Origin of the sequence: Isoptericola sp. NPDC019693, from assembly GCF_044389085.1 — a bacterium.
GTDB lineage: Bacteria > Actinomycetota > Actinomycetes > Actinomycetales > Cellulomonadaceae > Isoptericola.
The window spans coordinates 954799-1070141 of the sequence record NZ_JBIRXP010000001.1 but is presented as its reverse complement, the minus strand read 5'-3'; the positions used below and the strand labels follow the sequence as shown (position 1 = coordinate 1070141).

Here is a 115343-nt window from a genome sequence, read left to right as displayed (position 1 = left end):
GACGAGGACGGACGTCACGGCGCGACCCGGTCGCCCGTCGAGGGCCACTCGTCGAGGACCGCGTCCAGCACCTCCGGTGCGCCCGCCGAGACGGCCCCGAACCGGGAGTTGACCTCGAGGACCACGGGCGTGCCGTCGTCGAGGCGCCGGACGTCCATGTCGAGCGGGCCGACGAGGTCGAGCGCCTCCGCGGTGCGGACGGCGAGCTTCGCGACGTCGTCCGCCGCCCCTGCGGGCAGCCGCTCCACCGTGGTCGCGTTGCCCACGCGGCCCTCCTTGCGGCCCGTCTTCTCCAGCACGACCACGACGCAGCGACCGTCGACGGGGGAGCGGTACACCTGGGGGCTGTACTCGGTGCCGGGGGCGAACGCCTGCACCACCCAGGACGCGTCCGTGCTCGCCCAGACCGGGTCGTCGGCCGCCTCGACCACGTGCACGCCCCGCCCGCCGCGGGCGACGCGCGGCTTGACGACGACGGGGCCGCCGGCCCACGCCAGGGCCTCGGCCGCCGAGCCCAGCGCGTCGGCGGGCAGGTGCCGCGGGACGGAGACCCAGCAGCGGTCGAGCGACCACATCGTGAGGAGCTTGTCGGCGGCGACGGCGGTCGGTCCCGGCGCCGAGAGCACGACCGCGTCCCCGAGCCCGGCGGCCGCGGCGAGCACCGCGAGGCGCGGCAGCTCGTCGGAGACGGTGGGCACCACCAGGCGGGGACGGTGCCGGCGCAGCAGGTCGAGCGTCGCCGCGTCGTACGCGGGGTCGGCCGCCGCGGGCACGGCCTCGACGGCGTCGTAGCCCGGACCCGGGGCGGGCGCCAGGTCGACCCCCACCACCCGCCGGAGTGCGGCGTCGGCACGGCGCGCGAGCTGGGGGCCGAGCGCCCGGCCCGCGGGCCCGGCCGCTCCGGTCACGAGGATCGTGTGCTGCCGTGGCGCTTCACCCATGGTCGGATCGTAGGGGCCTGCCTGCGTCGATGCAGCCGGGAGCGTCCGGCCCGGGCCCGCCGGGCCTCAGAGCGAACGCGCGGCCAGGGTGTCGCAGTCGTCCAGGGTGCCGCCCTCGTACCCGACGGTGAACCACCGCACCCGCTGCTCGGAGGTGCCGTGCGTGAAGCCCTCCGGGCTGACCTGGCCGGTCGCCTGCTGCTGGATGCGGTCGTCGCCGACGGCGGCCGCGGCGTCGAGGGCCTGCCGCAGCTCGGCGGGGGAGACCGGGTCGAGGAACGTCACGCCCGTGTCGGGGTCGACCTCCGTCGCCGCGGAGCCCGCCCACATGCCGGCCAGGCAGTCGGCCATGAGCTCGATGCGCACCGAGTCGGACTCCGGCCCGCTGCCGCTGCGGTCGGCGGCGTCCATCGCGCCGAGGAGCTGCTCGACGTGGTGGCCGACCTCGTGCGCGACGACGTACTCCTCCGCCAGGGGGCCGCCCTCGGCGCCGAACTGGGCCGTGAGCTGGTCGAAGAAGGAGACGTCGACGTACACGGTCTGGTCGGGCGGGCAGTAGAACGGTCCGGTCGCGCTGGTGGCGGCGCCGCACCCCGTCGTCGTCGAGCCGGAGAAGCTCTCCACCGGCGGCAGCGCGTACTCGACCCCGGCCTGCTGCGGCAGCACGCGCTGCCAGTAGGCGTCGAGGGACTGCACCGTGGCCGAGAGCCGGCACTCCCGGTCGGTGTTCGCCTGCTCGGCCGTGCACGCCTCCACGTACTGCTCCTGCCCGTCGCCGGCGGGCGCGCCGGCGTCCTGGACCGCGCCGCCGAGGGCGCCGGTGAGCTGCCCGAGGTCGCCGCCGCCGAGGAACACGGCGAGCAGCGCGACGACGATGGCGCCGATGCCGCCGCCGACGACCGCGCCGCGGCGTCCGCCCGCACCCTTGCGGACCCGGCCGCCCTCGAACTCGCCGCCCTCGTTGAAGGTCACGGGCACCACGCTAGGTCCCGGCCGGGGTGGCCGCGCGGCAAAGGGGAGGCGCCGTGGGCGCCCGGCTCCGTAGGGTGCCGGCATGCTCACGACGATGCCCAGGACAATGGCCGGTACGGTGCTCGCCCTCGGCGGCGGCGGGTTCTCGATGTCCGACGACGGCTCCTCCGCGATCGACGACCACCTGCTCGACCTCACCGGCAAGGCCACCCCGAAGGTCTGCTTCGTGCCCACCGCGAGCGGCGACGACCACGGGTACGCCCGCCGCTTCGAGGAGGCGTTCGCCGGGCGGGCCCGGACGTCGGTGCTGTCGCTCTTCTGCCGCGAGCCGTGGGGCTACACCGACCCGGAGATGCTGCTCGAGCAGGACGTCGTGTACGTGGGCGGAGGCTCGACGGCGAACCTGCTCGTGGTCTGGCGGCGGCACGGCCTGCCCGACCTGCTCGCCCGGGCCGCGGCGCAGGGCACGGTCCTCGCCGGGATCAGCGCGGGGATGAACTGCTGGTTCGAGTCGTCCTCGACCGACTCCTTCGGCCCGCTCGCGCCGCTGGACGACGGCCTGGGCCTCCTGGCGGGCAGCGCGTGCCCGCACTACCTGGGCGAGGCGGACCGGCGGGAGGCCTACCTCGGCTGGGTCGCCTCCGGGGCGCTCGCGGAGGGGTACGCGGTGGACGAGTACGCCGCCCTGCGCTTCGTGGACGGCGTGCCCGTCGAGGCGGTGAGCGAGCGACCCGACCGTCCCGTCGTGCGCGTCGTGCGCGACGGCGAGGGGGCGCGGGAGGTCCCGTTCGACGTGCGGCGCCTCGCCGCGGCGTGACAGGACGTCGGTGCTCGGCTCCTCAGTACTCCGTCGGCGTCTCGACCGACTGCCAGTGCCACGGCTCGGGCAGCCGGCCGTCCGGCTCGGCCCAGTCCGGGTGGGTCCAGCCGTGCTCCTCGGCGTGCTCCTTGAGCCACGCGTAGCGCGCGCCGTCGAAGCCCTCCGGCCCCATGGAGAGGTCCACCGCGGTGCCCAGGCCGTGGTTGGAGCAGCCGGGCGGGGCGGCGAGGGGGTTCGGGTCGGCGGGGTTGAACACCTCGACCTGCTGCTCGTAGCTGCGGTAGGCGGAGTTCACCGTGAGGTGCTGGCCGAACTCCGCACGGTAGGCGGCGTCGAGCGCCACCAGCCCGTCCAGGACGTCCGCGCGCACGGAGTACTGCGGCGCCCACGGGATCGGGGCGAGCCGCTTCGCCGAGAGCTTCCCGGCCTCCGGGAACCACACCTGGTCGGGCTCGGGGCAGACGACGGCGTCCTGCGCCGTCATGAGGTCGGTCGTGGCGTCCGCCAGGTCGGCGCGCAGCGCCGTGAGGTCCGCCGCGGCGGTCTCGAGCTCCGTGAGGGACGCCGTGGCGAGGCGGTCGTCCTGGGCCTCGGCGGTCAGCTCCTCGGCCGTCCCGAGGGCGTCGCGGGACGAGGCGCGCCGCTCCGCGCCGGCGTCCTGGCCGCTCTCGGCGAGCTCGTCGGTCGCGGCCAGCACGCGGCCGGCACGACGCACCACCGGGGCGAGGGCGTCGCGCGACTCGGCTGCCTGGGCGCGGGCGAACACGAGGCGCGAGGCCTGCACCGCCTCGACGTCGGCGTCGAGCCGCGCGGCGAGCGCGGGGGCGTCGCCGGGCATCCGGTCCAGGACCGGCGTCGCGTCGACCAGGGCGCGCGCGTCCGCGATCGTCGCCGCGAGGTCGTCGCGGACGGAGGCGTCGGCCACCCGGTCGGCGGAGCCGTCGAGCGCGTCCTGCGCGACGACGACGCGCGCGGACAGGTCCTGCGTCTCGGCGCGCAGCACCCAGGCGAGGGCGCCGGCGCCCCCGGCGAGCGCGACGACGAGCACCACGGGGACCGCGACGCGCGCGCCCCCGCGCCGGGCCCCGGCCGCGGCACGCACGTGCCGCAGCGAGCGGTCCACCCCGCGCGCCCGGGGCCGGAGGAGGGCGAGCAGCAGGCCACCGGCCACGGCCCCCGCCGCGTACCAGGCCACGTCGGCCGGCGTGAACGCCGTGCCGAGCGCGTACCGCGCGAGCGGGAAGGCCTCGACCACGCGGCCCGGGACGTCGGTCAGCCATGCCGCCTCGACCCCGGCGCACACGACGAGCCCGATGACGCCGGCCACCACGGGGCGGGTACGCGGGGCGAGGAGCGCGACCAGGAGCACGACGAGCGTCGCGTAGAGGGCGTCCCCGAGCGGCCCGCCGACCGCTGCCGGGAGCAGGGCGCGGGCACCGAGGCCGGCGAGGACCACGAGGACGGCGAGGACGGCCGTCGTCGGGCGGGGGGCGCGGGTCACGCGCGAACCCTATCGAGCGCGCGGCGTGTGACCTAGGTCGTCGTGGGCCGGGGCCGTGGAGCACTAGACTCGCGGGAGCCTCCCACCCCCTGTCGAAGGACACCCCTGCCTTGATCACCGCCCACGGCGTCGAGCTGCGCTTCGGCGCCCGCACCCTGCTGCACGAGGCCACGTTCCGCATCGCGCCGGGCGACCGCATCGGTCTCGTCGGCCGCAACGGCGCGGGCAAGACGACGCTCACCAAGACGCTCGCGGGCGAGACCCTGCCGGCGGCCGGGCAGATCACGCGCGGCACCGACATCGGGTACCTGCCGCAGGACCCGCGCACGGGCGACCTGGAGGTCGTCGCGATGGACCGGGTGCTCAGCGCCCGCGGCCTGGACCACATCGTCACGCAGATGCGCGAGACCGAGGGGCTCATGGCCTCCGCCGACGCCGACACGCAGGCGGCGGCCCTCGAGCGGTACCCGAAGCTCGAGGCGCGGTTCCTCGCCGCCGGCGGCTACGCGGCCGAGTCCGAGGCGCACCGGATCACGAGCAACCTGGGCCTCGACGACCGGGTGCTCGGCCAGTCCCTCAACACGCTGTCCGGCGGCCAGCGCCGCCGCATCGAGCTGGCGCGCATCCTGTTCTCCGGCGTCGACACGCTGCTGCTCGACGAGCCGACCAACCACCTGGACGCCGACTCGATCGTCTGGCTGCGGGACTACCTCAAGGCGTACAGCGGCGGGTTCGTCGTGATCAGCCACGACGTCGACCTGCTGCGCGCCACGGTGAACAAGGTGTTCCACCTGGACGCCAACCGCGGCGAGCTGGACCAGTACAACCTCGGCTGGGACGCCTACCTGGAGCAGCGCGAGCAGGACGAGCGCCGGCGGCGCCGCGAGCGGGCCAACGCGGAGAAGAAGGCCGGCGTGCTGCTGGCCCAGGCCGACAAGATGCGGGCCAAGGCGACCAAGGCGACGGCCGCCCAGAACATGATGAAGCGCGCGGAGCGCATGCTGTCCGGGCTGGAGGGGGAGCGGCGCGCGGACAGGGTCGCGCACCTGCGGTTCCCGAAGCCGGCGCCGTGCGGGCGGACGCCGCTCACGGCGACCGAGCTGTCGAAGAGCTACGGCTCGCAGGAGGTCTTCGCGGGCGTCGACCTCGCCATCGACCGCGGCTCGCGCGTCGTCATCCTCGGCCTCAACGGCGCGGGCAAGACGACGCTGCTGCGCATCCTCGGCGGCGTGGAGCAGCCGGACACGGGCCGTGTCGTGCCGGGTCACGGGCTGAAGATCGGCTACTACGCCCAGGAGCACGACACCCTGGACATGGACGCCACGGTCGTGGAGAACCTGCGGCACTCCGCCCCCGACCTGACGGACACCCAGGTGCGCTCGGTGCTCGGCTCGTTCCTGTTCAGCGGGGACGACGCGGAGAAGCCGGCGAACGTGCTGTCCGGCGGCGAGAAGACCCGCCTCGCGCTCGCCACGCTCGTGGTCTCCAGCGCCAACGTGCTGCTGCTCGACGAGCCCACGAACAACCTCGACCCGGCCTCGCGCGCCGAGATCCTCGGGGCGCTCGACACGTACGAGGGCGCCGTGGTCATGGTCACCCACGACGACGGCGCCGTCGAGGCGCTCAACCCCGAGCGGGTGCTCCTCCTGCCCGACGGCGACGAGGACCTGTGGAGCGCGGACTACGCCGAGCTGGTGTCGCTGGCCTGACGCCCGGCGGCGGACCTGTCGGCGTCCGCCCGGGGCCGCTCGGCGGCGTCCAGCAGGGCGTCCTCGTAGTCCTCGTCGACCTTCCGGCGGCGGGGGCGCTGGGGACGCACGGCGGCACCGGGCCGCCCGGTCCCGTCCAGCGGGTCCGGGCCCTCGCCGGCGGCGAGGAGGTCGCCCGCCGTCACGTGCACCGGCCGGGTCTCGCGCCGCCACAGCACGACGTAGCCGCCCAGCGCGCCGAGCGCGAAGATGACCCACTGCACCGTGTAGCTGAGGTGCGACCCGGGATCGGTGTCCGGCTCGGGCAGCGCGCCGGGTGTCGTCCCGGCCGCCGGGTCCTCGGCGCGCAGCTGCCCGTACCCGCCCACGGTGGCACCGTCGGCCCACGCGGCGCCGTCCGGGCCCGCGGCGAGCACCTGGTCGGTATGGATGGCCTGCACCTGCCCGGCCGGGGTGCCCCGGTCGGAGGCGGGCTCGTCCGGCCGCATCGTCATGGTGACCTCGACCTCGCCGGCCGGCGGGTCGGGCACGGACGACGGCTCGCTCGCGTCCTCGCCCAGCGGCACGAACCCGCGGTCGACGACGAGGACGACCGGCTGCCCGTCCGCCCCGGTGGTCTCGAGCGGCACAAGCACGTGGAAGCCGGGCTGGCCTCCGACGGGCCGGTTGCGCAGCAGCACCGTGTCCTCGGGCCGGTAGGTGCCCGTGGCCACGGCGGGGCGCCACTCGTCGTCCGGGTCGAGGACGGCGCCCGGCCCCGGCAGCACGTCGGAGAGCGGGACGGCGGCGGCCGCGTAGTTGGACTCGACCAGGTCGATCTGCGCCTCGCGCCACGTGTAGCGGTGCCACTGCCACACGGCGGCCAGCACGCACACGGCGGCCAGCAGCACCGCGCCGAGGCCGAGCGTGATCCACTGCCGGCGGGTGCGGGGCGCGGCGGGGGCGGCGGGGGCGTGGTCGGCGGCGTCCGGCGCCGGGGCGGGGCGGGCGGCGGTGCGGTCGGTCACGCGCGATCGAGCTCCGCGACGGGGACGGTCTGCTTCCAGAACGAGCGCGCACCGAGGAACTGCTCGAGGTGCTCGCGGTGGTCGTCGCACGCGAGCCACACCTTGCGGCGCTCCGGCGTGTGCAGCCGGGGGTTGTTCCACAGCAGGCCCCACGTGGCCTCGGCGCGGCAGCCCTTGGCCGAGCACACCAGCTCGCCCGCCACGGCGTCAGCGTTCGTCGCGAGCACGTCCATCAGCGGGTTCCTCCAGGATTCTCGTGCGGTGTCTCGTGCGGTGACTCGTCGGGTGACGCGTGCGGCGTCTCGTGCGGTGCGTGCCCGGCCGTCTCGTCCGCCGCCGCGGGAGCAGGGTCGTCGTCCCGGTGCTCCACGACGCGGTGCGGGCCGTCGAACGTCTCCGGCCCGGAGCCCGCGGCGGGGCCCGAGGGCGGGTGCTCCTGAGCGGAGGCGGCCAGCTCGGCGGGCGCGACGTCGACCATCGGCGAGGTGTCGTAGGAGACGCGGTCCCGCCCGGCGTTGGCGAAGAGCACCGCGGAGTACGGCAGGACGACGGCGGCGGCCACCAGCACCAGCCGGATCCAGAGGACGTCCACGAGCACGGCGCCGATGAAGCAGACGATCCGGATGCCCATCTGGACGAGGTAGCGCCGCGTGCGGCGCGCCTGGTCCTCCTCCAGCGGCTCGGGGGCGCTGGTGATCGAGGGGACCTCGGGCGCCTGGCCCGCGCCGCGGCGGTGGCCTCCGGAGGGGCGCGGACCCGGAGGGGTCGCGCGGGCGTTGCTCACCTCGCCAGTCTAAGGCGGCGCGCGGAGCCCCAGGGACCCGGCGGCGACGGGGTCCGCCTTGTAGGGATCCGACAAAGGGCCGCGGCGACGTGTGACGCGCCGCGACCCTGCGGGGCCGCTCCGGCGAGGTAGCGTCACCAGGGCGTCGGCCGTGGCCCGACCGCCCGCAGCACTGTCCCGCCGTCGTCACGCACCATGACGAGCGGGCTCGAGCAGCGGTCGAGCAGCAGCCGCGCAGGACGCCGGTGCCGACGCACCCCGACCGCCGAACCCGCCCCGACCACCGAGGAGACCCCGTGACCGACGCCCCCGCCCCCCAGCCCGCCGCCGGCAGCGGCACCCCTGCCGGCCGGGTCGTCGTCGTGACCGGCGCGGCGCGCGGCATCGGCCGCACCATCGCGGAGCACTTCGTCGCGGCGGGCGACACGGTCGCCACGCTCTACCGGGGCGGCGACCTGCCGGCCGGCGTGCACGGCTACGTCGCCGACGTGACCGACAGCGCGGCCGTGGACGCCGCCTTCTCGGGCATCGAGTCCGACCTCGGCCCGGTCGAGGTGCTCGTCGCCAACGCGGGCGTCACCCGCGACCAGCTCCTCATGCGCATGAGCGACGAGGAGTTCGAGACCGTGCTCGACGTGAACCTCACCGGCACGTTCCGCTGCGTGCGCCGTGCCTCGAAGGGCATGATCCGCGCCCGCCGGGGCCGCATCGTGCTGGTCGGGTCCGTCGTGGGCCTCTACGGCGGCCCGGGCCAGGTCAACTACTCGTCCTCCAAGGCCGCCCTCGTCGGCATGGCCCGGTCGATCACGCGCGAGCTCGGCGGGCGCGGCATCACCGCGAACGTCGTCGCCCCCGGCTTCGTCGAGACCGACATGACGGCCGCGCTGCCGGAGGCGACGCAGCAGCAGTACAAGGCGTCGATCCCTGCCGGCCGCTTCGCCTCGACCGACGAGGTCGCCGGGGTCGTGGGCTTCCTCGCCTCCGACGCCGCGGCCTACGTCTCGGGCGCCGTGATCCCGGTCGACGGCGGCCTCGGCATGGGCCACTGACGGACCCTCTGGCCCGCCCGGGACCGGCCCCTGGCCGGCACCGACCGCACCCGCCCCTCCTCGTCCCCGCACCACGCACAACCGGAAGGTCATCATGGCTCTGCTCGACGGCAAGAAGCTCCTCATCACGGGCGTCCTCACCGACAGCTCGATCGCGTTCCACGCCGCCCGCCTCGCCCAGGAGGAGGGCGCCGAGGTGGTGCTCACCTCGTTCGGGCGGCAGATGAAGCTCACGCAGGCGTTCGCGAAGCGCCTGCCTGTCACGGCGCCCGTGGTGGAGCTGGACGTCACCAGCGACGAGGACCTCGCGGCCCTCCCGGAGCGCGTCAAGGAGCACGTGGACGGGATCGACGGCGTCGTGCACTCGATCGGCTTCGCACCCCAGACGGTCATGGGCGGCAACTTCCTGGGAGCCGGGTGGGACGACGTCGCCACGGCCCTGCAGGTCTCCACGTTCTCGTACAAGTCGCTCATCGAGGCGGCGCGCCCGCTGATGTCCGGCGGCGCGTACGTGGGCCTCACCTTCGACGCGACGTTCGCATGGCCGGTCTACGACTGGATGGGTGTCGCGAAGGCCGGTCTGGAGTCCGCCAACCGCTACCTGGCCCGTGACCTCGGGCCGCACGGCATCCGGTGTAACCTCGTCTCCGCCGGGCCCATCCGTACCACGGCCGCGAAGTCCATCCCGGGGTTCGCGACCATGGAGGACGCCTGGCCGCAGCGGGCCCCGCTGGGCTGGGACCAGACGACGGCGGAGCCGGCTGCGCGCGCCGTCGTGGCCCTTCTCTCGGACTGGTTCCCCGCCACGACCGGGGAGATCGTCCACGTCGACGGTGGTGTGCACGCGATGGGTCAGTGACGGGTCCGGCCCGGAGCGGCCCCCGGAACGACCTGTGAGACGGAGCCCATGAGAGCGGTGACGCAGGCCGAGGGCGAGGCGCCGACCTGGCGCCTCGTGCTGTTGCGCCATGCCAAGGCTGAGCCCGGCAAGGGCGCGATCCCCGACGACCGCCGCCCGCTGGCGCTGAACGGGCGCAAGCAGGCCAGCCGCGTCGGCATGGCGCTCACGGCCGCCGGTCTGCGGCCGCAGGTCGCGCTCGTGTCCTCGGCGCTGCGCACCCGGCAGACGTGGGACCTGGCCTCCTCGCACCTCGACGGCTCCGCCGCGACGGTGCTCGAGGTGCGCGACGAGCTCTACGAGGCGAGCGTGCGTGACGTCCTCGGCCTCCTGCGGGAGGTCGAGGCGTCGGCGCGCACGGTGCTCGTCGTCGGGCACGAGCCGACCATGGCCGCGACGGCGGCGTACCTCGCGGGGGACGGCTCCGACTCCGCGGCCGTCGCGCAGGTGCGCGTCGGCGTCCCGACCGCCACCTATGCGGTGCTGGAGTCCGCCGAGCCGTGGGCCGGGTGGGGGCGCGACGGCGCCCGGCTGGTGCACGTCGGCCGGCCCTCCTGACCGTCAGGCGGCGGGCCTCGGGCCGCGCTCGTCGTCGAGCACCTGGTCGACCGTCGTGACCTCGACCAGCGGCGCGTAGAGCCGCATCGCGTCCAGCGCACGGTCGTGGTCGGCCGCGCTCGCCCCCGCGCACGCGTCGGACACGACGCGCACCCGCCGGCCGGCGTCCGCCGCGGGCAGCACCGTCGACAGCACGCAGCAGTCGGTGGAGACGCCGGCCACCACCAGCTCGTCGGCGTGACCGGTGGCCGCGTCGAGCTCCGCGCCCCACTTGCCGAACGTCGTCGCCGTGACGACCGGAGCGCCGGAGGGGTCGAGCCCGTCCGCGAAGCCGTACAGGGGGTCGTCGGGCGGCACCAGGGCGAACGGCCACTGGTCGAAGTACTCCCGCCAGGCGCCCTGCGGCTCGTGGGGAGCCACGTAGCGGGTCCACACGCTGCGCCCGGCGAAGGCCGGCAGCAGGCGGCGCAGCCCGTGGGCCGCGGCGTCGAACCCCGGCGCGGCCCACGGGCTCGCCGGGCCGGCGAAGACCACCTGCATGTCGATCACGACGAGCCAAGCGCCGTCGGCGCCGTGGGTGGCGCTCACGGCGTGGCCCGCCCCGTCGCTGCCGCCTCCGGCGCCCGCTCCTGGCGTCGCACCGCCCGGGCGGACAGGAGGAACGTGCCCAGCAGGCCGAGGGCGAGGGCCACGAGCACGCCGAGGTTCGCGCCGGCCCACTGGCCGTCCCGCCCGCCGAGCCCCAGCGGCCCCAGCAGGTAGCCCTGCCACGACAGCCACCCGGCGTACGTGTTCGTGACGAGACCCCACCCGATCGCCGTGCCCGCGACGACGAGCAGGACGGCCGACCACCGCACGCTGCCGTACCGGCCGCGCCGGTCGCCGAGCTCGGCGTCCGCGTAGTCGCGGCGGCGCAGCGCGATGTCGGCGAGCAGCACCCCGCACCAGGCCGCGATCGGCACGCCGAGCGTGATGAGGAACCCCTGGAACGGGCCGAAGAAGTCGTCGGCGACGAAGACGACGTAGGTCGCGCCGAGCACCATGAGGACGCCGTCGATCGCCGCGGCCGCCCAGCGCGGGGCGGGGAGCCCCAGGGACAGCAGCGCCAGTCCCGAGGAGTAGATGTCGAGCGCGGCCCCGCCGATCAGCCCGGCGAGGGCCACGACCATGAAGGGGATCAGGAACCACTCCGGGAGCAGGACGGCCAGCGCGCCGATCGGGTCGGCGCCGATCGCGTCCGCGAGGGCGGGGTCGGAGCCGGCGAGGAGGAGCCCCGCCACGAGCAGCAGGACCGGCGGCAGAGAGGCGCCGAACGTCGTCCAGCCGACGACGCCGGGGCCGGAGGCGGTGCGCGGCAGGTAGCGCGAGTAGTCGGCGGCCATGTTGACCCAGCCGAGGCCGAACCCCGTCATCATGAACACGAGCCCGCCGATCACCTGCGGCGCCTGCCCGGGCGGGATCGACGCCACGGTCGCCCAGTCGACGTGGCCCGCGACCAGCACCACGTAGATCACCGTGAGCACCGCGGTGAGCACGGTGATGACCTGCTGCAGCCGCATCACGAGCTGGAACCCGAAGATCCCCGCGGCCACCACGACCAGCGCCACCACGGCCAGGGTGACGACCTGCGTCACGGTGCCGCCGCCCCATCCGAGGGTGCCGAGGACGGTCGCGGTGGCGAGCGTGGCGAGGGCCACGAGCACCGTCTCCCAGCCCACGGTGAGGATCCAGGACAGCAGGGACGGCAGCCGGTTGCCGTCCACGCCGAACGCCGCGCGGCTGAGCACCATGGTGGGTGCCGAGCCGCGCCGGCCCGCGAGCGAGATGAACCCGCACGCCAGGAACGACACGAGGATGCCGACCGCGCCGACCACCACCGCCTGCCAGAAGGACACGCCGAACGCCAGCAGGTACGCGCCGTAGCCGAGGCCCAGCACGGAGACGTTGGCCGCGAACCACGGCCAGAACAGGTCCCGCGGCCTGCCGTGCCGCTCGGACTCGTCGATGGTGTTGAGCGCGTTGGTCTCGACCGTGGTCGCCATGGTCCGATCCTGGCCCCGCCAGGGGGTGCGCGCTACGGCTGGGGGCTCAGGGCCGGGCGGTGCCGGGCGCGCGGCCCGCCGCGGCGTCCACCGCGTCGATGACGCCGAGCACGTCGTCGAGCCGGGGGCCGTCCACGCTGAACGGCGCCTGCGCGCGCACGACGGGCTTGGCCGCGAAGGCGATGCCGATGCCGGCGGCGTCGATCATGTCGAGGTCGTTGGCGCCGTCGCCGACGGCGACGGTGTCGACCATGTCGAGCCCGCACTCCGCCGCCCAGCGGCGCAGCGTGGCGGCCTTGTCGGCGCGGTCGACGACCGGTCCGACGGTGCGGCCGGTGAGGACGCCGTCGGCCACCTCGAGGCGGTTGGCGCGCCAGCGGCCGATGCCGAGCGCGTCGGCGATCGGGCCGAGGATCTCGGCGAACCCGCCCGAGACCAGCCCGAACTCCCACCCGCGCCGGTGCACCTCGCTCACGAGGTCGGCGGCTCCCGGGGTGAGGACGACGGCCTCGCGCACCGCGGTCAGCGCCTCGACCGGCACGCCGCGCAGCGTGGCGACCCGCTCGCGCAGCGAGCCGGCGAAGTCGAGCTCGCCGCGCATCGCGCGCTCGGTCACCTCGGCGACCTGCGCGCGGGTGCCGGCGTGGTCGGCGAGCAGCTCGATCACCTCGGCGGTGATGAACGTGGAGTCGACGTCGGTGACGACGAGGCGCCGGCGCGGTGCCTCGGCGCCGCCCTCCACGGCGCTACCAGGGGTGGGGGCGGTGCGGGGAGCGGGATCAAGCAACGACGGTGCCCTTCGGGACGACGGTGATCCCCGACTCGGAGACGGTGAAGCCGCGGGCCCGGTCCTCGTCGTGGTCGACGCCGACGCGCGCCCGCTCGCTCACCACCACGTTCTTGTCGAGGATGGCGCGGTGGACCTGGGCGTGCCGCTCCACCTGGACGTTGTCCATCACGACGGCGTCCGTGACGGTGGCCCAGGAGTGCAGGTGCGCGCCCGGGGACAGGATGGACCCTGCGACCGTCGCGCCGGAGATGAGGACACCAGGCGAGACGATCGAGTCGGCGGCGTGGCCGAGCCGTCCCGGCCCGGCGTGCACGAACTTGGCCGGCGGCAGGCCGGTGTAGCCCGTGAGCAGCGGCCAGTCCTGGTTGTACAGGTTGAACACGGGCTGCACGGCGATGAGGTCGGTGTTGGCCTCGAAGTAGGCGTCGATCGTCCCGACGTCGCGCCAGTAGTCGCGGTCGCGGTCGGTGGACCCGGGGATCTCGTTGCGGATGAAGTCGTAGACGCCGGCTGTGCCGTCGGCGACGAACGCGGGGATGATGTCGCCGCCCATGTCGTGGCGCGAGTCCGGGTCGGCCGAGTCCTTCGTGACCGCCTCGACGAGCGCGTCGGCGTCGAACACGTAGTTGCCCATCGAGGCCAGCACCTCGGTGGGGGAGTCGGGCAGCCCGACCGGGCTCTCGGGCTTCTCGAGGAACTCGCTGATCCGCGTGGGGTCCTCGCGGTCCACCTCGATGACACCGAACTGGTCCGCCATGGCGATGGGCTGGCGGATCGCCGCCACGGTGGCGCGGGCGCCGGACGAGACGTGCGCCTCGACCATCTGGGAGAAGTCCATGCGGTACACGTGGTCGGCGCCGACCACGACGACGATGTCGGGCCGCTCGTCGTCGATGATGTTGAGGCACTGGTAGATCGCGTCGGCCGAGCCCAGGTACCAGTGCTTGCCGACCCGCTGCTGCGCGGGCACCGACGACACGTAGTTGCCGAGCAGCGACGACATGCGCCACGTCTTGGAGATGTGCCGGTCCAGCGAGTGGGACTTGTACTGGGTCAGCACGATGACGTGCAGGTAGTGCGAGTTGATGATGTTGGACAGCGCGAAGTCCACGAGCCGGTAGATGCCCCCGAAGGGGACCGCCGGCTTGGCGCGGTGCGCGGTGAGCGGCATGAGGCGCTTGCCCTCGCCGCCGGCGAGGACGATCGCGAGCACGCGGGGCTGGGTCGACGCCATGCCACGACCCTAGGGGGTCGTGGGCCGCCGCGCCCGCGACCCGCCGACCCCGCTAGGTTGGCCGCGTGAGCACGCCCACCAGCAGCCCTGCCAGCAGCCCGTTCCGGGTCGACCTGCTGACCCGCGAGTACCCACCGCACGTCTACGGGGGCGCCGGCGTGCACGTGGCCGAGCTGTCCGCCGTCCTGCGCCGGGACGTCGACGTGCGGGTGCGGTGCTTCGACGGGCCGCGCACCGGTGCGGACGCCGAGCCCGGCGTGACGGGGTACGGCGTGCCGGCCGAGCTCGCCTCCGCGAACGCCGCCCTCGGCACCTTCGGCGTCGACCTGGCGATGGCGCAGGACGTCGCGGGGGCCGACGTGCTGCACTCGCACACCTGGTACGCCAACCTCGCCGGGCACGTCGGTGGCCTGCTGCACGGTGTGCCGCACGTGGTCACGGCGCACTCGCTCGAGCCGTTGCGCCCCTGGAAGGCGGAGCAGCTCGGCGGTGGGTACGCGCTGTCGTCGTGGGCGGAGCGCACGGCCTACCTGGGCGCCGCCGGCGTGATCGCGGTGTCGGCCGGGATGCGGGCCGACATCCTGCGGGTCTACCCGGAGCTCGACCCCGACCGGGTGCACGTCGTGCACAACGGCATCGACCTCGCCGGCTGGCGGCGCCCGGCGGACGGCGACCCGGCGGCCGAGCGGGTGGTCCGCGACCTCGGCATCGACCCCGAGCGCCCCGCGGTGGTGTTCGTCGGCCGCATCACGCGGCAGAAGGGCCTGCCATACCTGCTGCGCGCGGCGGCCCGCCTGCCGCGCGAGGTCCAGGTCGTGCTGTGCGCGGGCGCGCCCGACACCGAGGAGCTCATGGCCGAGGTGCGCGCGCTCGTGGCCGACCTGCGCCGCGCGCGGGGCGGCTCGGGCACCGTCGGCGCCGCCGGGCCCGGCGGCGCCGGCGCGGAGGCCGGGGTGGTGTGGATCGAGCAGATGCTGCCCCGCCCGGACCTGGTCGCCGTGCTCGCGGCGAGCACCGTCTTCGTGTGCCCGTCGGTGTACGAGCCGCTCGGCATCGTCAACCTCGAGGCGATGGCCGTCGGCCTGCCGGTGGTCGGCACGGCGACCGGCGGCATCCCCGAGGTCGTCGACGACGGGGTCACGGGCGCGCTCGTGCCGATCGAGCAGGCCGACGACGGCACCGGGACGCCCCTGGACCCGGAGCGGTTCGTCGCGGACCTGGCGGGCGCGCTGGGGCAGGTGCTGGCCGACCCGGCGCGGGCGGCGCAGATGGGGGAGGCGGGCCGGCGCCGGGCCGAGCAGCTGTTCTCGTGGGAGGCCGTCGCCGACCGCACCCTCGACGTCTACCGCGGCGTCCTCGCCGGGTGAGCCGGTCGAGAGCACCCGGGGGTCGAGCCTGTCGGGACCAGGACCAGGATCAGCGGACGGCGGCGTAGGTCGCGGCGCTGAGGGCGTGCCGTGCCGTGCGCTCCACCTCGCGCAGCGCGGTGGAGCGCTGGTCCGACTGCCAGAGGTTCACGGCGCCGCCGTCGTCGACGGTGGCGAGGTCGACGATCGCGAGCAGCCGGGTCGCGAGCTGCAGCACGCGGGCCCGGCGGCCGTCCAGGGCGGGCACGGGCCAGGCGTCCGTGCTGCCGCCGCGGAGGCGCTCGATCGCGTCGGCGGCGTCGTCGCGCCACCGGGCGACGTCGAGCGCGTCGAGTGCCTCGGTCGCGGTGACGAGGCTGGTGCGCAGCTCCCGCTCGGCGTCGGCGAGCGAACCGAGGGTGCCGGCCACGTGGGTGGACCACGCGGGCACCGGCCGCACCTGCCAGGCGACGAGATGGCCGGGCTCGAGCTCGCTCCCGAACGCGGTGACGGCAGGCACGGCGGCCCAGGAACCGGCCGGGGTGGTGATCATCACGCACTCGCCCGCCTCGGTGGCCTCGGCGCTCACCGCGGCCGGTGTCCCGCCGAGGTCGCCGGGAGCGGGCAGCAGGGCGCACACCTCGCGGGGTCCGTCGAGCCAGGCGGTCACGAGGTCGCGCAGGCCGGCGTCGTCCCCGCCGACGGCGGCGGCGCCCTCGTCGCGGCCGGGCAGCCCGACGACGCCGTGCGGCTCGTCGTCGCCCTGCACGCTGCGCACCACGACCCCGGGTGCGGCGCCGGCGGTGGCGAGCCAGAGGGCGAGCACGACGCTGCGGGGCAGCGCGGTCGGGTCGGTCTCCACGGGGTCACAGTAGACGCGCCGGTGCCGTCGTCGCAGGCCCGGACGTACGTCGGACGGCGGGCGGGCAGGGCGCGGGCAGGGCGCGGGCAGGGCGCGGGCACGGCGCGGGCGACGGCCGGGCGGTCGGGGCGGCTCGGGTAGGGTCGGGCCTCATGAGCGCGGTTCTCGACCTGCAGGGCGTCACCGTACGACGCGGTACCACCACCATCCTCGACGCCGTGGACTGGCAGGTGAACGAGGGAGAGCGCTGGGTCGTCCTCGGCCCCAACGGTGCCGGCAAGACCACCATGCTGCAGATCCTCGCGGCGCGCTCGCACCCGACGAGCGGCACGGCCGAGCTCCTGGGCGAACGGCTCGGCCGCGTCGACGTCTTCGAGCTGCGCCCGCGGATCGGCTTCGCCTCCGCGGCCCTCGCCGACCGCATCCCGGGCGGCGAGGCCGTGCGGGACGTCGTGCTCACGGCGGCGTACGGCGTGACGGGCCGCTGGCAGGAGTCGTACGAGGAGTTCGACGAGCAGCGCGCCAAGGACCTGCTCGCGGCGTTCGACGTCGCCGACCTGGCGGACCGCTTCTACGGGACCCTCTCGGAGGGCGAGCGCAAGCGCGTGCAGATCGCCCGCGCCCTCATGACGGACCCGGAGATCCTGCTGCTCGACGAGCCCGCCGCCGGCCTCGACCTCGCCGGGCGCGAGGAGCTCGTCGGCGCGCTGGCCGAGCTCGCGGCCGACCCGGCGTCGCCCGTCCTGGTGCTCGTCACGCACCACGTCGAGGAGATCCCGCCGGGGTTCACGCACCTCATGCTCATGAAGCGCGGGGGCATCCAGGCCGCGGGCCCGATCCACGAGGTGCTCACCGCGGACAACCTCTCGCAGGCGTTCGGCACGCCCCTCATGGTCGCCCACGGCGGGGGCCGTTGGCTGGCCCGCGCGGCGCGACCCGCCGGTCGCTGAAACGGCTTCCCGCGTCGGCTCAGGCTTGGTAAAGTCTGTGCAAAACATGGTGGCGGGGGCGTCGCTCACCTGAGGGTCCCTCAGGGGCCGTCCCGGCGCCGCACGCTCCCGCGAGGGACGACGAGGGGAGAGGTCCGTGGACTCCTGGCTGTGGTGGGTCGGAGGCGCGCTGCTGCTCGCCGCGATCGAGATGCTCTCGTTGGACCTGGTGCTGATCATGCTGGCCGGGGGCGCCCTCGGCGGGGCCGTCACGGCCGCTGCGGGAGGCGAGCTCTGGCTGCAGATCCTCGTGGCCTGCATCGTGTCCGTGCTGCTCCTGTTCACCCTGCGCCCGTGGCTGCTGCGCCACCTGCGGCAGCGGGTGCCGCTCGTCGAGACCAACGCGGCGGGCCAGGTCGGCCGGCTGGCCGTGGTCCTGGCGGAGGTCACCGAGACCGGCGGCCGCGTCAAGCTGCAGGGCGAGGTCTGGAGCGCCCGTCTCGAGGACGACGGCATCCCGAACTCCACCGGGCGCGTCCCCGTCGGCGCCGAGGTGCGCGTCGTGCGCATCGACGGGGCCACCGCCGTCGTCGCCCCGGTCGCGACGACGCACGAGCAGCACCCCGCCTGACCCGCCGCCGGTCGGCGACCGGTGACCATCTCCGATCGTCGACGCGTCGACGGAAGGGACTCCTGTGAACGACACCGAACCCGGCACCATCGTGCTCTACGTGGTGCTCATCATCCTGGCGATCGTGCTGATCGTCGCGCTGGTCAAGGCCGTGCGCATCGTGCCGCAGGCGACGGCGCTGATCGTCGAGCGGCTCGGCCGCTACAACAAGACCTTCGAGCCCGGGCTGCACCTGCTGGTGCCGTTCGTCGACCGCATCCGCGCAGGCGTCGACCTGCGCGAGCAGGTCGTGTCCTTCCCGCCGCAGCCCGTGATCACGAGCGACAACCTCGTGGTGAGCATCGACACGGTCATCTACTTCCAGGTGACCGAGCCGAAGTCGGCGGTGTACGAGATCGCGAACTACATCACCGGTATCGAGCAGCTCACGGTCACCACCCTGCGTAACGTCGTCGGCTCGATGGACCTCGAGCAGACGCTCACCAGCCGCGACCAGATCAACGGCCAGCTGCGCGGCGTCCTCGACGAGGCGACCGGCCGCTGGGGCGTGCGCGTCAACCGCGTCGAGCTGAAGTCGATCGAGCCGCCCGCCTCGGTGCAGGGTGCGATGGAGCAGCAGATGCGCGCCGAGCGCGACCGGCGCGCCACGATCCTCACGGCGGAGGGCGTCAAGCAGTCGCAGATCCTCACCGCTGAGGGTGAGAAGCAGTCGCAGATCCTCCGGGCCGAGGGTGACGCCCAGGCGAAGATCCTCCAGGCCGAGGGCGAGGCGCGCGCCATCCTCCAGGTGTTCGGCGCCATCCACGAGGGCGACGCCGACCCCAAGCTGCTCGCGTACCAGTACCTGCAGATGCTGCCCGAGATCGCCAACGGCAACGCGTCGAAGCTGTGGGTCGTGCCCACGGAGTTCACCGCGGCGCTCGGCTCGATCGCCAAGGGCTTCGGCGGGGTGCCCGGCACGCCCGGCATCCCCACCCCGCCCGCCGACGACGAGGGCGGCGCCGAGGCGCGGCCCCGGCAGTCGTCGCTCCCCGCGCAGGCCCTGGAGGACCCGGGTGAGGCGCTCGCGGAGGCACGGCGCCAGGCGGAGGCCGCCACGGCCGACGCGACGAGCGCGGGCACCCGGTCGGGTGCGCCGTTCGACCCGTCGGCCGAGCGCGGCCAGCGACCGTCGGACGGCCCGACGGCGCCGCCGTCGCCCGGCGCGCAGCCCCGGTCCCTGGGCGGCGAGCCGCCGGAGCCGCAGCAGTAGCCGACGACCTCGTGCGACGGGACCCCGTCACCCCTCGGGTGGCGGGGTCCCGGTGTGTCCACGCCCGTGGCGAGCCGCCCTTCCCTGCGCGCCGCCCTTCCCCGCGCGCCGACGGCGACCCCTGGTTACCTTGGCCGGGAGTGTGCGCCGCGTCACAGCGGGCGCGGCGCCTCGAGTCCGGCCTTCGGACGTCCCCGGGAGGACGCGATGGGCGTGGCGGATCGCGGAGGGGCGCGACCTCGACGGCGGGTGCACCGGCCCGGCGCCGCCGGTCGTCGCGTCGCCATGGTCACGGCCCTCACGCTGGCGCTCGGGGTCCTCGTCCCGCTGGCCCCGAACGGGCCGGCGCCGGAGGCCGAGGCGGTGACGCTGCCGTCCGGGCTGCAGACCGGGTTCCAGATCGACGGCGACAAGACCGGCGGGACGCCGCCGGGCACGTTCGACTGGAACGACGTCCTGCAGCCGCAGCCGTCGGCCACCCAGACGCCCACGTTCGTGCCGACGGAGCCCTACACGACGGCCGGCGGGTTCCGCTCCTCGGGCGTGTTCGCGGGGGGATTCTTCTGGGACGACGGCGCGTACGCGAACTGCGACGGGCAGGGGCCGGACCCGACCGCGAACCAGGGCAGCCAGAACGGTGACACGAACCCCTGGGTGGCGGCCCCGGCGAACGTGCAGGACAAGGCGAACCTGTGCAGCGCGGGGTACGCGACCGAGGCGCTGTCCGACGCGACCGGCCTGCGCCACTTCATCCTGTACGGCTACTTCACGCGCCGCGCGGGCAACGGCTCCGTGAGCATCTACACGGTCTTCGAGGGACCTGACCCGGGACGCTGCGACGACCTGCTGCTCGACGTGCTGTACGCCGAGGGCACGACGCGCTTCCTCGACTGGACCCCGGCGGCGGGGGACGGCTGCGCGAACCCCGACGGCGGCGGCTCGTGGGCCACGACCGGCCGCAGCGTGGACTTCGCCTTCGCGATGGGCCAGCGCACCGAGGCGCCGCCGCTCGGCAACCAGCAGCAGGACACCTTCGGCGAGTACGCCATCGACCTCACGGCGGCAGGGCTGTTCGGCGACGACGAGTGCTCGACCTTCGCGATCACCTCCCTGATGTCCCGCACGGGCGCCGCAGAGACGGCGACGATCTCGGACTTCTTCTTCAACACGCCCGAACCGCTGGAGATCTCCAACTGCGGCACCCTGACGGTCACGAAGGAGACACCGACCGGGCAGACGGACGACGAGTTCGGGTTCCGGGTGACGAACGAGAGCTCCCAGGGCGTGGTGATCCCGCCCGGGCAGACGAGCATCGAGGACGCCGTGGTCTCGGGGCAGACCCGGACGTACGAGGGCGTGCTCTCGAGCTCGCTGCTGCACCTGGCGGAGACCGGCGTCCCCCCGCCGTGGGAGCTCACGGCCGCCGAGTGCTCGTACACCGACCAGGTGGGCGAGCGACATACCGTCGACGTGACGGACCCGGACACCCCGTTCACCCTCCTGGGCGGCGGGCGGACCGACTGCGTCCTCACCAACGATGCCGCCCTGGTGACGGTGACGAAGCAGACCCTGCCGGACGGCGCGGACCAGGACTTCGACTTCACCGTGGGCGACGAGGAGGCCACCCTCGGCGACGGCGAGAGCGCGACGTTCGCCGTGCCGGCGGGCGAGGCGCTCACCGTGGCGGAGGACGCCGTCGACGGCTGGATGACGCCGCAGGTCGAGTGCACCGACGGCACGTCCGGGAGCACCGCGTCCGTCACGGTGACGCCGGTGGTCGGCGAGAACCTCGAGTGCACGTTCACCAACACGCAGCTCGCCACGGTGACCATCGAGAAGCGCGTCCCCCAGGACAGCGCGGGCAGCTCGTTCACCTTCACCGGGAACCTCACCGGGGAGGTCGAGGAGTTCACCCTGACGCCCGAGCCCGTCCCGGGCACGACGAACGCCACCGACTCCACCCAGTTCCAGGTGCCGCCGGGCGAGTACTCCGTCTCCGAGGAGGTGCCCGAGGGATACGTGCTGGCGGACCTGTCGTGCTGGGACCCGCCGTACGACTACGAGGAGGAGCTGGAGGTCGACCCGCCCACCGCGACGTTCACCGCGCGGCCGGGGTCCCAGATGACGTGCTCCTTCGAGGACATCGCGGAACCGGAGGGCGCCACCCTCGTGGTGCAGAAGGCGACCGCGCCGATAGTGGAGTGGGACGAGGACTTCCCCTTCACCGTGACGGGCCCGGACGGCTTCGACGAGGGGTTCACGCTCAACACGGTGGGCGACGACTGGTCGTGGGTGGTGCAGGAGGTGCCGGCCGGCGACTACACGATCACGGAGGAGGGGCTGACCGGCTGGAGCGTCGACGACGTCGTCTGCCAGCGCGCGGACGGGGCCGATCTCGCCTGGGAACGGCAGGACGAGGAGACGACGGGCGTCACGCTCGAGGACGGCGCGATCGTCACCTGCCTCTACACCAACCTCGCGCTCCCGGCGCAGGCGACGCTGACCAAGACGACGGCGAGCATCGGCCCGGAGCTCGCGTGGAGCGTCGACGTCTCGCTCACCCCGGCCCCGGGGGACGCCCGGACCCTGTCGGGCACGGGACCCGGCAGCGCGGCGACGACGTGGGGAGAGCTGGTGCCGGGTCAGCAGTACGTGATCCGGGAGCAGGCGATCCCCGGCTGGTCCATGGGTGCGATCACCTGCACGGACCAGGGCGGGGCCGTGGCCGACCTCGACACCGAGGACCTGACCTTCACGTTCGTCGCGGGGGTCGCGCAGGAGCTGTCGTGCGGCATGACGAACACCGGGCTGCCGTCGTCGGTGAGCCTGCGCAAGATCACGAGCGGGCTCGCCGCGGACTACCCGTGGTCGTTCGGCGTCCAGATCCGGCCCGTGCCGCAGGGCGCGACCGACCCGACGACCGTCTCCGGGACGGGACAGTCCGCCGTGACCGTCGGCTGGGAGAACCTGCTGCCCGGCCAGACGTACACGGTCACGGAGGTCGACCTGCCGGACGAGGTCACCCAGCGGCTGGAGAGCTGCACCGGGGCGGGGGTGGAGCAGGTCGAGGGCGGCTTCCGCTTCGTCGCGCCGCTCGACGCCGCCGTGTCGTGCAGCCTGACCAACTTCGTCGCGCCCGTCGCGGCGACGCTGACGAAGACGACGAGCGAGGGGGACGGGAGCTTCACCTTCGAACTGACCACCCTCGGCACGGGGGACACCCCGGTCAGCGTCCCGATCACGACCACGGCCGGCAGCGGGTCGGCCGAGCTCGCGCTGGTGCCGGGCGTGCGCTACTCGCTGGTCGAGCAGGACCAGCCCGGCTGGGTCGAGGGCACGATCGTGTGCACCGTGACGCCCGCGGCCGGCGACGAGTTCACCATCCCGGACGTCACGGACTTCACGGTCGACGTGGGTGACGCCGTCGCCTGCGCGGTCGAGAACGACATCGCCCCGGGGACGGTCTCCTTCACCAAGACGACCGGCGGCATCACCGCCGACTACGAGTGGTCGTTCCCGGTGACCCTCACGCCCGAGGGCGAGGAGGCCGACACCCAGGACGTCTCCGGCACCGGGCCGGGTTCGTCCTCGGTGGCCTGGGAGGACCTCGAGCCCGGACGGTACGTCCTCGAGGAGGGCGGGCTCGAGGGCTGGGACGCGGGACCGATCACGTGCGGCCTCGGCGGTGGCGGCGACGACCCCACGACGCCGGGCGTCGAGATCGACGTCGAGCCCGGGCAGTCGTACGCCTGCTCCGCGACGAACACCGCGCTCCCGGCCTCGGCGACGGTCCGCAAGCGGACCGCCGGGATCGGCGACAGCGTCGACTGGTCGTTCGACCTGACGCTCGCGCCGCCGCCCCCGGGGCAGGACGGCACGGTGACGCTCACCGGGACGGGTCCCGGCCTGGGCGACGACTCGCACACCTGGACCGCCCTGTCTCCCGGCGTCGTGTACTCGCTCACGGAGGCGGACCCGGGCGCCGGATGGACCGCGCAGGGCATCGTCTGCGACGACGGCAGCGGCACGCCGATCGACGCCTCCCGGCTCGTGGCCGCACCGGGTGCGGACTACACGTGCGTGGCCGACAACACGGCGCCCGCGGTGGCGGGCAGCATCACGAAGACGACGGTGGGCGGCGACGGCGAGTTCGCGTTCCTGCTGGACACCGTGCCGTCGTCGGGCTCGCCCACGTCCGTCCCGGTCACCACCGCCGGTGGCACGGGCACCGCCGACCTGCCCACCCTGCTGCCGGGGAACCGCTACTCGCTGACCGAGCAGGACGCCGACGGCTGGGCGCCGACCGGCCCGCTCGCGTGCACGCGCGCGCCGGCGGGCGGCGGCGACCCGACGCCGGTCGCCGACCTCACGGACTTCACGGTGCAGGCGGGCGACCGCATCGCGTGCACGGCCGAGAACACCGCGAACGGCCGGGTGATCCTCTACAAGGAGGTGCACGGCACCGGGGACGAGGCCCGCGACTTCGACTTCACCAGCAACATCGACGGGCACGAGGCGTTCACGGTCGAGGGCGTGCAGGACGACGGCACGCTGTACGAGACCGTCATCGAGGACGTGCCGGCGGGCGACGAGTACTTCTTCGAGGAGACCACCGACGCGGGCGACCCGCCCACCGTGCTCGCGGACCTGTCGTGCACGTACGGCGGCGAGGACCACAGCGGCACGCCCGAGGACCGGGAGGCCCGGCGCCTGGGGTTCGAGGTGCTGCCGGGCGAGACCACCGAGTGCTACTTCACCAACGCCGTCGAGGGCAGCCTCATCCTCATCAAGCGGTCGGTCCCGGCGAACTTCGACCAGGACTTCGACTTCACGATCACCGGCCCGAGCATCGCTGGCGGGGAGGAGGACTTCGTCATCAACTCCGACCCGAACGTCGCCGGCGCCATCCGGTCCTGGACCGGACTGCTCGAGGGCACCTACACGCTCACCGAGGGCGACATGCCCGACGGGTGGAGCCTCAACACGCTGAACGGCGCGACGTTCTGCAACACGGCGGACGGCTGGACCCTGGACGCCGCGGCGCAGTCGATCACCGTCGAGCTGGACGCGGCCGACGTCGTCACCTGCTTCTTCTCCAACCGCGCGGAGACGGCGTCGGTGAGCGTGACGAAGTCTGCCGCGGGGCTGGCGGACGGCACGGCGTGGTCGTTCCCGCTCACCCTGAGCCCTGCGGGCGGTGTCACCCCCGGCGGCACCCAGACCGTGAGCGGCACGGCGCCCGCCTCGGGCACCGTGACCTGGCAGAACCTCACGCCCGGCGTGACGTACACCGTGACCGAGCCGGCGCAGGACGGATGGACGTCCGGGGGGCTGGAGTGCGCGGGGGTGGCGGACGCGAGCCCGGCGGCCGGGTTCCAGTTCGTCGCCGGCGTGGGGCAGACCCTCGAGTGCACGCTGGAGAACACCGCGACCCCGGCGTCCGTCGCGGTCACGAAGACGGTCTCGGGCGTCGCGGCCGGACTCGGCTGGTCGTTCGAGCTCACCCTCACGCCCGACGCGAGCCCGGCGGGGGCGCAGACGGCCTCCGGGACGGGTAACACGTCCTCCGGCCCCGTGACCTGGACCGACCTGGTGCCGGGCACGCGGTACACCCTCGCCGAGAGCCCCCAGGCGGGGTGGGTGCTGGGGCTCGTCCAGTGCCCCGGGCTGACGGACGAGAGCGCCGACGCCGGGTTCCAGTTCACCGCGACGCCCGGCATGACCCTGCAGTGCGGGGTCGCGAACGCCGGCACGGCGTCGCGGGTGAGCGTCGCGAAGACGACGACCGGGGTGGCCGACGACGTCGCATGGTCGTTCCCGGTGACGATCTCGCCGGCCGCGTCGCCGCAGGCCACGCAGAACCTCACGGGCACGGGGTCCTCCACCTCCGCCGCGGCCACCTGGACCGGCCTGGTGCCCGGCATCACCTACACGCTCACCGAGGCGCTGCCCACCGGCTGGACGGGCGGCACGTTCACCTGCTCCGTCGGGGGCGTGCCCGTCGAGGACGCGGGCGCCGCCGCCGGGTTCCAGCTGGTCGCGGGCCTCAACCAGGTCGTGTCGTGCGAGGTGACGAACGCCGCGCAGCCCGCCGACGTCACCGTCACGAAGACGGTGACGGGCGTGGCCGACGACCTGCCCTGGTCGTTCGACGTGTCGCTGAGCCCGGAGGCGACGCCCGGCAGCCCCGTGACGCTGACGGGCACAGGGAACGCGACGAGCGCCCCGGCGACCTTCACCGGCCTGGTGCCGGGCACGCTGTACACGCTGGCAGAGGCCGTGCCCGACGGCTGGACGTCGCCGGGCCTCGTCTGCGGCGTCGACGACCTCGACCCCGACACCCCGGGTCTCCAGTTCCGCCCGGCCCTGGGGCAGAGCCTGACCTGCGACGTCACCAACGCCGCCGACCCGGCCACCCTGTCCTTCGTCAAGACGGTCGACGGCGTCGCCGACGACCTGGCCTGGTCGTTCCCCGTCACCCTCGACCCGCCCGCGGGCGGCGTCGGGACGCAGGACGCCACCGGCACGGGCAGCTCCTCGAGCGACCCGCTCGAGTGGGCCGGCCTCGTGCCGGGGACGTCGTACGACCTCACCGAGGTGGCCGACGGCTACGACGCCGGCGAGATGACCTGCGACGTCGACGGCGACGCGATCGACCTCGGCGTGCGGTTCACGCCCGCGCCCGGGGACGCCATCACCTGCGCCGTGACGAACACCGCCGTCCCGGTGGACCTCAGCGTCACCAAGACGGTGACGGGCGCGCCCGACGACGCGACCCGGTCGTTCCAGGTGACCCTCGCACCGCCCGGCGACCCGGAGGGCACGAGGACCCTCACGGTGGCCGGCAACGGGACGTCGGAGCCGGGGATGTGGGAGGACCTGGTGCCCGGCGTCACCTACACCCTCGTCGAGACGGCCGTCCCGGCGGGGTGGACGGCCGGCGGGTTCACCTGCACGGCCGGGGGCGAGCCGCTCCAGGACGCGAGCGACGCCCCCGGCTTCCAGCTCGTCGCGCGGTCCGGCCGGGACGTGAGCTGCGACGTCGTCAACACGCCGGACCCCGCCACGGCGACCGTCACCAAGACGACCGTGGGCGGCGACGGCGACTTCGCGTTCGTCCTCACCCCGCAAGGCCAGCCGGAGCAGACCGTCACGGTGACCACCGCGGACGGCTCCGGCAGCGCCGACCTGCCGGACCTCCTGCCCGGCGTCACGTACGCGCTGACCGAGCAGGCGGCCGACGGGTGGGCCGCCACGCAGCCGCTGGCGTGCACCCTCGCGCCGGCGGGCGGCGGCGAGGCGACCCCGGTCGAGGACCTCGGGGCGTTCACCGTGAGCGCGGGCGCCCACCTGGACTGCACGGCGACCAACACCCGGCTCGGGCGGGTCGTCGTCGTCAAGGCCGTGGACGGCGCGGACGCGGAGTTCGGCTTCACCGGCTCGTGGCTCGACCCCGAGGAGTTCACGATCACGACGTCCGGGGGCACGGGGGCGCGCACGTTCGAGAACGTCGCCCCCGGCGAGCACGTGCTGTCCGAGCTGGCGCGGGACGGGTACGAGGGCACGGAGCTGGTGTGCGCGGACGGCGTCGAGGACGGGGCGGACTCGACGGTCGACGGGCTCGTGGCGACGATCGGGCTCGACCCGGGCGAGACGGTGACCTGCACCTACTCCAACACGCAGTGGGGCGTGCTGGTGGTGGACAAGGCGACCGAGCCGGCCTCCGGCCAGGAGTTCGGGTTCTCCTGGGGCCCGGAAGGGGGAGCGCAGGAGCGCTTCACCCTCGCGGACGGGGACGACCCGTTCACGACGCAGCCGCTCGCCCCCGGGGTGTACACGGTCTCCGAGGAGGGCGCGGAGGGCTGGCAGCTGGAGTCCGTCGACTGCTCGGGATCGAGCGGGGGCACGGTGGTCGACGGTGCGGCCGCGACGGTCGACGTGCGTGCCGGAGACACCGTGCTGTGCCGCTTCACCAACGTGCGCCCGGCCGACCTGGAGGTAGAGAAGACCGTCGTCAGCGGACCGTCGGCCGGCGGGGACGGCACCTACCGGATCGGCTACCGGGTCTCGGTGCGCAACCCGGGGGGAGTGGTGCAGCGGTACGACCTCTCCGACCGGCTGCGCTTCGGCGGGGGGATCCAGGTCCTCGACGCGGTCGTCACGTCGCCGGACATCCAGGTCAACCCGGGCTGGGACGGGAGGGAGGATCTCGTCGTCGTCGCGGGGGCCACGATCGCGGCCGGTGCGACGCAGTCCTTCGACGTCCTCGTGACGGCGCGGGTGCCGGCCGACGTGCTCGACGAGGCGCGCGTCTGCCAGGGCGTCGTGGGGGAGGACGGCGGCAGCGGCTTCCTGAACACGGCCTCGGTGCGGGGCCCGGGCACCGAGGAGGTCGCCGCCGACGCCTGCGTCGACGCGCCCCCCGCGGTCCCGCCGGGTCCGTCGCCGAGCCCGTCCCCGACCGGCCACCCGGGCCCGACCTCGAGCGCCGAGCCGACGCCGGGCCTGCCGCCGGACGGGGCCCCGGGACCGGGTGGGCCGCTGGCCGTCACGGGGCCGGGGGCGGGGATCGCCGCCCTCGCGCTCGTCCTGCTGCTCGGGGGCGCCGCGCTGGTGCTGGTGCGCCGCCGCCGAGGCTGACCCGATGGTCGGGCCAGTTGCGGAGTGAGTGCTCACTCATTTACTGTGGCGGTCATGAGCCCAGCCCCGACGGGTCGCGCCGCCCCGATGGCGCCGGACGACCGGCGCGCCGCGATCGCCCAGGCCGTGATGCCCCTGGTGGGGGAGCTCGGCGTCGACGTCACGTCCCGCGAGCTCGCGGACGCCGCGGGGGTCGCCGAGGGCACCCTGTTCCGCGCCTTCGGGGACAAGTACACGCTCATCGGCGCGGTCGCGGTCGAAGGGCTGCACCGCGCCTCCGGCCCGGTCGAGACGCGCGCCGAGCTCGCCGCGATCGACCGGGAGGCCCCGCTCGAGGAGCGGCTCGAGCGCGTGATCGAGCTCGGCCGCCGGCGCATGTCGGACGTCATGCGCTGGATGGGCGTGCTGCGTGCGCTGCACCACCGCACGGGGGCGCGCGACCAGGCCGAGCCGGAGCACGTGCAGGACTTCCGCGTGCAGCTGGCGCAGCAGCGCGAGCAGCAGCGCGAGGCCACGGTCGCCGGGCTGATCGGCGTGCTGCAGCCGGACGAGCACCGGCTGCGGGTGCCGATCGAGGTCGCGGTGGCCCTGGTCGAGGCGAGCATCGCGGGCACGCACGCACGGGTCGACCACCTGCTGCCCGCGCCGTCGCCCCGCGTCGTCGCCGACGTGCTCGTGCACGGCCTCGCCGCGGACCGCGAGGAAAATCCCGTGCCCGACGGCGCGAGACAGGCGAACACTGCGTCCGAGAATCCCCCCGGGGCTGCGAAGCCCGCTCACTCCCACCCCCAGGAGCCCTGATGCTCGTCTCCCTGGCGCGGAGCTATCTGCGCCCGTACGCCGGCGCCGTCGCGCTCCTGCTGGTGCTCCAGCTGCTCGCGACGCTCGCCTCCCTCTACCTGCCCTCCCTCAACGCCGACATCGTCGACAACGGCGTGGTCCAGGGCGACACCGCCTACATCATGCGCGTGGGCGGCTGGATGCTCGTCGTGAGCCTCGTCCAGGTCGCGTGCGCGATCGGCGCGGTGCTCCTCGGTGCGCGCGCCGCGACGGCGCTGGGCCGTGACGTGCGCCGGGACCTGTTCGACTCCGTGCAGGGGTTCTCCGCCCGCGAGCTGGGGCAGTTCGGTGCCCCGTCCCTCATCACCCGCACGACCAACGACGTGCAGCAGGTGATGATGGTCGTCCTGATGACCTTCACCATCATGGTGATGGCGCCGATCATGCTGGTCGGCGGCGTGATCATGGCGCTGCAGGAGGACGTCGAGCTGTCCGCGCTGCTGCTGGTCGTGGTGCCCGTCCTGGGCATCGCGATGGGCCTGCTGATGTGGCGGATGGTGCCGTACTTCCGGGCGATGCAGAAGCGGATCGACGCGATCAACGGCGTGCTGCGCGAGCAGATCACCGGCCTGCGCGTGGTGCGCGCCTTCGTCCGCGAGCGCCGCGAGCTGGAGCGGTTCGGCGCGACGAACGAGGCGCTGTACGACACGTCGCTCAACGCGGGCAAGCTCATGGCGCTGGCGTTCCCGATGGTCATGCTCATCATGAACGCCTCGAGCGTCGCGGTGCTGTGGTTCGGGGCTCAGCGCATCGACAACGGGCAGATGGAGGTGGGGGCGCTCATGGCGTTCCTCAGCTACATCATGTACATCCTCATGGCCGTGATGATGTCGACGATGATGGTGATGATGGTGCCGCGCGCCTCGGTGGCGGCGGGCCGCATCACCGACGTCCTCGGGACCGAGACGTCCGTGACCGAGCCGGCGGCTCCGGTCAGCCTCTCGTCCCTCGCCGACGGCGAGGGCCCGCGCGGCGAGGTGCGGCTCGAGGGCGTCGAGTTCCGGTACCCGGGCGCCGACGAGCCGGTGCTGCACGACCTGACGTTCACCGCGTCGCCCGGCCGCGTGACGGCGATCATCGGCTCCACCGGCGCGGGCAAGACCACCCTGCTCAACCTCGTGCCGCGGCTCTTCGACGTCACCGGCGGGCGGGTGCTCCTGGACGGCGTGGACGTGCGCGACCTGGCGACGGGCGACCTCGGGTCGCAGCTCGGGCTGGTGCCGCAGAAGGCGTTCCTGTTCAGCGGCACGGTCGCGGACAACCTGCGCTACGGCAAGGCCGACGCGACCGAGGAGGAGATGTGGGCCGCGCTGGAGATCGCGCAGGCGCGCGACTTCGTCGAGGCGCTCCCCGAGGGTCTTGAGGCTCCGGTGGCGCAGGGCGGTACGACGTTCTCCGGCGGCCAGCGCCAGAGGCTCGCCATCGCGCGCGCCGTCGTGCGGCGCCCGCGGGTGTACCTGTTCGACGACTCGTTCTCCGCGCTCGACTACAGCACCGACGCGCGGCTGCGCGCCGCGCTGCGGCCGCGCACGCAGGACGCCACCGTGCTCGTCGTCGCGCAGCGGGTAGCGACCATCCGTGACGCGGACCAGATCCTCGTGCTCGACCACGGGCGCATCGTCGGCCGCGGCACGCACGCCGAGCTGCTGGCCGACAACGAGACCTACCAGGAGATCGTCTCCTCCCAGATGTCCCTCGAGGAGGCGGCATGAGCGGCGAGCGCAAGGCACCGGCAGCAGGCGCACGACCCGGCGGCGGGCCGCGCGGCGGCGGGCCGATGGGCGGGATGGGCGGCGCCCCGGGCGCCAAGGCCATGAACTTCACCGGCTCGCTCAAGCGGTTCGCGGGGGTGATGCGCCCCGAGCGGACGCGCGTCGTGCTCCTCACGCTGTGCGGCGTCGTCTCCGTGGCGCTCACCGTGGCCGGCCCGAAGATCCTGGGCGACGCGACGAACGTGATCTTCGCCGGAGTGGTGGGCAAGGGGCTCGTGACGGCCGGTGTCCCGGCGGGGACCACGGGAGCGCAGGCCGCGGCCATGCTGCGCGAGTCCGGGAACGACGCGCAGGCCGGCCTGATCTCCTCGCTGCCCGGTGTGGTGGCGGGCCAGGGCGTCGACTTCACCCGGCTCGCCCAGATCCTGCTGTGGGTGCTCGCCATCTACCTGGGCGCGTTCCTGTTCGGCTGGCTCCAGGCGCGCATCATGACGATCGCGGTGCAGAACACGATGCGCCGCCTGCGCGACGACGTGGAGGCCAAGCTCCACCGCATCCCCTTGAGCTACGTGGACAAGCAGGCCAAGGGCGAGATCCTCTCGCGCGTCACCAACGACATCGACAACGTGGCGCAGACGACGACGCAGACGCTCGCGCAGCTCGTCACGTCCGTGCTCACGGTGGTCGGCGTGCTCGGGATGATGTTCTGGATCTCGTGGGTGCTGGCGCTGGTCGCGCTCGTGACAGTGCCGCTGTCGGTGGTCCTCACCATGCAGATCGCCAAGCGGTCGCAGCCGCAGTTCGTGGCGCAGTGGGCCGCCACCGGCCGCCTCAACGCGCACGTCGAGGAGATGTTCACCGGCCACTCGCTGGTCAAGGTGTACGGGCGCCAGGAGGCCGCCGCGGCGAAGTTCGGCGCGGAGAACGAGGCGCTCTACGAGGCGTCCCGGAAGTCGCAGTTCATCTCCGGCACGATGCAGCCTTCGATGGGCTTCCTCGCGAACCTCAACTACGTGATCGTGGCCGTGATCGGCGGGCTCCGGGTGGCTTCGGGCCAGCTGTCCCTGGGCGACGTGCAGGCGTTCATCCAGTACTCGCGGCAGTTCACGCAGCCGCTCACGCAGATCGCGTCGATGATGAACCTGCTGCAGTCCGGTGTCGCCTCGGCCGAGCGGGTGTTCGAGCTGCTCGACGCCCCGGAGCAGGACCCCGACCCGGCGGACCCCCGCCGACTGGCGGACGTCCGCGGCCGCGTGGCGTTCGAGGACGTGTCGTTCTCCTACGACCCCGAGACGCCGCTCATCGAGCACCTCGACCTCGTCGCGGAGCCCGGCCAGACGATCGCGATCGTCGGCCCGACGGGCGCCGGCAAGACGACGCTGGTCAACCTGCTCATGCGGTTCTACGAGGTGAACGCCGGACGCATCACCCTCGACGGCGTCGACACCCGCGACCTGACGCGCGACGACCTGCGCTCGCGGATCGGCATGGTGCTGCAGGACACGTGGCTGTTCAAGGGCACCATCGAGGAGAACCTGCGCTACGGGGTGCGTGACGGCGTCACGGTGGGGGAGGCGGACTTCCTGGCCGCCACCGAGGCCACGCACGTGGACCCGTTCGTGCGGACGCTGCCCGACGGGTACGCCACGCTGCTCGACGACGAGGCGACCTCGCTGTCGGCGGGCGAGAAGCAGCTGCTGACCATCGCCCGCGCGTTCCTCGCCGACCCGGAGATCCTCGTGCTCGACGAGGCGACGAGCTCGGTCGACACCCGCACGGAGGTGCTGGTCCAGCAGGCGATGAACGCGCTGCGGGCGAACCGCACGTCGTTCGTCATCGCGCACCGCCTGTCGACCATCCGCGACGCGGACACCATCGTCGTGATGGAGCACGGGCAGATCGTGGAGCAGGGCGACCACGACACGCTGCTCGCCGCCGGCGGGGCCTACGCCCGGCTGTACGAGTCTCAGTTCAGCGCCCCCGCGGTGAACGAGGAGGACGTGGTCGCCGGGCCGGCCGGCGTCTGATCCGCCGACAGCGACGTGCGTGCTGACTTGTTCCTCAAACGTCCCGTTTGAGGAACAAGTCAGCACCCACGTGTCCGGCCCGGGTGGTCAGGGGAGCACCAGCATCCGCGCGGGTGGCGCGTCCTCGCGCTGCCAGTCGAACCGGGCCTCGCCCACGACGCGCCACCCGCGGTGCAGGTAGACGGCGTGCGCGACGCCGTCGCGGTCGTCGACGTCGAGCACGGGGGTGCGGCCCTGCGCGCGCAGGTGCGCGACGGCGGCGTCCAGCAGGGCGCCGCCGACGCCGCGGCCCTGCGCCTGCGGGCCGACGAAGAGGACCGACACGCACCCGAGCTTGTCGACCGGGCGGCCGGCGCCCGCGGCCCAGATGGCGCCGTACCGGTCGTCCGGCACCGTCGTCACGCTGACGTGCCCGACGACCGTGCCGTCCACCTCGGCCACCCAGGCGCGCTCCTCGTCGGGGCGCACGACGAACTGCTCGACCGGGAACGGCAGCGGCCACCGGTGCGGGTACCCCGAGGCGGGCTGCTGGGCGGCGAGCACCTCGGCGAGCGCGGGCAGGTCGGCGGGGCCACGGTCACGCAGGACGACGGCGGGGGAGCGGGCGGCGTTCGGGCTCACCCCGCGATCCTGGCACGCCGCCCCGACAGGCCGCGGCGCGGACGGCTGGGGCGCGACGGGGGAGAATGCCCCGGTGAGCACCCCCGAGCCCGGCAGCGGCATCCTGGCTGCCCGAGTCACCCGCGTCACCGACCCCGCCGACCCGCGCCTGCACGACTACACCGACCTCAAGGACGTGAAGCTCCGCTCGGTGCGCGAGCCGGCCGAGGGGCTGTACATGGCGGAGTCGTCGTCGGTGATCCGCCGGGCGCTCGAGGCCGGGCACCGCCCCCGGTCGTTCCTCATGGCGGAGAAGTGGCTGGACTCGATGTCGGACGTGCTCGCCGCCCACCCCGACGCGCCCGTGTACGTCGGCTCCGACGACGTGGTGCAGCGGATCACGGGCTTCCACCTGCACCGGGGGGCGCTCGCGGCCATGCACCGGCCCGTGCTGCCGGCCGTGCACGAGCTGCTCGCCGCGGCGCGGGGCGGGCGCGGGGCCCGGAGGGTCGCGGTGCTGGAGGACATCGTCGACCACACGAACGTGGGCGCGATCTTCCGCAGCGCCGCAGCCCTGGGCGTGGACGCCGTCCTCGTCTCGCCCCGCTGCGCCGACCCGCTCTACCGTCGCTCGGTGCGCGTGTCGATGGGCACCGTGTTCCAGGTGCCCTGGACGCGGCTGGAGTCGTGGCCGGGGGGCGTGCGGGCGCTGCAGGACGAGGGCTTCACGGTCGCCGCGCTGGCCCTCGCCGACGAGTCGGTGTCCCTCGACGACCTGGTGACCGACCCCCCGGAGCGCCTGGCGATGGTGCTGGGCACCGAGGGGGACGGGCTCTCGCGGGGCGCGGTCGCGGCCGCGGACGTCGTCGTGCGCATCCCGATGGCCGGGGGAGTGGACTCGCTGAACGTCGCGGCCGCGTCGGCGGTGGCGTTCTGGGCCACGCGCGCCTGAGCCGTGACCCGTGTCACACGGAATGACGCAACAGGGGGATGACGTAACCGGCTGGTGAAGGTTAGCCTCACCTACGTGAGTCAGACCTTGGTGTCCTCGGCGCCCCCCGTGGTCGGGTCCCGCCCCGCCGTCGCGATGGCTGGACGTGGCCTCCGGCTGTCGTACGACCGCCGCACCGTCGTCGACGGCGCGGAGCTCGAGCTGCGGCCCGGCGCTGTCACCGCCCTGCTCGGGCCGAACGGCTCCGGCAAGTCGACCCTGCTGCGCTCGCTCGCGCGGCTGCACCGCCCCGACGCCGGCAGCGTCACGCTCGGCGGCTCCGCCGCCGGGGACGCGACGGACGTCGAGGGCGCCACCGACGCGCTCGCCCTGCACCCCAAGGACTTCGCCCGCCGCGTCACGCTGCTGTCGCAGAGCCACCCGACGCCGAGCGGTGTCACCGTGCGCGACGTCGTCGCCTACGGCCGGCACCCGTACCGCGGACGCTTCCGCTCCGCCGACGCCGACGGGCCGCGCGCCATCGCGCACGCCATGGACGTCACGGGCGTCGCCGAGATGGCCGAGCGCGGCGTCGACGAGCTCTCCGGCGGCGAGCTGCAGCGCGTGTGGCTGGCGACCTGCCTCGCGCAGGACACCGGCGTGCTGCTCCTCGACGAGCCCACGACCTACCTCGACCTGCGCTACCAGGTGGAGCTGCTCGACCTGGTCCGGGACCTGGCCACCGAGCACGGCGTCGCCGTCGGCGTCGTGCTGCACGACCTCAACCAGGCCGCCGCCGTCGCCGACCACGTCGTCGTGCTGCACCGCGGCGAGGTGCGGGCGTCCGGCCCCGCCGCCCGGGTGCTCACCAGCGAGCTGCTCACCGAGGTCTACGGCATCCGCGTCGACGTCACCACGCACCCGGAGACCGGCCGCACCCGCTGCGAGGCCGTCGGCCGGCACGACGCCCGCGCCTGACGCACCCGCCCGACCTTCCCCTCCCGACCGCACTCCTGCCGACGCGCCCGTCGCCCGGCACCGTCGCGCCCGCACGCGGCGCACCGACTCGAAGGACACGAGACACCCATGCGCATCCCCACCCGCCCGCTGCTCGCCGGCGCCACCGCCGCCGTCGCCGCGCTCGCCCTCACGGCGTGCGGCACCACCGAGGACCCGGCGGCGGAGGCGGCCTCCGAGCCGTCGGCCGCGACCGGCCCCGTCACCTACACCGACGAGCGGGGCGAGCACACGCTCGACGCCCCGGCGGTCGACGTGGTCTCGCTCGAGTGGGGCCTCACCGAGAACCTCGTGGCGCTCGGGGTGGAGCCCGCCGGCCAGGCGGACGTCGCGGGCTACAACACCTGGGACACCGTGGCGCCCATCGACGAGGGCACGCCCGACGTCGGGACCCGCGGCGAGCCGAGCCTCGACGCCATCTCGGCGCTCGAGCCCGACCTCGTGGTCGCCACCACCGACCTGCCCGAGAACGTCATCGCGCAGATCGAGGAGGTCGCCCCGGTGCTCACCATGCGCGGCTCCGACGGCGAGGACCCGCTCGGGTACATGCGCGAGACGGTGACGACCCTCGGTGAGGTCACGGGCACGCAGGACGCGGCCACCCAGGCGCTCGCGGACTTCGACGCCAAGGTCGCCGAGGGCACCGCGGCGCTCGAGGAGGCCGGTCTCGGCGGCGCCGAGTTCACGATGGCCGACGGCTGGATCGCCAACGGCGCCGTCTCGGTGCGCATGTACACCCCGGGCTCCTTCTTCGGCGCGCTCGGCGAGGCCGTGGGCCTCAAGGACGCCTGGACCGAGGGCGGCGACCCCGACTACGGCCTGGCGCAGACCGACGTCGAGGGCCTGACGAAGCTGGGCGACGACGTGCAGTTCGTGTACGCGGCGAACGACGCCGAGGCGGACCCGTTCGCCGACGGGCTCGAGGGCAACAAGGTCTGGGAGCAGCTGCCGTTCGTCGCCGCCGGCGACGTGCACCGCATCCCGGACGGCATCTGGATGTTCGGCGGCCCGCTGTCGGGTGCCGCGTACATCGACGCGCTCGTCGACGCGCTCGCCTGATCGCCCGCAGCACGTGTCCGTGACCGCCTCACCGTCGTCCGTCGCCCCCGCCATAGAGCGGGGGCGGCGGGCGGCGCCCGCCCGTGTCGTGGCGGCGTTCGTCCTCGCCCTCGTCGCGGTGCTCGTCCTGGCCGCCGTGCACCTCACGCAGGGCACGGCCGACGTCGGGGCGCTCGACGTGCTGCGAGCCCTCGTCGGGTCCGACAGCGAGGGCACCGTCGCGGTGCTCGTCTCGTCCCGGCTGCCGCGGCTGCTGGCCGGCCTCCTCGTGGGGGTCGCGCTCGGCGTCGCCGGGGCGGTGCTGCAGTCGGTGGCGCGCAACCCGCTGGCCTCGCCCGACACGCTCGCGGTCAACGCGGGCGCGTACGTCACGGTGGTCGCGGCGGCGGCCCTGGGCCTGAGCGTCCCCTTCTACCTGCAGGGCGGCATCGCGTTCGTCGGCGGGCTGGCGGCCGCGGCGCTCGTGCTCGCGCTCGCGCGCGGCGGCGCCGACGGCCCCACCCGGCTGGTCCTCGCCGGCTCGGCCATCATGCTCGCGCTGCACTCGCTGACGATGGTGCTGCTCGTGCTCTTCGAGCAGGAGACCACCGGGCTGTTCGCGTGGGGCAGCGGCAGCATCGTGCAGTCCGGCACGCGCACGGTGAGCCTCGCCGCGCCGGTCGTGGTGGTCGGCGTGCTCGCCGCGCTGCTGCTCGCCCGCCGGCTCGACCTGCTCGGCCTCGGCGACGACGCCGCGCGCGTGCTCGGCATCGACGTGCGGCGCACCCGGGTGCTCGCGGTCCTCGCGGCCGTCCTGCTCGCCGCGATCGCCGTCACCGTGGCCGGGCCGATCGGCTTCGTGGGCCTTGCGGCCCCGGTCATCGCCCGGCTCGTGGGCCGCAAGGTGCCCGGCCTCGGCCGGCATGCGCTGCTCCTGCCGTTCGCCGCCCTCGTGGGCGTCGTCGTGGTGCTCGGCGCCGACGTGCTGCTGCGCGCGATCCTGCCGGGGCAGGCGTCGGTCGTCGTGCCGACCGGCGTCGTGACCAGCGTGCTCGGCGCCGGCATCCTCGTGTGGATGGCGCGGCGCCTGCGCGACTCGGGTGCCGGGGCGCGCGGCGCCCGCGGGGCGCTCGGGCGCCCGCGGTCGCGCGCACGGGTCGTCACGGTCCTCGTGCTGCTCGGCGTCGCGCTGGTCGCGGCCGTCATCGCCGGCCTGCTGCTCGGCGACCGGGTCGTGCTGCTCGGCGACGTGGCGAACTGGCTCCAGGGCGTTGCCGGCCGGCAGGTGAGCTTCGTGCTCGACCAGCGCGTGCCGCGCGTGCTCGCCGCCGTGCTCGCCGGGGCCGCGCTGGCGCTCGCGGGCACGATCGTGCAGGCGGTGTGCCGCAACCCGCTCGCCGAGCCCAGCCTGCTGGGCGTGACGTCCGGCGCGGGCCTCGGCGCGGTGCTGATGATCCTGCTCGTGCCCGGGGTCGGCATCTGGCCGATGTCGGCGGCGGCGGGTGCCTGCGCGCTCGGCGTCTTCGCCCTGGTGTACCTGCTGTCGTCGCGCGGCGGGCTCGGCTCCGAGCGCCTGGTGCTGGTCGGCATCGGCGCGCAGGCGGGCACGACGGCGCTCATCACCCTCGTCGTGCTCGTCATCGCGCCGTGGGACGTCAACCTCGCCCTGACCTGGCTGTCGGGCTCGACCTACGGGCGCAGCCTGGAACAGCTCCTGCCCGTGGCCCTCGCGCTCCTCGTCATGGTGCCGTTGGCGGCGACCTACCGGCGAGAGCTCGACGTGCTGTCCCTCGACGAGGACACCCCGCGCGTCCTCGGTCTCCCCGTCGACCGCTCGCGCCTGGTGCTGCTCGGCGCCGCGGCGCTGACCACGGCCGCTGCCGTGTGCGCCGTCGGCGTCATCGGGTTCGTGGGGCTCGTGGCCCCGCACGCCGCGCGCGCTCTCGTCGGCGCCCGGCACGCCCGGGTGCTGCCGGTGGCGATCCTGATCGGGGCCGTGCTGGTCTCCGTGGCGGACACGCTCGGCCGCGTCGTCATCGCGCCGGGCCAGATCCCCGCGGGGCTCGGGACGGCGCTGCTCGGGGCCCCCTACTTCGTCTACCTGCTCTGGCGGTCGCGCGGCCGCGCCACCGCCTGACGGTCCCGCAGGGGTCATCACTTTCGAGCGCGGCCCCGCCGAGGGACGATGGTGCGGTGGACGAGCACAGGGCCGCCCCGGTGGTGGTCGGCTACGACGCGTCGGAGCCCGCCGACGTCGCCCTCGCGTGGGCGGCGCGGGAGGCGCGCACGCGCGGCGCCGTCCTGCGCGTCGTCTACGTGCGGGACGCCCACGACACGGGGGTCGCCGCGCGGCCGCACGGCGACGACCTGGGCGCGCGGGGCGACGGCGGGGCGTGGCCCGTCGTGGAGGAGGCCGCGGCCCGTGCCCGCGACGTCGCGCCCGGGGTGACGGTCGAGACCTACGTCGAGTACGCCTCGCCGTCCGCGGCGCTCGTGGGCCTGTCGGCCGACGCGGGCGCCCTCGTGCTGGGCGCCACCCGGCACGGCGGCCTGTACGAGGCGATCCGGGGGACCGTGGTGCTGCAGGTGACGGCGCACGCGCGCTGCCCGGTGGTCGTCGTGCCCGCCGAGGGGCCCCGGGCGGACCTGCCGCCGGACGCGCCCGTCCTCGTCGGCTACGACGGCTCCGAGCAGGCCGGCGTGGCCCTCGACGCCGCCGTCGACACCGCGTGGGAGCTGGGGCGTGCCCTGCGCGTCGTGGTGGTGTGGCGCCCCGGGGTCGCCGAGTGGGTCGCGTCGCGCGGCCCCACCGAGCACGAGGCTCACGACATCACCGAGGCGGACTCCGGGCCGGTGCTGCAGCAGGGGCTGGCCAGGGTCGAGGAGAGGCTGCGGGCACGCGGCGCGGCCGAGGGGTCGCTCGAGGTGCTCGGGGAGACGCACGAGGGTCAGGTGGTCCGGGTGCTGCACCGCGAGGCGGAGGGCGCCGAGCGGCTGCTGCTGGGCACGCGCGGGCGCGGCGGCTTCGCGTCCCTGCTGCTGGGCTCCGCGACGCACACCCTGGTGCGCACGTCGGCGTGCCCCGTCGTGGTGGTGCGTGCGCCCGGCGCGACGGAGACCGGGGGCGGGTAGGCCGGCACGTGGTCGCCCCGTGTGACGACGGTCACCCGGGCTTGCACACCCGGGGTTAGGTGAGGTTAGGCTTACCACCGTGACCGAGATCGTCGAGGCGACCCAGCGCGCCGACCAGACCGCCGTGCAGGACGCCGCCCCCGAGCAGCCGTACCGCATGTTCGACGTCACCGTCTCGCGGGTCACCCGGCTCTGTCCGTCGTTCATCCGGATCACCTTCACGGGCGACGACCTCGACGGGTTCGCCGACAACGGCAAGGACCAGCGGATCAAGTTCCTGCTCCCGGCGCCCTGCGGCGGCTGGGAGTACCTCGACCGGCAGAACCCCGACTGGTTCACGTCGTGGCGCGCGCTGCCCGAGGAGCGTCGCAACCCGCTGCGCACCTACACCGTGCGTGCCGTCCGCCAGGACCTGCGCGAGGTGGACGTCGACATCGTGCTGCACGGCGACACGGGGCCCGCCTCCCGCTGGGCCAACGGGGCCAAGCCCGGCTCCCCGCTCGTCATCATGGGCCCCAACGCCGCGTACACGGACGGGCCCCACGGCGGCCTCGAGTTCAACCCGCCCGCCCGCAGCCACGCCCTGCTCCTCGCGGGCGACGAGACCGCCGTCCCGGCGATCGCCGCCATCTGCGAGTCGCTGCCCGACGACGCGGTCGGCGAGGTCTTCCTCGAGGTGCCGCACCGCGAGGACCGCTGGACCCTGGCCGCTCCCGCGGGCGTGCGGATCTCCTGGCTCCCGCGCGAGGAGCGCGAGCACGGCGACGTCCTCGTGCCCGCCGTGAAGGAGGCGGCGGACCGGCTCCTCGCGATGGGCGTCCGTCCGTCGGTGGACGCGCCCGCGATGCCCGAGCTGCTGTCCACGGAGGCCGACGGCCAGGCGCTGAGCACGGCGGGCGTCGAGCCGGACGGCGAGCTGCCCGACGTCGACATCGACGCGGAGATCCTCTGGGAGGTGCCGGTCGACGCGACCGGGCAGCCACTCGCGCAGGACACCGTGCTCTACGCGTGGCTCGCCGGCGAGGCCGGCTCGATCAAGACGCTGCGCCGCTACCTCGTCTCCGAGAAGGGCGTGGACCGCAAGGCCGTCGCCTTCATGGGCTACTGGCGCCGCGGCCGCGCGGAGTGCTGACCGCCGTGCCCGAGGGCACGGTCAGGTCGCGAGGAGACGCGCGGCGGTGAGGGCCAGGGCGGCCCCGGCGAGCATGTAGGGGCCGAAGGCGATCGCCGTCGTGCGGGTCGCCCGGCGCGTGGCGAGCAGCACGATCGAGACGACGCCGCCGACGAGGAACGGCAGGAACGCCGTCGCCCACAGCACGGGCCACCCGAACCAGGCGGAGACCAGTCCGAGCAGGACGGCGAGCTTGACGTCGCCCAGGCCGAGCCCGGCGCGGTTGACCAGGTGGAGCACGAGGTAGGCCGCGCCGAGGGTCAGGCTGCCGAGCAGGGCGCGCCACGCCGCGTCCCAGGCGCCGTCGACAGCCGCCGCTGCGGCGAGCAGGACCGCGACCGCCGCCGTGGCGGGATACGTGATCGCGTCGGGCAACCGGTGCGTCCGGGCGTCGACGGCGAACAGTGCCACCCCGGCGACGGCCGCGACGACGACCGCCGGTGTCGCCCAGCCGGGGCCGCTCGCCCAGACCGCCCACAGCGCGGCGACGGGCGCCGTCCACGCGACGGCTCGGCGGTACGGCGCGACCTCGTCGAGGGCGCGCCGGAGGATCGGCAGCGTGGTGGGCACGGTCGGATGGTACGGGCGGTCGCGGGCCTCAGGCGCGCGCGACGCCGAGCCCGTCGACCACCTCGACGCCCGGCATCGCGCACAGGAGCTCGCCGGGCATGAGCAGCTTGGACCGGCGCACCCCGGAGCCCATGAGCGCGAGCGCGCCGGGCGCGGCGAAGCGGGAGTCCACGAGCACCCGCCAGGTCGGCGGCAGGCCGACGGGGGTGATGCCGCCGTACTCCATCCCGGACTCCGCCGTGGCGCGGTCCATCGGCAGGAAGGACGCCTTGCGGGCGTCGAGCAGCTTGCGCACCCGGGTGTTGACGTCGGCGAACGTCGTCGCCGTGACGACGCACGCCGCCACGCGCTCGTCGTCGCCGCGCCGGCCTGCGACGACGACGCAGTTGGCGGACGCCTCGGGCGGCAGGCCGTGCCGGTCGTTCAGCGTGGCCGTGTCCGCGTGGTCCGGGTCGATCTCGGTGACGGCGACCAGCCCGCGGACCCGGTCGTCCTGCGCGGCCCAGGCGCGCAGGGCGTCGGCGACGGGCGGGGCGAGCAGGTCGGGGTGGTCGAGGGCTGCCGCCCACGGCAGGTCGCCGAGCGTGGGGAGCCCGGGCAGGGGCAGGCCGCCGGAGGTCGTGCCGCTCATCGCCGGTAGGTCGCCGTGAGCGTGGCGCGCGCGAGGACGTGGAAGTAGACGTTGAACGCGACGTGCACCGGGCTGTTCGTCTCGGACAGGCCGAGCGTCGGGACGTCGAGGGCGTGCACCGCGAAGACGTAGCGGTGCTCGTGGTCCCCGGGCGGAGGGCCCGCGCCCTCGAAGCCGAGCCGGCCGCCGTCGCTCGGGACGTGGAACGCCCCGGCCGGCAGGGCCGCACCGCCCGCGGCACCCGCGCCGCGCTCCAGCGACGTCACGTCCGCGGGGACGTCGACGGCGGTCCAGTGCCAGTAGCCCGACGGCGTGGGGGCGTCCGGGTCGAAGCAGCTCACCACGAACGACCGCGTCGCCGGGGGTGCGCCCGACCATGCGAGGTGGGGTGACACGTCGGCGCCGTCGACGCTGAAGTCGACGGCGAGCGGCCGGCCGTCGGCGACGTCCGCGCTCGTGAGCGTGAACGTCGCGGGGACGGGCAGCAGCGAGTACGGGTCCGGGGGGAGCGGTCGCGAGAAGTCCGTGCCTGTGTCCGTGCCTGTGTCCGTGCCTGTCATGGGGGTCATGCTGCCCGACCGCCCCCGGTGCTGGCCAGGAGGCGAGGGGGCGGGTCGCGGGCGGGCCGTGGTACGGTGCTCGCGCAAACCGACCGGACGGTACGTGCGGGGGATCTCGCGAGGAGGCGATGGTGGGAAGCGCGGGCAGGTTCGCGGGCCGATTCGAGGACAGGGTCGCCCTGGTCACCGGCGGCAGCCGGGGGATCGGGCTGGCCGTGGCTCGGCGGCTCGTCGACGAAGGGGCCGCGGTCGTCGTCACCGGGCGCAAGCAGGAGGCGCTCGACGAGGCCGTCGCGGCGCTCGGGTCGGAGCACGCCTCCGGCGTGGCGGGCCGCGTGGACGACCCCGAGCACCGCGCCACCGTCCTCGCCCACGTCGCCGAGCGGCACGGGCGGCTGGACCACCTCGTCAACAACGCGGGCATCAACCCGGCCTGGGGGCCCGCCCTCGACGTCGACCCGGGCGTGGCGCGCAAGATCCTCGAGGTCAACGTCGTGTCCGCGCTCGAGTGGACGCGCGACGCCGTCGCCGGCGGGCTGCGGCGGTCGATCGTCAACGTCGCGTCGATCTCCGGGACGTCGTCCAGCCCGAACATCGCCTTCTACGGCGCGTCGAAGGCGGCGCTCATCAACCTCACGCAGCAGCTCGCCCAGGAGCTGGCACCCGCGATCCGGGTCAACGCCGTCGCCCCCGCCGTCGTGAGGACACGCTTCTCCCGCGCGCTCTACGAGGGGCACGAGGGCCAGGTCTCAGGCCGCTACCCCCTCGCGCGGCTCGGCGAGCCCGACGACGTCGCCGGCCCGGTCGCCTTCCTGCTCTCGGACGACGCCGCCTGGGTGACCGGCCAGACGCTCCGGATCGACGGTGGCGCGAGCATCGCGCCCGTCGGGTGAAGGATGGGGGCATGAAGAGCACGAACGTCGCCGAGCGGGTCACCGCGGCCGCCCTGGACCTGTTCGCCACGCAGGGGTACGCCACCACGAGCGTGCAGCAGATCGTCGAGGCCGCCGGCGTCACCAAGGGCGCCATGTACCACTACTTCCAGTCCAAGGACGACCTGCTGTTCGCCATCTACGACCGGATGCTGGCGCTGCAGAAGGCCCACCTCGACGAGATCGTCGCCGCGGGCGGGCCGGTGGAGGACGTCCTGCGGGCCGTGTGCGTCGACGTCGTCGAGACGTCGATCGACTTCCTGCCGGAGGGCACGGTCTTCTTCCGCAGCATGCACATGCTCACCGAGCCGCGGCTCAAGGAGGTCACGCAGCGGCGGCGCGAGTACCACGACGAGTTCGCGACGCTGCTGCGCCAGGGGCAGGACGCCGGGGTGTTCCGCACCGACGTGCCGCGCTCCCTGCTGGTGGCGCACTTCTTCAGCGACGTGCACTACCTGTCGCACTGGTACTCGCCCACGGGCCCCGAGACCAAGACCGAGGTGGCCCAGCAGCTCACCGAGCTGTTCCTGCGCGGGATCCGCACGCCCGCGTCCTGACCCCGCCCGCACCGGCGGCGACGAGGCGCCGAGATCGGGCAACAGCACCGACGAGACGAGAGCGACGATGACGACGCTGCCCGGCACCACCCCCACCCGCACCCCTGCCGCCCCGGACGGCCCGGCGACGATGCGCGCCTGGCGCGTGACCGGGCCGGGCGAGCCTGCCGACGTGCTGCGGCTCGACGAGGTGCCCGTGCCCGAGCCCGGGCCGGGGGAGGTGCTCGTCCGGGTGCGCGCCGTCGCGGTGAACTTCCCCGACGTGCTGCTGGCCCGCGGCGAGTACCAGGTCCGGCCCGAGCCGCCGTTCGTGCCCGGCATCGAGCTGTGCGGCGACGTGGTGGCGCTGGGGGAGGGCGTGGTGGCCGGCGACCGTGGCCTCGAGCCCGGAGCGCGGGTCGTGGGTTCCGCGATCGGCGTGCTGTCCGAGCTGGCGGTGCTGCCCGCCGCGGCCGTGCGCCCGGCGCCCGACGGCCTGGACGACGCCGAGGCGGCCGCCCTGACGATCGCCTACCAGACCGCCTGGTTCGCCCTGCACCGCAAGGCGCGGCTGCGGCCGGGCGAGCACCTGCTCGTGCACGCCGCGGCCGGCGGCGTCGGGACGGCGGCGGTGCAGCTCGGGGTCGCGGCGGGGGCCCGGGTGATCGGCGTCGTCGGGAGCGCGGCGAAGGCCGACGTCGCCCGCGCGGCGGGGGCGCACCACGTCCTCGTGCGCGGCGACGACCTCGCCGCGCAGGTCAAGGAGCTCACCGGCGGCGCGGGCGCCGACGTGGTCGTCGACCCGGTGGGCGGCACGTCGTTCGAGCAGTCGACGCGGTGCATCGCCTTCGAGGGGCGGATCGTCGTCGTGGGGTTCGCGAGCGGGGCCGTCCCCCCGGTGCGCGCCAACCACGCCCTCGTGAAGAACTATGACGTGCTGGGCCTGCACTGGGCCCTCTACCAGCAGCGCACGCCCGCCGCCGTCGACGCGGCGCACGACGCCCTGACGCGCCTCGCCGCCGACGGCGCGGTCCGGCCCGTCGTGGCCGACGTGGTGCCCTTCGAGGACGCTCCCGCCGCCGTGCAGCGACTCGCCGGCGGCACGACGACGGGCCGCCTCGTCGTCCGCGTCGCCGGCTGACGCTCCTCGCCCCCGACCCGGAGGAACCCCATGTCCGCTCGCCCCGCCCCGATCCCCGCCGACCTCCCGCTCGAGGGGCGGGTCGCGCTCGTCACGGGTGGCGCCCGCGGCCTCGGAGAGGCCTACGTCCGCGCCCTGCACGCGGCGGGCGCCGCCGTCGTCGTCGCGGACGTGCTCGACGACGACGCCGCGGCCCTCGCCGCCGACCTCGGCGACCGGGCGCGGTCCGTCCGCCTCGACGTGACGGACGAGGCGGGCTGGGCGGCGGCGGTCGCGGCCACGGTCGAGGCCTTCGGGTCCGTGGACGTGCTGGTGAACAACGCCGGTATCGCGAACTCCGCACCCATCGAGCACTACTCCACGGCCAAGTGGGACGCCGTGATCGCGGTGAACCTCACCGGGACGTTCCTGGGCTGCCGCACGGTCGTGCCGGTGATGAAGGCGGCCGGCGGCGGGTCGATCGTCAACGTGTCGTCGGTCGAGGGGCTGCGCGGCGGGGAACGGCTGCACGGCTACGTGGCGTCCAAGTTCGGCGTGCGGGGCCTGACCAAGTCGCTCGCGGTGGAGCTGGGGCGCGACGGCATCCGGGTGAACTCCGTGCACCCGGGCCTGGTGCGGACCGAGATGACCACGCGCATCGACGCGGACGCGGTGCCGATCCCGATCGGCCGTGCGGCGGTGCCGGACGACGTCGCGGGCGCCGTGGTGTTCCTCGCGAGCGACGCGTCGGCGTACCTCACGGGCACGGAGCTCGTCGTGGACGGCGGTCTCACCGCGGGAGTCTGAGCGTCCCGGGGGCCCGTCGGGCCCCGACGTCACGGCATTGCAACATTCTGAAGAATGTCTCGCCAGGGCATACCGGCCAGTCGGTTTATCGGCTAGCGTGGCACCACCCGACACGAAGAGGTGCCGATGTCCCGCCGTATCCCCGCGCCCCCGGCGCCAGCCGCCCCACCCCACCCCGACGCCGGTGCGACCGCACCGCGCCCGCGCCTCGAGGTGTCCGGCCTCACCGTGACCTTCGGCGGCCTGACCGCCCTCGACGACGTCGACCTCACGGTGGGCGACGCCGGCCACGCCGAGACCGTCGCCCTGATCGGCCCGAACGGGGCGGGCAAGACCACCGTCTTCAACGCGGTGTGCGGCCTGGTGCGCCCCGCGGCGGGCAGCGTCCGCGTCGACGGCCGTCCCGCACCCGCGTCCCCGGCCCGGCTGCTCGAGCTCGGGTTGGCGCGCACGCTCCAGAGCCTCGGGCTCTTCGCGGGGCTCACGGTTCTCGAGAACGTCCTGGTGCCAGTGGCCGGGGCGGCCGACGCGGCCGAGTCCGCGGCGGCTGCGCTCGCCCGGCTCGACCTGACCGCGGACGCCGGCACGCTGGTGGACGCCCTGCCGTATCCCGTCCGCAAGCGGGTGGCGCTCGCCCGCGCGCTCGTCGCGCGGCCCCGGCTCCTGCTGCTCGACGAGCCCGCCGGAGGCCTCGGGAAGGACGACGTGGACGGCCTCGCCGACGTCGTGCGCGAGGTCGCCGCGGACGGCTGCGCGGTGCTGCTGGTCGAGCACCACGTCGACTTCGTCATGGCCGTGGCCGACCGGGTCGTGGTGCTCGACTTCGGCCGGGTCGTCGCGAGCGGCACCCCCGACGAGGTGCGTGCCGACCCCGCCGTCGAGGCGGCCTACCTCGGGCTGGAGGCGGCATGAGCGCCGCCCTGGCCGTCGAGGGCCTGACCGTGGGCTACGCGGGCGCCCCCGTGCTGGACGGGCTCACGCTCGCCGTCGCCCCGGGCGAGGTGGTCGCCCTGCTCGGGGCGAACGGCGCCGGGAAGACCACCCTGCTGCGCGCGCTGTCCGGCCTGACACCGCCCCGCGCCGGCCGGGTGCTGCTCGACGGCGCGGACCTCACCGCCCTGAGCGTCGAGGACCGCGCCCGACGCGGCCTGGCCCAGGTCCCCGAGGGGCGCAGCGTCGTGACGGAGCTGACCGTGGAGGAGAACCTGCGCCTCGGCGCGCTGTGGTGCCACCCGGGGCGCGCGGCGCGCCGCGCTGCGGTCGCCCGCACCTACGACCTCTTCGAGCCGCTCGCGCGCCGCCGCTCCAGCCTGGGCCACCAGCTGTCCGGGGGCGAGCGGCAGATGCTCGCGCTCGGCCGCGCCCTGCTGTCCCGTCCGCGCGTGCTGCTCCTCGACGAGCCGTCGCTCGGCCTCGCGCCGCGGGTCGTCGCGCAGCTCATGGGCGTGCTGCGGACCACGGCGCGGGAGGGCGGCCTGACCGTGCTGCTCGCGGAGCAGAACGTCACCTCCGCCCTGTCGATCGCCGACCGCGGCGTCGTGCTGAGCCTCGGCACGGTCGTGGCCGACGCCCCCGCGGCCGAGCTCGCCGGCGACCCCGCGCTGCGCCACGCCTACCTGGGCTTCTGACCGGCCCCCCGACCCGCCCTGACCGGCCCTGACCAGCACCGACTGCGTCCCCGAGAGAGGCTCCCCATGGACCGACTCGTCTTCCTCCTCGCCACCGGGCTCGCCCGGGGGCTCGTCGTGGCGCTCTTCGCGCTGTCCCTCGTGATCATCTGGCGCGCCGCGCGGCTGGTGAACTTCGCCCAGGCGGCGGTGGCCACGGTCGCCGTCTTCGCGGCGTTCGCCGTCACCGGAGCCACGGGGTCCTTCTGGGCGGGCCTCGCCGCCGCCCTGGTCGCCGGGGCCGGGCTCAACGCGGCGGTGGAGCGCGGGCTCATGCGGCGCGTGCCGTCCGGCAGCCCGCTGCCCGGCATGATCGTCGCGATCGGGCTGGTCATGGTGCTGCAGTCCGCCCTCGGGATCGCCTTCGGCCCGCGGCACCGGCCGATGACCGCGCCGTTCGACGAGCGTCCCTTCGTCGTCGGCGGCGTGCCCCTGCTCTCCCCGTACGACCTGTTCGTGCTGATCGTGGCGCTGGCGGTGGTCGGGCTCCTCGCGTTCCTGTTCAACGGGACCTCGCTGGGCCTGCAGCTGCGCGCGTCCGCGGCAGCGCCCGAGGTCTCCCGGCTGCTGGGCGTGCGCGTGCCGCGCATGGTCACCCTCGGCTGGGCGCTCTCCGGCGCCGTCGCCGCGCTCGCCGCGCTCCTGCTCGTGCCCACCGAGCTCGGCCTCAACGCCCACTCCGCCGACCTGCTCTTCGTGCACGCGTTCACCGTCGCCGTCCTCGGTGGCCTCGACTCGCCGGCGGGCGCGCTGGTCGGCGGCGTCGTCGTGGGGGTGCTCGTCAGCCTCGTCACCGGGTACCTCGGCGCCGGCGTCGCCCCGCTCGCCGTCCTCGCCCTGCTCACGCTCGTGCTGCTGGTGCGGCCCGGCGGGATCTTCGCCACCACCCAGGTGCGTGCCGCATGACCGCCACGAGACCCACCGAGACCGAGGAGACCGCCGTGCGCGACGCGCGCCGTCCCGACCCGCGGCCCGCCCGCCGCCTCACCCCGACCCAGCGGACCCTGCTGCGCGCGGTCGTGCTCACACTGCTGGCCGTCGCCGCGACGTTCCTGCTCGACCCGTACCGCAACTACCAGCTCGCCGTCGTCGCCGCGACGTTCTGCGCGACGGCGGGGCTCACGCTGCTGGTCGGCCTCACCGGCCAGCTCTCCCTCGGGCACGCCGTGCTCATGGCGGCCGGCGGCTACGGCTACGCCCTCACCGTGAACGCGGTCGCCGGCGCCGGCCTCGACGGCGGCGGCGCGGCCGGCGCCGCCCGGGTCGTCCTCGGGCTGGTCGGGGCGCTCCTCGCCTCCGGGGTGCTCGGCGGCCTGCTCGGCCTCGCCGGTGCGCGCCTGCGCGGGCCCTACCTGGCCGGGCTGACGCTCGCCATGGTCGTCGCGCTGCCCGCCCTCACGACGCAGGTGCCGGCGCTCGGCGGCGACCAGGGCCTCGCCGTGCCGTTCGAGGGCGTGCCCGAGGTGCTGTCCCGGCTGATCGTCGTGGAGCAGTGGCACGCCTGGGTCGCGATCGTCGTCGCCGCGGTCGCCGTCACGCCCCTCGCGCTGCTGCGCTCCGGCCGCGCGGGCCTGCGCATGCGCGCCGTGCACGGCGACGAGACCGCGGCCCGGCTGTCCGGGGTGTCGCCGGCGCGGGTCAAGGTCGGCGCGTTCGTCGCGAGCTCGCTCGCGGCCGGCCTCGGCGGCGCCGTCCTGTGCCTCGTCACCCAGTCGGTGGGACCGGGGCGCTACGACCTCGCGTTCTCGCTGCTGCTCGTCGTGGCGGCCGTCGTCGGCGGGCTCGGCAGCATCGGCGGCGCGGCCGCCGGCGCGACGCTCGTCGTGCTGCTGCCGTGGCTCGTCGACACGGTCACCGCCGCCATCGGCGTCCCCGCCGACCTCGAGCAGCGGCTGTCCGGCAACCTCGCCGTGCTCGTCTTCGGCGCACTGCTGATCGTCGTGACCCTGGTCTGGCCGGGCGGGCTCGCCCGCGCCGCGACCCGGCTCCGACCTGCACGTCCCCACCGGCGTGGGCGCACCGACGCGCCCTCGACCTCGCCCCAGCGTCTCCACCACTAGAGAGGTGACCCCCATGCGGAACCCCCGCACCGCCACCACCACGGCAGCCGTCGCCGCGGTGTCCGTCGCCGCGTGCCTGGCCCTGTCCGGCTGCAGCACTCCGGCGGCCGCCACCCCCGGTATCAGCGACGACACCGTCACGGTCGGCACCCACCAGCCACTGACCGGCCCGGCCGCCGCCGGGTACGCGTCGATCTCGGCCGCCACGAAGGCGTACTTCGAGCACGTCAACGCGAACGGCGGCGTCCACGGCCGTTCCATCGAGTACGTCGTCAAGGACGACGGGTACAACCCGGCCAACACCCAGACGGTCGTGCGCGAGCTCGTGCAGGAGGACAAGGTGTTCGCCCTCTTGGGCGGCCTCGGCACGCCGACGCACTCGTCCGTGCTCGACTACCTCACCCAGAACGACGTGCCCGACCTGTTCGTGGCGTCCGGCAGCACCCTGTGGGACGACCCGGAGAAGCACCCGAACACCTACGGCTTCAACGCCGACTACGTGGTGGAGGGCGCGGCGCTCGCGCAGTACGCCGCGGAGCAGAACGCCGGGAGCAAGGTCTGCGTCTTCGGCCAGGACGACGACTTCGGCGAGGAGTTCCTCGAGGGCGTCGAGCTCGCCCTCGGCGCCGACGGAGTCACCGCCCACGAGTCGTACTCGACGTCGAACCAGGACGTCACCGCACAGATGGGCGCCCTGCAGGCCGCCGGGTGCGAGGACGTGCTGCTCGCCACCGTGAACGGCTTCACGGCGCTCGCGGTCGGCACGGCCGCGAAGATGGGCTGGAGCCCGCGGTGGCTGGCGTCGTCCTCGGGCGGCGACTACCCGACGCTCGAAGAGCTGCTCGGCGAGGACGTCGCCCCCGCGCTGCTGGACGGCTTCGTCAGCGCCAACTACCTGCCGTTCGGCCCCGACGGCGAGTGGGTCGAGCTGTTCCGGCAGATCAACGACGAGTACAACGACGGCGCGCGGTTCGACGGCAACACCGTGTACGGCATGAGCCTGGGCTACCTGTTCGCCGAGGCGCTGGCCCGCGCCGGCGAGGACCCGACGCGCGAGAGCCTGCTCGAGGCCGTCGAGTCGGGCGAGCTCGAGGGCAACGGCATCCTGCCGCTCATGTTCGGCCCGGACGACCACTCCGCCTTCGACGGCGTCGGCATCACCGTCGTCGCCGACGGCGTGCAGGACTACGTCGGGGCGACCTACGCCGTCGGGGGCGGGAAGGTGACCGCGGTCGAGCCGCAGCCGGTGGCGCTGCGAGGCGACGGGATCCCCACCTCGTAGCGGTCCGGCGGCCACGCGCGAGAACGGGGACCCTCCGGACGGAGGGTCCCCGTTCTCGTTCCGGCGCCGTCTCAGGAGACGGGGGCGAACCGGCCGGGCAGCTCGCGCTTGAGGATCTTGCCGCTCGGGCCGAGGGGGAGCTCGTCCACCACGTGCACGACGCGGGGGTACTTGAACGCGGCCACGCGCTCGCGGATCCAGGCGACGAGCGCGTCGGCGTCGACGGAGGCCCCGTCGGCCGGGACGACGGCGGCGTGGATCTCCTGCCCGTGGACCGGGTCGGCGACGCCGAAGACGGCGGCCAGCGCGACGTCGGGGTGGGAGATCAACGCCGCCTCCACCTCGGTGGGATACACGTTGTACCCGTTGCGGATGATCATGTCCTTCTTGCGGTCGACGATGGCGAGGATCCCGTCGGCGTCGAGGGTGCCGAGGTCTCCGGTGCGGAACCAGCCGTCGACGACGGCCACGGCGTCCGCGTCCGGGCGCCCCAGGTAGCCCTTGAGGAGGTTGTGCCCGCGCACCACGACCTCGCCCAGCGCGCCGGGCTCGCTCAGCAGGTGCACCTCGTGGTCGATGACGGCGTCGGCGACGGCCACGTCCACGCCCCACATCGGGCGGCCCACCGTGCCGGGGCGGATCGGCTCGAAGACCGTGTTGAAGGAGACGCTGGGGGAGGTCTCCGTGAGGCCGTACCCCTCGTGCACCTCGGCCCCGTAGACGGCGGCGAACTCCTCGAGCACGCTCACGGGCAGCGCCGCGCCGCCCGAGACGGCGTACCGCAGCGGGGGCCGGGCGTCGCTGCGGCGGGCGGCCTCCAGCATCCCGACGAACATCGTCGGCACGGCGGTGAACACCGTGGCCCGGTGCGCCACGAGGAGCTCGAGCGCCTGGTCCGGGTCGAACCGGGGCAGCAGCACCACCGACGCGCCGACGCGGAACGCGCAGTTCATCACCGCCATCTGGCCGAACGCGTGGAACAGCGGGAGCCCGCCGAAGACGACGTCGTCGTGCCGCAGGTCGAAGGAGTCGATGAGCGAGCAGTGCACCTGCTCCACGGCGGCGAGGTGGGAGCCGACGGCGCCCTTGGGCAGCCCGGTGGTGCCGCTGGTGTAGAGGATGGTCGCGGCTGACGTGGGGTGCACCGCCATGTGCCGCGCCACCGGGTCCGCGGCGGCGGCCTCGTCCTCGAGGCGCGCCAGGGCGGGACCGCCCTGCTCCGCGGAGGGCGCGAGGACCGTCAGCAGGGGGACGCCCGCGCGCTCGGCGGCGGGAGCGGCCTCGGCGAGCAGCGGTGCGGCCGCGACCACGACGTCGGCCCGGCTGTCGCGCAGCACGAACTCGATCTCGCCCGACCGGAACAGCAGGTGGATGGGCACGACGACGGCGCCCAGCGTGAGCGCGGCGTAGTACACGCGCGCGAAGTCGGGCACGTTCGGCACGACCATCGCCACGCGCGAGCCGCGCCCGATGCCGCGTGCCGCGAGGGCGCCGGCGTAGGCGCGGGTCTGGTCCCACAGCTCGCCGTACGTGGTGGTGGTGCCGGCGAAGTGCAGCGCCGGGTACTCCGGGTGCCGGCGGGCCGTCTCCGCGAGCAGCGACGCCGCCGAGAGCGTGCCGAAGCCCGGGCCGTCGACGGCGTCGTCGAGGGCGGGGCGGCGGGGGGAGTCGGGGACAGGGGAGGCCGTGCCGGGGGAGGCGGCGGGGTCGGGGGCGGGGGTCATGTCCGGTCCTTTCGTCGTCGTCGATCGTGGACGGAGGGTCGTGCGGGGGCCTGGCGTCCCCGGACAGGTCAGCCGCGCAGCTCGGCCCGCCCGAGGGAGCCGAGATGCACCTCGTCGGGGCCGTCGGCGAGCCGCAGGGCGCGGGCCGCGGCGAACATCTCGGCGAGCGGCTGGTCGCCGGACAGCCCGGCGGCGCCGAAGAGCTGCATCGCGCGGTCGAGGACGGCCTGGACCGCGCGCGGCACGGCGATCTTGATGGCCTGGATCTCCCGCATGGCCTGGCGGTTGCCGACGGTGTCCATGAGCCAGGCGGTCTTGAGGACGAGGAGGCGCAGGGCCTCGACCTCGACCCGGGAGGTCGCGACCCACTCGCGCACGACGCCCTGCTCGGCGAGAGGCCGGCCGAACGCCGAGCGCTCGCGGGCCCGCTCCGTGGCGAGCGCCAGCGCGCGCTCGGCCATGCCGAGCGCGCGCATGCAGTGGTGGATGCGTCCCGGCCCGAGGCGCGCCTGCGCCATGGCGAACCCGTCGCCCTCGCCGCCCAGCAGGTTCGAGGCGGGCACGCGGACGTCGTCGAAGGCGATCTCGGCGTGCCCCCCGTGGTCGCGGTCGTCATAGCCGAACACGGTCAGGGGCCGCACGACCGTCACCCCGGGGGCGTCGCGCGGCACGAGCACCATGGACTGCTGGCGATGCCGCGGCGCGTCGGGGTCGGTCTTGCCCATGACGACGAGCAGCGCCGCGCCCGGGTTCATCGCGCCGGTGGACCACCACTTGCGGCCCGTGATCACCAGGTCGTCGCCGTCGCGCCGGATGCGCGTCCCGATCTGGGAGGCGTCGCTGGAGGCCACCCCGGGCTCCGTCATGCAGAACGCGGACCGGAGACGCGCGTCGAGCAGCGGGTCGAGCCACTCGCGCTGCTGCTCGGGCGTGCCGAAGTGCGCGAGCAGCTCCATGTTGCCGGTGTCGGGCGCCGCGCAGTTGAACGCGGCCGGGGCCAGCCGGGGGCTCCAGCCGGTGAGCTCGGCCAGGGGCGCGTACTGGAGGTTCGTGAGGCCCGCGCCGCGCTCCCCGGCGGGTCCGTCGCCGGGGAGGAACAGGTTCCACAGCCCCTGCTCCCGGGCGGAGGCCTGCAGGTCGCGCACCACGGGTGGCGGGGACCAGCCGTCCGGGGAGGCCGCGAGCTGCGCGTCGAGCACCGGCTCCGCCGGCAGGACCCGCTCGTCGAGGAAGGCGCGGACCCGGCCGGTGAGCTCGGCGGTGCGGGCGTCGGGGGCGAAGTCCATGGTCAGGCCCTCCCGGCGGGCGTCGTGGGCGGTGTCGTGCTCGACGTCGTGCCCGGTGTCGTGCCCGGTGTCGTGCCCGGCGTCGTGCTCGGTGTCGTCGAGGGCAGGTGCGCGAGACCGTCCTCGGCCAGCGGGGCGACGAGGGCGCCGATTCGGTCGAAGCCGTCGCCCACGGTCTCGCCCGCCCGGTAGCGGTAGTGGATGCCCTCGAGGATCACGGCGAGCTTGTACGCGGCGAACGCGCGGTACCACCACAGGTCGGGCGGCGCGGCACCCGACCGCTCCGCGTAGGCGTCGACGAGCTCGGCGAACTCGGGGTAGCCCGCACCGGGGACGACGGCGCTCAGCGCGCCGTCGTCGGCGTCTGCGGAACCGTCGCCCGTCCCGTCGTCGGGACCGCCGGTGCCGGTGAGGCCGCGGATGTCCCAGTACAGGCCGAGGATGCCGAGGTCGACCAGGGGGTCGCCGAGCGTCGCCATCTCCCAGTCGAGGACGGCGGCGATCCGGGGCGCGTCGGGCGGCCCGGCGACGATCGCGTTGTCGAGCCGGTAGTCGCCGTGCACGATGCCGGCCCGACCTCCCGGCGCCGGGACGCTCGCGGCGAGCCGGTCCTGCAGGGCGTCGAGGCGGGGCTGGGGGCGGGAGCGGGAGGCGTCGTACTGGCGCCGCCAGGTGGCGACCTGCCGGTCGAGGTATCCGTCGGGGCGGCCGAAGTCCGTGAGGCCGACGGCGGCCGGGTCCACGGCGTGCAGGTCGGCGAGCACCTGCGCCAGCTCGATCCCGAGGGCGTGCAGGCCGCCGGTCGTGAAGGCGGAGTTCTGCCCCGGGCGGGACAGCACCGTGCCCGCCACGTGCTCCATGACGAAGAAGACGGTGCCGGTGACCTCGCCGCGGTCGCTGTCGTCGACGACGTCGACGGTGCGGGGCACCGGGACGGGGCTGCCCGCGAGGGCGGTGACGACGCGGTGCTCGCGACGCATGTCGTGCGCGGTGGACAGCACGTGGCCCAGCGGCGGACGCCGGACGACGAGCGGCACGCGGGCCCCGTCGACGCGGTACGTGAGGTTGCTGCGGCCGCCGGCGACGACGCTCGCGGTGAGCTCGCCGCCGGTGCCTCCGTCGGCCGTGCCGCGGGCGAGCTCGGGGTGCTCCCGCTCCAGCCACGCCCGCAGCCCTGCGGTGTCCAGTCCGGGCACGTCGGTCATCGATGACCACCTTCCGTCGACCCGGTCGTCCCGGGGCTCGAGCGAGCATACCGCGCAGTCGGTATGTGAGGCGAACAGGTCTGCCCCGTGCGCCGAACAGGCGGTTGACACCGTTATCGCGCCACGTCGGCGCCCATCGCGGTGTCAACCGCCTGTTCGGCGCGGCGAATGGTCGCGGAGTGGATCAGGCCTGGAGGGTGGCGACGGCCTGCCGGACGCCGTCCGGCACGGGCACCGGGCGCCGGGTGGGCTCGTCGACGAACACGTGCGTGAACCGCCCGACCGCGATGGGCTCGTCGCCGCCCGCGCGCAGCACGTGCAGGTCCCAGGTGAGGCTGGTGCGCCCCAGGCGCTCCACGCCGATCCCGACCTCGAGCTCCTCGGGATAGGACGCCGGGGCGCGGAACTCGCACGACGACGCGACGCACAGCCCGATCACGTCGCCCTGCGGGTCGAGCCCGCCGTGGGCGATCATCCACGCGTTCACGGCGGTGTCCATCGCGGCGTAGTACACGGTGTTGTTGACGTGGCCGTACTGGTCGTTGTCGTTCCAGCGCAGCGGGAACGGGTGGCGGGCGCGGGGCATCGGTGCTCCTGGGTCTCTGGTGGCGGTGTCGGGGGCGGTTCAGGCGGGGCTCGACGGCACCCGCAGCAGGTGGCGGAACGCGACGGCGGCACGGTCCGCCTCGGGCGTCTCGCCCGTGATCAGGTCGGCGTAGGTGAACGACTCGGAGATGCGCACCAGCAGGTACGCGAGCGACGCCGGGTCGATGCCGCTCCCGCCGTCGTCGTCGGCACCGAACGGGGTGTCGCCGAGGTGGGTGCGCACCAGCCACTCGCAGGTCGCGAGGAACCGGTGCTGGATGGGGCTGGCCTTCGTCGTCAGCAGCCGCAGGGCGCGGGCGGGCTCGCGGGTGAGGAAGTCCCGGAAGTAGGGGGCGGTGATGAGGTCGCCCGCGAAGCGCGTGAGGAGGTCGGCGACCCGCTCCGCCCCGGTCCGAGAGGCCGTCGCGCGGTCGGCCTGGACCAGCGTCGGGACGGCGAGCGACCACAGCACCTCGGTGAGCAGGGCGTCGCGGTTGCCGACCCACCGGAACACGGACGTCCGGTCGACGCCGAGGCTCGCGGCCAGCGGCCCCATGTCGAGGCGCCGGCCCGCGACGAACGTCTCGCGCGCGAGGTCGAACGCCCGCCGCGCGTCGGCGTGGGCGCCGGGTGCGAGGCGCAGGGACAGCGGCGTGGGCGCGGCCTCGAGGCCGACGGTCGCGATCGGGGCGTCGTCGTGCTCGTCGTCCCGCCCGGCATCGTGCGAGGCGGTCGGGGTGCTCGTGGCGCTGTCCGGCATGACGGCAGCCTAGTGTCGCGGGGCGAGGTTCGTGCAACATCTTGGAAAATGATGCATCCGGGTGCACACTGGTCGCGTTCGACGACGATCGGAGCAACGATGACGTTCACCTCCCCGGCCGGCTCGACCATCGAGACCGCCACCGGCGCCACCCCCGCCTCGACCACCACCTCGCCCATCGCCCCAGCGGTGCTCGACGCCGACTTCTACGGCTTCCAGGACCTGCTCACCCCCCGCGAGCAGGAGGCGGCGCTCGCCGTGCGCGAGTTCATGGAGCGCGAGGTGCGGCCCCTCGCGGACGACTACTGGGAGCGCGCGGAGTGCCCCGTCCACCTCTTCAAGCCGTTCGCCGAGCTCGGCACGGTGGGCGCGGCGTGGCCCGAGTGCGCGCCGTTCGAGAGCTCGGCAGTGTTCCGCGGCTGGATCGGCATGGAGCTGGCCCGCGTCGACTCCTCCTTCTGCACCTTCATCGGCGTGTCCTCCGGGCTCGCGATGAGCGCCATCGGCCTCGGCGGCTCGCCCGAGCAGCGGGCGCAGTGGCTGCCCCCGATGGCGAGCGGCGACGTCATCGGCGCGTTCGGCCTCACCGAGCCGCTGTCCGGCTCCGACACCGCGAAGGGGCTGCGCACCACCGCCACCCGCCACGGCGACACCTGGACGCTGCACGGCGCCAAGCGCTGGATCGGCAACGCCACGTTCGCCGACGTCGTCGTGATCTGGGCCAAGGACACCGCCGACGACCAGGTCAAGGGCTTCCTCGTCCGCAAGGGCACGCCGGGCTTCACCGCCACCAAGATCGAGCGCAAGCAGTCGCTGCGCATCGTGCAGAACGCGGACATCACGCTCGACGGCGTCCAGGTCGCCGAGGCCGACCGGCTCCAGCGCATCGACCGGTTCCGCGACGTCGCCCAGGTGCTGCGCGTCACCCGCGACGGCGTGTCCTGGCAGTCGCTGGGCACGATGATCGGCGCGTACGAGGCCGCCGTCGCGTACACGAGGCAGCGCGAGCAGTTCGGGAATCCGATCGCCAGCTACCAGCTGATCCAGGACAAGCTCGCCACCGCGCTCGCCAACGTCACCGCGAGCCTCGCCGTGTGCGTGCGCGTCTCGCAGCTGCAGGACGCCGGGACGCAGCGCGACGCGCACGCCGCGATGGCCAAGTCGTTCGTCACCACCCGCATGCGCGAGACCGTCGCGCTCGCCCGCGAGGCGTGCGGCGGCAACGGCATCACCCTCGACACCGGCGTCGCGCGGTACTTCGCCGACGCCGAGGCCGTGTACACGTTCGAGGGCACCCGGGACATGAACAACCTCATCGTCGGCCGCGAGATCACCGGCCACGCGGCCTTCGTCTGAACCGGAGCCTCTCGCGACAAGTGCTCAGTCCGAGCAGGAAGAAAGGGAGCTGACATGACCGAGGCGTACATCGTCGCCACCGCGCGCTCGCCGATCGGCCGCGCGCACAAGGGCTCGCTCAAGGACGTCCGGGCGGACGACCTCGCCGCGCGGATGGTCGAGGCCGCCGTCGCGCAAGTGCCCGGGCTCGACCCGGCCCGGATCGACGACCTTCTGCTGGGCTGCGGCCTGCCCGGCGGCCGGCAGGGCATGAACCTGGCCCGCGTCGTCGCCGTGCTGAACGGCTGGGACTCCGTGCCCGGCACCACCGTGACCCGCTACTGCTCCTCCAGCCTGCAGACCACGCGCATGGCGTTCCACGCCATCAAGGCGGGGGAGGGCGACGTCTTCGTGTCCGCCGGCGTCGAGTCGGTGAGCGGGATGGCCGTCGGGTCGAGCGACGAGATCCCCGGCGTCGACCTCACGAACCCGCGCTTCGCCGACGCCCTGGAGCGCACGGAGAAGCGCGCCGTCGGCGGCGCCGGGACGTGGAGGGACCCGCGCGCCGACGGCGCCCTGCCGGACGTCTACGTCGCCATGGGGCAGACGGCGGAGAACGTCGCGGACCTGCGGGGCATCTCGCGCCGTGACCAGGACGAGTTCGCGGCACGCAGCCAGCAGCGCGCCGAGGCGTCGATCGCGGACGGGTTCTGGGCGCGGGACATCACACCCGTCACGCTGGACGACGGCACGGTGGTGTCCGCGGACGACGGGCCGCGCCCCGGCACGACGGTCGAGAAGCTCGCGACCCTCGACCCGGTGTTCCGCCCCGACGGCACCGTCACCGCCGGCAACGCGTGCCCGCTCAACGACGGCGCGGCCGCCGTCGTCGTGGTCTCCGACCGCGTGGTCGAGGAGCTCGGCCTGACGCCGCTGGCGCGCATCGTGTCGACCGGCGTCACGGGCCTGTCGCCCGAGATCATGGGCCTGGGCCCGATGGAGGCGAGCCGGCAGGCGCTGGCCCGCGCGGGGCTCGGGATCGACGACATGGACCTCGTCGAGATCAACGAGGCGTTCGCCGCGCAGGTCGTCGCGTCCGCGCTCGAGCTCGGCATCGACGACGAGCGCCTCAACGTGCACGGCGGCGCCATCGCCGTCGGGCACCCCTTCGGCATGACCGGCGCGCGCATCACGTCCACGCTGATCAACGGGCTCGAGGTCTCCGGCGGCCGGTACGGGCTGGAGACCATGTGCGTCGGCGGTGGGCAGGGCATGGCGATGGTGCTGGAACGCGTCGCGTAGCGCGCGTCGCCCTCGACGTAGCGATCGCTGTCGGTTCCAGGCGGTGACGACGACGACGGAATCGCTACGTCGAGGGAGGGGGCGCGCTCAGAGCCATTCGCCGTCGCGCATGAGGGTGCGGCCGGCGAGCTCGTCGACCTCGCGCCACGCCTGGACGCGCCGGGGGCGCAGGACGAGGTAGACGTCGTGCTCGCCGCCGGGGCGCGGGTCCCAGTCCGCCTGCGCGGCGTAGCCCTCGCCGATCTCCGCCGGCGCCTCGGCGACGCGGACCGAGCGCTCGAGGTCGGCGTCGATCATGACGACGTCGCGCGTGCCGCCCAGCGAGAGCCGGGCCGTGCGGGTGTCGAGCAGGCTGCGGCCGGTGCGCGAGGTCGCGTCGAGCGCGAGGACGACGCGCTCGTCGATCCACGCCATGGACAGCGGCACCAGGTACGGCGCGGGCGTGCCGTCTGGAGCCGTCGAGGCGGTGGCGACCCAGACGTCCCGCACCGGGGTGCGGAGCATCGCCAGGGTGTCCTCCTGCCGCTGGGCGAGCGTGCGGGGCGTGCCTGGCGCGACCGGGGCGCTCGTCGGCGTGTCCGTCATGGCGCCATCCTGCCCGACCGGGCGTCGGGTGTCCCTGCCGTCGCCGGGGCACCCGACGCCGCGCTACGGCGTGGGGACGTACAGCGTGAGCGTCTGCGCGACGAGGGCCGGCTTGTCGACCCCCTCGATCTCGACGGTCACGGTCGAGGCCAGGCGCACGCCCTGCGCGACGGTCTCGGCGCCGGTGAGCTCCGTCGTCGCGCGCACGCGCGACCCGGCGGGCACGGGGTGCAGGAACCGCACCTTGTCGAGCCCGTAGTTCATCGCCATCGCCACGCCGCCCACCTCGACCAGCGACGACGCCAGCCGGGGCAGCAGGGACAGGGTGAGGAACCCGTGCGCGATGGTCGTGCCGAACGGGCCGTCGGCGGCGCGCCACGGGTCGACGTGGATCCACTGCAGGTCCTCGGTGGCGTCGGCGAACGCGTCGATGCGGTCCTGCGCGATCGTGTACCACTCGCCGGTGGCGCGCTGCCCGACGGCGTCGGCCAGCGCGGCGGGGGAGGAGACCCGGATCGTCGACGGCGCGGTGCTCGCCGGCGACCCGGCGGCGTCCGCGCTCATGCCTTCGGCCCGCCCGCCACGTAGAGCACCTGGCCCGAGACGAACGACGCCTCCTCGGAGCAGAAGAACGACACGGCGGCGGCGATGTCCTCCGGCTGCCCGACCCGCCCGACGGGCACGTCCTTGGCCGCCGCGGCGTGGAACTCCTCGGGGGTCATGCCGATGCGCTCGGCCGTCGCCGCGATCATGTCGGTGGCGATGACGCCCGGTGCCACGGCGTTGGCGGTGACGCCGAACTTGCCCAGCTCGATCGCGAGCGTCTTGGTGAACCCCTGCATGCCCGCCTTCGCGGCGGAGTAGTTCGCCTGCCCGCGGTTGCCCAGCGCGGACGTGCTGGACAGGTTGACCACGCGGCCCCAGCCGGCGGAGACCATGTGCGCCTGCACGGCCCGGGTCACGACGAACGCGCCGCGCAGGTGCACGCGCAGCACGGCGTCCCAGTCGTCCTCGGACATCTTGAACAGCAGGTTGTCGCGCAGGATGCCGGCGTTGTTCACGACGATCGTCGGCGCGCCGAGCTCGTCCGTCACGCGCGCGACGGCGGCCTCGACGGCCGCGGCGTCGGCGACGTCCACGCCGATCCCGATCGCCCGCCCGCCGCCGGCGACGATGCCGGCGGCGGTCTCGGCGGCCTGCTCCTGAAGGAGGTCGAGGACGGCGACGGCGTGCCCGTCGGCGGCCAGGCGGCGCGCGGTCGCGGCGCCGATGCCGCGGGCCCCGCCGGTGACGACGGCGACGCGCGGGGTGTCGTGTCGGGGCGCAGGAGCGGTGGTCATGCGGTGATCCTCTCGTCGAAGGTGATGAGCTGGCGCAGCTCTGCGCCGGCGGCGAGCCGGTCCAGGGCGGCCGGCAGGTCCTCGAGCCCGATGCGGGCCGAGACGAGTCGTTCCAGCGGCAGTCGTCCCGCGCGCCAGAGATCCACGTAGCGGGGGATGTCCCGGTTCGGGACGGCTGAACCGAGGTAGGAGCCGACGATGGTGCGTGCCTCGGCGGTCAGGCTCAGCGGGGAGATGCTCGCCCGGGCCTCCGGGCCGGGCAGCCCGACGGTGACGGTGGTGCCGCCGGGCGCGGTCAGGGCGTAGGCGGTCTCGAAGGCGCGGGCGTTGCCGGCGGCCTCGACGACGACGAGGGCCCGGACGTCGGCGTCGACCGCCTCGTCGGGCGTCAGGGCACGGGCGCCCAGGTCGCGCGCGAGGTCGAGCTTGCTCGTCGTCGTGTCGACGCCGATCACCTCGTGGCCGAGCGCCTGGGCGACCAGCAGGGCCGCCATCCCGACGCCGCCCAGGCCGACGACGGCCACGGTGTCGCCCGTCGCCGGCCGGCCGGCGTTGAGCACCGCGCCGCCGCCGGTGAGGACCGCGCACCCCAGGAGGGCCGCGACGTCGGCGGGGACGTCGTCGGGCACGGGCACGACGGACGTGGCCGACACGACGGCGTGGGTGGCGAACGCGCTGACGCCCAGGTGGTGGTGCACCTCGGCGCCGTCGCGGTGCAGGCGGTGCGCACCGCCGACCAGGGTGCCCGCGGCGTTGGCCGCGGACCCCACGGTGCAGGGCAGCCGCCCGTCGGTGGCGCACGCGGCGCAGCGACCGCAGCGCGGCAGGAAGGTCATGACGACGCGGGTGCCGACGGCGAGCCCGGCCTCGGGCGCGACTGCGTCGCCGTGGGCCTCGACGATCCCGGCGGCCTCGTGGCCGAGGAGCATCGGGACGGGGCGCACCCGGTTGCCGTCCACGACGGACAGGTCGGAGTGGCACAGCCCCGCGGCCTCGATGCGGACCAGGATCTCGCCGGGGCCGGGTGGGTCGAGGTCGAGGGTGGAGGTACGCAACGCCCCGGCGGTGGCGTACGGCGGGGACACCCCCGTGCGGTCCAGCACGGCGCCCACGATCTGCACGGTCGACCTCCTCGTCGTCGAGGGCCCAGTCTGCTCCCGGGAGCCCCTTCGCTCGACATACCGACTGCGCGGTATGTCGAGGGCAGCGTACACGAGAGGTGTCCGCGCGATCGACGTGCGTGCTGACTTGTTCCTCATTTCCGCCGAACGGGGAACGAGTCAGCACGCACGATGCGTGCGGGGCGACGGGATGCGGCCACGGAAATGGCGGCGACCTGCGCGGTTGACAGCCGTCGCCGTCGGGACGTCTACTGGCAGTGTTCGAACAGATGTTCGACTCGACGACCGTCGTCCGGTCGTTGCTGAGCATTGGTCTGCCGGGTGCCGCCCGCGTGGGCTCGGGGGGAGGTCGCGTGACGGTCGTCGCCCCGCCGCGGACCGCGGTCCGCCCGCTGTCCGAGCGCGACCGCCCGCTCGACCGTGCCGCCGTCGATCGTGCCGCCGTCGCGCGGGCCGCGCTGCGGGCGGCGGAGCAGCGCACCGGCCAGCGCGCCGCCCAGCATTCCCTCCCGCACCCCGGCCGGCGCCTCGGCGGTCGTGCGACGGAGCCGGGCGGCCGCCTGCTGCCGGTGCACCCGGCGCTGGCGGGCCTCCTGCCCGACGGCGGCCTGGCCGCGGGCACGGTGCTCGCCGTGCGCGGCTCGACCACGCTCCTGCTCGCGCTGCTGGCGGAGGCGTCGCGGTCCGGCGCGTGGGTCGCGCTCGTCGGCGCGCCGGGCGTCGGGATGCTGGCCGCCGCGGACGCCGGGATCGCGCTCGGGCGGACCGTGCTCGTGCCCGCCCCCGGCCCGGACGCGCCGGCGGCCCTCGCCGCGCTGCTCGACGGGATGGACGTGGTGGTCGTCGGCCCCGGCGCCACGCTGCTCGACGGCGACCGGCGCCGGCTGGCCGCGCGCGCCCGGGAGCGGGGCGCGGTGCTGGTGGCGCAGGCGGCGTGGCCCGGCGCGCACGTCACCCTCGACGCGCGGGGCGGCACCTGGTCCGGCGTCGATCACGGCGCCGGCTGGCTGCGCCGCCGCACCCTGCGCGTGCGGCGCACCGGGCGCGGGGCCGCCGCCCGGCCCCTCGAGATCGAGGTGGACGTGCCGCTGCGGGTCGAGCGGGTCGTCGGCGGGCCCGCTGCTCCGGGCGTCGGTCAGGGCCTCGCCGAGCACACCGTCGAGCGCACCGACGAGCGCACCGACGAGCGCACCGACGAGCACGGGCCCGAGCGCGCCGTCGGCGCCGGTCGGAGCCCTGCTCGGCTGCGGGTGGCGTGATGGCGGGCGGCAAGGAGGCTGGCGGAGGGCTGCTCGGGGCGGCCTCGTCCGGGGGCGCGTCGAGGACGGCCGTGCTGTGGGTCCCGGACTGGCCGGTGGTCGCGGCCCTGGCGGGCGCGGGGCTGGACGCGCACGTGCCTGCGGCGGTGCTCGGCGCCCGCTCGGGCGGCGGGTCGGGCGCGGGGCACACCGTCGTGGCGGTCTCGGCGGTCGCCCGCGCCCAGGGGGTGCGGCGGGGGATGCGGCGCCGGCAGGCGCAGGAACGATGCCCCGAGGTGGCGCTGCTGGCGGCCGACGACGCCCGCGACGCGCGGGAGTTCGAGCCGGTGGCGCTCGCCGCCGAGACGGTGGTGGCGGGCCTGGAGGTCGCCCGACCGGGGCTGCTCCTGCTGCCGGCGGGCGGGGCCGCGCGCTACCACGGCTCCGAGCTCGCGCTGGCGCAGGCGCTGGTGGGCGCCGTCGCCGCGCGTACCGGGCACGAGAGCCAGGTGGGCGTCGCCGACGGGCTGCTCGCGGCGGTGCTGGCCGCCCGCGAGGACGCCGTCGTTCCCCTGGGCGGGTCCGCGGCGTTCCTCGCCGACCGCCCCGTGGGAGAGCTGGTGCACGCCGTCTGCGACCCGGCCGGCGTGGCCGCCGTGCGGGAGGCGGCCGGGCTGTGGTGGCGGCTCGGCCTGCGCACCCTCGGCGACCTGGCCGCCCTGCCCGCCGCGAGCGTGCAGGCGCGGTTCGGCGATCTCGGCGCCTGGGCGCAGCGGCTGGCCCGCGGCGAGGACCTGCGCCCGCCGGCGCGGCGCCGCGTCGAGGAGGACCTGGCCGTCGCGGAGGAGCTCGACCCGCCCGCCCTGCGGGTCGACGTCGCGACCTTCGCCGCGCGCCGCCTGGCCACCGCGCTGCACGACCTGCTCGCCACGCGCGGGCTGGCCTGCGGGCGGCTGCGGATCACCGCGCGCACCGCGGGCGCCGACCTCGGCGGGGACGACGTCGGCGGGGAGGCGGGCGAGGGCGCCGTGCTGGAGCGCGTGTGGCGCACGGACGACGCCGCGGCCGGCGGCATGAGCGCGGCGCGGATCACCGACCGGGTGCGGTGGCAGCTCGAGGGCTGGCTGACCGCGACGTCCGCCCGGCGCGGGGGTGAGGCGGACCCGGTCGTCGCGCCGATCGCGTACCTGGCGCTGGCGGCGGAGGACGTCGTCCCGGCGACGACCCACCAGCCCGGCCTGTGGGGCGCGGACGCCGGCGAGGGCGAGCGCGCCCGGCGGGCGCTCGGGCGGGTGCAGGGGCTGCTCGGCGGGCACGCCGTGCTCACGGTGGAGCTGCAGGGCGGCCGCGGGCCCCGCGACCGGGTGCGGCTCGTGCCCTTCGGCACGGAGGGCGGCGCAGGCCGCGACCCGGGCCTGCCCTGGCCGGGCGCCCTGCCCAGCCCCGCGCCCGCCGGGCTGCCGGACGAGCCGGTGCCCGCCCGCGTGCTCGACGCCGCGGGGCGCGACGTCGTCGTGGACGCCCGGCTCGCGATGAGCGGGGAGCCCGCCGCGGTCGCGTGCACGGGCGGGGCAGGCCGGGCGCAGGACATGGCCGCGGTGACCGGCTGGGCCGGCCCCTGGCCGCTCGCCGAGCGCTGGTGGTCGGCGGACGGGGGAGCCCGCCGCGTCTACCTGCAGGCGGTGCTCGACGACGGGCGGGCGCTGCTGCTGGCGCAGTCCGGCGGCCGGTGGCAGGTGGAGGCGTTCTATGACTGAGGCGGAGCGGGACCGCGGTCTCGGCGAGGGAAGGGCGGTGACGGGGCGGATGACGGGCGGGTACGCCGAGCTGCACGCGCACTCGGCGTTCAGCTTCCTCGACGGTGCGTCGCACCCGGAGGAGCTGGCGGCCGAGGGCGCGCGCCTCGGGCTGGAGGCGCTGGCGCTGACCGACCACGACGGGCTGTACGGGGTGGTGCGCTTCGCGGAGGCGGCGCGCAAGGTGGGGCTGCCCACGGTCTTCGGCGCCGAGCTGCACCTGCCCGCCCCGGTGACCCCCGGCGCGGCGCCGGGGACCGCCGGGAGCCGGCCGGTGCTCGACCCGCCCACCGGCGTCCCCGACCCGCGGGCCACCCACCTGCTGGTGCTGGCGCGCGGCGACCAGGGTTACCGGAACCTGTCCCGCGCGATCGCGACCGCCCACCTGGACGCCGGGGTCAAGGGCAAGGCCCGGTACGACCTCGAGCACCTCGGCGCCGAGGCGGGCGGCGAGTGGCTCGTGCTCACCGGGTGCCGCAAGGGTGCCGTCCGGCGCGCCCTCACCGCCCCGGCGGGCGGTGTCGACGCGGCGCGTCGCGAGCTCGACCTGCTGGTCGCCACGTTCGGCCGCGACAACGTGGCCGTCGAGCTCACCGCGACCGGTGACCCGCGCGACGCCGACCTGCACGACGCGCTCGCCGCCCTCGCCCAGGACGCGCGCCTGCCGCTCGTCGCGACGGCGAACGCGCACTACGCCCGCCCGCGCGACGCGGACCTGGCGGGCGCCCTGGCCGCCGTGCGGGCGCGCTCCTCGCTCGAGGGCCTGGACGGCTGGCTGCCCGGTGCACCGGTCGCGCACCTGCGCTCGGCCGCCGAGATGCGTGCGCTGCACCGGCGCCACCCGCGCGCCGTCCCCACGGCGGCGGGGCTCGCGGCGGAGTGCGCCTTCGACCTGCGCCTGGTGGCGCCGAACCTGCCGCCCTACCCGGTGCCGGCGGGTCACGACGAGGCCAGCTGGCTGCGCGAGCTGGTGCGGCGGGGCGCCACGGAGCGGTACGGCCCGCGGCCCGCGGCGGGCGGTGCCGGGAACGGGGACGGGAACAGTGCCGGGAACAGTGCGGCGTGGGCGCAGATCGACCACGAGCTGCGCGTCATCGAGGACCTGACCTTCCCCGGTTACTTCCTCGTCGTCTACGACCTCGTGGAGTTCTGCCGCCGGGAGGGGATCCTGTGCCAGGGCCGCGGGAGCGCCGCCAACTCGGCGGTCTGCTACGCGCTGGGCATCACCGCGGTCGACGCCGTGAAGCACGGCCTGCTGTTCGAGCGCTTCCTCGCGCCCGAGCGGGACGGGCCGCCGGACATCGACATCGACATCGAGTCCGGGCGCCGCGAGGAGGTCATCCAGCACGTCTATGCGAAGTTCGGCCGGCAGCACGCGGCGCAGGTCGCCAACGTGATCTCCTACCGGCCGCGGTCCGCGGTGCGCGACGCCGCCCGCGCCCTCGGGTACGACGTCGGGCAGCAGGACGCGTGGAGCAAGTCCATCGAGCGCTGGGGGTCGCTGCGGGGGCCGGACCCGGCCAGCCCGGCGGCCGACGCCGCGGCGCAGGCCGCCCGGGCGGCCGCGGGCTCCGGCGGCTCCGGGGGCGGGACGCCGGTGAACCGGGCCGCGGCCAAGGACGCGCGCGTGGCCGCGCTGTGGGGCCCGGCGGAGGCGCTCCCGACGGGGGCCGGCCAGCCGCGTTCCGATCGCCCCTACCAGGGGCACCTGCCGGGGACCGGCCCGAGGGACTGGACGCCGTCCCTCGGCTACGGCCGCGTCGTCGACCCCCTCGCGACGGACGAGGGCGAGGCGCGGCGTGCCGACGACGCCCACGACGTCGTGCCTGCGCAGCGGCCGCCGTCGGCCGAGGAGGAGGGGCAGATCCCCGGCCCCGTGCTCGACCTGGCGGACCGCATGCTGCGCCTGCCGCGCCACCTGGGCATCCACTCCGGCGGGATGGTCATGTGCGACCGCCCGGTGATCGAGGTCTGCCCCGTGGAGTGGGCGCGGATGGAGGGGCGCACGGTGCTGCAGTGGGACAAGGAGGACTGCGCGGACGCCGGGCTGGTGAAGTTCGACCTGCTCGGCCTCGGGATGCTCACCGCCATCCGGTACGCGTTCGACTCCGTCGCCGAGCACACGGGGGAGCGGCTCACGCTGCACGGCCTGCCCGACGACGACCCGGAGGTGTACGACCTGCTGTGCGCCGCCGACACGGTCGGGGTGTTCCAGGTGGAGTCGCGCGCCCAGATGGCCACCCTGCCGCGCCTGCGGCCCCGGGTGTTCTACGACATCGTCATCGAGGTCGCGCTCATCCGGCCCGGCCCCATCCAGGGCGGGTCCGTGCACCCGTACATCGAGCGGGCCCGCGGCCGCGAGCCCGTGACCTACCTGCACCCGCTGCTGGAGAAGTCCCTGAGCAAGACCAAGGGCGTGCCCCTGTTCCAGGAGCAGCTCATGCAGATGGCGATCGACGTGGCGGGGTTCACCCCCGCCGAGTCCGACCGGCTGCGTCGGGCGATGGGCTCCAAGCGGTCCGTCGAGCGGATGGAGGCCCTGCGCGGGCGACTCATGGAGGGGATGCGGAAGAAGGGGGTGGACGACCCGGCCGTGCGCGAGGAGATCTACGACAAGCTCAAGGCGTTCGCCGACTTCGGCTTCCCCGAGTCGCACGCCTACTCGTTCGCCTACCTCGTGTACGCGAGCTCGTGGCTCAAGGTGCACCACCCGGCCGCGTTCTACGCCGGGCTCCTGGCGGCGCAACCCATGGGGTTCTACTCGCCGCAGTCGCTCGCCGCCGACGCCCGCCGGCACGGGGTGCAGGTGCTGCGCCCGGACGTCAACGCCTCCCGGGCGCTGGCCTGCGTGGAGCGGCTGGCGCGGGACGGGTCCGGGGAGCCGCCCCGCGAGGACGGCGGCTTCGGGCCGCCGCCCGACCCGGCGCTCGCCGTGCGGATCGGGCTGTCCGCGGTGCGCGGCGTCGGCGAGGACCTGGCCGAGCAGATGGTCGCCGAGCGGGCCGAGCACGGCCCGTTCCGCGACCTGCGCGACCTGGCCCGCCGCGTCGGGCTCAGCACCGCCCAGCTGGAGGCGCTCGCCACCGCGGGCGCCACCGAGGGCCTGGGCGCCGGGCGCCGCGAGGCGCTGTGGGCGGCGGGGGCGCTCGGCCAGGAGGGGCCGGGCACCCTGCCGGGCGTGTCCGTCGGCGTCGACGCCCCGACCCTGCCGGGGATGACCCCGGTCGAGACGGACGTCGCCGACGCCTGGGCCACGGGCATCACGCCCGGATCGACGTCGCCGCTGGAGCACGTGCGCGAGGGGCTGGAGAGGGCGGGGGTGCTCACCGTCGCGGGGGTGTGCGCCACGGAGCCCGGCCGGCGGGTGGCGGTGGGCGGCGTCGTGACGCACCGGCAGCGCCCGGGCACGGCGGGCGGCGTGACGTTCCTGTCGCTCGAGGACGAGACGGGGCTGCTCAACGTCATCTGCACCGCGGGGTTGTGGCGCCGGTTCCGGACCGTGGCGCGCGGCGCGCCCGCGATGGTGGTCCGCGGCCGGGTCGAGAGCGCCGACGGCGCGGTCAACCTGCTCGCCGAGCACCTCGCGCCGCTGCGGCTGCCGGTGGCGACGCGGTCGCGGGACTTCCGGTGACGCCGGCGCCCGGGCGTGCCGGCCCGCCGCCGCCTAGCCTGGCGGGCATGACCTCCGGGCTCCGGATCGCACCGGCGGGGGTGGACCGGTTCGACGACGTGGTGACGATGCTCAACCCGCGCGGCCGGCCCGACGCCTGCTGGTGCCTGCACTGGCGCCAGCCCCGCGGGCTGCCCGTCGGCGGCCGGCGCGACCACCTGAAGGACCTGTCCGGCCGCACCCCGGCCCCCGGCCTCCTCGCCTACCTCCCGGACACGCAGGGCCGGGAGGGGCAGGAGGGCTCGGGGGACACGGTGGTCGGCTGGGTGGGCCTCGCGCCGGTGTCCGCGGCGTCGTCGCTCCAGCGTTCGCGGGTGCTGCCCCGCGTCGAGGAGGCCGAGTGGGCGACGACCTGGGCCGTGATGTGCTTCGTCGTCCGGCCGGGCTACCGCCGTCAGGGGGTGGCCCGCGCGCTGCTCGCCGCGGCCGTGGACTACGCGCGCGACCAGGGGGCGCACGCCGTCCAGGGCTTCCCGATCGAGCCGGAGCCCGGGCGCCGTGTCCCGGTGGGCGCGGCGTTCGTGGGCACGGTGGGGCTGTTCGAGTCCGTGGGCTTCGACCGGGTCGGCGGCACGGCCGCCACCAGCGGGCGCCTGCCGCGGTGGGTCCTGCGCCGTGACCTGGCCCCGACCGGAGGCTGAGGCTCAGCCGGCCCGGTCCTGCGAGGGCTCGCCCCCCGCGCCGACCCCGGTGCGTCCCGTCGCCGCGCGTCGTGCCCGTCGCCCGCGTGCCAGCTCCGTCTCGAGGGCGTCGAGCGGCTGCGCGAACGGCTCGGTGAAGCGGGCCAGCCAGGCACGCACGACGTCGAGCCCGGCGTCGTCGACCGCATAGAGGCGCAGCGTGCCCTCCGCCCGGACGGTCACGAGGTGGGCGTCCCGCAGCACCCGCAGGTGCTGGGAGACCGCGGGCTGGGAGATCCGGGTCTCGGCCTGCAGGGCCCCGACCAGAGCCCCCGCGGGCCGCTCGCCCCCGGCGAGCAGCTCCAGCAGGCGGCGCCGGACCGGGTCGCCCAACGCCTCGAAGACGCCGCGGCCGGGAGCCGCCCGGGGGTCGCCGGCCGCCTCGGGCATCAGGCCTCCGGCGCCGTGGTGTAGAACGCGACCGTGCGCTCGGCGGCCGCGCGGGCGGCGTCCGGGGCGTCCCCGTCGGCGATCGCGGCGTCGGCCCATCCCGCGGCGGCGAGGCGGGCGAACTCGACGCCCTCCGGGGACAGGGACCAGGCCTCCGCGGCCTGCGGGTCGAACGGGGCGCCCGGGTCCGCGACGTGCAGCCCCAGCCCCACGAGGCCGAGGTCCCAGCCGACGCCCGTGGCGCCGGGCCCGTACTGGTCCCACAGCTCCTGCGGCACCGAGGCCTCGTGGACGAGCTCCAGCACGGTGCCGGTGCCCGTCTCGGTCAGGGAGACCTCCAACCAGGAGACGGAGCCCCCGAACTCCCAGGTGACGGCGAACCTCTCGGGTGCGTCGCAGCGCTCGACGGTGCCCCCGGCGTTGCCCTCGAGCTGGTAGCGCCCGCCGACGGTGAGGTCGCCGCTGACCGGCAGGAACCAGCGCGCGATGCGCTCCGGGGTCGTGACGGCCTCCCACAGGTCGGGGCGGTCGGTGGTGTAGGTGCGGCGCGCGACCGCGATCTTCGTCGGGGCGCCGTCACGCCGGCCGGTGCGGATCTCCCGGGTCACGAGGCCTGCGGTGGCGGCCGGATCGATGGTGAGGGTCATGGCGACCTCCTAGCGATATAAGCGAGTACTTATATATAACCACCGAACGGTCGGGGAGGGAAGAGCGGACGGGCTCAGTCGACCGGTGCGACGACGCACACGGCGAACGTGGCGCGGCCGCGGCGCAGGAGGTAGCGGACGTCCTCGCTCGCGCGCTCGGCCGCCAGCTCGTCGCGGTAGCTCCACCGCACCGCCACCCACAGGAGCCCCCAGCCGGCCTCGTCCACCGCACCCAGCTCGGGGACGGCGGCGACGGCCTCGGCGGCCCGCTCGGCCACGGCCCGCGCGCGGTGCAGCTCCAGCACCTGCTCCGGCGACGTCACCACCGTGGACGCGGACTGGTCCGCGTGCAGGGCCGGCAGGTCGAACCGTTCGGACAGGTCCTCCAGGTCGCCCGCGCCGAGCGCGAGGCCGAGGTCGGCGAAGAAGGTGGCCAGCGCCTCGTCGTCGTACGCGGCCGGTGTCCCCATCCGCCCACGGTAGCCCCGTGGCATGATCGGCGCCCATGAACCGTCGTCGCGCGCGAGGCGGCGTGCCCGCCGTCGTCGCCCTGCCCGTCGCCCTGCCGGTCGCCCTGACCGTGGCCCTGAGCGGGTGCGCCGGCCTCACCGGTGCCGCGTCCCCGGACGCGTCCGCCGGGCCCGCGAGCCAGGACGAGGTCGCCGAGGCGGCCGACGCGTGGGGCGCGGACCCCCGGTACGTGCTCACGACCACGGCCGACGGGTTCGCCGTGGTGCCGACGGCGGCCGGTGTCTACGGCGCCGACGGCTTCTCGGTCCACTTCGGCGGCGCCGCCGGCCGGGCGTTCATGCTCTCGGCCGTCGGTGGCTCGATGACCGTGGACGACTGCGCGACCGTGCCGGTCCTGGGCGTCGGCGGGGAGGAGCGCGAGGGTCCGGTGACGTGCGTCGAGGACGACGGTGCGTTCCGGCGGACGGCGGGCGACGCCGAGGAGTACGCGGTCGTGCGCGACGGCGCCCTCGTGCGGGTGTCGGGGAGCGCCGCCGACCACGACGCCCTCCGGGAGGCGGCCGCGAACGTCCGGGTGCCCACGAGCGAGGAGCTGGCCGCCCTCGCCGACAGCACGCCGGGGGCCGGCGGGCCGGCGGTCGAGCGCGGCGACCTGCCGCCCGGCGACGGGGCGCCGGACAACTCCGTCGGTGCGGGCGGCTGACCGGCGCGCTCACCAGGCCTGCGCGAAGACGTCCGCGAAGAGCTCGTCGGGGTCGACGTCGAGGCCGCGCGCCGTGAACCAGGAGCAGACGTTGCGGCAGTCGCGGTGCAGCAGCTCGGCGCCGAAGGGGTTGGCCACGAGGTCCACGACCTGGGGCAGGTCGATGATCACGAGGCGCCCGCCGTCGCTCGTTGTCTCGGGGTCGCCGTCGGGATCGTCGACGAGGCCGTCGACGAGGATGTTGTACGGCGAGAGGTCGCCGTGCGCCCAGCCGAGCCGCGCGACGACGCTCATCGCGTACCGCAGCTGCTCGAACCAGTCCGCGAGCTGCGCCCGGCCGGGACGGGTCCGGGCGAGGCGGGGTGCGGCCTCGACGGTGCCGTCCGCCGACTCGTGGCCCACGAACTCGAGCAGCAGCTCGGTGCCGTCGATCTGCACGGGGTAGGGCACGGGCGCCCCCGCGTCCCACAGGCGGGACAGGGCGAGGAACTCCGCGTCGGCCCACTGGGTCGCCGCGACGGCCCTGCCCCACGACGACTTGCGGTCCTCGACGGCGCGCTGGTCGCGGGTGCGGCGCACGCGGCGCCCGTCGGTGTACTCGCCGTCGCGGTGGAACTGGCGGTGGTCGCGGCCGCGGTACCGCTTGGCGGCGAGGAGGCTGCGGCGGGCCGGGTCGTCGGGCACGGCGCGCTCGACGAGGAAGACGTCCGCCTCCTTGCCGGTCTTGAGCACGCCGAGCTCGGTGTCGAGCGCGGCGTCGGCGGTGACGACCCAGCCCGGCCGCGGCTCGGGGCCGCGCTGGCCCTTGGTGACGGTGGTCCACGTGGACCACCGCTGGTCGGGTCCGGGCTCCACGGGGAGCTCGCCGCCCGCGTCGACCCCGAAGGGGACCACGGAGGACGGCGTGACGGGGGAGGGGGAAGGGGTGTGCTGGTGCACGCGAGACTCCTGCTCAGGTCGAGGAGCTCGGTCTCGGGCCCCTCAGGTTCGGGTGGTGTCCGCCCGCCGGAGGGTCTCCGGGAGGGCGCGCGCGACGACGTCGTCCATCGTTCTGCCCTCCTTCGCGTGCAGGCCCGCGCCGACCGCGTGCCGCCTGCGGGGAGCATGGCAGGCCCGCTCTCGGACGGTCCACGGTTTTTCCGGCCGGCCCGTGACGTCCCCGTCGGTCACGGACGGGGCACGCCTGGCGGGTGTCGTCCGTAGGCTGCGGGGATGGGGTTCGTGCCGGTGGTCGCGGGGTCGCGCGGGGTCGAGGACGTCCTCGTGCGCACCGCCCGCAGGCTGCGGACCACGACCACCCTGGTGCTCGCGCCCGGCGGCGTCGACGGCCGCCCCGCGCTCCTGGTCGACCCGGCGTGGGAGCCGGACGAGCTCGCGGGGATCGCCGACGAGGTGGGGGCGCGCGGCGGCCGGCTCGCCGCCGGGTACGCGACCCACGCGCACCACGACCACCTGCTGTGGCACCCGCGGCTCGGCCTCGACGTGCCGCGATGGGCCACCGCGCGGGCGGCGCGGGTCGCGCGGGCGCGGCGGGGGCGGTTGCTGGAGGAGGCGCGCGCCGACGCCGGACGCTACGGGGGAGCGGAGCACCCGGCCGAGGTGCTCGACCTCCTGGGGCGTGTCGACCCCGTGCCGGGGACCGGGTGCGCCGTCCCCGACCCGGACGGCGTCCTGCCGCCCACCGAGCTCGTGGTTCACGACGGCCACGCCCCCGGGCACGGGGCCCTCTGGCTTCCCCGCAGCGGCGTGCTCGTCGCGGGCGACGTGCTGAGCGACGTCGAGCTCCCGCTCCCGCTCGACGAGATCTCGGCGCCGGCCCCCGCGCCGGGCGACGCGGCGCGTGCCGTCGCGGACCATCTGGCCGCCCTGGACCGCCTGGCGCCGTACGCGGCCCGGTGCCACGCCGTCGTGCCGGGCCACGGGACGCCGACGACGGACGCGACGGCCCGCCTCGACGCGGACCGCCGCTACCTCGACGCGGTGCTCGCGGGCCGCGCCGTCGACGATCCGCGCCTGGCCCTGCCCGGGGCCGCGGCCGAGCACCGCCGGTTGCGGGCGGCCCTGACGGGGGACGGACCCGGCTGACCGGCGCGCGACGTGCCGGTCAGCCGCCGATAGCACCGGCCCAGGTCGTGACCTGCTCCCACACGGGTTGCGTGTCGAAGCCCATCTGCCCGAGGGCCGCCCAGGCCACCCCGACGACGGCGTAGAGGCTGACCGGTGTCATGACGAGCCACTCGCGCCACGAGCCGGCGTCGCCGAGGATCGGCAGCGAGAGGTTGCCGCCGTCACGCCACACGTCGTCGAAGGGCAGGACGCGGTAGCGCCGCACCCAGTACGGGGAGCGGAACTTCAGCGGCCACAGGAGGGGGACGCCGGCGGTCGTGACGAGGTCGCCCAGCACGTGCACGGTGCAGCCGAGCGCGACCGCCAGCGGCATCCAGTTCCACTCCTCGGGCGCGAACACGGCCACGCAGGCGGCCAGGAGCAGCGACAGCGTCCAGGTCCACCAGCGTCGGCCGCCCGTGACCTTCCAGGCGCGCAGCGCGAACGCGATGAGCAGGACCGCCATGATGCCGGGACCCACCAGCACCTCGCCGAAGGCCTCCGTGCTGATGGACACCATGCCCATCACCCAGGCGATCGCGGTGAAGACGGCGATGCCGAGGATCGAGTGGGTGCCGTTGCGGTGCCCGCCGGAGACGGTCGCGACGAGCTTCGTCACGCCCTCGGAGACCGGGGGGAGGGAGTGAGCGATGGTGCCGCTGTGGTGATCGGCGTCGGGCAGCAGCGCGGCGCCCGCGCAGACCAGCGCACCGGTCATCACGCCGACCTCCGAGACGGGGTGCCAGCCGAACGCGAACGGTGCCGTCGACGTGACCGCCACCCAGGCGGCCGCTCCCGACGCGGCGTGGTGCCCACCCATCATGACCTGCGGCGCTCCGTCCTCGGCGGCCGGTGCGCCGCTCGTCCCGTTCCTCACCCTTGACCGGTTGGTCCGGGCCGGGCAGGACGCTACACGCCGCCGCCGACGCGGGTGCCCGTGACCGGCGCCGGGTGGACGCGGTTTGCGAGAGCCCGCCCCCGCCGTGCTATGTTTTTCCCCGCACCGAGACGGCGCCGAGGCGCTGTCGAGGTCCACTCGTCCGGGTGGCGGAATGGCAGACGCGCTAGCTTGAGGTGCTAGTGCCCTTTATCGGGCGTGGGGGTTCAAGTCCCCCTCCGGACACTCGTTGAGACAGCGACGAACAAGCCCCCGGGGTCCACAACCCGGGGGCTTTTTCGTGCGCCCGTCCGTCATCCCGACGCGGCGAGCCCGTCGCGGAGGGCGGCGAGCGCCGCGCGGGTCTTCGTCTCCTGCGGGGCGCCGAGATCGACGCCCCGGCCAGCGAGGAACACCTTCGTCTCCGCAGCCGCCTGGAACGCCGCCGTCGGCGCCGCCTTGGTGGACAGCTCGAGGATGCGGTCGCCGTCCGGAAGGAACCACAGCTCGGCGGTCAGGCGCCGCGGCAGCCCCGGGTCCTCGAACCGCGCCTTGAGCAGCGTCGTCGGGCCCAGCACGTGCAGGTCGTCGAGGGCGACGCCGGCCGGCAGCCGGGGCTCGAGCAGCGCCCGCTGCGTCCGGTCGAGGAGACCTCCCAGGCGGCCGACGTCGCCGAGCAGCGCACGCACCTCGGCGTCGGGCAGGCGCCGCGTCGACGAGCAGGAGCAGGTGAACCCGGCGGGCGAGGCGTCCACCTCGACCTTGAAACCGTCGCTCCGGCGCAGGCGTCCGGGCACGTCCGCCGGCAGCATCGGGCGCACCTTGACCGTGAGGTCGCCGGGTCTGCGCTGGGTGCGCCGGGCCCGGACGACGAGGCCGGCGGCGGACAGGTCGAGCGTGGGGGTGTCGAGGAACGCGACCTGCCGGATCGTCGCGTCGAGCGCGTCGATGCCGAGGCGGTCGAGCACGCGGCGGTGGTCCGCGCCCGGGACGGTGAGCTTGAGCTCGACGGCGTCGACGTCGGGGAGCAGGGCGAGGACCGCGGCGAGGGTCTCGGCGTCGTACGCGGGCATCGGCGTCGACGGTGCGGTGGGCGCGGTGGGTGCGGGCGGCGGCGCGGTCGCCGGCTCCTCGAGCACGCCGTGGGGCTGCGGGGACGTCCCGGGCATGGTGGGCTCCTCCTGTCGCCGTGCGACGGCCTGCGTCCATCGTCGACCGGCGGCGCCCGTCGCGCACGGTCGGTCGGCACGGCGGAGGAGCTTCACCTGGGAATTCACCCGGTGGGCCGGCGCGCGGTGTCCTCCCGCGGCGCGCGGGTGCGGTGCGGCACACTGGGCGGACGAGCGGACGAGAGGAGCGCACGGGTGGCGAAGCGGGCGAGCGAGAACGTCCCGGCGTGGCTGCGGACGTCGGCCGGCTGGTCGTGGCGGCTCATCGCCCTGACCGCGGCGGTCGCGCTCGTGTTCTGGGCCACGGTGCAGGTGCAGCTGGTCTTCGTGGCCGTCTTCCTGGGCCTGGTGTTCGCCTCGGTGCTCAACCCCGTCGCCGACTTCTACGCCAAGGTCATGCCGCGCCCGCTGGCCACCGCGCTCGCGATCCTCAGCGCGTTCCTGGTGCTGGGCGGCCTCCTCACCTACGTGGTCGCGTCGGTGGCCGGCCAGTGGGAGAGGCTCGCGGGACAGTTCGACAACGGTGTGCAGCAGATCCTCCAGTACCTCGAGAGCGGGCCGTTCGGCCTGTCGGTCACCGTCGACCAGATCAACGAGTGGATCGACCAGGGCCGTCAGTGGTTGACGGAGAACACCGACTCGCTCGTCAGCCAGGCCGCGCAGAGCGCAGGCTCGGTGTTCGAGGGGTTCGCCGTCTTCGCCCTCGCGATCTTCTGCACGGTCTTCTTCGTCGCGTCGGGCGGCAAGATGTGGGGCTGGTTCCTCGGCCAGCTCCCGGAGCAGCACCGCTCCCGGTGGCAGGCCGCGGCCGGGGCAGGCTGGTACAGCTTCTCGGGCTACGCCCGCGGCACGGTCATCATCGCGTTCACCGACGGCGTCCTGGCGTTCATCCTGCTGACGATCCTCGGGGTGCCGCTCGCCGCGCCCCTGGCCGTGCTCGTGTTCATCGGCGCCTTCATCCCGCTGATCGGTGCGCCGCTGGCGATGATCATCGCCGCGGTCGTCGCGCTCGCGGCCAACGGGATCGTCACGGCCCTCATCGTCACGATCGGCATCGCGCTCATCGGCCAGCTCGAGGGGCACGTGCTGCAGCCCCTGATCATGGGCAAGCAGGTCGCGCTGCACCCGCTGGTGATCGGCATCGGCGTCACGGCGGGCACCGTGCTGGCGGGCATCCTGGGCGCGATCATCGCCGTGCCGCTCATGGCCGTCGCGTGGACCGTCTTCTCCACCCTGCGCGGAGACCGGGCGCACCCCGAGCTGGACGAGCCCACGGGGCCCCGCGCCGGCCCGCTCGCCGTCGCCCCCGTCATCCACCCGCCGGACCCCGGACCGGGCGGACGCGGGCGCGCCGACGGGGGCGACGAGCCGCCGGAGTCACCGGACGCCTAGCGTGAACGGCGCGGGCCGCGTGCCAGGATGCCCCGATGGAGCCGTTCGTCCTCGCCACCGACCGCGTCCGCCTGTCCGTCCCCACCGCTGCCGACGTCGACCGCATCGCCGAGGTCTGCGCCGACCCCGCCATCGCGCGGTGGACGACGGTCCCCGCGCCGTACACGCGGGACGACGCCGTGGGGTTCGTCGAGAGCTTCGTCGCCGACGGCTGGTCGCAGGAGAAGGACTTCACCTGGGCGGTCCGCGCCCCCGGCGACGTCGACGGCCCGGTGCTGGGCATGGTGGGCATGTCCCGCGAGGGCAGGCCCGGGGAGCAGCCGGCCGGGGAGCTGGGCTTCTGGTGCGCCCCGGACGCTCGCGGCCGCGGCCTGACGACGGAGGCGTCCAGGCTCGTCGTGGACTGGGCCGTCGACCCGGAGGGGCTGGGCCTCGCCGTCGTGCGCTGGCGCGCGAACGTGGGCAACTGGGCGTCCCGCCGCGTCGCCTGGAAGCTGGGCTTCCGGTACGAGGGCCTGCTGCGCCGCTTCGGCGCGCAGCGTGGGGTGCTGCAGGACTCGTGGGTGGCGTCGTACGTGCCCGGCGACCCCCGCACGCCCGGCGAGCCCTGGCCCGCGGAGGCGCCGGCGGCGTGACGCACGCCCGGTGGCATCGCGGTTGCCACCGGGGGTGCGGACGTGGCATGGTCGTCGGCGTCCCCGCGGCCTCCGCCGCGCGTGAGAGGGGACGGCTCCAGGACGAGAGGGCACCACAGCGATGACGGGCATCCGGACGACCGCCTGACGCGTCGACCCCGAGGCTCCCCGCCGGCGAACCGGCCCGGGGGAGCGGTGTCGGCGCACCCGCCGTCCGCCGTACCCCGCCTCCGCTGGAGCCCCTGCATGCCTCTCGTCACCCACCCCTCCGTCGTCCTGCGCGACCTCACCTTCTCGTGGCCCGACGGGGCCACCCCGATCGCCGGCGTGTCCGGCGCGTTCTCCCGCGGCCGCACCGGCCTCGTCGGCCTCAACGGCGCGGGCAAGTCCACCCTCCTGCGGCTCGTCGCGGGCCGGCTGCGGCCGACGTCCGGCGCGATCAGCGTGTCCGGCGTCGCCGACTATCTGCCGCAGCGGCTCACCCTCGACACGGACGCCACGGTCGCGGACCTGCTGGGCGTGCGGGACGTCGTCGACGCCGTGCGCGCCATCACCGACGGGACCGTGCCGGAAGACCGGCTCGCGGCACTGTTCGACGTCGTCGGGGACGGCTGGGACGTCGAGGAGCGTGCCCTCGCCGAGCTCGCCGCGACCGGGCTCCCGTCGGCCGACGGCGTGCTGGACCGCCCGGTCGGCACGCTGTCCGGGGGCGAGGCGATGCTCGTCGCCGTCACCGGGGTGCGCCTGCGCGGCGCGGACGTCGCCCTCCTCGACGAGCCCACCAACAACCTCGACGGCACCGCCCGCGAGGGCCTGCACGAGATCGTCCGCACCTGGCGGGGCGCGCTCGTGGTCGTCTCGCACGACCGGGAGCTGCTCGAGCTGGTCGACGAGACCGCGGAGCTGCGCACCGGCTCCCTCACGACGTACGGCGGCACCTACGCCCAGTACGAGGAGCACCTCGCCGCGCAGCAGGAGGCGGCCCGGGCCGCGCTGCGCGACGCCGAGCAGGTGCTGCGCCGGGAGAAGCGGGAGCGGATCAAGGCCGAGGAGCGCATCGCGCACTCCGAGCGCCGCGGTCGCAAGGACGTCGTCGAGCGCCGCTACGTCAAGGCGCAGATCAACGACCGGCGCAACTCCGCCGAGAAGTCGCAGGCCGCGCGCCGCGGTCAGGCCGCCGGGAAGGAGGCGGACGCGCGCGCGGCGGTCGAGGCCGCGGAGCTCTCGGTGCGCGAGGACGTCCGCATCGCCGTGGACCTGCCCGACCCGGACGTCCCCGCAGGACGGCGCCTCGCCGTCCTGACCGGCACCGACGGGCGGGAGGTCGTGCTCGCCGGCCCGGAGCGCGTGGCCCTGACCGGCCCGAACGGCGTCGGCAAGACGACGTTGCTCGAGCGGCTCGTCGGGGCGGCTCCGGCGGGGGACGGCGTCGGGACCGGGGCGGTCGCCGAGGCGCTCACCGACCGCGTGGGCTACCTGCCCCAGCGGCTCGACGTGCTCGACGACGACCAGACGGTGCTCGACGCCGTCCGCGCCGGTGCGCCCGAGCTGGCGCCCGGGGAGCTGCGCAACCGGCTCGCGCGCTTCCTCGTGCGCGGCGACCAGGTCGGCCGGCCGGTCGCGACGCTCTCCGGCGGCGAGCGGTTCCGGGTCGCGCTCGCGCGCCTGCTGCTCGCCGAACCCCCGGCCCAGCTGCTCGTCCTCGACGAGCCCACCAACAACCTCGACATCGCCAGCACGGACCAGCTCGTGCAGGCGCTGGCCGCCTACCGCGGCGGGCTGCTCGTGGTCAGCCACGACCGTTCGTTCCTCGGCCGGCTCGGCCTGGACGCCGAGCTGGTCCTGGCCGCGGACGGGACGCTCACCGAGCGGCGGTCGTAGCCGCCCCGCGAGCGCCCCGTCCGGGGTGGTGCGCCGGTCAGGAGCAGGCCAGCGCGCCGTCGGCCGGCGCCTGCCCGGACCCGACGAACCCGACGGTGACGCTCTGCCCGGCGCCGAGCTGCGCGGTCCACGCCACCGGGGTCACGACGCCGTTCGTCAGCTCGCCGCCCCAGATGTTCGTGGTGGTGATGCCGGCCGCGTCCACCCGCCAGGTGGAGAGGTCGGCGTCGCCGGCGGTGACGACGATCTGGCCCTGGTACCCGCCCGACCACGAGTTCGTCGTGGCGTAGGCCGCGGTGCACGCTCCCTCGGTCGGGCCCCCGTCGTCGATCGACGTGGTGAACGACGCCGGGGCCGTGGCGGCGGAGACCGCCCCGGTGTGGTCGTTGCGGGCTCGGACCGTGACCTCGTACGTCGAGCCGGGGTCGAGGCCCGTGAGGTCGACCATGGGCGAGCCGTCGGTGCTGGCGATCACGTCGCCCGACCCGGCGTCGAGCACGTCGTAGCCCGTGACGCACCCGGACCGGGAGACGCCCCACATGAGGTGCACCTGGGTGGCCCGCACGTCGTGGGCCATGACCTCGCCGGGCACGCCCGGGGCCTCGTCCGGGCAGGCGGCGGGAGGCTCCTCGGTCCCGGTGTCGTCGCCGATGCCCGTGACCTCCCCGTCGCCGCCGTCGAACTCCACGTCCGAGCAGCTGTAGAAGTTCTCGCTGCTGTCGGAGCGCACCCAGTGGGTGAACACGATGTGCTTGCCCGTGCGGTCCGCGGGCAGCGTGACGTCCCAGTAGTAGTAGTTGTCGCCCCCGGGTCCGCCGGTGTCCGGCGGGTCGGTCACCGTGTCGATCAGCTCGAGCTCCGCCCAGCCGAGCGGCTGGGTCGGGTCGAAGCCCTCGCGCGTCACGTAGACGTCGAACCGGCCCGGGTGCTCGGCCCAGTTGTTGTGCTGGAACTCGTACGTGGCTCCCGCGGTGAGGTGCGTCGTCGGCCAGTCGGTGCGCGGCGCGTTGAACGCGGAGAAGTCGTACGGGCCGCGGTCGCCGCCGGAGCAGATGGTGCCGTCGGGGACGTACCCCTCCGTGCGGCCGGCGCCGTTCGAGTCGAGGTTGCCGAACCAGTTGTAGTAGGCGTTAGGGCCGCCCTCGGCGAGCGCGTCGGCGCACGCGGGGTTGCCGGGGTCGAGCTGTCCCGTCGGGGTCTGGGCGTCCACCCAGCACAGGTACTGCCGGGAGCCGGGGAACACCTCGGCCCCGTGGGCGGCCGCCGGCTGCCCGACGGCGGCCACGAGGCCGACGGCGGCCAGCACGGTGGCCGCGAGGGATGCCGCGAGTCTTCGCATGATGGTCCTCCTCCTTGAGGTCTGCCTGAGGTCTGCCTGAGTCCTTCGACAGGTCGTGCGCACCGACGGTGGTCCACGGTGCGGACGTCGTCACCCCGGCTAAACGTTTCGCCGGCGGGCGCCGGTACGGTGTCGGGGTGACGTCCCAGCCCCTCGCCCCGCGCCCGAGCTCCTCGCCGTCGACGCCCGCGTCCGCGCACCCCACCGCCGAGCAGCAGGTCGTGGAGATCTGCCGTGACCTGCTGCGGATCGACACGTCCAACTACGGCAACGGCGAGGGGCCGGGGGAGCGGCGGGCGGCGGAGCTCGTCGCCGGCCTGCTCACCGAGGTGGGCCTCGAGGTGGAGCTGTTCGAGCCCGAGCCCGGTCGCACGTCGGTCGTCACCAGGCTCGAGGGCGCCGACCGGTCCCGGCCCGCGCTGGTGCTGCACGGGCACACGGACGTGGTCCCCGCGGCGGCGGACGACTGGTCGGTCGACCCGTTCGGGGGCGAGGAGATCGACGGGCTCCTGTGGGGCCGCGGCGCCGTGGACATGAAGGACATGGACGCGATGATCCTGGCGGTCGTGCGGCAGATGGTCCGCGAGGGCCGGCGGCCCGCCCGGGACGTCGTCGTCGCCTTCTTCGCCGACGAGGAGGCGGGCGGCGTGCGCGGCGCGCAGTGGGCGGTGCGGCACCGGCCCGAGCTCTTCGAGGGCGCCACCGAGGCGATCAGCGAGGTGGGCGGCTTCTCCGTGGAGGTCGGCGGGCGGCGCGCGTACCTGCTGCAGACGGCGGAGAAGGGGCTCGCCTGGCTGCGGCTGGTCGCCGACGGGCGCGCCGGGCACGGGTCGCAGGTGAACACGGAGAACGCCGTGACGGAGCTCGCGGCGGCGGTCGCCCGGATCGGCCAGCACCCCTGGCCGTACACGCTCACGCCCACGGTCGAGAGGCTGCTGCGCGGGGTGTCCGACCTCACGGGCCTGCCCTTCGACGGCGAGGACCCGGCCGCGGTCGACGCGCTCGTCGCCGCGCTGGGGCCCGCGGCGAAGTTCGTGGGCGCCACGGTGCGGCACACGTCCAACCCGACGCAGCTCGAGTCGGGCTACAAGGCGAACGTCATCCCCGGCCGGGCCGAGGCCACCGTCGACGTGCGCCTGCTGCCGGGGCACGAGGCGGAGGGCATGGCGACGCTGCGGGAGCTGGCCGGTCCGGGCGTGCGGGTCGAGCCGATCCACCAGGACACCGCGCTCGAGGTGCCCTTCTCCGGCGACCTCGTCGACTCGATGGTCGCGTCCCTCCTCGCCGAGGACCCCGGCGCCACGGTGCTGCCGTACACGCTGTCGGGAGGCACCGACAACAAGTCGCTGTCGCGCCTCGGCATCACCGGGTACGGGTTCGCCCCGTTGCGCCTGCCCGCCGACCTCGACTTCTCCGGCATGTTCCACGGCGTGGACGAGCGGGTGCCGGTCGAGTCGCTGCGCTTCGGCACCCGCGTGCTGGACCGGCTGCTGAGCGACTGCTGACGCGCCGCGCCGGTGCGGCCGGGCGCCGCCGTCAGCCGCCCAGCCGGGCGAGCAGCCGGCGGGTCTGGGCGACGTACCCGCCGCCGAAGAGCACGGCGTGCACCGCCAGCGGGTACAGCTGGTGCAGCGGCACCCGCTCGCGCCAGCCGCGGGCGAGCGGCCGCTCGGCCTCGTAACCGGCCAGGATCTCGTCCAGGTGGGGCGCCCCGAAGAGCGCGAGCATGGCGAGGTCGGCCTCCCGGTGCCCGCCGTGGGCCGCCGGGTCGACGAGCACCGCCTCGGCGGCCCCGCCGGGACCGCGGGACCAGAGCACGTTGCCCGACCACAGGTCGCCGTGCACGCGGGCGGGTTCCTCCCGCGCCGCGGGGCCCGCGAGGCGGCCGAGCCGCCCGCACACCCGCTCGACGGCCGTGGCGTCCTGCGCCGTGAGCACGCCGCGCTCCCGGCCCTGCGCGACGACGGGGCGCAGGCGGGCGTGCGCGTAGAACGCCGGCCAGTCGCCCCAGGTCCCTGCCACCAGGGGCAGCGGGTCGTCGAGCGGGCCGAAGTATCCGCAGTCGGCGCCGGGCGCCAGGACGCCGAACCCGGCGGCGCCCGCGCCGTGCAGGACGGCGAGCCTGCGGCCCAGGTCCCGTGCGGCGTCGGGCGTGGCGCGCACCTCGTCGACGCGCTCCAGGTCAAGGTGGTCCGGGCCGACGCCCAGCACCCGGACGACCCGCGGCCCGCCGGGCACGGCGAGCCAGCGCAGGCCGGCCGCCTCGGTGGTGAAGAACCCTGGCGGGGCGTGCGCCCGCGACTTGCGGAAGGTGTCGTCCACGGCCGCTGCGCGAGGTCAGAAGGTGGCGTTGACCTTGATGATCTTGCGGCGCAGCCACACGCGGCGCTCGCCACCCATGTACAGGCGGGTGCGCGCGAGCTCCCACCGGCCGTACTCGGCCTCGTCGGTGAGCATCTTGCGGGCGTCGGGGACGCTGACGCCGCGGTCGATGGTCAGCACGCGGTACTCGTACTGTCCGTGCTTGCGCCAGGCGGACGGCGCGCCAGAGCGCGCGTCCGACGGCGGCGTCGACGAGATCGGAGCCATCCGCTGTCCTCCCGAGGTGTGGCGGGCGGTTTTCGTCTGCCCATTGTGCCCCGCGGGGCGCTACGGTCAGAGCATGACCGCAGACCCGCGTGCCGCGCTGGACCGCTTCGTCGCCGCGCTGGAGGCCCACTACCACGCGGTGTCGACCCGTCGGGGTGACGACGACCCGGCGGTCGACGACGCCTACGAGGTCCTGGCCGACGCGTTCGAGGTCTACGAGGACGCGCTGGCGCAGGTCTACTCCGAGGTGACGCCCTTCTTCCTCGACGACGGGGACGAAGACGACAGCGACGAGGACGACGGGGACGACGACGAAGACGACGACGAGGACGACCTCGACGCCGAGCTGGACACCGACCTCGAGGGCGACGACCTGTCCGCGTCGTCGGACGACCGTCCGGCCGACGCCCCCGGTCAGGCCTACCAGCGCTCGGGGTAGCCGATCTCCGGCGCCGAGACGTCGTCGAGCGCGCCGTGGACCTCGGCCGGCAGGTCGAGGTCGGTGGCGGCGAGCGACGCCCGCAGCTGCGCCGGCGTCCGCGCCCCCACGATCGCGCTCGCGACCGCGTCGCGGGCCAGCAGCCAGGCGAGGGCCACCTCGAGCGGCGCGCGCCCGAGCCCCTCGGCGGCGGTGGCCACCGCCTCGACCACGGACGACGCCGCGGCCTCCAGGTAGGGGTCGACGAAGGCGGCGAGGTGCGCCGACGCCGCTCGGGAGTCCGCCGGGATGGCCCGGCGGTACTTGCCGGTGAGCACGCCGCGGCCCAGCGGTGACCACGCCAGCAGGCCGAGGCCGAGGGCGTCGGCGGCAGGGGCGACGTCGCGCTCCACGCCGCGCTGCAGCAGCGAGTACTCGAGCTCCAGGGCGCTCAGGCCGGTGCCGTCGGCCTCCAGCAGCGTCGCGGCCCGCGCGGACGCCCAGCCGGGATGGTTGGAGAGACCGACGTAGCGCGCCCTGCCGGAGGACACCGCGAGCCGCAACGCCGACACGGTCTCCGCGAGCGGCGTCGACGGGTCGGGGCAGGCGACGAGGAACAGGTCCACGTGATCGGTGCCGAGGCGGGAGAGGGAGGCGTCGAGGTCGGCGAGCAGGCCCGCCCGCGACGCGTCGACCCGGGCACCCGACCGCCCGGCCCGCACTCCGCCCTTGGTGCACAGCACGACGTCGTCGCGGGAGACCTTGCCGTCCAGGAGGCTCCCGATGACGCGCTCCGCGTCCCCGTCGCCGTACGTCGCGGCGGTGTCGACGAGCGTGCCGCCCGCGTCGACGAAGTCGCGCAGCTGCTCCGCCGCGTCCAGGTCGTCGGTGTCCCGGCCCCAGGTCATCGTCCCCAGGCCCAGCTCGGACACGCGCAGGCCCGTGCGGCCCACCTGACGACGCTCCATGGCGTGCCAGGCTACCGGGAAACCTCGCAGGTCCGGGTAGTGTGACCGCCCGTGAATGCCTGGGAAGCGATCCTGCTCGGCCTGGTCCAGGGCCTGACCGAGTTCCTGCCGATCTCCTCGAGCGCGCACCTGCGCATCGTGGGGGAGCTGCTCGGCGGGACCGACCCCGGCGCCGCGTTCACCGCGATCACGCAGATCGGCACCGAGGCGGCCGTGCTGCTCTACTACCGCCGCACCATCCGGGACATCTGCGTCGCCTGGTGGAAGTCCCTCGTGGGCACCCACGGCCGCGACTGGCGCTCCCGGATGGGGGCGCACGACGACCAGGCCCGCATGGCCTGGTACATCGCGCTCGGCTCGATCCCGATCGGCGTGCTCGGGCTGCTCTTCCAGGACCAGATCGAGACGTACCTGCGCAACCTCTGGATCACCGTGACGACCCTCGTCGTCTTCGGCCTGCTGCTCGGCTGGGCGGACAAGGTCGGCCGCCGCACGCGCCGGCTCGACGAGCTCAACCCCAAGCGCGCGATCGGGTTCGGCTTCGCCCAGGCGCTCGCCCTCGTGCCGGGCGTGTCGCGCTCCGGCGGCACGATCACCGCCGGGCTGCTCATGGGCTTCACCCGCAAGGCCGCCGCCGACTACTCGTTCCTGCTCGCCATCCCCGCGGTGCTGCTGTCGGGCTTCTACCAGCTCGCCAAGTCCATGGGGGAGGACCCGGCCCCCGGGTCACCGGGAGCCGGCGCGACCCTGGTCGCGACGCTGGTGGCGTTCGTCGTCGGCTACGTCGTGATCATCGGGTTCCTCAAGCTCATCACCACGCACTCGTTCATGCCGTTCGTCTGGTACCGCCTCGGCCTCGCCGCCGTCGTCGTGGTCCTGCTCCTGACCGGCGTGCTCACCGCGGACGGCGGCATCGTCGTCTGACCCGGTGACGGCCTGGCGGCGGCCCGGTGATCTGGCCGCGCCGCAGGGCCGGTAGCCTGAGCGCGTGCGTTCCTGGCCCGCCCCGCAGATCCCCGAGCTCCCCGAACCGGCCGACGGCCGCCGCACCCCCGTCCGGGTGCACGACAGCACCACCGGACGGCTCGTGGACCCGGCCCCGGGGGGCACCGCCCGCTACTACGTCTGCGGGATCACCCCGTACGACGCGACCCACCTGGGGCACGCGAACACCTACCTGGCGTTCGACCTGCTGCACCGGGCGTGGCTCGACGCCGGCAAGGACGTGACGTTCGTCTCGAACGTCACCGACGTCGACGACCCGCTGCTGGAGCGCGCCGACGCCACCGGGGTCGACTGGCGGGACCTGGCCGCCGACCAGGTGGCGCTCTTCCGCGAGGACATGACGGCCCTCGGCATGGTGCCGCCCGCCACCTGGACGGGCGCGGTCGAGTCCGTGCCCGCGGTGGTGACCGCCGTCGAGCGGATGCTGGAGGAGGGCGTGGCCTACCGCGTCCCGGTCGAGCCGGGCGCGGGCGGGGACGACCCCTGTCTCGGCGACGTGTACGCCGACCTGTCCGCCGACCGCGACTTCGGTCAGGTGGCCCGCCTCGACCCGGAGGTCATGGCGGCCCTGTTCGCCGAGCGGGGCGGCGACCCGCAGCGGGAGGGCAAGAAGAACCCCCTCGACCCGCTGCTGTGGCGGCGCGAGCGCGTGGGGGAGCCCGCGTGGGACGGCGCGACGCTGGGCACCGGCCGCCCCGGCTGGCACATCGAGTGCGCGGTGATCGCCCGCGACGGGCTGGGCCTGCCGTTCGACCTGCAGGGCGGCGGAGCGGACCTGCTGTTCCCGCACCACGAGATGTCGACCTCGCACGACCGCCTCCTCGGGGGCGGCGGGGCGGGCGTGCACGTGCACGCCGGCCTGGTCGCGTACCAGGGCGAGAAGATGAGCAAGTCGCGCGGCAACCTCGTGTTCGTCTCCGCGCTGCGCCGCGCCGGCGTGGACCCGATGGCGATCCGGCTGGCCCTCCTCGCCCACCACTACCGCACCGAGTGGGAGTGGACCGAGGCCGACCTCGACGCCGGCGTGGCCCGGCTGGACCGGTGGCGGTCCGCGGTCTCGGGCAACGGCGGACCGGACGCGACCGCGACGCTGGCGGCCCTGCGCGCGGCGCTCGCGGACGACCTCGACGGACCCGCCGCGCTCGCCGCCGTCGACGCCTGGGCCGACGCCGCGCTGGCGCCCGGCCGCGACACCTCCGGCGACCACGAGGGCGCGCCCGGCGTCCTGGCGCGCGCGGTGAACGCGCTGCTCGGCGTCCGCCTCTGACCGGACAGGCCCTGCGTCAGCCCTTCTCGGGCCCCTTGTCGGTGCCCTTGTCCGTCCCCTTGTCGCCGCCGACGTCGCGCCGCCGCAGGTAGCGCTCGAACTCCCGGGCGATGGCCTCGCCGGTGGCCTCGGGCAGGTCGGCGGTGTCCTTCGCCTCCTCGAGCTGCTGCACGTACTCGGCGATCTCCGCGTCGTCGGACGCGAGCTCGTCGACGCCGTGCTGCCACGCCTCAGCGTCCTCCGGCAGGTCGCCGAGCGGCACCGGCGCGGCGATCAGCTCCTCGACGCGCGTGAGGATCGCGAGCGTGGCCTTGGGCGACGGCGGGTTGGCCACGTAGTGCGGCACGGCCGCCCACAGCGACACCGCCTGGAAGCCCCGCCGGTCGGCCTCGTGCTGCAGCACGCCCACGATGCCCGTCGGGCCCTCGTACGTGCTCGGCTCGACGTCGAGCACCGCCTGCAGGCCGGAGCTCTCCGTCGTGGCCGTCATCGGGATGGGGCGGGTGTGCGGCACGTCGGCCAGCAGCGCGCCCAGGGTCACCACGGTGCGGACGCCCAGCTCGGCGGCGAGGTCGAGGAGCTCGGCGCTGTACGAGCGCCAGCGGAACGAGGGCTCGATGCCGTGCACCAGCACCACGGTGCGGTCGGGCAGGTCGGCGACGGACACGGTCGTGGTGGGCCAGGTGATGGTGCGCACCCCGTCCGGCCCGGTCTCGATCACCGGACGGTTCACCTGGAAGTCGTGGTAGTCCTCGGGGTCGAGCTCGCGCACCTGACGGGCGTCCCACACGTGGGCGAGGTGGGCGAGGGCCGCCGTGGCGGCGCTGCCGGCGTCGTTCCACCCCTCGAACGCGGCGATCATCACGGTCTGCCGTGCGGCGTGGCGCCCGGTGGTCTCCGGCTCGGTCGTCATCCGTCCAGCGTATACAGCGTGGCCCGCGCCGCCGCCCGGCCCCGGGGTGTCCGGTCTCACGCGGACGGACGGGCGGGGGGACGGCGCCCGGTCCGTACGATGGACCGGTGCCCGAGACCTTCGCCCCTGCCCCGCCCAGCACCGTGCCGACCCTGCCCGCGGCCGTCCTGTGGGACATGGACGGCACGCTCGTGGACACCGAGCCGTACTGGATCCGTGCCGAGCACGAGCTCGTCGCCGAGCACGGCGGCACGTGGAGCCACGAGCAGGCGCTGCAGCTCGTCGGGAACGCGCTGACGGTCTCGGCCGCCATCCTGCGCGACCAGGGCGGCGTGGACCTGCCCGTCGACGAGATCGTCGAGCGGCTCCTCGGCCGCGTGGTCGAGCAGGTGCGCGAGCGGGTGCCGTGGCAGCCGGGCGCGCTGGAGCTCCTCACGTCGCTCGCCGACGCGGGCGTCCCGTGCGCGCTGGTGACGATGAGCTACGCGTCCTTCGCGGACGAGGTGGTCTCCCGAGCCCCCGCCGGCGTGTTCGCGACGCTGGTCACCGGTGACCAGGTGACGCGGGGCAAGCCGGACCCCGAGCCCTACCTCCTCGCGGCCGAGCGGCTCGGGGTGGACGCGGCCTCCTGCGTGGCCATCGAGGACTCGCCCACCGGTATCGCGTCGGCGCGGGCCGCGGGCATCGCGACGCTCGGCGTCGAGGCGGTCGTGCCCGTGCCGCAGCTGGACGGCCTCAGCCGCGCCGCGTCGCTGGAGTCGGTCGACGTCTCCACCCTCGCGCGCATCGGCGCCGGTGAGGTCGTGGACCTCACGTCCTGAGGGCGGGTCCCGCCGTCTCGTCCACCCCGAGCCGCTCGCGCAGCGCGCCCGGGGGGATCACGGGCGGCGTACCGCCGAACTCGGGGCAGAGCGCCTGGTGCGCGCACCAGCCGCACAGGCGGCTGCGCCGCGGACGCCAGTCGCCCGTCCGGGCGGCGTCCTGGATCGCCGACCACAGCGCGCGCACCTTGGTCTCCGTGGCCTCGAGCTGCCGCTCGACCGGCTCGGCGCGCAGCACCTGGCCGTCGCCCAGGTACAGCAGCTGGAGCACGCGCGGCACCTCGCCCCGCTCGCGCCACAGCACCAGGCCGTAGAAGCGCATCTGGAACAGCGCCGAGCCCTCGAAGCCCGGCCCGGGCGCGCGACCGGTCTTGTAGTCGACCACCCGCAGCGCGCCGTCCGGCGCGACGTCGAGCCGGTCCACGACGCCCCGCAGCACCGGCCCGTCGTCGAGCGAGGTCTCCACGCGCAGCTCCCGCGACGCGGGCTCCAGGCGGTTGGGGTCCTCCAGCGTGAAGTAGGTGCCCACGAGCCGGCGCGCCCGGCCGAGCCACGCCTCGGGCGTGGTTCCCGCCGCGTCGCCGTCCTCGTCGAACAGCGTCGCGTACCGCGGCTCGGCGTCCACGAGGCGCTCCCACTCGACCGGCAGCAGCGCGGTCGCGGCCTCGGGCGTGCGCTCGCCGCGCGGCGCGTCGTAGAGCCGCTCGAGCACGGCGTGCACCAGCGTGCCCCGTGCCGCGGCGGACGCGGGCGGCTCCGGCAGGCGGTCGACCACGCGGAACCGGAACAGCAGCGGGCAGCGCATGAAGTCGGCCGCACGCGACGGCGACAGCGCCGGGGCCCGCAGCGCCGTCGCGGACGGCTCCGGGGCGGCGGTCGTGGTCATGCGCGCCACCCTACGGCCGGGCGGTGACGGCCGGGCCCGAGGAGCCGCCGGCGGTGCCGCCCCGCGACCGGCACGCCGGGCGGCGCCCCGAGGGACGGGCCCGTGTCCCGTCGGGCCGGATAGCCTGGCCGGGTGACCTCTCGCTCCCGGGGATGGGTGGTCGGCCGCATCGCGGGCGCGCCCGTCCTCGTCACCCCCTCGTGGTTCTTCGGCGCCGTCGTCCTCACGCTCGTGTTCGCGCCTGCGGTGCGGACGTGGTTCGCACCGCAGCTGGCGACGTCGGCCGTCCTCGTCGTCGCGGGGGCGTTCGTGCTGCTGCTGTTCGCGTCCGTCTTCCTGCACGAGGTGGCCCACGCCCTCGTCGCGCGGTCGCGCGGGCACCGGGTCACGGAGATCGCGCTGACGCTGTGGGGCGGCCACACCGCCTACACCGGGTCCGGCGGGCGGCCGCTCGACGGCGCCCTGGTGGCCGTCGTCGGCCCGCTGACCAACCTCGTGCTCGCGGCCGCGTTCTGGGGCGCGTACCTGCTGCAGCCGGTCTCGTCGGTCGCGTCCGCGCTGCTCCTGGCCGGGGCGTTCTCGAACGCGTTCGTCGGGTTCTTCAACCTGGTGCCGGGGCTGCCGCTGGACGGCGGGCAGATCCTGGAGTCGATCGTCTGGGGGGCGACCGGCTCGCGCTCGCGGGGCACCCTCGTCGCCGGCTGGGCGGGTCGCGTCGTGGCCGTCGGCGTCCTCGTCGTGGCGCTGCTGTGGCCGTTGCTCGAGGGGCGCCGACCGTCGTGGGTGACGGTCGCGTGGGCGGCGATCATCGGCGCCTTCCTGTGGTCCGGCGCGGGCGAGGCCGTCAAGGGCGCGCAGGCCCGGGCCCGGGTCGCGGGGCTGTCCGCGCGAGGCCTGTCCGTGCCGGCGGTCGTGATCCCGGTCGCCGCCACGGTCGCCGGAGTCTCCGACGCCGCCGCGCAGCACCCCGGCGCGGTGGTGGCCGTCGTCGGTCCCGCCGGGGAGCCGGTCGGCTGGGTGGACCCGGGCGCGGTCGCGACCGTGCCCGCGGACCGGGCCGCCGCCACGCCGGTGGAGGCCGTCGTCGTGCCGTTCCCGCCGGGGTCGGCGGTGAGCCCCGACCTCGAGGGCGACGACCTCCTGGACCGCCTCGCCCACGGGTCCTCGGGCGCGCGGGTGGTCCCGGTCGTGGACGGCGGTCGCCTGACCGGCGTGCTCGACGTCGCGCGGGTCGCGGCCGCCCTGCGCGGGTAGCGGCCCGGCGCACGACACGGCGCACGACCCGGCGCACGTCTCGGCCGGTAGACTCGCCCGTCGTGACTTCCGCCGACGCCACCGCGCCCGAGAACCGCCCGACCGCCGACCCGGCCGCCGCCCCGGACGTGCGGCCGATCGCGCCGGGGACGGCCGGCGCCACCGGCGCGGACCTGCGCCGTGGGCCGCTGCGCGAGGGCGACCGGGTGCAGCTCACCGATCCCAAGGGGCGCCTGCACACCATCACGCTGAAGCCCGGCGGCACGTTCCACACGCACAAGGGCTACTTCCGCCACGAGGACCTCATCGGCCGCCCCGAGGGGTGGGTCGTGACCAACACGGCCGGCATCGAGTACCTCGCCCTGCGGCCGCTGCTGAGCGACTACGTGCTGTCGATGCCGCGGGGCGCCGCCGTCGTCTACCCCAAGGACGCGGGCCAGATCGTGCAGATGGCGGACATCTTCCCGGGAGCCCGCGTCGTCGAGGCGGGCGTCGGCTCCGGGGCGCTGACCATGTCGCTGCTGCGCGCCGTCGGCGACGCGGGCGAGCTGCACTCGATCGAGCGGCGCGAGGACTTCGCCGCGATCGCGCGCGGCAACGTCGAGTCGTTCTTCGGCGGGGAGCACCCGGCGTGGCGGCTGTCGGTCGGCGACCTCGCGGACGTGCTGCCCACCGTGGCGGAGCCGGGCAGCGTGGACCGCGTGGTCCTCGACATGCTCGCCCCCTGGGAGAACGTCGACCCGGTGGCCCGCGCGCTCGTGCCCGGCGGCGTGCTGATCTGCTACGTCGCGACCGCGACCCAGCTGTCGCGGACGGCCGAGGACCTGCGGGCCGACGGCCGGTTCGCCGAGCCGCAGGCGTGGGAGTCGATGGTGCGCGGCTGGCACCTGGAGGGCCTCGCGGTGCGCCCGCAGCACCGGATGATCGGGCACACCGGCTTCCTCGTCACGGCCCGCCGGCTGGCGGACGGGGTCACGCCGCCCGAGCGCACCCGTCGCCCGGCCAAGGGGTCCTACCCGGCCCCCGACGCCGAGTGGTCCGAGGAGGAGCTGGGCGAGCGCGCCGTGTCGGACAAGAAGATCCGGCGCGTGCGGCGCGACCTCGGGGTGGCTCCCGACGACGCCCAGGGCTGATCCGAGCCCGTCCCGGCCGGGCGCGCGCAGGTCACCGGGAGGTCTCGGTCGTGTGAACCTCGCGACCGGTCCGTGAAATGAACCCCCGGACACCCGCGTTGATGTCTAGGGTGCTGTACTCCGGGGGCACCTTCCCGCCCGGGAAGGTGGCCACCCGGGCCGCACGAGAGGGGATGCGATGTCCGACAACCCTGTCCGCCCGGAGCCTCGACCGGAGCAGCCGGCGCTGCCCACCGGGCCGAGCCACGACGCACAGCTCGCCCTCCTCGCCGCCAAGAACGAGCGTCTCGCCGAGGCGCTCCGCGCCGCCCGCGACCAGATCGTGGAGCTCAAGGGCCAGATCGACGAGCTCGCCAAGCCGCCGGGGACCTACGCCACCTTCCTCGCCGCGCACGACGACGGCTCCGTCGACATCTCGTCCGCGGGCCGCAAGATGCACGTCCAGGCGAGCCCGGGGCTCGACGTCGCCGAGCTGCGCCCGGGGCAGGAGGTCAAGCTCAACGAGGCCATGACCGTGGTCGAGGTCGGTGGCTACGAGCGCACCGGCGAGCTCGTCACGGTCAAGGAGGTGCTCGACGCCGAGCGGGTGCTCGTCGTCGGGCGCGCCGACGAGGAACGCGTCGTGCGCCTCGCCGGGTCGGTCGCGGACGCCGAGCTGCGGGTGGGGGACGCGCTGACGGTCGACCTGCGTAGCGGGTTCGTCTACGAGGTGGTGCCGAAGTCGGAGGTCGAGGAGCTCGTCCTCGAGGAGGTGCCCGACATCGCCTACGAGGACATCGGAGGGCTCGGCCCGCAGATCGAGCAGATCCGCGATGCCGTCGAGCTCCCCTTCTCCCACCCCGACCTCTTCCGCGAGCACGGGCTGCGGCCGCCGAAGGGCGTGCTGCTCTACGGCCCGCCCGGGTGCGGCAAGACGCTCATCGCCAAGGCCGTCGCGAGCTCGCTCGCGGGGATGGTCGCGACCGCGCGCGGCGGCGACCCGGAGGCGAAGAGCTACTTCCTCAACGTCAAGGGCCCGGAGCTGCTCAACAAGTACGTCGGCGAGACCGAGCGGCACATCCGCCTCATCTTCGCCCGGGCCCGGGAGAAGGCCACCCAGGGCGCCCCGGTCGTCGTGTTCTTCGACGAGATGGAGTCGCTGTTCCGCACGCGCGGCACGGGCCTCTCGTCGGACGTCGAGACGACGATCGTGCCGCAGCTGCTCGCCGAGATCGACGGCGTCGAGCGGCTCGACAACGTCATCGTCATCGGTGCGTCGAACCGCGAGGACATGATCGACCCCGCGATCCTGCGGCCGGGACGCCTGGACGTGAAGATCAAGATCGAGCGCCCGGACGCCGAGGGCGCCACCGAGATCTTCGGCAAGTACCTCACGCCCGAGCTGCCGATCCACCCGGACGACCTGGCCGAGCACGGCGGCAGCGAGTCCGAGGCCATCGGGGCGATGATCCGGAGCGTCGTCGAGCGGATGTACTCCGAGGACGAGGAGAACCAGTTCCTCGAGGTGACGTACGCCTCGGGCGACAAGGAGACGCTCTACTTCAAGGACTTCAACTCCGGCGCCATGATCCAGAACGTCGTGGACCGGGCCAAGAAGTCGGCGATCAAGGACCTGCTGGCCACCGGCCAGCGCGGCATCCGCGTGGAGCACCTGCTGTCGGCGTGCGTCGACGAGTTCAAGGAGAACGAGGACCTGCCCAACACCACCAACCCCGACGACTGGGCACGCATCAGCGGCAAGAAGGGCGAGCGCATCGTCTTCATCCGCACGATCGTCCAGAAGAAGGGTGGCGACGGGGCGCCGCGCACCATCGACACGGTGACGAGCACGGGGCAGTACCTGTAGTCCCACGAGATCGAGGTACCCGTCCCGAGGTCGACCCACCGTGCGTCGACCTCGAGACGGGTACCTCGATCTCGTCCGCGTCGACCTAGGGTGGGTGCCGTGAGCGTTCGTCGCGTGATGGGGATCGAGACCGAGTACGGCGTGCTGGCACCGGGGCGGCCCATGGCCAACCCGATGCTCATGAGCTCGCAGGTGGTCATGACGTACCGGGCGCTGGTGGCCAGCGCCGGGGCCCGCCCGCCGGCGCGTTGGGACTACGACGACGAGGACCCGCTGCAGGACGCCCGCGGGTTCCACCTCCAGCGCGCGTCGGCGCATCCCTCGCTCCTCACCGACGACCCGTCGCGGCCCGCCCCGTCCGGCCCCACGGCGCCGACGACGTCCGGCAGCACGCCGGCGTCCGCCCAGGTGGCCTCGGTGCCCGGCGCCCCCGGGGCGCGCGGGAGGTCGCGGGCCGCCCGGCAGGAGCCGGAGGAGGTGGAGCGGCCGGCGGTCGAGGACTACGACGACCCGAGCGCCGCCAACTGCATCCTCACCAACGGTGCGCGCCTCTACGTCGACCACGCCCACCCCGAGTACTCGTCGCCGGAGGTCACCGGGCCGCGCGACGGCGTGCTGTGGGACGTCGCGGGGGAGCGCGTCATGCTCGCGGCCGTGCGCTCGCTCGCCCAGGTGCCCGGGGGCGACGTGGTGCTCTACAAGAACAACGTGGACGGCAAGGGGGCCAGCTACGGCACCCACGAGAACTTCCTGGTCGACCGGGCGCTGCCGTTCGGCACGCTGGTCGAGCTGCTCACGCCGTTCCTCGTGACCCGCCAGGTGTTCGCGGGCTCCGGCCGGGTCGGGCTCGGCCCGACGGGCGCCGAGGCGGGCTTCCAGCTCTCCCAGCGCGCGGACTACATCGAGGCCGAGGTGGGTCTGGAGACCACCCTGCGCCGGCCGATCGTGAACACCCGCGACGAGCCGCACGCGGACCGTGCGCGGTGGCGCCGCCTGCACCTCATCATCGGCGACGCCAACCTCTTCGAGGTCGCGACCTACCTCAAGCTCGGCACCACCTCGCTGGTGCTGTGGGTGCTCGAGCACCTCGACGAGCTGGCCGAGGCCGGAGTGCCCGCCCGGGACGAGCTCGGCGCCCTGCGGCTCGTCGACCCGGTGGCGGACGTGCAGCGCGTGTCGCGCGACCTCTCGCTCGCCGCCCCGCTCGAGCTCGCCGACGGCCGCCGGCTCACGGCGCTCGAGATCCAGGAGGCGTACGTCGACGTCGTCGCCCGCTCGGTCGCGGCCCTCGGCACCTCGGGCGGCACGCCGGGAGGCGGACCCGGCGACCAACCCGGCGGCGAACCCGGCGATGAGGAGACTGCGGAGGTGCTCGACCGCTGGGCGTCGGTGCTCGGCCGGCTCGCGACCGACCCGGAGACGTGCGCGCGCGAGGTCGAGTGGGTCGCGAAGCGGCGGCTGCTCGAGCGGATGCGGGTGCGGGACGGCCTCGGCTGGGACCACCCGCGGCTCCACGCGCTGGACCTGCAGTGGACCGACGTGCGCCCCGAGCGGGGCGTCTACCACCGCCTGGTCGCCTCGGGCGCTGTCGAGCGTCTCGTGGACGAGGAGCGGGTGGCGGACGCGGTGCACCACGCGCCGGCGGACACGCGGGCGTGGTTCCGCGGCGAGGTAATGGCCCGGTACGCCGACCAGGTGTCCGCGGCGAGCTGGGACTCGGTGATCTTCGACGTCCCGGGGGCGGCGGCCCTGCAGCGGGTGCCCATGCTCGACCCCTCGCGCGGCACGCGCGCCCACATCGGCGCCCTCCTGGACGCCAGCCCCGACGCCGCGGCGCTCCTCAAGGGGCTGCGCGGCGAGGGGTGACCGGCGACGCGTCGTCCGCTCGGCGGCCTGACCGGCGGCGACGTCCCGCGCGCCCCGGGCACGGGTGCGCGGGTGGACTCGTTCAGCCCTGGGCGCAACCCGCGTGGACGTCACCGCGCGGTGTCGCCCGCAGCGCATAGGCTGGCGTCGCGAGACTCTCCCGGGGCTCCTTCTCGAGGGGCTCCGCAGCAGCGAAGGAGGCGGACCATGGCCGGTCAGGAACGGATCAACCCGCAGCACGAGGACCGTACGCCGGACGACGACGCGGACGCCCCCGCCCCGGTCGCCCCGGCGGCGACGGACCGGGACGCCGAGGTGGACTCCCTGCTGGAGGAGATCGACGAGGTCCTCGAGAGCAACGCCGAGTCGTTCGTGCGGGGCTTCGTCCAGAAGGGCGGTCAGTGAGCGCCCATGACCCACGCTGACACCTCGGGGCGGCTGCCGGACGCGTTCCTGCGCCCCGGCTCGTCCTCGTTCGTCGACTTCCTCGCGGGACACGCGCCCGACCTGCTGCCCGGGCGGCGCGACGTCGGGGGCACGGGCGCGCCCGCCGACGGTCTGGCGCCGCACGCGACCACCATCGTCGCCCTGACGTTCGGCTCGGACGACGGCGGCCGCGGCGTGATCATGGCGGGCGACCGCCGGGCCACGGCGGGCAACCTCATCGCCAGCCGGGAGATGGAGAAGGTCTTCGCCGCCGACGCCTACTCGGTGGTCGGCATCGCGGGGTCCGCGGGCGTGGCGATCGAGCTCGTGCGGCTCTTCCAGCTCGAGCTGGAGCACTACGAGAAGATCGAGGGGTCCTTGCTCTCCCTCGACGGCAAGGCCAACCGCCTGTCCACGATGATCCGCGGCAACCTGCCCCTCGCCCTGCAGGGCCTGGCGGTCGTGCCGCTGTTCGCGGGCTACGACCTGGACCGCGGGTACGGGCGGCTGTTCAGCTACGACGTCACCGGCGGACGGTACGAGGAGCACGACCACCACACCGTCGGCTCCGGCTCCGTGTTCGCGCGCGGCGCGCTGAAGAAGCTGTGGCGGCCGGGGCTCGACGCCGACGCGGCCGTCGGCGTCGCCGTGGAGGCGCTCTACGACGCCGCCGACGACGACAGCGCCACCGGCGGCCCGGACCCGGTGCGGCAGATCTGGCCCGTCGTGAACGTCGTGACCGTGGACGGCGTGCGGCGCGTGGCCGACGACGAGCTGTCCGCGACGGTCGAGCGGATCGTCGCCGAACGAGGGGCCGCCCACCGGGCCGCCCACGGAGACCGCCCCGCCGGTGGTGCCCGCAGCGGTGGCCAGGGGGGTGCACGCGCATGACCATGCCGTTCTACGTCTCGCCCGAGCAGCTGATGAAGGACCGGGCGGACTTCGCCCGCAAGGGCATCGCCCGGGGCCGGTCCGTCGTCGTGCTGGCGTACGAGGGCGGGATCGCCTTCGCGACGGAGAACCCGTCGCGCGCGCTGCACAAGATCTCGGAGATCTACGACCGCATCGCGTTCGCCGCGGTCGGCAAGTACAACGAGTTCGAGAACCTGCGGGTCGCGGGCGTGCGCTACGCGGACCTGCGCGGGTACTCCTACGACCGCACCGACGTCACCGCGCGCGGGCTCGCCAACGCCTACGCGCAGACGCTCGGCACCGTGTTCACCACGGAGTCCAAGCCGCTCGAGGTGGAGCTGGTCGTGGCCGAGGTCGGGGACACGCCGGCCGCCGACCAGATCTACCGGCTCTCCTACGACGGGTCGGTGGCCGACGAGCACGGGCACGTCGTCATGGGCGGCCAGGCCGAACAGCTGGGCGCCCGGGTCGCGGACGCCTGGCACGAGGGGATGACGCTGCCGCAGGTGCTCGCGCTCGCGGTGCGCACCCTGGGTGCCGTGGGGTCGGACGGGTCCGTCGCCGCCGAGGGGGAGGAGCGCGAGATCGCGCCCGCCGGCCTCGAGGTGGCGGTGCTGGAGCGTGCGGGCCGGCGGCGGGCGTTCCGCCGGCTCCAGGGCGGCGCGCTGGCGGGCCTGCTCGAGCAGGCCGGCGACTGAGCCGGGTCGGACAGCAGGATCGGCAGCAGGGTCGAGCGAGGGGAGACGTCGTGGACCGCAGGATCTTCGGTCTGGAGACCGAGTACGGGGTGACGTGCGCCGCGGACGACGGGCGCGGCCTGTCCGCGGACGAGGTGGCCCGCTACCTGTTCCGCAAGGTCGTGGCGTGGGGGCGGAGCTCGAACGTCTTCCTGCGCAACGGCTCGCGCCTCTACCTCGACGTGGGGTCGCACCCCGAGTACGCGACGGCGGAGTGCGACGACGTGCACCAGCTCGTCGCGTACGACCGCGGCGGCGAGCGCATCCTCGAGGGCCTGGTCGCCGACGCGCAGCAGCGGCTGGAGCACGAGGGCCTGTCCGGCAAGGTGCACCTGTTCAAGAACAACACCGACTCCGCGGGCAACTCCTACGGCTGCCACGAGAACTACCTCGTGCGCCGGCAGGGCGACTTCTCCCGCCTGTCCGAGGTGCTGGTCCCGTTCCTGATCACCCGCCAGGTGCTCACCGGCGCGGGCAAGGTCCTCGCCACCCCGCGGGGCGCCGTCTACTGCCTGTCCCAGCGCGCCGACCACATCTGGGAGGCCGTCTCCAGCGCCACGACCCGGTCGCGGCCCATCATCAACACGCGCGACGAGCCGCACGCCGACGCGGAGAGCTACCGGCGCCTGCACGTCATCGTCGGCGACTCGTCGATGGCGGAGCCGACGACGATGCTCAAGGTCGGCGCTACCGACCTGGTGCTGCGGCTCGTCGAGTCCGGGGTGCCGATGCGCGACCTCACCCTCGAGAACCCCATCCGCGCCATCCGCGAGATCAGCCACGACCGCACCGGCCTGCACCCCGTCCAGCTCGCCAACGGCCGCACCGCCACCGCCGTCGACATCCAGTGGGAGTACTTCCACCGTGTGCGCGAGCACGTGGACGCCCACGCCGGGGCGACCCCCGTGGTCAAGCAGGTCCTCGACCTGTGGGAGCGGGGCCTGCGGGCGCTGGAGTCGGGCGACCTGACGCTCGTGGACCGCGAGCTCGACTGGGTGATCAAGCTCAGGCTCATCGAGCGCTACCAGGCCAAGCACGACCTGGCCCTGGACGACCCGCGCATCGCCCGGCTCGACCTCGCCTACCACGACATCTCCCGCACGGAGGGGCTGTACAACCTGCTCGCCGCGCGCGGCATGGTGGAGCGCGTCGTCACCGACCTCGAGGTGTTCGAGTCCACGGCGGTGCCGCCGCCCACCACGCGGGCCAAGCTGCGCGGTGACTTCGTGCGGGCCGCGCAGGAGGCGCGCCGCGACTACACGGTCGACTGGGTGCACCTGAAGCTCAACGACCAGGCGCAGCGGACCGTGCTGTGCAAGGACCCGTTCAAGAGCGTGGACGAGCGCGTGGATCGGTTGATCGAGTCGATGTAGGGCCGGGGACGCGGGGCGCGGGAGCTTCTCCGCGCGGACGCGTTCACGGGCGCCAGGGCGCCCTCCACTTCGGGAGGGATACGTCCGCGCGGAGAAACTCCCGCGCCCCGCTCGGTGCACCGCCCCGGCGCCGTCGTGGGTGTGCACGCGCCGCGGCCTACGGCACGCCGTCGGCCTGCGGTCGTGCGCGGGGAGCGGACCGCTGGGCGGGCGTGGCCTGCAGCCGTGGCAGACTGTCGCGGTGCTCCGCCGTGCGACCCTGCTGATCTCTCTGCTGCTCGGTGGCGCGCTCGTGCTCGGCGGGTGCGGGTCGTCGGTGCTGGACGACCTCGGGGGCGGGCCGTCCGGGGTGCCGTCGGCGTCGCCCGTGCAGGTGTCGGGAGCGGTGGGCGAGCCGCCCGCACTCGAGTACGAGCAGCCCTACGACGTGGTGCAGGCGGGGGCCCGGACGGTGTGGCCCGGGTCCGGCGACCCCGTGGTGGACGGCGAGCCCGTGCTGCTCAACCTGTACGCCGAGGACGGGCGCGACGGGACCGTCATCTCGAGCACGTACATCGACGCGCCGGGCTGGTACACGATGTCCCCGGAGTCGCTCGGCTCCAACCTCTACGAGACGCTGCGCGGCCAGAAGGTCGGCGCGCGCATGCTCCTGCTCGAGGAGGACGGCGGGGTGCCCGTGATCCTCGTCGTCGACGTGCTCCCGACGCACGCCGCGGGGGCCGAGGTGGCCGTGGCCGACGGGCTGCCGACCGTCGAGCGCGGGCCCGACGGCGCGCCGGAGGTCACCGTGCCGAAGAAGGCCGACCCGCCCACCGACCTGCAGGTGCAGCCGCTGCTGCGGGGCACAGGACCGCAGGTGCAGGTCGGGCAGGTCGTCACGATGCGGTTCACCGCCGTGCGGTGGAGCGACGGCCGGCAGTTCGACACGACGTGGACCCCCGGGACGCGGCCGCAGTCCGCGACGATCGGCATCGGCCAGCTCGTCGACGGCCTCGACCAGGGGCTGATCGAGCAGACCGTGGGCTCCCAGGTGCTGCTCGTGGTCCCCCCGGGCCTCGGCTACGGTGGCACCAGCAGCGACCTCGCCGACGAGACCCTGGTCTACGTGGTGGACATCCTGGACGCGCACTTCCAGGTGACCGAGGAGGAGACTCCCGGCCAGGGCAAGGGCGACGACGGCGGCGACCCGGGACGGGACGCGCCCGAGGAGTAGTCCGGCGACCGGCCGGCGAGAGCAGCGACGAGAGCAACGAAGGAAGGGTGAGTCCCGCATGTCCGTGGCCGTCCGTGTGATCCCGTGCCTCGACGTCGACGACGGACGGGTCGTCAAGGGCGTCAACTTCACGAACCTGCGCGACGCGGGCGACCCCGTGGAGCTCGCCTCCCGGTACGACCGCGAGGGCGCCGACGAGGTGACGTTCCTCGACGTGTCCGCGTCCTCCGGGGACCGCGCCACGATGATCGACGTGGTGCGGCGCACCGCCGACCAGGTGTTCGTCCCCCTCACGGTGGGCGGCGGCGTGCGCTCGACCGACGACGTCGACCGGCTGCTGCGGGCGGGCGCGGACAAGGTCGGCGTGAACACCGCCGCCATCGCGCGACCCGAGCTGGTCGCGGAGATCGCGGCACGCTTCGGCCGCCAGGTGCTCACCCTGTCCGTCGACGCCCGCCGCGTCACCGGGGAGACCGTGACGGCGTCGGGCTACGAGGTCACCACGCACGGCGGACGCCGGGGCACCGGCATCGACGCGGTCGAGTGGGCCGCGCGCGCCGCCCACCTGGGCGCCGGGGAGATCCTGCTCAACTCCATGGACGCCGACGGCACCACCTCCGGCTTCGACCTGGACATGCTCGCCGCCGTGCGCGAGAAGGTCGACGTGCCGCTCGTCGCCTCGGGCGGCGCCGGGGTGCCGGAGCACTTCGTCGCCGCGGCCCGGGCCGGGGCCGACGCCGTGCTCGCCGCGAGCGTCTTCCACTTCGGCACGCTGACGGTCGGCCAGGTGAAGGCCGCGCTGGCCGAGGCGGGCATCGAGGTGAGGCAGTGAGCGCCTGCCGGTCCTGCCGATGAGCGGCAGACCCGTCCCCGCCGGCGCCCGCCGGCCCGGGGCAGGCCGGACGACCCTCACCGGGTCGAGGCTGCGTCGCTCCGCCACGCTCGTGTGGCGGGGGATGCGCTCCGAGCCCCGGCTGTACCTGCTGGCCGTGGGCGCCTCCGCGGTGTTCGGCGCCGCCACCGTGCTGGTGAGCCGGGCCGTCGGCTGGGCCACCGACGCGGTCGTCGTCCCGGCGGTCGCCGGGGACCCGGACGCCCGGTCGCGCATCTGGGTCGCGGGGCTCGTGCTCGCCGCCGTGGCGCTCACCCTCGCGCTCGGTGTCGCGGGGCGGCGCGTCTGGGCCGGCTACGGCTTCGCGGCGATCCAGGCGCACCACCGGCGGGGGCTGTCCCGGCAGTACCTGCGCCTGCCGGTGTCCTGGCACCGCGCGCACCCCGCCGGCCGCCTCCTGTCCGCGGCGAGCGCGGACGTCGAGGCCGCGACCGGGGTCTTCAACCCCCTCCCGTTCGCGCTCGGCGTCGTCGTGATGATCGCGGTGGCCGCGGCGATGCTCCTCGCGGTGGACGTGTGGCTGGCGGTCGCGGCCCTGCTGGTCGTCCCGGCCGCGGTCGCCGCCAACGTCGTCTTCCAGCGCCACATGACGCCGGCGGTGACGCGCGCGCAGCAGCTGCGCGCCGAGGTGGCGGACGTCGCGCACGAGTCGTTCGAGGGCGCGCTCCTCGTCACCTCGCTCGGCACGGCCGACCGGGAGGAGCACCGGTTCGCGGAGCGCACCGACGCGCTGCGGGCCGCCAACGTGCGGGTCGGCTCCGTCCGGGCCGTCTTCGACCCGGTCATCGAGCTGCTGCCGTCGCTCGGCACGCTGGCCGTGCTGGGCGTGGGCACCTGGCGGGCGTCGTCGGGGGCGGTCGACGCGGGCGACGTCGTCACGGCCGCCTACCTGCTCACGGTCATGGCGGTGCCGGTGCGCGCCTTCGGCTGGGTGCTGGGCGAGCTGCCGCGCGCCCTGGTCGGCTACGACCGCATCGCCGGCATCCTGGACGCCTCGTCGACGCTGGCACCCGGGTCCCGCCCGCTGCCCCGCACGACCGGCGGCCTCGGCGTGCGCCTCGAGTCCGTGGGGGTGGACGTCCCGGCGGCCGGCACCACGGTCACGCTGCTGGACGGCGTGGACCTCGACGTCGCGCCCGGGTCCACGGTCGCGGTCGTCGGTCGGACGGGGGCGGGCAAGACGACGCTGGTCTCGCTGCTCGCCCGCCTCAGCGACCCCTCCCGGGGCCGCGTCCTGCTCGACGGGGCCGACGTGCGCGACCTCGCCGCGGGCGAGATCCCCGCGCAGGTCGCGTTCGTGACGCAGCAGACGTTCGTCTTCGAGGACACGGTCCGCGCCAACGTGACGCTCGCCGACCCCGGCGACGACGGCGCCCCCGACGACGCCGCGGTCTGGGACGCGCTGCGCGTGGCCCGGGTGGACGACGTCGTGCGCGCGCTCCCCGGAGGGCTCGACGCGCCCCTCGGCGAGCGCGGCGCCAACCTGTCCGGCGGGCAGCGGCAGCGGCTCGCCGTCGCGCGAGCCCTGGTCCGCCGCCCGCGCCTGCTCGTCCTCGACGACGCGACGTCCGCCGTCGACCCGCGCGTCGAGGCGGAGATCCTCGGCTCCCTCGCGTCGGCGCGGGGCCCGGGCGCCGAGCAGGGCACGACCGTCGTCATGGTCGCCTACCGCATGTCGTCCGTGGCGCTCGCCGACGTCGTCGTGCACCTCGAGGGCGGGCGGGTGGTCGACGTGGGCCCGCACGCGGACCTCCTCGCGCGGGACGCCGGGTACCGCGAGCTCGCCACCGCCTACGAGCGCGAGACCGCGCGCCGCGCGCGCGAGCTGGCCGACGAGGCCGCCGCGGGCGAGGACCTGCAGGGGGCCGAGGAGCAGGAGGGGACACCGTGAGCGCGACCCGCATCGCCGCCGCCAGCGAGCTCGGCGTGCTCGCCACGCTCCGTCGCGGCGTGCAGATCTCCCCGCAGATCGTCGACGGCCTGTGGCTGACGCTCGCGCTCGCCGTCCTCGCGGCCGCGGGCCGGGTCGTCGTGCCGGTCGCGGTCCAGCGCACGATCGACGACGGGATCCTCGCCACGGGCGGCCCCGACGCCGGCCGGGTGGCCCTGCTGACCGGGCTCGCCGCGGGCGCCGTCGTCCTCGCGGGCCTGTGCACCGCCGTGGTGAACGTGCGCCTGTTCCGCCGCACCGAGGCCGGGCTCGCCGCGCTGCGCGTGCAGGCGTTCCGGCACGTGCACGACCTGTCCACCCTGGCCCAGGGCACCGAGCGCCGCGGCGCCCTGGTGTCGCGCGTGACGTCGGACGTCGACACCATCTCCCTGTTCGTGCAGTGGGGCGGTATCCAGCTCCTGGTCTCGACGCTGCAGGTGCTCGTGGCGACGGCGCTCATGGCGGTCTACTCGTGGCAGCTGACCCTGGTGGTCTGGGCCTGCTTCGTGCCCCTCTTCCTGGTGCTGCGGCGGGCCCAGGGCTCGGTGAACCGGGCCTACGCGGCGGTGCGGCAGGCGGTGGGCGCCATGCTCGGCGCGATCTCCGAGGCCGTCGTGGGAGCCGAGACGGTGCGGGCGTACGGCGTGGCCGCGCGCACCGGCCGGCGGGTCGACGCGGCGGTCGAGCGCACGCGCGCGACCCAGGCCCGCGCCCAGCTGCTGGTCTCGACCGTGTTCTCGAGCGGCGTGCTCGTCGCGAACCTGGTGCTCGCCGTCGTCGTGGTGGTGGGCACCCTGCTCGGCGTCGGCGGCGGGCTGACGGCGGGCCAGGTGGTCGCGTTCCTCTTCCTCGTGCAGCTCTTCACCGGGCCGGTGCAGCAGGCCACCGAGATCCTCAACGAGCTGCAGAACGCCGTCGCGGGCTGGCGCCGCGTGCTCGCCGTGCTCGAGACGCCCGTCGACGTGGCGGAGGCGGACGACGCCGTGCCGAGCACCCGGGGCCCGGCGGCGGTCACGCTGCGCGGCGTGCGCTTCGCCTATCCGGACGGGCCGGAGGTGCTGCACGGCGTGGACCTGGAGCTGCCCGCGCGGCGGAAGGTCGCCGTCGTCGGGCGGACGGGCTCCGGCAAGACGACCGTCGCCAAGCTGGTCGCCCGGCTCATGGACCCCACGGCCGGGGAGGTGCTGCTCGACGGCGTCGACCTGCGCCGCCTCACGCTCGCGTCGTTGCGCGAGCGCGTGGTGCTCGTGCCCCAGGAGGGCTTCCTGTTCGACGGCACGGTGGAGCAGAACGTCGCCTACGGGCTCCGGCCGGAGCCGCCGTCCGACCCGGGCGAGACGAGGGCGCGGGTCGGCGCGGCGGTCGAGGCGCTGGGCCTGGCGGACTGGGTGGCCGGGCTGCCGCAGGGCCTCGACACGCCCGTGGGCCAGCGCGGGGAGGCGCTCAGCGCGGGGGAGCGGCAGCTGGTCGCCATCGCGCGCGCCTACCTCGCGGCGCCGGACCTGCTGGTGCTCGACGAGGCCACCTCGGCGGTCGACCCCGCGGCCGAGGTGCGCATCGCGCGGGCGCTGGACTCGCTCACGTCCGGCCGGTCGACCATCACGATCGCGCACCGGCTGTCCACGGCGGAGGCGAGCGACCTCGTGGTCGTCGTCGACGACGGGCGCGTGGTCGAGGTCGGCGGGCACGCCGAGCTCGCGGCCGCGGGCGGCGTCTACGCGCGGATGCACGCGAGCTGGGTGGCGCAGACCCGCTGACGGCGGAGCCCGACCGCGGACCGAGCGCGGACCGCGCGTCCTGCGCCCCGCGGGGCGTGGGAAGATGCTCAGGTGCCCGATCTGACCGATGCTCCCGCCCTCGACCCCGCGATCGCCGACCGGCTCAAGCGGGACGAGCACGGCCTCGTCGCCGCCGTCGTGCAGCAGCACGACACGGGCGAGGTCCTCATGCTCGGCTGGATGGACGACGAGGCCCTGCGCCGCACCCTGACCGAGGGACGCGTGACGTTCTGGAGCCGGTCGCGCGCCGAGTACTGGCGCAAGGGCGACACCTCCGGGCACGTGCAGCTCGTCCGCTCGGTCGCGCTCGACTGCGACGGCGACGCGCTGCTCGTGCGCGTCCACCAGGTCGGGGCCGCGTGCCACACGGGGACCCGCACCTGCTTCGAGGCGGGCGGCGACCTGGGGGCCGTCGTCGGCCCCGACGCGACCGCCTGACCGCCCCGCGGCGCGCGCCCCGCCCGGGTCGCCCCGGCCGGTCCGGACCAGCCCGACCCCGACCCACCCAGAACCACCCAGACCAAACCAGACCAAGCCCGACCAGCCCGACGATCCTCAGGAGGACCGGTGACCACGCCCACCGTCGCGCAGCCCCACCCCGCCCCGCGCCCCGCCCCCGTGGCGGGCCCGTCGGAGCAGGACCTGGCGTGGGGCGCGACGTGGCCGGGGCTCGGGACGTTCCGTGCGCTGGCCACCGACCGCCGTGTGATCCCCGTGGTGCGCCGCGTGCTCGCGGACGACGTCACGCCGGTGGGTCTCTACCGCACGCTGGCCCAGGACCGCCCCGGCACCTTCGTGCTCGAGTCGGCGGAGTCGTCGGGCGGCTGGTCGCGCTGGTCGTTCGTGGGCGTCGACTCCCGTGCCACCCTGACGGCCTCGGGCGGGCGCGCCGTCTGGCACGGCGACGTCCCGGCCGGCATCCCGCACGAGGGGGACGTCGTCGAGGTGCTCGGCGCGGCGCTCGAGGCGCTCCGCACACCGCCGATCGAGGGGCTGCCCCCGCTGACCGGCGGGCTCACCGGCGCGCTCGGCTGGGACGTGGTGCGGCACTGGGAGCCCACGCTGCCCGCGGACGCCCCCGACGAGCTCGGCGTCCCGGAGGTGGCCCTGAGCCTCGCGACCGACCTGGTCGCGGTCGACCACCACACCGGCACGGCCTGGCTGATCGCCAACGCGATCAACGGGGACGGCACGGACGAGCGCGTCGACGAGGCGCACGCCGACGCCGTCGCCCGGCTCGACGCCATGCAGTCGCGGCTCGCCGCCCCGGCCCCCGCGGTCCCCACGGTGCTGCGGGGGGCGGACGAGGTGACCGAGCCCGCCCTGGAGTTCCGCTCCACGCGCGAGGAGTTCGAGGCCGCCGTGCGTGCCGGGCAGGAGGCGATCCGTGACGGCGAGGTGTTCCAGGTCGTGCTGTCCCAGCGCCTCGACCTGGACTGCCCGGCCGCCCCGCTGGACGTCTACCGGGCGCTGCGCACCATCAACCCGAGCCCGTACATGTACTACTTCCGGCTCACCGGCCCCGACGGGCGCGAGCTGTCCGTCGTGGGGTCCAGCCCGGAGACGCTGGTGAAGGTGACCGACGGCCACGTCACGACGTACCCGATCGCCGGGTCGCGGCCGCGCGGGGCGACGGTGGAGGAGGACGTGGCGCTCGGCGAGGAGCTGCTCGCCGACCCCAAGGAGCGCGCCGAGCACCTCATGCTCGTGGACCTGTCGCGCAACGACCTCGTCAAGGTCTGCGAGCCGACGTCGGTCGAGGTCGTCGAGTTCATGGCCACCCGCCGGTTCAGCCACATCATGCACCTGTGCTCCACCGTCGTCGGGCGGCTGCGGGCGGGCGCGACGGCGCTCGACACGCTGCGCGCGACCTTCCCCGCCGGCACCCTGTCCGGGGCGCCGAAGCCGCGGGCGATCGCCCTGATCGACGAGCTCGAGCCCGCGTCGCGCGGCATCTACGGCGGCACGGTGGGCTACTTCGACTTCGGGGGCAACATGGACATGGCCATCGCGATCCGCACCGCGTGCATCCGCGACGGCAGGGCCTGGGTGCAGGCCGGCGGCGGCATCGTCGCCGACTCGGTGCCCGCGCTCGAGTACGAGGAGTCGCGCAACAAGGCGGCCGCGGCGGTGCGCGCGGTCCAGCTGGCGGCGCGGTTCCGGGGGCTCTGAGCGGCATGGGCACGACGGACGGACAGGGCGGGCGAGCAGACATGGACGGCACGGGACACGCCACGCACGACGCCGACGGCGGCCGCTCGCCGGGCCGGGGGCCGCTCCGGTCGCGGTCGCGGGCGGTGTGGTCGGTGGTGGCGGTCGGCGGGCTCACGCTCGCGACGGCGTCCCCCACGTGGGTGAGCACGACGGTGGCGACGGCGCTCCAGCCGACGGTCGACATCGCGGTCACGGGCACGACGGCGGCGCCGGCCGTGGGAGCGGCCGCGCTCGTGATCGCGGCGGCCGGGGTCGCCCTCGCCATCGCCGGGCGCGTGGCGCGCTGGGTCGCGCTGGTCGTCGTCGCGCTCGCGGGGGCGCTCGCCGCCGCCTCGGCCGCGGCGGTGCTCCTCGACCCGCTCCCGGCCGCGACGACGGGGGCCTCGGCGACCGCCGGCGTGACGGACCTCACGTCGCCCGTCTCCGTCGCCGTCTGGCCCTGGCTGACGGTGGTGCTCGGGGCCGCGGCCGTGCTCGTCGCGGCGCTCGCGGCGGCGGGCGCACCCGCGTGGGGCGCCACCTCCGGGCGGCACGAGCGGGCGGACGCCGCCGCGGGCGCGGGTGCGCCCGACCCGCGCGCCGACGGGGCACCCGCCGGCGGCGCCGCGGCGGGCAACCACCAGGACGCCCCCGACGAGCCCGGCCGGCACGACCCCCACGACGCGTGGGACGCGCTCTCCCGGGGAACGGACCCGTCCGCGGACCGCTAGGCTGGGCCGCGCACCACGTCACGAAAGGGCATCACATTCCCATGACCGATAACCGCAACGCCGAGGTCGCCTACCTGCCCCCGGCCGTCCCGCCCACGAACCACGGCCACACGACCGCAGCGTGGACGGCGATGATCGGCATCATGCTGGGCGTGGCCGTCGGCGCCGTCGGGATGCTGCCCGATGTCCCCGACGCGGTGGTCTGGGTCGGCGCCGTCATCGTGGCCGCCTCGCTCGTGCTCGGCCTCGTGCTGCGCAACCTGGGCTTCGGTCAGCCCAAGGACGGCGTGACGCCGCGCCGGTCCTCGGCCGGCCACTGAGCCCGTGCCGGGGCGGACCTGAGCCCCGGCGGCACCACGACGGCGCGTCCCCGACGACGGGGGGCGCGCCGTCGCTGCGTCTCACGGTCGGAGACGTGTCAGGACCGGCCCGCGGACGGGCCTACGATGGCTGGCAGACGTCGGTGCGGCGTCAGGGGACGGGAGGCAGACCATGACGGTCCTGGAGGACATCGTCGCGGGGGTCCGCGAGGACCTCGCGGTGCGCCAGGCGCGGACGTCGCTCGACGAGCTCAAGGAGCGCGCGGCACGCGTGCCGGGCGCGCTCGAGTGCTGCAGCCGGCTGCTCTCGGAGGATCGCGTGGCCGTGATCGCCGAGGTGAAGCGGTCCAGCCCCAGCAAGGGCAGCCTGGCGTCGATCGCGGACCCGGCCGCGCTGGCCGAGGAGTACGCCAGCGGCGGGGCGAGCGCGATCTCCGTGCTGACGGAGCAGCGGCGGTTCGGCGGCTCCCTCGCCGACCTCGACGCCGTCCGGGCCCGCGTGGACGTGCCGGTGCTGCGCAAGGACTTCGTCGTCACGCCCTACCAGGTCTGGGAGGCGCGGGCGCACGGGGCGGACCTCGTGCTGCTCATCGTCGCGGCCCTCGAGCAGACCGTGCTGACGTCGCTGATCGAGCGGGTGCACTCGCTCGGCATGACGGCGCTGGTCGAGGCCCACACCGAGGACGAGGTGCGCCGGGCGCTCGACGCCGGGGCACGGGTGGTCGGCGTGAACGCGCGCGACCTCAAGACCCTCGAGGTCGACCGCACCACCTTCGCGCGGCTCGCCCCGCTCATCCCTGACGACGTGGTCCGCGTCGCCGAGTCCGGCGTCCGCGGCCCGCACGACGTCCTGGACTACGCCCGGTCCGGGGCGCACGCCGTGCTCGTGGGCGAGGCGCTCGTGACCGACGGCGCGCCGCGCCGGTCGGTGGCCGACCTGGTCGCGGCCGGGCAGCACCCGGCCCTGTGGTCGGTGCGCCCGGCGGCCCAGCCGTAACCCACCGCGCACCCACCGCGGCGCGCCGCCCGCGCGCTCGGCACCCGGCACAACACCCGGCACAACACCACACGGCACACCATCCCGACGGCGTCCTGGACGACGGTCGGCCGAGGCCCGGACGACGGGTACCCTCGGACGGCCCCTCGTGCAGAGCGCCGAGCGGTGGTGCCGACGAGAGACGGAGGACCCGTGCCCGACCAGCCCGTACGGGAGGCCCTGACCGACACCCTGGCGCACCAGGTGCTCGGGCGGCTCGCGGACGTCCAGGGCCCGTACTTCGGGCAGTTCGGCGGCCGCTTCGTGCCCGAGGCGCTCATCGCCGCGCTCGACGAGCTCGAGACCGAGTTCCGCAAGGCGCTCGGCGACCCGGCGTTCACCGACGAGCTGGCGCGTCTGCACCGCGAGTACACGGGCCGCCCCTCGCCGCTCACCGAGGTGCCGCGCTTCGCGGAGCACTGCGGGGGCGCGGAGGCGGGCCACCGGGTGTTCCTCAAGCGCGAGGACCTCAACCACACCGGGTCCCACAAGATCAACAACGTGCTCGGTCAGGCGCTGCTGGTCAAGCGCATGGGCAAGACGCGCGTGATCGCCGAGACGGGTGCCGGCCAGCACGGCGTCGCCACGGCCACCGCCGCCGCCCTGCTCGACCTCGAGTGCGTCGTCTACATGGGCGAGGAGGACACGCGGCGCCAGGCGCTGAACGTGGCCCGCATGCGCCTCCTGGGCGCCGAGGTGGTGCCCGTGACGATCGGGTCGCGCACGCTCAAGGACGCCATCAACGAGGCGCTGCGCGACTGGGTCGCCAACGTCGACTCCACGCACTACCTGCTCGGCACGGTCACCGGGCCGCACCCGTTCCCGGAGATGGTGCGCGAGTTCCACCGCATCATCGGCGAGGAGGCGCGCGAGCAGATCCTCGAGCGCACCGGCCGGCTGCCCGACGCCGTGGCGGCGTGCGTGGGCGGCGGCTCCAACGCCCTCGGCATCTTCAACGCCTTCCTCGACGACGAGGGCGTGTCGCTGCACGGCTTCGAGGCCGGGGGAGAGGGCATCGAGTCCGGGCGGCACGCGGCCCGCTTCTCCGGCGGGGCCCCGGGCGTGCTGCACGGCGCCCGCTCCTACCTGCTGCAGGACGACGACGGCCAGACGCTGCCGAGCCACTCGGTCTCGGCCGGCCTGGACTACCCGAGCGTCGGGCCCGCGCACTCCTGGCTGCACGACCTGGGCCGCGCCGACTACGAGCCCGTGACGGACGACGAGGCGATGGAGGCGTTCCGCCTGCTGTGCCGGACCGAGGGGATCATCCCCGCGATCGAGTCCGCGCACGCCCTCGCCGGCGCCCTCCGCCTCGGCCGCGAGGCCGCCGCGAGCGGACGCACCGGCCAGGTCATCCTGGTGAACCTGTCCGGCCGCGGGGACAAGGACGTGGCCACCGCGGCGCGGTGGTTCGGGCTCCTCGACGAGGAGCAGGCGACGGACGCCACGCCGGAGGGAGACCAGTGACCACGACCGACACCCCGCCCGCGACGGCACCGTCCGCCGGGTCGGCCACCGGAGCACGCCTCGACGCCCTGCGGGCCGAGGGGCGCGCGGCCCTGGTGGGCTACCTGCCCGTCGGCTTCCCCGACGTGGAGCGCTCGATCGAGGCCGTCCTGGCGACCGTGGACGCGGGCGCCGACGTCGTCGAGATCGGCGTGCCGTACACCGACCCCGTGATGGACGGCCCGGTCATCCAGCGTGCCGCGGAGGCCGCGCTCGCCGCCGGCACCCACGTCCGCGACGTGCTGCGCGTCGTCGAGGCCGTCGCCGAGCACTCCGGCGGTCGCGTGCCCGCCCTCGTGATGACGTACTGGAACCCGGTGCTGCGGTACGGGGTGGACGCCTTCGCGCGCGACCTCGCCGGTGCGGGGGGTGCCGGACTCATCACCCCCGACCTCATCCCCGACGAGGGCGCCGAATGGATCGCCGCGTCCGAGGCGCACGGCCTCGACCGCGTGTTCCTCGTCGCCCCGAGCTCGACGGCCGAGCGGCTCGCCCTCACGGCCCGCGCCTCGCGGGGCTTCGTCTACGCGGCGTCCACGATGGGCGTCACGGGCACCCGCGACCAGGTGGGGGACCGGGCCGAGCAGCTCGTCGCCGACACCCGCGCGGCGGGCGCCGACCACGTGTGCGTCGGGCTCGGCGTCTCGTCCGGCGACCAGGCCGCCGAGGTGGGCCGGTTCGCCGACGGCGTCATCGTCGGCTCGGCGCTGGTGCGGCCCCTGCTGGCCGACCGCCCCTGGGCCGACCGGCTCGACGCGCTGCGGTCGACCGTCGCGGACCTCGCCGACGGCGTGCGCCGCGCCCGCGGGGGGCCGGGGGCGTCCGCGTGACCGCGACCCTGCTGGCCTCCGCGGCGTCGGTGCAGGCAGCGATCCCCAGCCCGTCGCAGCACACCTGGTACCTCGGGCCGGTGCCGCTCCGCGCCTACGCGCTCGCCATCCTGGCGGGCATCGTCGTCGCGGTCTGGATCACCACCAGGCGTTGGGTGGCCCGGGGCGGCGACCCGGACGACGTGCTCGACATCGCGTTCTGGGCGGTGCCGTTCGGCATCGTGGGCGGCCGGATCTACCACGTCATCAGCACCCCCGAGCCGTACTGGGGCTCCGGCGGCGACCCCGTCCGGGCCCTGTACATCTGGGAGGGCGGCCTGGGGATCTGGGGCGCGGTCGCGCTCGGCGCCGTCGGCGCCTGGATCGGCTGCCGCCGCAAGGGCGTGCGCCTGAGCTCCTTCGCGGACGCGCTGGCGCCCGGCCTCCTCGTCGCGCAGGCGATCGGGCGCCTGGGCAACTGGTTCAACCAGGAGCTCTTCGGGGCGCCGACCACCCTGCCGTGGGGCCTCGAGGTCTCCCCGGAGGTCATCGAGCGCCTCAACGCCCAGACCGGCACCTCGTTCGCCGCGGGGACGCTGTTCCACCCGACGTTCCTGTACGAGCTGCTCTGGAACCTCGGGGCGGCCGCGCTTCTCGTCTGGCTCGACCGCCGGTACAGGCTCGGTCATGGGCGGGTATTCTGGGCCTACGTCGCGCTCTACACTCTGGGCAGGGTGTGGATCGAGATGCTCCGCATCGACACCGCCGAGCACGTGCTCGGGCTGCGTCTGAACGTGTGGACGTCGATCGTCGTGGGCCTGGGCGCCCTCGTCGCCTTCGTCGTCATCGGCCGGCGCCACCCGGGACGTGAGGACGGGGTGGAGCTGCCCGGTCGCAGCCGCGACCGGCAGGGAGAGGACCGTCGGCCCGGCGACGACCGGGACGGCACCGCGCCGGGTTCCCCGGCCGGCACCGAGAACGACACTGAGCCTGACACCGAGCTTGACACCACGAGCACCGCGCACGCCGGGGCCGCCGCAGGCGCCCCCGGCCGGGACGACGGCCGCGACAGCGGCGGCGGACCGCACCGTGCGGACGCGGGCGGACCCGGACCCGACCAGGGACCGGCCGACCGCGCCTGAGGCGACGCCGACCGGGGTACCACCCGGTCGGGGCCGCCTATGTTTCCGACGGGCCGACGATGTCCCGACCACCATTGAGCATGACGCGCCCGCGTGCGGGCGTGCAGGAGGACGGTGTTGATGACCACGCCGCAGCATCGGGTCGCGCGGCCCTCGGCCCAGGGCCTCTACGACCCCGCGTCGGAGCACGACGCGTGCGGTGTCGCGTTCGTCGCGACCCTGCGCGGGACGCCCGGCCGCGACATCGTGGACGCCGGCCTGACGGCCCTGCTGAACCTCGACCACCGCGGAGCGGTCGGCGCGGAGGAGAACAGCGGGGACGGGGCCGGCATCCTCACGCAGATCCCGGACGCCTTCGTCCGGGACGTCGTCGCGGCGGAGCTCCCGCCCGCCGGGCACTACGCGATCGGCATGGCGTTCCTGCCGCAGGACCGCGCGGAGGCCGACGCGGCCGCGCGCCGGTTCGAGGCGATCGCCGCGGAGGAGAAGCTCGACGTCCTCGCGTGGCGCGACGTGCCGGTCACGGCCGACCTGGTCGGCCCGACCGCTCGCGCCTCGATGCCCCTGTTCCGGCAGGTCGTCGTGGCGGACCCGTCGCGCGAGCTGTCGGGGCTCGAGCTCGACCGGCGGACCTATCGGCTGCGCAAGCGCGCGCAGAACGAGCTGGACCTGTTCCTCGCGTCCCTGTCGAGCCGCACCCTCACGTACAAGGGCATGCTCACGACGGCGCAGCTCGAGCCGTTCTTCCCCGACCTGAGCGACCCGCGGTACGCGTCCGAGATCGCCCTCGTCCACTCGCGGTTCTCCACGAACACGTTCCCGTCGTGGCCGCTCGCGCAGCCGTTCCGGCTCGTGGCGCACAACGGCGAGATCAACACCGTGCGCGGCAACCGCAACTGGATGGCGGCCCGCGAGAGCACCATGGCCAGCGAGGCCCTCGGCGACCTCGGCCCGCTGCTTCCCGTGTGCACGGAGGGGTCGAGCGACTCGGCCAGCTTCGACGAGGTGCTGGAGCTGCTGCACCTGTCGGGCCGCTCGCTGCCGCACGCCGTGCTGATGATGATCCCGGAGGCGTGGGAGAACCACGCCGAGATGGACCCGGCGCGGCGCGCGTTCTACCAGTACCACGCGAACCTCATGGAGCCGTGGGACGGTCCCGCCTGCCTCACGTTCACCGACGGCACCCTCATCGGCGCGGTCCTCGACCGCAACGGCCTGCGGCCGGGCCGCTACTGGGTCACGGAGGACGGCCTCGTCGTGCTCGCGTCGGAGGCCGGCGTCCTGGACATCGACCCCGCGACGATCGTGCGCAAGGGCCGTCTCGAGCCCGGGCGCATGTTCCTGGTCGACACGGCCCAGGGGCGCATCGTGGAGGACGACGAGCTCAAGTCGCAGCTCGCCGCCCAGCGGCCCTACGGCGAGTGGATCGCCGGCAACACGATCACGCTGGACTCGCTGCCGGAGCGCGAGCACGTCGCGCACTCGCCCGCGTCCGTCCAGCGCCGCCAGCGCGCCTTCGGGTACACCACCGAGGAGCTGAAGATCCTCCTCACGCCGATGGCGGACACCGGCGCGGAGGCCCTCGGGGCCATGGGCTCGGACACGCCGATCGCCGTCCTGTCGAGCCGCCCCCGGCTGCTGTTCGACTACTTCACGCAGATGTTCGCCCAGGTGACGAACCCGCCGCTGGACTCCATCCGCGAGCAGCTCGTCACGGCGATCGACAGCACCATCGGGCCCGAGCCGAACCTCCTCGAGGAGGTCGCCGACCACGCCCGCAAGCTCGACCTGCCGTTCCCGGTGCTCGACAACGACGAGCTCGCGAAGATCGTGCGCATCGACCGTGACCCCCGCCTGGAGGGCGAGTTCCGCGCCGGCATCGTGCGGGGTCTGTACGAGGTGTCGGGCGGCGGCAAGGCGCTGCAGGCCCGGCTCGAGGAGATCTTCGCGCAGGTCGACGCGGACATCGCGGCCGGCGTCACGCACGTCGTGCTGTCGGACCGTGACTCCGACTCCGAGCTGGCGCCGATCCCGTCGCTGCTCCTGACCAGCGCCGTGCACCACCACCTGCTGCGGCAGGGCACGCGCACCCGGATCTCGCTGGTCGTGGAGGCGGGGGACGTGCGCGAGGTGCACCACGTCGCGCTCCTCATCGGGTACGGCGCGGCCGCGGTGAACCCCTACCTCGCCATGGAGACGGTCGAGGACCTCGCGCTGCGCGGCTACCTCGCCGTCCCGCCCGAGAAGGCCGTCGCCAACCTCATCACCGCGCTCGGCAAGGGCGTGCTCAAGGTGATGAGCAAGATGGGCATCTCGACGATCATGTCCTACCGGGGCGCGCAGATCTTCGAGGCCGTCGGCCTCTCGCACGAGCTCGTCGACGACTACTTCACGGGCACCACGAGCCGCTTGGCGGGTATCGGCCTGGACGTCATCGCGGCCGAGGTCGCGGCGCGGCACGCCGAGGCGTACCCGGCGTCGGGCAACCACGCGGCGCACCAGCGGCTGACCAGCGGCGGCGAGTACCAGTGGCGCCGGGACGGC

The 115343-nt window shown here is 75.1% G+C and carries 102 protein-coding genes and 1 tRNA gene (2 of these 103 only partly in view); 66 read left to right on the top strand and 37 right to left on the bottom strand.

Annotated elements, in window-relative coordinates; all coding sequences use genetic code 11:
- The 3 genes from ACH436_RS05030 to ACH436_RS05020 form a co-directional block, all read right to left on the bottom strand.
- Positions 1–18, bottom strand: partial view of a glycosyltransferase gene (locus ACH436_RS05030; RefSeq protein ID WP_430559056.1) — the start only. The gene continues 1257 nt to the left of window position 1, outside the view; only the first 18 of its 1275 coding nucleotides appear in the window; the start codon lies at positions 16–18; its stop codon lies beyond the left edge, outside the window.
- Positions 15–941, bottom strand: coding sequence for an ATP-grasp domain-containing protein (locus ACH436_RS05025; protein ID WP_430559055.1), 927 nt, complete (start codon positions 939–941; stop codon positions 15–17). Before ACH436_RS05025 ends, ACH436_RS05030 begins: the two co-directional genes overlap by 4 nt.
- Before the next feature lie 66 nt (positions 942–1007).
- Positions 1008–1913 carry a neutral zinc metallopeptidase gene (locus ACH436_RS05020; RefSeq protein ID WP_430559054.1) on the bottom strand — a complete coding sequence of 302 codons (906 nt, stop codon included), beginning with the start codon at positions 1911–1913 and terminating at the stop codon, positions 1008–1010.
- A gap of 94 nt (positions 1914–2007) precedes the next feature.
- On the opposite strand from ACH436_RS05020, the gene ACH436_RS05015 reads away from it, so the two are divergent.
- Entirely contained in the window at positions 2008–2730 is a 723-nt protein-coding gene (locus ACH436_RS05015) for a Type 1 glutamine amidotransferase-like domain-containing protein (protein WP_430559053.1), read from the top strand.
- A 22-nt stretch (positions 2731–2752) separates the two neighbouring features.
- Here the strand turns inward: ACH436_RS05015 and ACH436_RS05010 are convergent, their stop codons facing one another.
- Complete coding sequence (locus ACH436_RS05010) at positions 2753–4234, bottom strand: DUF2809 domain-containing protein (protein WP_430559052.1); 1482 nt, start codon at positions 4232–4234, stop codon at positions 2753–2755.
- A 110-nt stretch (positions 4235–4344) separates the two neighbouring features.
- On the opposite strand from ACH436_RS05010, the gene ACH436_RS05005 reads away from it, so the two are divergent.
- Entirely contained in the window at positions 4345–5943 is a 1599-nt protein-coding gene (locus ACH436_RS05005; protein WP_430559051.1) for an ABC-F family ATP-binding cassette domain-containing protein, read from the top strand.
- Here ACH436_RS05005 and ACH436_RS05000 read toward each other — a convergent pair.
- The 3 genes from ACH436_RS05000 to ACH436_RS04990 are packed head-to-tail and all read right to left on the bottom strand — an operon-like array spanning position 5916 to position 7734.
- Positions 5916–6950 carry an SURF1 family protein gene (locus ACH436_RS05000; RefSeq protein ID WP_430559050.1) on the bottom strand — a complete coding sequence of 345 codons (1035 nt, stop codon included), beginning with the start codon at positions 6948–6950 and terminating at the stop codon, positions 5916–5918. The genes ACH436_RS05005 and ACH436_RS05000 overlap by 28 nt on opposite strands.
- A complete protein-coding gene (locus tag ACH436_RS04995) occupies positions 6947–7183 on the bottom strand; it encodes a hypothetical protein (protein ID WP_430559049.1) in 237 nt (78 codons plus the stop codon). Before ACH436_RS04995 ends, ACH436_RS05000 begins: the two co-directional genes overlap by 4 nt.
- Positions 7183–7734 carry a DUF3099 domain-containing protein gene (locus tag ACH436_RS04990; protein WP_430559048.1) on the bottom strand — a complete coding sequence of 184 codons (552 nt, stop codon included), beginning with the start codon at positions 7732–7734 and terminating at the stop codon, positions 7183–7185. Before ACH436_RS04990 ends, ACH436_RS04995 begins: the two co-directional genes overlap by 1 nt.
- A gap of 296 nt (positions 7735–8030) precedes the next feature.
- On the opposite strand from ACH436_RS04990, the gene fabG (ACH436_RS04985) reads away from it, so the two are divergent.
- The 3 genes from fabG (ACH436_RS04985) (at position 8031) to ACH436_RS04975 (ending at position 10239) form a co-directional block, all read left to right on the top strand.
- Positions 8031–8783, top strand: a complete 753-nt coding sequence (fabG, locus tag ACH436_RS04985; protein ID WP_430559047.1) for a 3-oxoacyl-ACP reductase FabG — start codon at positions 8031–8033, stop codon at positions 8781–8783.
- A 94-nt stretch (positions 8784–8877) separates the two neighbouring features.
- Positions 8878–9642: an enoyl-ACP reductase FabI gene (gene fabI, locus ACH436_RS04980; protein WP_430559046.1), complete on the top strand. Its 765-nt coding sequence runs from the start codon at positions 8878–8880 to the stop codon at positions 9640–9642.
- Between the two features lie 48 nt (positions 9643–9690).
- Positions 9691–10239, top strand: a complete 549-nt coding sequence (locus ACH436_RS04975; protein ID WP_430559045.1) for a SixA phosphatase family protein — start codon at positions 9691–9693, stop codon at positions 10237–10239.
- A gap of 3 nt (positions 10240–10242) precedes the next feature.
- Here ACH436_RS04975 and ACH436_RS04970 read toward each other — a convergent pair whose 3' ends face one another.
- Genes ACH436_RS04970 through glgC form a run of 4 tightly spaced genes read right to left on the bottom strand, consistent with a single transcriptional unit; the run spans position 10243 to position 14305 of the window.
- Positions 10243–10827 carry a cysteine hydrolase family protein gene (locus ACH436_RS04970; RefSeq protein WP_430559044.1) on the bottom strand — a complete coding sequence of 195 codons (585 nt, stop codon included), beginning with the start codon at positions 10825–10827 and terminating at the stop codon, positions 10243–10245.
- On the bottom strand, positions 10824–12281 hold the full coding sequence (locus ACH436_RS04965; RefSeq protein ID WP_430559043.1) for a purine-cytosine permease family protein: 1458 nt from the start codon (positions 12279–12281) through the stop codon (positions 10824–10826). Before ACH436_RS04965 ends, ACH436_RS04970 begins: the two co-directional genes overlap by 4 nt.
- A gap of 46 nt (positions 12282–12327) precedes the next feature.
- Positions 12328–13068 (bottom strand): phosphoserine phosphatase SerB, encoded by a 741-nt coding sequence (gene serB, locus ACH436_RS04960; RefSeq protein WP_430559042.1) that lies wholly within the window; start codon positions 13066–13068, stop codon positions 12328–12330.
- Positions 13061–14305 (bottom strand): glucose-1-phosphate adenylyltransferase, encoded by a 1245-nt coding sequence (gene glgC, locus ACH436_RS04955; protein WP_430559041.1) that lies wholly within the window; start codon positions 14303–14305, stop codon positions 13061–13063. Before glgC ends, serB begins: the two co-directional genes overlap by 8 nt.
- 65 nt (positions 14306–14370) lie before the next feature.
- On the opposite strand from glgC, the gene glgA reads away from it, so the two are divergent.
- Positions 14371–15672 carry a glycogen synthase gene (gene glgA, locus ACH436_RS04950; protein WP_430559040.1) on the top strand — a complete coding sequence of 434 codons (1302 nt, stop codon included), beginning with the start codon at positions 14371–14373 and terminating at the stop codon, positions 15670–15672.
- Between the two features lie 49 nt (positions 15673–15721).
- Here the strand turns inward: glgA and ACH436_RS04945 are convergent, their stop codons facing one another.
- Positions 15722–16513 carry a hypothetical protein gene (locus ACH436_RS04945; protein WP_430559039.1) on the bottom strand — a complete coding sequence of 264 codons (792 nt, stop codon included), beginning with the start codon at positions 16511–16513 and terminating at the stop codon, positions 15722–15724.
- A gap of 152 nt (positions 16514–16665) precedes the next feature.
- Here ACH436_RS04945 and ACH436_RS04940 point away from each other — a divergent pair, with 152 nt between their 5' ends.
- From ACH436_RS04940 to ACH436_RS04910, 7 genes are all read left to right on the top strand, one after another.
- Positions 16666–17463, top strand: coding sequence for an ABC transporter ATP-binding protein (locus ACH436_RS04940; RefSeq protein ID WP_430559038.1), 798 nt, complete (start codon positions 16666–16668; stop codon positions 17461–17463).
- 136 nt (positions 17464–17599) lie between these two features.
- The gene (locus ACH436_RS04935; RefSeq protein WP_430559037.1) at positions 17600–18073 is read left to right on the top strand and encodes an NfeD family protein; all 474 of its coding nucleotides are present in this window, start codon (positions 17600–17602) and stop codon (positions 18071–18073) included.
- A 64-nt stretch (positions 18074–18137) separates the two neighbouring features.
- The gene (locus tag ACH436_RS04930; RefSeq protein WP_430559036.1) at positions 18138–19325 is read left to right on the top strand and encodes an SPFH domain-containing protein; all 1188 of its coding nucleotides are present in this window, start codon (positions 18138–18140) and stop codon (positions 19323–19325) included.
- Positions 19326–19610: 285 nt separating this feature from the next.
- Positions 19611–27965: a hypothetical protein gene (locus tag ACH436_RS04925; protein ID WP_430559035.1), complete on the top strand. Its 8355-nt coding sequence runs from the start codon at positions 19611–19613 to the stop codon at positions 27963–27965.
- Between the two features lie 54 nt (positions 27966–28019).
- Positions 28020–28766, top strand: coding sequence for a TetR/AcrR family transcriptional regulator (locus tag ACH436_RS04920; protein ID WP_430559034.1), 747 nt, complete (start codon positions 28020–28022; stop codon positions 28764–28766).
- Positions 28766–30517 carry an ABC transporter ATP-binding protein gene (locus ACH436_RS04915; protein WP_430559033.1) on the top strand — a complete coding sequence of 584 codons (1752 nt, stop codon included), beginning with the start codon at positions 28766–28768 and terminating at the stop codon, positions 30515–30517. Before ACH436_RS04920 ends, ACH436_RS04915 begins: the two co-directional genes overlap by 1 nt.
- Positions 30514–32544, top strand: coding sequence for an ABC transporter ATP-binding protein (locus ACH436_RS04910; RefSeq protein ID WP_430559032.1), 2031 nt, complete (start codon positions 30514–30516; stop codon positions 32542–32544). Before ACH436_RS04915 ends, ACH436_RS04910 begins: the two co-directional genes overlap by 4 nt.
- A gap of 87 nt (positions 32545–32631) precedes the next feature.
- Here ACH436_RS04910 and ACH436_RS04905 read toward each other — a convergent pair whose 3' ends face one another.
- On the bottom strand, positions 32632–33165 hold the full coding sequence (locus ACH436_RS04905) for a GNAT family N-acetyltransferase (protein ID WP_430559031.1): 534 nt from the start codon (positions 33163–33165) through the stop codon (positions 32632–32634).
- A gap of 73 nt (positions 33166–33238) precedes the next feature.
- Between ACH436_RS04905 and ACH436_RS04900 the strand changes: the two genes are divergently transcribed.
- The 6 genes from ACH436_RS04900 (at position 33239) to ACH436_RS04875 (ending at position 40394) form a co-directional block, all read left to right on the top strand.
- The gene (locus tag ACH436_RS04900) at positions 33239–34096 is read left to right on the top strand and encodes a TrmH family RNA methyltransferase (RefSeq protein WP_430559030.1); all 858 of its coding nucleotides are present in this window, start codon (positions 33239–33241) and stop codon (positions 34094–34096) included.
- A gap of 135 nt (positions 34097–34231) precedes the next feature.
- The gene (locus ACH436_RS04895) at positions 34232–35053 is read left to right on the top strand and encodes an ABC transporter ATP-binding protein (protein ID WP_430559159.1); all 822 of its coding nucleotides are present in this window, start codon (positions 34232–34234) and stop codon (positions 35051–35053) included.
- Positions 35054–35161: 108 nt separating this feature from the next.
- On the top strand, positions 35162–36151 hold the full coding sequence (locus tag ACH436_RS04890) for an ABC transporter substrate-binding protein (RefSeq protein WP_430559029.1): 990 nt from the start codon (positions 35162–35164) through the stop codon (positions 36149–36151).
- A gap of 13 nt (positions 36152–36164) precedes the next feature.
- Entirely contained in the window at positions 36165–38267 is a 2103-nt protein-coding gene (locus ACH436_RS04885; RefSeq protein WP_430559028.1) for an iron ABC transporter permease, read from the top strand.
- A gap of 56 nt (positions 38268–38323) precedes the next feature.
- On the top strand, positions 38324–39262 hold the full coding sequence (locus ACH436_RS04880; protein ID WP_430559027.1) for a universal stress protein: 939 nt from the start codon (positions 38324–38326) through the stop codon (positions 39260–39262).
- A gap of 79 nt (positions 39263–39341) precedes the next feature.
- A complete protein-coding gene (locus ACH436_RS04875) occupies positions 39342–40394 on the top strand; it encodes a siderophore-interacting protein (RefSeq protein ID WP_430559026.1) in 1053 nt (350 codons plus the stop codon).
- 21 nt (positions 40395–40415) lie between these two features.
- Here ACH436_RS04875 and ACH436_RS04870 read toward each other — a convergent pair whose 3' ends face one another.
- Genes ACH436_RS04870 through ACH436_RS04860 form a run of 3 tightly spaced genes read right to left on the bottom strand, consistent with a single transcriptional unit; the run spans position 40416 to position 42194 of the window.
- Entirely contained in the window at positions 40416–41003 is a 588-nt protein-coding gene (locus ACH436_RS04870) for a prepilin peptidase (RefSeq protein ID WP_430559025.1), read from the bottom strand.
- A gap of 28 nt (positions 41004–41031) precedes the next feature.
- Entirely contained in the window at positions 41032–41634 is a 603-nt protein-coding gene (locus ACH436_RS04865; RefSeq protein ID WP_430559024.1) for a YbaK/EbsC family protein, read from the bottom strand.
- Positions 41631–42194, bottom strand: a complete 564-nt coding sequence (locus ACH436_RS04860; RefSeq protein WP_430559023.1) for a YbhB/YbcL family Raf kinase inhibitor-like protein — start codon at positions 42192–42194, stop codon at positions 41631–41633. The genes ACH436_RS04865 and ACH436_RS04860 overlap by 4 nt, the downstream gene beginning before the upstream one ends.
- A 131-nt stretch (positions 42195–42325) precedes the next feature.
- On the opposite strand from ACH436_RS04860, the gene ACH436_RS04855 reads away from it, so the two are divergent.
- From ACH436_RS04855 to ACH436_RS04815, 9 genes are all read left to right on the top strand, one after another.
- Positions 42326–43087, top strand: coding sequence for an SDR family oxidoreductase (locus ACH436_RS04855; protein ID WP_430559022.1), 762 nt, complete (start codon positions 42326–42328; stop codon positions 43085–43087).
- Positions 43088–43098: 11 nt separating this feature from the next.
- Positions 43099–43683 (top strand): TetR/AcrR family transcriptional regulator, encoded by a 585-nt coding sequence (locus ACH436_RS04850; protein ID WP_430559021.1) that lies wholly within the window; start codon positions 43099–43101, stop codon positions 43681–43683.
- A gap of 67 nt (positions 43684–43750) precedes the next feature.
- Positions 43751–44803 (top strand): NADPH:quinone oxidoreductase family protein, encoded by a 1053-nt coding sequence (locus ACH436_RS04845; protein WP_430559020.1) that lies wholly within the window; start codon positions 43751–43753, stop codon positions 44801–44803.
- 30 nt (positions 44804–44833) lie between these two features.
- Entirely contained in the window at positions 44834–45589 is a 756-nt protein-coding gene (locus ACH436_RS04840; RefSeq protein WP_430559019.1) for a glucose 1-dehydrogenase, read from the top strand.
- Between the two features lie 126 nt (positions 45590–45715).
- A complete protein-coding gene (locus tag ACH436_RS04835) occupies positions 45716–46501 on the top strand; it encodes an ABC transporter ATP-binding protein (protein ID WP_430559018.1) in 786 nt (261 codons plus the stop codon).
- The gene (locus tag ACH436_RS04830; RefSeq protein WP_430559017.1) at positions 46498–47217 is read left to right on the top strand and encodes an ABC transporter ATP-binding protein; all 720 of its coding nucleotides are present in this window, start codon (positions 46498–46500) and stop codon (positions 47215–47217) included. Before ACH436_RS04835 ends, ACH436_RS04830 begins: the two co-directional genes overlap by 4 nt.
- Positions 47218–47283: 66 nt before the next feature.
- Positions 47284–48162 (top strand): branched-chain amino acid ABC transporter permease, encoded by an 879-nt coding sequence (locus ACH436_RS04825; protein WP_430559016.1) that lies wholly within the window; start codon positions 47284–47286, stop codon positions 48160–48162.
- The gene (locus ACH436_RS04820; protein ID WP_430559015.1) at positions 48159–49316 is read left to right on the top strand and encodes a branched-chain amino acid ABC transporter permease; all 1158 of its coding nucleotides are present in this window, start codon (positions 48159–48161) and stop codon (positions 49314–49316) included. Before ACH436_RS04825 ends, ACH436_RS04820 begins: the two co-directional genes overlap by 4 nt.
- Positions 49317–49329: 13 nt before the next feature.
- Positions 49330–50598: an ABC transporter substrate-binding protein gene (locus ACH436_RS04815; protein ID WP_430559014.1), complete on the top strand. Its 1269-nt coding sequence runs from the start codon at positions 49330–49332 to the stop codon at positions 50596–50598.
- Positions 50599–50669: 71 nt separating this feature from the next.
- Here the strand turns inward: ACH436_RS04815 and ACH436_RS04810 are convergent, their stop codons facing one another.
- From ACH436_RS04810 to ACH436_RS04790, 5 genes are all read right to left on the bottom strand, one after another.
- Complete coding sequence (locus ACH436_RS04810; RefSeq protein WP_430559013.1) at positions 50670–52322, bottom strand: AMP-binding protein; 1653 nt, start codon at positions 52320–52322, stop codon at positions 50670–50672.
- Between the two features lie 68 nt (positions 52323–52390).
- A complete protein-coding gene (locus ACH436_RS04805; RefSeq protein ID WP_430559012.1) occupies positions 52391–53608 on the bottom strand; it encodes an acyl-CoA dehydrogenase family protein in 1218 nt (405 codons plus the stop codon).
- Between the two features lie 2 nt (positions 53609–53610).
- Positions 53611–54813: a phosphotransferase family protein gene (locus ACH436_RS04800; protein ID WP_430559011.1), complete on the bottom strand. Its 1203-nt coding sequence runs from the start codon at positions 54811–54813 to the stop codon at positions 53611–53613.
- A 184-nt stretch (positions 54814–54997) separates the two neighbouring features.
- Positions 54998–55399, bottom strand: a complete 402-nt coding sequence (locus tag ACH436_RS04795; RefSeq protein WP_430559010.1) for an acyl-CoA thioesterase — start codon at positions 55397–55399, stop codon at positions 54998–55000.
- Positions 55400–55438: 39 nt separating this feature from the next.
- Positions 55439–56158 (bottom strand): QsdR family transcriptional regulator, encoded by a 720-nt coding sequence (locus ACH436_RS04790; protein WP_430559009.1) that lies wholly within the window; start codon positions 56156–56158, stop codon positions 55439–55441.
- Between the two features lie 177 nt (positions 56159–56335).
- Between ACH436_RS04790 and ACH436_RS04785 the strand changes: the two genes are divergently transcribed.
- Both ACH436_RS04785 and ACH436_RS04780 read left to right on the top strand, forming a co-directional pair.
- Positions 56336–57514 (top strand): acyl-CoA dehydrogenase family protein, encoded by a 1179-nt coding sequence (locus ACH436_RS04785; RefSeq protein WP_430559158.1) that lies wholly within the window; start codon positions 56336–56338, stop codon positions 57512–57514.
- Between the two features lie 54 nt (positions 57515–57568).
- A complete protein-coding gene (locus tag ACH436_RS04780; protein WP_430559008.1) occupies positions 57569–58795 on the top strand; it encodes an acetyl-CoA C-acetyltransferase in 1227 nt (408 codons plus the stop codon).
- Between the two features lie 87 nt (positions 58796–58882).
- On the opposite strand, the gene ACH436_RS04775 is transcribed toward ACH436_RS04780, so the two are convergent.
- From ACH436_RS04775 to ACH436_RS04760, 4 genes are all read right to left on the bottom strand, one after another.
- Positions 58883–59380 (bottom strand): pyridoxamine 5'-phosphate oxidase family protein, encoded by a 498-nt coding sequence (locus ACH436_RS04775; protein ID WP_430559007.1) that lies wholly within the window; start codon positions 59378–59380, stop codon positions 58883–58885.
- Positions 59381–59443: 63 nt separating this feature from the next.
- Positions 59444–59944, bottom strand: a complete 501-nt coding sequence (locus ACH436_RS04770) for a MaoC family dehydratase (RefSeq protein ID WP_430559006.1) — start codon at positions 59942–59944, stop codon at positions 59444–59446.
- Positions 59941–60720 (bottom strand): 3-oxoacyl-ACP reductase FabG, encoded by a 780-nt coding sequence (fabG, locus tag ACH436_RS04765; RefSeq protein WP_430559005.1) that lies wholly within the window; start codon positions 60718–60720, stop codon positions 59941–59943. The genes ACH436_RS04770 and fabG (ACH436_RS04765) overlap by 4 nt, the downstream gene beginning before the upstream one ends.
- Positions 60717–61841, bottom strand: a complete 1125-nt coding sequence (locus ACH436_RS04760) for an alcohol dehydrogenase catalytic domain-containing protein (RefSeq protein ID WP_430559004.1) — start codon at positions 61839–61841, stop codon at positions 60717–60719. Before ACH436_RS04760 ends, fabG (ACH436_RS04765) begins: the two co-directional genes overlap by 4 nt.
- Positions 61842–62110: 269 nt before the next feature.
- Here ACH436_RS04760 and ACH436_RS04755 point away from each other — a divergent pair, with 269 nt between their 5' ends.
- Genes ACH436_RS04755 through ACH436_RS04740 form a run of 4 tightly spaced genes read left to right on the top strand, consistent with a single transcriptional unit; the run spans position 62111 to position 69186 of the window.
- Positions 62111–63100: a hypothetical protein gene (locus tag ACH436_RS04755; RefSeq protein WP_430559003.1), complete on the top strand. Its 990-nt coding sequence runs from the start codon at positions 62111–62113 to the stop codon at positions 63098–63100.
- On the top strand, positions 63100–64836 hold the full coding sequence (locus tag ACH436_RS04750) for a DNA polymerase Y family protein (protein ID WP_430559002.1): 1737 nt from the start codon (positions 63100–63102) through the stop codon (positions 64834–64836). The genes ACH436_RS04755 and ACH436_RS04750 overlap by 1 nt, the downstream gene beginning before the upstream one ends.
- 49 nt (positions 64837–64885) lie before the next feature.
- Entirely contained in the window at positions 64886–68506 is a 3621-nt protein-coding gene (locus ACH436_RS04745) for an error-prone DNA polymerase (protein ID WP_430559157.1), read from the top strand.
- A 47-nt stretch (positions 68507–68553) separates the two neighbouring features.
- Positions 68554–69186, top strand: a complete 633-nt coding sequence (locus ACH436_RS04740) for a GNAT family N-acetyltransferase (RefSeq protein ID WP_430559001.1) — start codon at positions 68554–68556, stop codon at positions 69184–69186.
- Between the two features lie 3 nt (positions 69187–69189).
- Here ACH436_RS04740 and ACH436_RS04735 read toward each other — a convergent pair whose 3' ends face one another.
- From ACH436_RS04735 to ACH436_RS04725, 3 genes are all read right to left on the bottom strand, one after another.
- Complete coding sequence (locus tag ACH436_RS04735) at positions 69190–69615, bottom strand: ArsR/SmtB family transcription factor (protein WP_430559000.1); 426 nt, start codon at positions 69613–69615, stop codon at positions 69190–69192.
- Positions 69615–70262 (bottom strand): SRPBCC family protein, encoded by a 648-nt coding sequence (locus ACH436_RS04730; protein WP_430558999.1) that lies wholly within the window; start codon positions 70260–70262, stop codon positions 69615–69617. The genes ACH436_RS04735 and ACH436_RS04730 overlap by 1 nt, the downstream gene beginning before the upstream one ends.
- Before the next feature lie 74 nt (positions 70263–70336).
- The gene (locus ACH436_RS04725; RefSeq protein ID WP_430558998.1) at positions 70337–70732 is read right to left on the bottom strand and encodes a hypothetical protein; all 396 of its coding nucleotides are present in this window, start codon (positions 70730–70732) and stop codon (positions 70337–70339) included.
- A gap of 35 nt (positions 70733–70767) precedes the next feature.
- Between ACH436_RS04725 and ACH436_RS04720 the strand changes: the two genes are divergently transcribed.
- Positions 70768–71436 (top strand): hypothetical protein, encoded by a 669-nt coding sequence (locus ACH436_RS04720; RefSeq protein WP_430558997.1) that lies wholly within the window; start codon positions 70768–70770, stop codon positions 71434–71436.
- A gap of 9 nt (positions 71437–71445) precedes the next feature.
- Here ACH436_RS04720 and ACH436_RS04715 read toward each other — a convergent pair whose 3' ends face one another.
- Positions 71446–72330 carry a serine protein kinase RIO gene (locus tag ACH436_RS04715; protein WP_430559156.1) on the bottom strand — a complete coding sequence of 295 codons (885 nt, stop codon included), beginning with the start codon at positions 72328–72330 and terminating at the stop codon, positions 71446–71448.
- Positions 72331–72648: 318 nt separating this feature from the next.
- On the opposite strand from ACH436_RS04715, the gene ACH436_RS04710 reads away from it, so the two are divergent.
- Positions 72649–73521: an MBL fold metallo-hydrolase gene (locus ACH436_RS04710; protein WP_430558996.1), complete on the top strand. Its 873-nt coding sequence runs from the start codon at positions 72649–72651 to the stop codon at positions 73519–73521.
- A 19-nt stretch (positions 73522–73540) separates the two neighbouring features.
- On the opposite strand, the gene ACH436_RS04705 is transcribed toward ACH436_RS04710, so the two are convergent.
- On the bottom strand, positions 73541–74419 hold the full coding sequence (locus ACH436_RS04705; RefSeq protein WP_430558995.1) for a metal-dependent hydrolase: 879 nt from the start codon (positions 74417–74419) through the stop codon (positions 73541–73543).
- A gap of 161 nt (positions 74420–74580) precedes the next feature.
- Between ACH436_RS04705 and ACH436_RS04700 the strand changes: the two genes are divergently transcribed.
- A tRNA-Leu gene (locus ACH436_RS04700) sits at positions 74581–74665 on the top strand.
- A gap of 68 nt (positions 74666–74733) precedes the next feature.
- On the opposite strand, the gene ACH436_RS04695 is transcribed toward ACH436_RS04700, so the two are convergent.
- A complete protein-coding gene (locus ACH436_RS04695; RefSeq protein ID WP_430558994.1) occupies positions 74734–75588 on the bottom strand; it encodes a hypothetical protein in 855 nt (284 codons plus the stop codon).
- A 195-nt stretch (positions 75589–75783) separates the two neighbouring features.
- On the opposite strand from ACH436_RS04695, the gene ACH436_RS04690 reads away from it, so the two are divergent.
- The 3 genes from ACH436_RS04690 (at position 75784) to ACH436_RS04680 (ending at position 79496) form a co-directional block, all read left to right on the top strand.
- Positions 75784–76980, top strand: a complete 1197-nt coding sequence (locus tag ACH436_RS04690) for an AI-2E family transporter (RefSeq protein ID WP_430558993.1) — start codon at positions 75784–75786, stop codon at positions 76978–76980.
- Positions 76981–77015: 35 nt separating this feature from the next.
- On the top strand, positions 77016–77615 hold the full coding sequence (locus ACH436_RS04685) for a GNAT family N-acetyltransferase (RefSeq protein ID WP_430558992.1): 600 nt from the start codon (positions 77016–77018) through the stop codon (positions 77613–77615).
- Between the two features lie 246 nt (positions 77616–77861).
- Complete coding sequence (locus ACH436_RS04680; protein ID WP_430558991.1) at positions 77862–79496, top strand: ABC-F family ATP-binding cassette domain-containing protein; 1635 nt, start codon at positions 77862–77864, stop codon at positions 79494–79496.
- Positions 79497–79533: 37 nt separating this feature from the next.
- On the opposite strand, the gene ACH436_RS04675 is transcribed toward ACH436_RS04680, so the two are convergent.
- Entirely contained in the window at positions 79534–80835 is a 1302-nt protein-coding gene (locus ACH436_RS04675) for a lytic polysaccharide monooxygenase (protein WP_430558990.1), read from the bottom strand.
- A 137-nt stretch (positions 80836–80972) separates the two neighbouring features.
- Here ACH436_RS04675 and ACH436_RS04670 point away from each other — a divergent pair, with 137 nt between their 5' ends.
- On the top strand, positions 80973–82340 hold the full coding sequence (locus tag ACH436_RS04670; RefSeq protein WP_430558989.1) for a M20/M25/M40 family metallo-hydrolase: 1368 nt from the start codon (positions 80973–80975) through the stop codon (positions 82338–82340).
- A gap of 31 nt (positions 82341–82371) precedes the next feature.
- Here ACH436_RS04670 and ACH436_RS04665 read toward each other — a convergent pair whose 3' ends face one another.
- A complete protein-coding gene (locus tag ACH436_RS04665) occupies positions 82372–83157 on the bottom strand; it encodes a fructosamine kinase family protein (RefSeq protein ID WP_430558988.1) in 786 nt (261 codons plus the stop codon).
- 15 nt (positions 83158–83172) lie between these two features.
- The gene (locus ACH436_RS04660) at positions 83173–83424 is read right to left on the bottom strand and encodes a DUF5703 family protein (protein WP_430558987.1); all 252 of its coding nucleotides are present in this window, start codon (positions 83422–83424) and stop codon (positions 83173–83175) included.
- Between the two features lie 73 nt (positions 83425–83497).
- On the opposite strand from ACH436_RS04660, the gene ACH436_RS04655 reads away from it, so the two are divergent.
- Entirely contained in the window at positions 83498–83863 is a 366-nt protein-coding gene (locus tag ACH436_RS04655; protein ID WP_430558986.1) for a primosomal protein, read from the top strand.
- Here ACH436_RS04655 and ACH436_RS04650 read toward each other — a convergent pair.
- A complete protein-coding gene (locus ACH436_RS04650; protein WP_430558985.1) occupies positions 83845–84810 on the bottom strand; it encodes an aldo/keto reductase in 966 nt (321 codons plus the stop codon). The genes ACH436_RS04655 and ACH436_RS04650 overlap by 19 nt on opposite strands.
- A 51-nt stretch (positions 84811–84861) precedes the next feature.
- Here ACH436_RS04650 and ACH436_RS04645 point away from each other — a divergent pair, with 51 nt between their 5' ends.
- Together ACH436_RS04645 and mshC are read left to right on the top strand one after the other, a co-directional pair.
- Entirely contained in the window at positions 84862–85734 is an 873-nt protein-coding gene (locus tag ACH436_RS04645; RefSeq protein ID WP_430558984.1) for an undecaprenyl-diphosphate phosphatase, read from the top strand.
- Positions 85735–85798: 64 nt separating this feature from the next.
- Positions 85799–87082 carry a cysteine--1-D-myo-inosityl 2-amino-2-deoxy-alpha-D-glucopyranoside ligase gene (mshC, locus tag ACH436_RS04640; protein ID WP_430558983.1) on the top strand — a complete coding sequence of 428 codons (1284 nt, stop codon included), beginning with the start codon at positions 85799–85801 and terminating at the stop codon, positions 87080–87082.
- A gap of 16 nt (positions 87083–87098) precedes the next feature.
- On the opposite strand, the gene ACH436_RS04635 is transcribed toward mshC, so the two are convergent.
- Positions 87099–87995 (bottom strand): PAC2 family protein, encoded by an 897-nt coding sequence (locus ACH436_RS04635; RefSeq protein WP_430558982.1) that lies wholly within the window; start codon positions 87993–87995, stop codon positions 87099–87101.
- Between the two features lie 107 nt (positions 87996–88102).
- On the opposite strand from ACH436_RS04635, the gene ACH436_RS04630 reads away from it, so the two are divergent.
- Entirely contained in the window at positions 88103–88816 is a 714-nt protein-coding gene (locus ACH436_RS04630) for an HAD family hydrolase (protein ID WP_430558981.1), read from the top strand.
- Here the strand turns inward: ACH436_RS04630 and ACH436_RS04625 are convergent.
- A complete protein-coding gene (locus ACH436_RS04625; RefSeq protein ID WP_430558980.1) occupies positions 88806–89702 on the bottom strand; it encodes a RecB family exonuclease in 897 nt (298 codons plus the stop codon). The two genes, ACH436_RS04630 and ACH436_RS04625, sit on opposite strands and share 11 nt — an antisense overlap.
- Before the next feature lie 132 nt (positions 89703–89834).
- Here ACH436_RS04625 and ACH436_RS04620 point away from each other — a divergent pair, with 132 nt between their 5' ends.
- The 21 genes from ACH436_RS04620 to gltB form a co-directional block, all read left to right on the top strand.
- Entirely contained in the window at positions 89835–90956 is a 1122-nt protein-coding gene (locus tag ACH436_RS04620; protein ID WP_430558979.1) for a site-2 protease family protein, read from the top strand.
- Positions 90957–91018: 62 nt separating this feature from the next.
- Positions 91019–92089 (top strand): tRNA (adenine-N1)-methyltransferase, encoded by a 1071-nt coding sequence (locus ACH436_RS04615; RefSeq protein WP_430558978.1) that lies wholly within the window; start codon positions 91019–91021, stop codon positions 92087–92089.
- A gap of 178 nt (positions 92090–92267) precedes the next feature.
- A complete protein-coding gene (gene arc, locus ACH436_RS04610) occupies positions 92268–93935 on the top strand; it encodes a proteasome ATPase (protein ID WP_430558977.1) in 1668 nt (555 codons plus the stop codon).
- 117 nt (positions 93936–94052) lie between these two features.
- Positions 94053–95801 carry a depupylase/deamidase Dop gene (gene dop, locus ACH436_RS04605; protein ID WP_430559155.1) on the top strand — a complete coding sequence of 583 codons (1749 nt, stop codon included), beginning with the start codon at positions 94053–94055 and terminating at the stop codon, positions 95799–95801.
- 207 nt (positions 95802–96008) lie between these two features.
- Positions 96009–96206, top strand: a complete 198-nt coding sequence (locus ACH436_RS04600; protein ID WP_430558976.1) for a ubiquitin-like protein Pup — start codon at positions 96009–96011, stop codon at positions 96204–96206.
- A 6-nt stretch (positions 96207–96212) separates the two neighbouring features.
- A complete protein-coding gene (gene prcB / locus ACH436_RS04595; protein WP_430558975.1) occupies positions 96213–97118 on the top strand; it encodes a proteasome subunit beta in 906 nt (301 codons plus the stop codon).
- Positions 97115–97837, top strand: a complete 723-nt coding sequence (gene prcA, locus ACH436_RS04590) for a proteasome subunit alpha (protein ID WP_430558974.1) — start codon at positions 97115–97117, stop codon at positions 97835–97837. Before prcB ends, prcA begins: the two co-directional genes overlap by 4 nt.
- A gap of 50 nt (positions 97838–97887) precedes the next feature.
- Positions 97888–99249, top strand: a complete 1362-nt coding sequence (pafA, locus tag ACH436_RS04585) for a Pup--protein ligase (RefSeq protein WP_430558973.1) — start codon at positions 97888–97890, stop codon at positions 99247–99249.
- A 241-nt stretch (positions 99250–99490) separates the two neighbouring features.
- Positions 99491–100462 (top strand): FKBP-type peptidyl-prolyl cis-trans isomerase, encoded by a 972-nt coding sequence (locus ACH436_RS04580; protein WP_430558972.1) that lies wholly within the window; start codon positions 99491–99493, stop codon positions 100460–100462.
- Between the two features lie 58 nt (positions 100463–100520).
- Positions 100521–101294, top strand: a complete 774-nt coding sequence (gene hisF, locus ACH436_RS04575) for an imidazole glycerol phosphate synthase subunit HisF (protein WP_430558971.1) — start codon at positions 100521–100523, stop codon at positions 101292–101294.
- Positions 101295–101313: 19 nt separating this feature from the next.
- Positions 101314–103245, top strand: coding sequence for an ABC transporter ATP-binding protein (locus tag ACH436_RS04570; RefSeq protein ID WP_430558970.1), 1932 nt, complete (start codon positions 101314–101316; stop codon positions 103243–103245).
- Positions 103242–105041 carry an ABC transporter ATP-binding protein gene (locus tag ACH436_RS04565; protein WP_430558969.1) on the top strand — a complete coding sequence of 600 codons (1800 nt, stop codon included), beginning with the start codon at positions 103242–103244 and terminating at the stop codon, positions 105039–105041. Before ACH436_RS04570 ends, ACH436_RS04565 begins: the two co-directional genes overlap by 4 nt.
- Positions 105042–105113: 72 nt before the next feature.
- Positions 105114–105500, top strand: coding sequence for a phosphoribosyl-AMP cyclohydrolase (hisI, locus tag ACH436_RS04560; RefSeq protein ID WP_430558968.1), 387 nt, complete (start codon positions 105114–105116; stop codon positions 105498–105500).
- A 180-nt stretch (positions 105501–105680) separates the two neighbouring features.
- Positions 105681–107234, top strand: a complete 1554-nt coding sequence (locus ACH436_RS04555) for an anthranilate synthase component I (protein WP_430559154.1) — start codon at positions 105681–105683, stop codon at positions 107232–107234.
- Positions 107235–107275: 41 nt separating this feature from the next.
- Positions 107276–107986, top strand: coding sequence for a Trp biosynthesis-associated membrane protein (locus tag ACH436_RS04550; protein WP_430558967.1), 711 nt, complete (start codon positions 107276–107278; stop codon positions 107984–107986).
- Positions 107987–108027: 41 nt separating this feature from the next.
- Positions 108028–108306 (top strand): HGxxPAAW family protein, encoded by a 279-nt coding sequence (locus ACH436_RS04545; protein ID WP_430558966.1) that lies wholly within the window; start codon positions 108028–108030, stop codon positions 108304–108306.
- 172 nt (positions 108307–108478) lie between these two features.
- Positions 108479–109303 (top strand): indole-3-glycerol phosphate synthase TrpC, encoded by an 825-nt coding sequence (trpC, locus tag ACH436_RS04540; RefSeq protein ID WP_430558965.1) that lies wholly within the window; start codon positions 108479–108481, stop codon positions 109301–109303.
- Positions 109304–109495: 192 nt separating this feature from the next.
- A complete protein-coding gene (trpB, locus tag ACH436_RS04535; protein WP_430558964.1) occupies positions 109496–110809 on the top strand; it encodes a tryptophan synthase subunit beta in 1314 nt (437 codons plus the stop codon).
- Positions 110806–111678: a tryptophan synthase subunit alpha gene (gene trpA / locus ACH436_RS04530; protein WP_430558963.1), complete on the top strand. Its 873-nt coding sequence runs from the start codon at positions 110806–110808 to the stop codon at positions 111676–111678. The genes trpB and trpA overlap by 4 nt, the downstream gene beginning before the upstream one ends.
- Entirely contained in the window at positions 111675–112799 is a 1125-nt protein-coding gene (gene lgt, locus ACH436_RS04525; RefSeq protein WP_430558962.1) for a prolipoprotein diacylglyceryl transferase, read from the top strand. Before trpA ends, lgt begins: the two co-directional genes overlap by 4 nt.
- A gap of 120 nt (positions 112800–112919) precedes the next feature.
- Positions 112920–115343 carry the 5' portion of a glutamate synthase large subunit gene (gltB, locus tag ACH436_RS04520; RefSeq protein WP_430558961.1) on the top strand. Its footprint extends 2145 nt past the window's final position, so the window shows 2424 of its 4569 coding nt (coding positions 1–2424); its start codon is at positions 112920–112922; its stop codon lies beyond the right edge, outside the window.

What these genes read in the sequence shown, in the direction of transcription:
- ACH436_RS05025 (WP_430559055.1), bottom strand. Translation starts at nt 941, where the DNA reads ATGGGTGAAGCGCCACGGCAGCACACGATCCTCGTGACCGGAGCGGCC.
- ACH436_RS05015 (WP_430559053.1), top strand. Translation starts at nt 2,008, where the DNA reads ATGCCCAGGACAATGGCCGGTACGGTGCTCGCCCTCGGCGGCGGCGGG.
- ACH436_RS04995 (WP_430559049.1), bottom strand. Translation starts at nt 7,183, where the DNA reads ATGGACGTGCTCGCGACGAACGCTGACGCCGTGGCGGGCGAGCTGGTG.
- fabI (WP_430559046.1), top strand. Translation starts at nt 8,878, where the DNA reads ATGGCTCTGCTCGACGGCAAGAAGCTCCTCATCACGGGCGTCCTCACC.
- ACH436_RS04975 (WP_430559045.1), top strand. Translation starts at nt 9,691, where the DNA reads ATGAGAGCGGTGACGCAGGCCGAGGGCGAGGCGCCGACCTGGCGCCTC.
- ACH436_RS04965 (WP_430559043.1), bottom strand. Translation starts at nt 12,281, where the DNA reads ATGGCGACCACGGTCGAGACCAACGCGCTCAACACCATCGACGAGTCC.
- glgC (WP_430559041.1), bottom strand. Translation starts at nt 14,305, where the DNA reads ATGGCGTCGACCCAGCCCCGCGTGCTCGCGATCGTCCTCGCCGGCGGC.
- ACH436_RS04940 (WP_430559038.1), top strand. Translation starts at nt 16,666, where the DNA reads ATGAGCGCGGTTCTCGACCTGCAGGGCGTCACCGTACGACGCGGTACC.
- ACH436_RS04925 (WP_430559035.1), top strand. Translation starts at nt 19,611, where the DNA reads ATGGTCACGGCCCTCACGCTGGCGCTCGGGGTCCTCGTCCCGCTGGCC.
- ACH436_RS04920 (WP_430559034.1), top strand. Translation starts at nt 28,020, where the DNA reads ATGAGCCCAGCCCCGACGGGTCGCGCCGCCCCGATGGCGCCGGACGAC.
- ACH436_RS04915 (WP_430559033.1), top strand. Translation starts at nt 28,766, where the DNA reads ATGCTCGTCTCCCTGGCGCGGAGCTATCTGCGCCCGTACGCCGGCGCC.
- ACH436_RS04910 (WP_430559032.1), top strand. Translation starts at nt 30,514, where the DNA reads ATGAGCGGCGAGCGCAAGGCACCGGCAGCAGGCGCACGACCCGGCGGC.
- ACH436_RS04895 (WP_430559159.1), top strand. Translation starts at nt 34,232, where the DNA reads ATGGCTGGACGTGGCCTCCGGCTGTCGTACGACCGCCGCACCGTCGTC.
- ACH436_RS04890 (WP_430559029.1), top strand. Translation starts at nt 35,162, where the DNA reads ATGCGCATCCCCACCCGCCCGCTGCTCGCCGGCGCCACCGCCGCCGTC.
- ACH436_RS04865 (WP_430559024.1), bottom strand. Translation starts at nt 41,634, where the DNA reads ATGAGCGGCACGACCTCCGGCGGCCTGCCCCTGCCCGGGCTCCCCACG.
- ACH436_RS04860 (WP_430559023.1), bottom strand. Translation starts at nt 42,194, where the DNA reads ATGACAGGCACGGACACAGGCACGGACACAGGCACGGACTTCTCGCGA.
- ACH436_RS04850 (WP_430559021.1), top strand. Translation starts at nt 43,099, where the DNA reads ATGAAGAGCACGAACGTCGCCGAGCGGGTCACCGCGGCCGCCCTGGAC.
- ACH436_RS04845 (WP_430559020.1), top strand. Translation starts at nt 43,751, where the DNA reads ATGACGACGCTGCCCGGCACCACCCCCACCCGCACCCCTGCCGCCCCG.
- ACH436_RS04840 (WP_430559019.1), top strand. Translation starts at nt 44,834, where the DNA reads ATGTCCGCTCGCCCCGCCCCGATCCCCGCCGACCTCCCGCTCGAGGGG.
- ACH436_RS04835 (WP_430559018.1), top strand. Translation starts at nt 45,716, where the DNA reads ATGTCCCGCCGTATCCCCGCGCCCCCGGCGCCAGCCGCCCCACCCCAC.
- ACH436_RS04830 (WP_430559017.1), top strand. Translation starts at nt 46,498, where the DNA reads ATGAGCGCCGCCCTGGCCGTCGAGGGCCTGACCGTGGGCTACGCGGGC.
- ACH436_RS04825 (WP_430559016.1), top strand. Translation starts at nt 47,284, where the DNA reads ATGGACCGACTCGTCTTCCTCCTCGCCACCGGGCTCGCCCGGGGGCTC.
- ACH436_RS04820 (WP_430559015.1), top strand. Translation starts at nt 48,159, where the DNA reads ATGACCGCCACGAGACCCACCGAGACCGAGGAGACCGCCGTGCGCGAC.
- ACH436_RS04815 (WP_430559014.1), top strand. Translation starts at nt 49,330, where the DNA reads ATGCGGAACCCCCGCACCGCCACCACCACGGCAGCCGTCGCCGCGGTG.
- ACH436_RS04810 (WP_430559013.1), bottom strand. Translation starts at nt 52,322, where the DNA reads ATGACCCCCGCCCCCGACCCCGCCGCCTCCCCCGGCACGGCCTCCCCT.
- ACH436_RS04805 (WP_430559012.1), bottom strand. Translation starts at nt 53,608, where the DNA reads ATGGACTTCGCCCCCGACGCCCGCACCGCCGAGCTCACCGGCCGGGTC.
- ACH436_RS04800 (WP_430559011.1), bottom strand. Translation starts at nt 54,813, where the DNA reads ATGACCGACGTGCCCGGACTGGACACCGCAGGGCTGCGGGCGTGGCTG.
- ACH436_RS04795 (WP_430559010.1), bottom strand. Translation starts at nt 55,399, where the DNA reads ATGCCCCGCGCCCGCCACCCGTTCCCGCTGCGCTGGAACGACAACGAC.
- ACH436_RS04790 (WP_430559009.1), bottom strand. Translation starts at nt 56,158, where the DNA reads ATGCCGGACAGCGCCACGAGCACCCCGACCGCCTCGCACGATGCCGGG.
- ACH436_RS04780 (WP_430559008.1), top strand. Translation starts at nt 57,569, where the DNA reads ATGACCGAGGCGTACATCGTCGCCACCGCGCGCTCGCCGATCGGCCGC.
- ACH436_RS04775 (WP_430559007.1), bottom strand. Translation starts at nt 59,380, where the DNA reads ATGACGGACACGCCGACGAGCGCCCCGGTCGCGCCAGGCACGCCCCGC.
- ACH436_RS04770 (WP_430559006.1), bottom strand. Translation starts at nt 59,944, where the DNA reads ATGAGCGCGGACGCCGCCGGGTCGCCGGCGAGCACCGCGCCGTCGACG.
- fabG (WP_430559005.1), bottom strand. Translation starts at nt 60,720, where the DNA reads ATGACCACCGCTCCTGCGCCCCGACACGACACCCCGCGCGTCGCCGTC.
- ACH436_RS04755 (WP_430559003.1), top strand. Translation starts at nt 62,111, where the DNA reads ATGTTCGACTCGACGACCGTCGTCCGGTCGTTGCTGAGCATTGGTCTG.
- ACH436_RS04750 (WP_430559002.1), top strand. Translation starts at nt 63,100, where the DNA reads ATGGCGGGCGGCAAGGAGGCTGGCGGAGGGCTGCTCGGGGCGGCCTCG.
- ACH436_RS04745 (WP_430559157.1), top strand. Translation starts at nt 64,886, where the DNA reads ATGACGGGCGGGTACGCCGAGCTGCACGCGCACTCGGCGTTCAGCTTC.
- ACH436_RS04740 (WP_430559001.1), top strand. Translation starts at nt 68,554, where the DNA reads ATGACCTCCGGGCTCCGGATCGCACCGGCGGGGGTGGACCGGTTCGAC.
- ACH436_RS04735 (WP_430559000.1), bottom strand. Translation starts at nt 69,615, where the DNA reads ATGCCCGAGGCGGCCGGCGACCCCCGGGCGGCTCCCGGCCGCGGCGTC.
- ACH436_RS04730 (WP_430558999.1), bottom strand. Translation starts at nt 70,262, where the DNA reads ATGACCCTCACCATCGATCCGGCCGCCACCGCAGGCCTCGTGACCCGG.
- ACH436_RS04725 (WP_430558998.1), bottom strand. Translation starts at nt 70,732, where the DNA reads ATGGGGACACCGGCCGCGTACGACGACGAGGCGCTGGCCACCTTCTTC.
- ACH436_RS04720 (WP_430558997.1), top strand. Translation starts at nt 70,768, where the DNA reads ATGAACCGTCGTCGCGCGCGAGGCGGCGTGCCCGCCGTCGTCGCCCTG.
- ACH436_RS04710 (WP_430558996.1), top strand. Translation starts at nt 72,649, where the DNA reads ATGGGGTTCGTGCCGGTGGTCGCGGGGTCGCGCGGGGTCGAGGACGTC.
- ACH436_RS04695 (WP_430558994.1), bottom strand. Translation starts at nt 75,588, where the DNA reads ATGCCCGGGACGTCCCCGCAGCCCCACGGCGTGCTCGAGGAGCCGGCG.
- ACH436_RS04685 (WP_430558992.1), top strand. Translation starts at nt 77,016, where the DNA reads ATGGAGCCGTTCGTCCTCGCCACCGACCGCGTCCGCCTGTCCGTCCCC.
- ACH436_RS04680 (WP_430558991.1), top strand. Translation starts at nt 77,862, where the DNA reads ATGCCTCTCGTCACCCACCCCTCCGTCGTCCTGCGCGACCTCACCTTC.
- ACH436_RS04675 (WP_430558990.1), bottom strand. Translation starts at nt 80,835, where the DNA reads ATGCGAAGACTCGCGGCATCCCTCGCGGCCACCGTGCTGGCCGCCGTC.
- ACH436_RS04660 (WP_430558987.1), bottom strand. Translation starts at nt 83,424, where the DNA reads ATGGCTCCGATCTCGTCGACGCCGCCGTCGGACGCGCGCTCTGGCGCG.
- ACH436_RS04655 (WP_430558986.1), top strand. Translation starts at nt 83,498, where the DNA reads ATGACCGCAGACCCGCGTGCCGCGCTGGACCGCTTCGTCGCCGCGCTG.
- ACH436_RS04650 (WP_430558985.1), bottom strand. Translation starts at nt 84,810, where the DNA reads ATGGAGCGTCGTCAGGTGGGCCGCACGGGCCTGCGCGTGTCCGAGCTG.
- ACH436_RS04635 (WP_430558982.1), bottom strand. Translation starts at nt 87,995, where the DNA reads ATGACGACCGAGCCGGAGACCACCGGGCGCCACGCCGCACGGCAGACC.
- ACH436_RS04625 (WP_430558980.1), bottom strand. Translation starts at nt 89,702, where the DNA reads ATGACCACGACCGCCGCCCCGGAGCCGTCCGCGACGGCGCTGCGGGCC.
- arc (WP_430558977.1), top strand. Translation starts at nt 92,268, where the DNA reads ATGTCCGACAACCCTGTCCGCCCGGAGCCTCGACCGGAGCAGCCGGCG.
- dop (WP_430559155.1), top strand. Translation starts at nt 94,053, where the DNA reads ATGGGGATCGAGACCGAGTACGGCGTGCTGGCACCGGGGCGGCCCATG.
- ACH436_RS04600 (WP_430558976.1), top strand. Translation starts at nt 96,009, where the DNA reads ATGGCCGGTCAGGAACGGATCAACCCGCAGCACGAGGACCGTACGCCG.
- prcB (WP_430558975.1), top strand. Translation starts at nt 96,213, where the DNA reads ATGACCCACGCTGACACCTCGGGGCGGCTGCCGGACGCGTTCCTGCGC.
- prcA (WP_430558974.1), top strand. Translation starts at nt 97,115, where the DNA reads ATGACCATGCCGTTCTACGTCTCGCCCGAGCAGCTGATGAAGGACCGG.
- hisF (WP_430558971.1), top strand. Translation starts at nt 100,521, where the DNA reads ATGTCCGTGGCCGTCCGTGTGATCCCGTGCCTCGACGTCGACGACGGA.
- ACH436_RS04570 (WP_430558970.1), top strand. Translation starts at nt 101,314, where the DNA reads ATGAGCGGCAGACCCGTCCCCGCCGGCGCCCGCCGGCCCGGGGCAGGC.
- ACH436_RS04550 (WP_430558967.1), top strand. Translation starts at nt 107,276, where the DNA reads ATGGACGGCACGGGACACGCCACGCACGACGCCGACGGCGGCCGCTCG.
- ACH436_RS04545 (WP_430558966.1), top strand. Translation starts at nt 108,028, where the DNA reads ATGACCGATAACCGCAACGCCGAGGTCGCCTACCTGCCCCCGGCCGTC.
- trpC (WP_430558965.1), top strand. Translation starts at nt 108,479, where the DNA reads ATGACGGTCCTGGAGGACATCGTCGCGGGGGTCCGCGAGGACCTCGCG.